Origin of the sequence: Hominimerdicola alba (assembly GCF_900109655.1) — a bacterium.
GTDB classification, from domain to species: Bacteria; Bacillota; Clostridia; order Oscillospirales; family Ruminococcaceae; genus Hominimerdicola; species Hominimerdicola alba_B.
Window position 1 is genome coordinate 1 of sequence record NZ_FOAT01000010.1, and the last position, 115,343, is coordinate 115,343.

At 43.3% G+C, this 115,343-nt stretch carries 97 protein-coding genes, 2 tRNA genes and 1 rRNA gene; 67 read left to right on the forward strand and 33 right to left on the reverse strand.

The window, feature by feature from the left end:
- Positions 1 to 105: 105 nt before the first annotated feature.
- The 20 genes from rrf (at position 106) to BMY75_RS11230 (ending at position 25,497) form a co-directional block, all read left to right on the forward strand.
- A 5S ribosomal RNA gene (gene rrf / locus BMY75_RS11135) occupies positions 106 to 222 on the forward strand.
- A gap of 37 nt (positions 223 to 259) precedes the next feature.
- A tRNA-Asn gene (locus tag BMY75_RS11140) sits at positions 260 to 332 on the forward strand.
- 1,451 nt (positions 333 to 1,783) lie between these two features.
- Positions 1,784 to 3,811, forward strand: a complete 2,028-nt coding sequence (locus BMY75_RS11145) for a serine/threonine-protein kinase (RefSeq protein ID WP_074833857.1) — start codon at positions 1,784 to 1,786, stop codon at positions 3,809 to 3,811.
- 5 nt (positions 3,812 to 3,816) lie between these two features.
- Complete coding sequence (locus tag BMY75_RS11150) at positions 3,817 to 4,083, forward strand: hypothetical protein (protein ID WP_074833859.1); 267 nt, start codon at positions 3,817 to 3,819, stop codon at positions 4,081 to 4,083.
- A gap of 29 nt (positions 4,084 to 4,112) precedes the next feature.
- Positions 4,113 to 9,386 (forward strand): Ig-like domain repeat protein, encoded by a 5,274-nt coding sequence (locus tag BMY75_RS11155; protein ID WP_081350527.1) that lies wholly within the window; start codon positions 4,113 to 4,115, stop codon positions 9,384 to 9,386.
- A complete protein-coding gene (locus BMY75_RS11160; protein ID WP_074833863.1) occupies positions 9,383 to 10,372 on the forward strand; it encodes an FHA domain-containing protein in 990 nt (329 codons plus the stop codon). Before BMY75_RS11155 ends, BMY75_RS11160 begins: the two co-directional genes overlap by 4 nt.
- A 3-nt stretch (positions 10,373 to 10,375) precedes the next feature.
- Positions 10,376 to 11,131, forward strand: a complete 756-nt coding sequence (locus BMY75_RS11165; RefSeq protein WP_074833865.1) for a PP2C family protein-serine/threonine phosphatase — start codon at positions 10,376 to 10,378, stop codon at positions 11,129 to 11,131.
- A gap of 29 nt (positions 11,132 to 11,160) precedes the next feature.
- On the forward strand, positions 11,161 to 12,204 hold the full coding sequence (locus tag BMY75_RS11170; RefSeq protein WP_207646274.1) for an AAA family ATPase: 1,044 nt from the start codon (positions 11,161 to 11,163) through the stop codon (positions 12,202 to 12,204).
- Positions 12,205 to 12,218: 14 nt separating this feature from the next.
- On the forward strand, positions 12,219 to 12,500 hold the full coding sequence (locus BMY75_RS11175) for a hypothetical protein (RefSeq protein WP_242940227.1): 282 nt from the start codon (positions 12,219 to 12,221) through the stop codon (positions 12,498 to 12,500).
- Positions 12,484 to 16,983, forward strand: a complete 4,500-nt coding sequence (essC, locus tag BMY75_RS11180; protein ID WP_081350528.1) for a type VII secretion protein EssC — start codon at positions 12,484 to 12,486, stop codon at positions 16,981 to 16,983. Before BMY75_RS11175 ends, essC begins: the two co-directional genes overlap by 17 nt.
- Positions 16,984 to 17,046: 63 nt before the next feature.
- Positions 17,047 to 17,340: a WXG100 family type VII secretion target gene (locus BMY75_RS11185; RefSeq protein WP_074833869.1), complete on the forward strand. Its 294-nt coding sequence runs from the start codon at positions 17,047 to 17,049 to the stop codon at positions 17,338 to 17,340.
- Between the two features lie 155 nt (positions 17,341 to 17,495).
- The gene (locus BMY75_RS11190; protein ID WP_074833872.1) at positions 17,496 to 17,828 is read left to right on the forward strand and encodes a DUF4176 domain-containing protein; all 333 of its coding nucleotides are present in this window, start codon (positions 17,496 to 17,498) and stop codon (positions 17,826 to 17,828) included.
- The gene (locus BMY75_RS11195) at positions 17,821 to 18,264 is read left to right on the forward strand and encodes a YwqH-like family protein (protein ID WP_074833874.1); all 444 of its coding nucleotides are present in this window, start codon (positions 17,821 to 17,823) and stop codon (positions 18,262 to 18,264) included. The genes BMY75_RS11190 and BMY75_RS11195 overlap by 8 nt, the downstream gene beginning before the upstream one ends.
- Positions 18,265 to 18,276: 12 nt before the next feature.
- Positions 18,277 to 18,609 (forward strand): DUF5344 family protein, encoded by a 333-nt coding sequence (locus tag BMY75_RS11200; protein ID WP_074833877.1) that lies wholly within the window; start codon positions 18,277 to 18,279, stop codon positions 18,607 to 18,609.
- 2 nt (positions 18,610 to 18,611) lie between these two features.
- Entirely contained in the window at positions 18,612 to 20,519 is a 1,908-nt protein-coding gene (locus BMY75_RS11205) for a T7SS effector LXG polymorphic toxin (protein ID WP_074833880.1), read from the forward strand.
- A 1-nt stretch (position 20,520) separates the two neighbouring features.
- The gene (locus tag BMY75_RS11210) at positions 20,521 to 20,817 is read left to right on the forward strand and encodes a hypothetical protein (RefSeq protein ID WP_074833882.1); all 297 of its coding nucleotides are present in this window, start codon (positions 20,521 to 20,523) and stop codon (positions 20,815 to 20,817) included.
- A gap of 76 nt (positions 20,818 to 20,893) precedes the next feature.
- Positions 20,894 to 22,798 (forward strand): T7SS effector LXG polymorphic toxin, encoded by a 1,905-nt coding sequence (locus tag BMY75_RS11215; protein ID WP_074833884.1) that lies wholly within the window; start codon positions 20,894 to 20,896, stop codon positions 22,796 to 22,798.
- A complete protein-coding gene (locus BMY75_RS11220) occupies positions 22,795 to 23,175 on the forward strand; it encodes a hypothetical protein (RefSeq protein WP_074833886.1) in 381 nt (126 codons plus the stop codon). Before BMY75_RS11215 ends, BMY75_RS11220 begins: the two co-directional genes overlap by 4 nt.
- A 139-nt stretch (positions 23,176 to 23,314) precedes the next feature.
- Positions 23,315 to 25,288, forward strand: coding sequence for a T7SS effector LXG polymorphic toxin (locus BMY75_RS11225; protein WP_074833888.1), 1,974 nt, complete (start codon positions 23,315 to 23,317; stop codon positions 25,286 to 25,288).
- A gap of 2 nt (positions 25,289 to 25,290) precedes the next feature.
- Positions 25,291 to 25,497 (forward strand): hypothetical protein, encoded by a 207-nt coding sequence (locus BMY75_RS11230; protein ID WP_074833890.1) that lies wholly within the window; start codon positions 25,291 to 25,293, stop codon positions 25,495 to 25,497.
- 110 nt (positions 25,498 to 25,607) lie between these two features.
- Here the strand turns inward: BMY75_RS11230 and BMY75_RS11235 are convergent, their stop codons facing one another.
- The 15 genes from BMY75_RS11235 to BMY75_RS11305 all read right to left on the reverse strand — a co-directional run bounded on the left by BMY75_RS11235 (position 25,608) and on the right by BMY75_RS11305 (position 41,838).
- Positions 25,608 to 25,787 (reverse strand): transposase domain-containing protein, encoded by a 180-nt coding sequence (locus tag BMY75_RS11235; protein ID WP_074833892.1) that lies wholly within the window; start codon positions 25,785 to 25,787, stop codon positions 25,608 to 25,610.
- 72 nt (positions 25,788 to 25,859) lie between these two features.
- Positions 25,860 to 26,474, reverse strand: coding sequence for an HAD family hydrolase (locus BMY75_RS11240; protein ID WP_074833894.1), 615 nt, complete (start codon positions 26,472 to 26,474; stop codon positions 25,860 to 25,862).
- 429 nt (positions 26,475 to 26,903) lie between these two features.
- The gene (locus BMY75_RS11245; protein ID WP_074833896.1) at positions 26,904 to 28,058 is read right to left on the reverse strand and encodes a DegT/DnrJ/EryC1/StrS family aminotransferase; all 1,155 of its coding nucleotides are present in this window, start codon (positions 28,056 to 28,058) and stop codon (positions 26,904 to 26,906) included.
- A complete protein-coding gene (locus BMY75_RS11250) occupies positions 28,045 to 29,316 on the reverse strand; it encodes an ATP-grasp domain-containing protein (RefSeq protein ID WP_074833898.1) in 1,272 nt (423 codons plus the stop codon). Before BMY75_RS11250 ends, BMY75_RS11245 begins: the two co-directional genes overlap by 14 nt.
- Positions 29,316 to 30,269 (reverse strand): hypothetical protein, encoded by a 954-nt coding sequence (locus tag BMY75_RS11255; RefSeq protein ID WP_074833900.1) that lies wholly within the window; start codon positions 30,267 to 30,269, stop codon positions 29,316 to 29,318. Before BMY75_RS11255 ends, BMY75_RS11250 begins: the two co-directional genes overlap by 1 nt.
- Before the next feature lies 1 nt (position 30,270).
- On the reverse strand, positions 30,271 to 31,473 hold the full coding sequence (locus BMY75_RS11260) for an ATP-grasp domain-containing protein (protein WP_074833902.1): 1,203 nt from the start codon (positions 31,471 to 31,473) through the stop codon (positions 30,271 to 30,273).
- A 28-nt stretch (positions 31,474 to 31,501) separates the two neighbouring features.
- The gene (locus BMY75_RS11265; RefSeq protein ID WP_081350530.1) at positions 31,502 to 33,010 is read right to left on the reverse strand and encodes a lipopolysaccharide biosynthesis protein; all 1,509 of its coding nucleotides are present in this window, start codon (positions 33,008 to 33,010) and stop codon (positions 31,502 to 31,504) included.
- Positions 33,011 to 33,048: 38 nt separating this feature from the next.
- Complete coding sequence (locus BMY75_RS11270; protein ID WP_074833904.1) at positions 33,049 to 34,221, reverse strand: EpsG family protein; 1,173 nt, start codon at positions 34,219 to 34,221, stop codon at positions 33,049 to 33,051.
- A 153-nt stretch (positions 34,222 to 34,374) separates the two neighbouring features.
- Complete coding sequence (locus BMY75_RS11275) at positions 34,375 to 35,346, reverse strand: glycosyltransferase (RefSeq protein WP_074833906.1); 972 nt, start codon at positions 35,344 to 35,346, stop codon at positions 34,375 to 34,377.
- Positions 35,347 to 35,364: 18 nt separating this feature from the next.
- Positions 35,365 to 36,183 (reverse strand): glycosyltransferase family 2 protein, encoded by an 819-nt coding sequence (locus BMY75_RS11280; RefSeq protein ID WP_074833908.1) that lies wholly within the window; start codon positions 36,181 to 36,183, stop codon positions 35,365 to 35,367.
- A gap of 20 nt (positions 36,184 to 36,203) precedes the next feature.
- Positions 36,204 to 37,367 (reverse strand): glycosyltransferase family 4 protein, encoded by a 1,164-nt coding sequence (locus BMY75_RS11285; protein WP_074833911.1) that lies wholly within the window; start codon positions 37,365 to 37,367, stop codon positions 36,204 to 36,206.
- A 26-nt stretch (positions 37,368 to 37,393) separates the two neighbouring features.
- Positions 37,394 to 38,488, reverse strand: a complete 1,095-nt coding sequence (locus BMY75_RS11290) for a glycosyltransferase (protein WP_074833913.1) — start codon at positions 38,486 to 38,488, stop codon at positions 37,394 to 37,396.
- Between the two features lie 19 nt (positions 38,489 to 38,507).
- Complete coding sequence (locus BMY75_RS11295) at positions 38,508 to 39,725, reverse strand: Coenzyme F420 hydrogenase/dehydrogenase, beta subunit C-terminal domain (RefSeq protein ID WP_074833915.1); 1,218 nt, start codon at positions 39,723 to 39,725, stop codon at positions 38,508 to 38,510.
- Between the two features lie 29 nt (positions 39,726 to 39,754).
- On the reverse strand, positions 39,755 to 40,894 hold the full coding sequence (locus tag BMY75_RS11300) for a polysaccharide pyruvyl transferase family protein (RefSeq protein WP_074833917.1): 1,140 nt from the start codon (positions 40,892 to 40,894) through the stop codon (positions 39,755 to 39,757).
- A gap of 224 nt (positions 40,895 to 41,118) precedes the next feature.
- Complete coding sequence (locus BMY75_RS11305; protein WP_081350531.1) at positions 41,119 to 41,838, reverse strand: sugar transferase; 720 nt, start codon at positions 41,836 to 41,838, stop codon at positions 41,119 to 41,121.
- A gap of 831 nt (positions 41,839 to 42,669) precedes the next feature.
- Here BMY75_RS11305 and BMY75_RS11310 point away from each other — a divergent pair.
- The 3 genes from BMY75_RS11310 to BMY75_RS11320 are packed head-to-tail and all read left to right on the forward strand — an operon-like array spanning position 42,670 to position 46,195.
- The gene (locus tag BMY75_RS11310) at positions 42,670 to 44,001 is read left to right on the forward strand and encodes a sugar phosphate nucleotidyltransferase (protein WP_074833919.1); all 1,332 of its coding nucleotides are present in this window, start codon (positions 42,670 to 42,672) and stop codon (positions 43,999 to 44,001) included.
- The gene (locus tag BMY75_RS11315; RefSeq protein WP_074833921.1) at positions 43,998 to 45,020 is read left to right on the forward strand and encodes an acyltransferase family protein; all 1,023 of its coding nucleotides are present in this window, start codon (positions 43,998 to 44,000) and stop codon (positions 45,018 to 45,020) included. Before BMY75_RS11310 ends, BMY75_RS11315 begins: the two co-directional genes overlap by 4 nt.
- 20 nt (positions 45,021 to 45,040) lie before the next feature.
- Positions 45,041 to 46,195, forward strand: a complete 1,155-nt coding sequence (locus BMY75_RS11320) for a glycosyltransferase (RefSeq protein ID WP_074833922.1) — start codon at positions 45,041 to 45,043, stop codon at positions 46,193 to 46,195.
- Between the two features lie 125 nt (positions 46,196 to 46,320).
- On the opposite strand, the gene BMY75_RS18740 is transcribed toward BMY75_RS11320, so the two are convergent.
- Positions 46,321 to 47,478, reverse strand: coding sequence for a cohesin domain-containing protein (locus tag BMY75_RS18740; protein WP_074833924.1), 1,158 nt, complete (start codon positions 47,476 to 47,478; stop codon positions 46,321 to 46,323).
- Positions 47,479 to 48,784: 1,306 nt separating this feature from the next.
- Here BMY75_RS18740 and rfbA point away from each other — a divergent pair.
- The 9 genes from rfbA (at position 48,785) to BMY75_RS11370 (ending at position 56,990) form a co-directional block, all read left to right on the forward strand.
- Positions 48,785 to 49,672, forward strand: coding sequence for a glucose-1-phosphate thymidylyltransferase RfbA (rfbA, locus tag BMY75_RS11330; protein WP_074833926.1), 888 nt, complete (start codon positions 48,785 to 48,787; stop codon positions 49,670 to 49,672).
- Positions 49,673 to 49,686: 14 nt separating this feature from the next.
- On the forward strand, positions 49,687 to 50,238 hold the full coding sequence (gene rfbC, locus BMY75_RS11335) for a dTDP-4-dehydrorhamnose 3,5-epimerase (protein WP_074833928.1): 552 nt from the start codon (positions 49,687 to 49,689) through the stop codon (positions 50,236 to 50,238).
- 11 nt (positions 50,239 to 50,249) lie between these two features.
- Positions 50,250 to 51,278, forward strand: a complete 1,029-nt coding sequence (rfbB, locus tag BMY75_RS11340) for a dTDP-glucose 4,6-dehydratase (RefSeq protein WP_074833930.1) — start codon at positions 50,250 to 50,252, stop codon at positions 51,276 to 51,278.
- Between the two features lies 1 nt (position 51,279).
- The gene (locus tag BMY75_RS11345) at positions 51,280 to 52,359 is read left to right on the forward strand and encodes an acyltransferase family protein (RefSeq protein ID WP_074833933.1); all 1,080 of its coding nucleotides are present in this window, start codon (positions 51,280 to 51,282) and stop codon (positions 52,357 to 52,359) included.
- On the forward strand, positions 52,316 to 53,203 hold the full coding sequence (gene rfbD / locus BMY75_RS11350) for a dTDP-4-dehydrorhamnose reductase (RefSeq protein ID WP_074833935.1): 888 nt from the start codon (positions 52,316 to 52,318) through the stop codon (positions 53,201 to 53,203). The genes BMY75_RS11345 and rfbD overlap by 44 nt, the downstream gene beginning before the upstream one ends.
- 16 nt (positions 53,204 to 53,219) lie before the next feature.
- Positions 53,220 to 54,284, forward strand: coding sequence for an NAD-dependent epimerase/dehydratase family protein (locus tag BMY75_RS11355; RefSeq protein WP_074833937.1), 1,065 nt, complete (start codon positions 53,220 to 53,222; stop codon positions 54,282 to 54,284).
- 1 nt (position 54,285) lies between these two features.
- A complete protein-coding gene (locus BMY75_RS11360; protein ID WP_074833939.1) occupies positions 54,286 to 55,518 on the forward strand; it encodes a nucleotide sugar dehydrogenase in 1,233 nt (410 codons plus the stop codon).
- 87 nt (positions 55,519 to 55,605) lie between these two features.
- Complete coding sequence (locus BMY75_RS11365) at positions 55,606 to 55,929, forward strand: inorganic diphosphatase (RefSeq protein ID WP_074833941.1); 324 nt, start codon at positions 55,606 to 55,608, stop codon at positions 55,927 to 55,929.
- Positions 55,930 to 56,072: 143 nt separating this feature from the next.
- A complete protein-coding gene (locus BMY75_RS11370; protein ID WP_074833943.1) occupies positions 56,073 to 56,990 on the forward strand; it encodes a magnesium transporter CorA family protein in 918 nt (305 codons plus the stop codon).
- A gap of 435 nt (positions 56,991 to 57,425) precedes the next feature.
- On the opposite strand, the gene BMY75_RS11375 is transcribed toward BMY75_RS11370, so the two are convergent.
- From BMY75_RS11375 to BMY75_RS11425, 11 genes are all read right to left on the reverse strand, one after another.
- Positions 57,426 to 58,580 carry an alanyl-tRNA editing protein gene (locus BMY75_RS11375; RefSeq protein ID WP_074833945.1) on the reverse strand — a complete coding sequence of 385 codons (1,155 nt, stop codon included), beginning with the start codon at positions 58,578 to 58,580 and terminating at the stop codon, positions 57,426 to 57,428.
- A 12-nt stretch (positions 58,581 to 58,592) separates the two neighbouring features.
- Positions 58,593 to 59,366: a class I SAM-dependent methyltransferase gene (locus tag BMY75_RS11380; protein ID WP_074833948.1), complete on the reverse strand. Its 774-nt coding sequence runs from the start codon at positions 59,364 to 59,366 to the stop codon at positions 58,593 to 58,595.
- A gap of 58 nt (positions 59,367 to 59,424) precedes the next feature.
- Positions 59,425 to 59,679, reverse strand: a complete 255-nt coding sequence (locus BMY75_RS11385; protein ID WP_074833951.1) for an immunity protein Imm33 domain-containing protein — start codon at positions 59,677 to 59,679, stop codon at positions 59,425 to 59,427.
- 83 nt (positions 59,680 to 59,762) lie between these two features.
- Positions 59,763 to 60,764, reverse strand: a complete 1,002-nt coding sequence (locus BMY75_RS11390) for an SGNH/GDSL hydrolase family protein (protein WP_074833954.1) — start codon at positions 60,762 to 60,764, stop codon at positions 59,763 to 59,765.
- A gap of 22 nt (positions 60,765 to 60,786) precedes the next feature.
- Positions 60,787 to 61,521 (reverse strand): pseudouridine synthase, encoded by a 735-nt coding sequence (locus tag BMY75_RS11395; RefSeq protein WP_074833956.1) that lies wholly within the window; start codon positions 61,519 to 61,521, stop codon positions 60,787 to 60,789.
- Positions 61,522 to 61,695: 174 nt separating this feature from the next.
- On the reverse strand, positions 61,696 to 62,844 hold the full coding sequence (locus BMY75_RS11400; protein WP_074833958.1) for a D-alanyl-D-alanine carboxypeptidase family protein: 1,149 nt from the start codon (positions 62,842 to 62,844) through the stop codon (positions 61,696 to 61,698).
- A 92-nt stretch (positions 62,845 to 62,936) separates the two neighbouring features.
- Positions 62,937 to 63,362, reverse strand: a complete 426-nt coding sequence (locus BMY75_RS11405; protein ID WP_074833960.1) for a GerW family sporulation protein — start codon at positions 63,360 to 63,362, stop codon at positions 62,937 to 62,939.
- A 16-nt stretch (positions 63,363 to 63,378) separates the two neighbouring features.
- Positions 63,379 to 64,371 carry a hypothetical protein gene (locus BMY75_RS11410; protein ID WP_074833963.1) on the reverse strand — a complete coding sequence of 331 codons (993 nt, stop codon included), beginning with the start codon at positions 64,369 to 64,371 and terminating at the stop codon, positions 63,379 to 63,381.
- A gap of 35 nt (positions 64,372 to 64,406) precedes the next feature.
- The gene (gene scpB / locus BMY75_RS11415; RefSeq protein ID WP_074833965.1) at positions 64,407 to 64,976 is read right to left on the reverse strand and encodes an SMC-Scp complex subunit ScpB; all 570 of its coding nucleotides are present in this window, start codon (positions 64,974 to 64,976) and stop codon (positions 64,407 to 64,409) included.
- A gap of 10 nt (positions 64,977 to 64,986) precedes the next feature.
- Positions 64,987 to 66,525 (reverse strand): segregation and condensation protein A, encoded by a 1,539-nt coding sequence (locus BMY75_RS11420; protein ID WP_074833967.1) that lies wholly within the window; start codon positions 66,523 to 66,525, stop codon positions 64,987 to 64,989.
- Positions 66,526 to 66,542: 17 nt separating this feature from the next.
- Positions 66,543 to 67,331 (reverse strand): site-2 protease family protein, encoded by a 789-nt coding sequence (locus BMY75_RS11425; RefSeq protein ID WP_074834059.1) that lies wholly within the window; start codon positions 67,329 to 67,331, stop codon positions 66,543 to 66,545.
- A 300-nt stretch (positions 67,332 to 67,631) separates the two neighbouring features.
- Between BMY75_RS11425 and rpmB the strand changes: the two genes are divergently transcribed.
- The 11 genes from rpmB to BMY75_RS11480 all read left to right on the forward strand — a co-directional run bounded on the left by rpmB (position 67,632) and on the right by BMY75_RS11480 (position 83,547).
- Entirely contained in the window at positions 67,632 to 67,817 is a 186-nt protein-coding gene (gene rpmB, locus BMY75_RS11430; RefSeq protein WP_013499373.1) for a 50S ribosomal protein L28, read from the forward strand.
- A gap of 758 nt (positions 67,818 to 68,575) precedes the next feature.
- Entirely contained in the window at positions 68,576 to 72,316 is a 3,741-nt protein-coding gene (locus BMY75_RS11435; protein ID WP_074833969.1) for an EAL domain-containing protein, read from the forward strand.
- A 703-nt stretch (positions 72,317 to 73,019) separates the two neighbouring features.
- Positions 73,020 to 74,030: a LacI family DNA-binding transcriptional regulator gene (locus BMY75_RS11440; protein ID WP_074833971.1), complete on the forward strand. Its 1,011-nt coding sequence runs from the start codon at positions 73,020 to 73,022 to the stop codon at positions 74,028 to 74,030.
- A gap of 67 nt (positions 74,031 to 74,097) precedes the next feature.
- Positions 74,098 to 75,483, forward strand: coding sequence for an ABC transporter substrate-binding protein (locus BMY75_RS11445; protein WP_074833973.1), 1,386 nt, complete (start codon positions 74,098 to 74,100; stop codon positions 75,481 to 75,483).
- Between the two features lie 133 nt (positions 75,484 to 75,616).
- Complete coding sequence (locus tag BMY75_RS11450; protein ID WP_074833975.1) at positions 75,617 to 76,540, forward strand: carbohydrate ABC transporter permease; 924 nt, start codon at positions 75,617 to 75,619, stop codon at positions 76,538 to 76,540.
- Between the two features lie 2 nt (positions 76,541 to 76,542).
- On the forward strand, positions 76,543 to 77,418 hold the full coding sequence (locus BMY75_RS11455) for a carbohydrate ABC transporter permease (protein ID WP_139199808.1): 876 nt from the start codon (positions 76,543 to 76,545) through the stop codon (positions 77,416 to 77,418).
- 276 nt (positions 77,419 to 77,694) lie between these two features.
- A complete protein-coding gene (locus BMY75_RS11460; RefSeq protein ID WP_074833977.1) occupies positions 77,695 to 78,078 on the forward strand; it encodes a hypothetical protein in 384 nt (127 codons plus the stop codon).
- 117 nt (positions 78,079 to 78,195) lie between these two features.
- Positions 78,196 to 79,776, forward strand: coding sequence for an MBL fold metallo-hydrolase RNA specificity domain-containing protein (locus BMY75_RS11465; RefSeq protein WP_074833979.1), 1,581 nt, complete (start codon positions 78,196 to 78,198; stop codon positions 79,774 to 79,776).
- A 187-nt stretch (positions 79,777 to 79,963) separates the two neighbouring features.
- A complete protein-coding gene (locus BMY75_RS11470; protein ID WP_074833981.1) occupies positions 79,964 to 80,596 on the forward strand; it encodes a hypothetical protein in 633 nt (210 codons plus the stop codon).
- A 56-nt stretch (positions 80,597 to 80,652) separates the two neighbouring features.
- On the forward strand, positions 80,653 to 80,940 hold the full coding sequence (locus BMY75_RS11475; protein WP_074833983.1) for a hypothetical protein: 288 nt from the start codon (positions 80,653 to 80,655) through the stop codon (positions 80,938 to 80,940).
- A gap of 198 nt (positions 80,941 to 81,138) precedes the next feature.
- Positions 81,139 to 83,547 carry a glycogen/starch/alpha-glucan phosphorylase gene (locus BMY75_RS11480; RefSeq protein WP_074833985.1) on the forward strand — a complete coding sequence of 803 codons (2,409 nt, stop codon included), beginning with the start codon at positions 81,139 to 81,141 and terminating at the stop codon, positions 83,545 to 83,547.
- 321 nt (positions 83,548 to 83,868) lie between these two features.
- Here BMY75_RS11480 and BMY75_RS11485 read toward each other — a convergent pair whose 3' ends face one another.
- On the reverse strand, positions 83,869 to 84,330 hold the full coding sequence (locus BMY75_RS11485) for a DUF4830 domain-containing protein (protein ID WP_074833987.1): 462 nt from the start codon (positions 84,328 to 84,330) through the stop codon (positions 83,869 to 83,871).
- 526 nt (positions 84,331 to 84,856) lie between these two features.
- Between BMY75_RS11485 and BMY75_RS11490 the strand changes: the two genes are divergently transcribed.
- The 14 genes from BMY75_RS11490 to BMY75_RS11555 all read left to right on the forward strand — a co-directional run bounded on the left by BMY75_RS11490 (position 84,857) and on the right by BMY75_RS11555 (position 98,733).
- Complete coding sequence (locus BMY75_RS11490; RefSeq protein ID WP_074833990.1) at positions 84,857 to 85,594, forward strand: nucleotide-binding protein; 738 nt, start codon at positions 84,857 to 84,859, stop codon at positions 85,592 to 85,594.
- A 35-nt stretch (positions 85,595 to 85,629) separates the two neighbouring features.
- Positions 85,630 to 86,040, forward strand: coding sequence for a methylglyoxal synthase (mgsA, locus tag BMY75_RS11495; protein WP_074833992.1), 411 nt, complete (start codon positions 85,630 to 85,632; stop codon positions 86,038 to 86,040).
- Between the two features lie 78 nt (positions 86,041 to 86,118).
- Positions 86,119 to 86,715 (forward strand): YdcF family protein, encoded by a 597-nt coding sequence (locus BMY75_RS11500; protein WP_074833994.1) that lies wholly within the window; start codon positions 86,119 to 86,121, stop codon positions 86,713 to 86,715.
- A gap of 30 nt (positions 86,716 to 86,745) precedes the next feature.
- Positions 86,746 to 87,270 (forward strand): GNAT family N-acetyltransferase, encoded by a 525-nt coding sequence (locus BMY75_RS11505; RefSeq protein WP_074833996.1) that lies wholly within the window; start codon positions 86,746 to 86,748, stop codon positions 87,268 to 87,270.
- Positions 87,271 to 87,401: 131 nt separating this feature from the next.
- Positions 87,402 to 88,724 (forward strand): histidine--tRNA ligase, encoded by a 1,323-nt coding sequence (gene hisS / locus BMY75_RS11510; RefSeq protein ID WP_074833998.1) that lies wholly within the window; start codon positions 87,402 to 87,404, stop codon positions 88,722 to 88,724.
- Between the two features lie 4 nt (positions 88,725 to 88,728).
- Entirely contained in the window at positions 88,729 to 89,058 is a 330-nt protein-coding gene (locus BMY75_RS11515; protein WP_074834000.1) for a hypothetical protein, read from the forward strand.
- 4 nt (positions 89,059 to 89,062) lie between these two features.
- The gene (locus tag BMY75_RS11520) at positions 89,063 to 89,545 is read left to right on the forward strand and encodes a hypothetical protein (RefSeq protein WP_074834002.1); all 483 of its coding nucleotides are present in this window, start codon (positions 89,063 to 89,065) and stop codon (positions 89,543 to 89,545) included.
- A 193-nt stretch (positions 89,546 to 89,738) separates the two neighbouring features.
- Positions 89,739 to 90,392, forward strand: a complete 654-nt coding sequence (locus BMY75_RS11525) for a DUF3592 domain-containing protein (protein ID WP_074834005.1) — start codon at positions 89,739 to 89,741, stop codon at positions 90,390 to 90,392.
- Complete coding sequence (locus BMY75_RS11530; protein WP_074834007.1) at positions 90,392 to 91,132, forward strand: pseudouridine synthase; 741 nt, start codon at positions 90,392 to 90,394, stop codon at positions 91,130 to 91,132. Before BMY75_RS11525 ends, BMY75_RS11530 begins: the two co-directional genes overlap by 1 nt.
- Positions 91,133 to 91,321: 189 nt before the next feature.
- Positions 91,322 to 92,464: an ABC transporter ATP-binding protein gene (locus tag BMY75_RS11535; protein WP_074834009.1), complete on the forward strand. Its 1,143-nt coding sequence runs from the start codon at positions 91,322 to 91,324 to the stop codon at positions 92,462 to 92,464.
- 162 nt (positions 92,465 to 92,626) lie between these two features.
- The gene (locus tag BMY75_RS11540) at positions 92,627 to 93,484 is read left to right on the forward strand and encodes a hypothetical protein (RefSeq protein ID WP_074834012.1); all 858 of its coding nucleotides are present in this window, start codon (positions 92,627 to 92,629) and stop codon (positions 93,482 to 93,484) included.
- 309 nt (positions 93,485 to 93,793) lie between these two features.
- Positions 93,794 to 95,938: a dynamin family protein gene (locus BMY75_RS11545; RefSeq protein WP_074834014.1), complete on the forward strand. Its 2,145-nt coding sequence runs from the start codon at positions 93,794 to 93,796 to the stop codon at positions 95,936 to 95,938.
- Positions 95,939 to 95,983: 45 nt separating this feature from the next.
- The gene (locus BMY75_RS11550; RefSeq protein ID WP_074834018.1) at positions 95,984 to 96,958 is read left to right on the forward strand and encodes a M48 family metalloprotease; all 975 of its coding nucleotides are present in this window, start codon (positions 95,984 to 95,986) and stop codon (positions 96,956 to 96,958) included.
- A 2-nt stretch (positions 96,959 to 96,960) separates the two neighbouring features.
- A complete protein-coding gene (locus BMY75_RS11555) occupies positions 96,961 to 98,733 on the forward strand; it encodes a dynamin family protein (RefSeq protein ID WP_074834022.1) in 1,773 nt (590 codons plus the stop codon).
- A 250-nt stretch (positions 98,734 to 98,983) separates the two neighbouring features.
- Here BMY75_RS11555 and BMY75_RS11560 read toward each other — a convergent pair whose 3' ends face one another.
- A complete protein-coding gene (locus BMY75_RS11560; RefSeq protein ID WP_074834061.1) occupies positions 98,984 to 99,769 on the reverse strand; it encodes an HAD family hydrolase in 786 nt (261 codons plus the stop codon).
- A 511-nt stretch (positions 99,770 to 100,280) separates the two neighbouring features.
- Here BMY75_RS11560 and BMY75_RS11565 point away from each other — a divergent pair.
- From BMY75_RS11565 to BMY75_RS11595, 7 genes are all read left to right on the forward strand, one after another.
- Positions 100,281 to 102,551 (forward strand): LTA synthase family protein, encoded by a 2,271-nt coding sequence (locus BMY75_RS11565; RefSeq protein ID WP_242940228.1) that lies wholly within the window; start codon positions 100,281 to 100,283, stop codon positions 102,549 to 102,551.
- A 171-nt stretch (positions 102,552 to 102,722) separates the two neighbouring features.
- The gene (locus tag BMY75_RS11570) at positions 102,723 to 103,205 is read left to right on the forward strand and encodes a P-loop nucleotide/nucleoside kinase family protein (RefSeq protein WP_074834025.1); all 483 of its coding nucleotides are present in this window, start codon (positions 102,723 to 102,725) and stop codon (positions 103,203 to 103,205) included.
- Positions 103,206 to 103,217: 12 nt separating this feature from the next.
- A complete protein-coding gene (locus BMY75_RS11575; protein WP_074834026.1) occupies positions 103,218 to 103,805 on the forward strand; it encodes an HAD family hydrolase in 588 nt (195 codons plus the stop codon).
- A 119-nt stretch (positions 103,806 to 103,924) separates the two neighbouring features.
- The gene (locus BMY75_RS11580; RefSeq protein ID WP_074834027.1) at positions 103,925 to 105,433 is read left to right on the forward strand and encodes a carboxylesterase/lipase family protein; all 1,509 of its coding nucleotides are present in this window, start codon (positions 103,925 to 103,927) and stop codon (positions 105,431 to 105,433) included.
- Positions 105,434 to 105,447: 14 nt separating this feature from the next.
- Positions 105,448 to 106,848, forward strand: coding sequence for a family 43 glycosylhydrolase (locus BMY75_RS11585; protein WP_074834028.1), 1,401 nt, complete (start codon positions 105,448 to 105,450; stop codon positions 106,846 to 106,848).
- A 308-nt stretch (positions 106,849 to 107,156) separates the two neighbouring features.
- Entirely contained in the window at positions 107,157 to 107,699 is a 543-nt protein-coding gene (locus BMY75_RS11590; protein WP_074834029.1) for an RNA polymerase sigma factor, read from the forward strand.
- On the forward strand, positions 107,665 to 109,242 hold the full coding sequence (locus BMY75_RS11595; RefSeq protein WP_074834030.1) for a hypothetical protein: 1,578 nt from the start codon (positions 107,665 to 107,667) through the stop codon (positions 109,240 to 109,242). Before BMY75_RS11590 ends, BMY75_RS11595 begins: the two co-directional genes overlap by 35 nt.
- Before the next feature lie 139 nt (positions 109,243 to 109,381).
- Here BMY75_RS11595 and BMY75_RS11600 read toward each other — a convergent pair whose 3' ends face one another.
- Together BMY75_RS11600 and BMY75_RS11605 are read right to left on the reverse strand one after the other, a co-directional pair.
- Positions 109,382 to 110,266: a chemotaxis protein CheX gene (locus tag BMY75_RS11600; protein WP_074834031.1), complete on the reverse strand. Its 885-nt coding sequence runs from the start codon at positions 110,264 to 110,266 to the stop codon at positions 109,382 to 109,384.
- Positions 110,267 to 110,647 (reverse strand): response regulator, encoded by a 381-nt coding sequence (locus BMY75_RS11605; protein WP_074834032.1) that lies wholly within the window; start codon positions 110,645 to 110,647, stop codon positions 110,267 to 110,269.
- Positions 110,648 to 110,940: 293 nt separating this feature from the next.
- On the opposite strand from BMY75_RS11605, the gene BMY75_RS11610 reads away from it, so the two are divergent.
- A tRNA-Leu gene (locus tag BMY75_RS11610) sits at positions 110,941 to 111,024 on the forward strand.
- Between the two features lie 165 nt (positions 111,025 to 111,189).
- Here BMY75_RS11610 and BMY75_RS11615 read toward each other — a convergent pair.
- On the reverse strand, positions 111,190 to 112,248 hold the full coding sequence (locus tag BMY75_RS11615) for a lectin-like protein (protein WP_081350532.1): 1,059 nt from the start codon (positions 112,246 to 112,248) through the stop codon (positions 111,190 to 111,192).
- A 329-nt stretch (positions 112,249 to 112,577) separates the two neighbouring features.
- Here BMY75_RS11615 and BMY75_RS11620 point away from each other — a divergent pair, with 329 nt between their 5' ends.
- The gene (locus tag BMY75_RS11620) at positions 112,578 to 113,081 is read left to right on the forward strand and encodes a hypothetical protein (RefSeq protein ID WP_074834034.1); all 504 of its coding nucleotides are present in this window, start codon (positions 112,578 to 112,580) and stop codon (positions 113,079 to 113,081) included.
- A gap of 131 nt (positions 113,082 to 113,212) precedes the next feature.
- On the forward strand, positions 113,213 to 113,800 hold the full coding sequence (locus BMY75_RS11625; protein WP_074834035.1) for a helix-turn-helix domain-containing protein: 588 nt from the start codon (positions 113,213 to 113,215) through the stop codon (positions 113,798 to 113,800).
- A gap of 57 nt (positions 113,801 to 113,857) precedes the next feature.
- Here BMY75_RS11625 and BMY75_RS11630 read toward each other — a convergent pair whose 3' ends face one another.
- Positions 113,858 to 115,291, reverse strand: a complete 1,434-nt coding sequence (locus BMY75_RS11630; protein WP_074834036.1) for a hypothetical protein — start codon at positions 115,289 to 115,291, stop codon at positions 113,858 to 113,860.
- Between the last annotated feature and the right edge of the window lie 52 nt (positions 115,292 to 115,343).

Here is a 115,343-nt window from a genome sequence, read left to right on the forward strand (position 1 = left end):
ATGTATTTAGCTAGCGTGTACTAATTGGTCGAGGGCTTGTCCTAAATTATGTTAGTCCTTAAATGTTTCATTATTCAATTTTGAGGTTATTGTCCTCAATCTATAGTCGGTGATCATTGAGATGAGGTCACACCTGTTCCCATGCCGAACACAGAAGTTAAGCTCATCTTCGCTGAAAATACTCGGCGGGCGACCGCCCGGGAAAATAAGTTGTCGCCGGCTCTTTCCAAAACACTCTTCGGAGTGTTTTGGCATATGTGCCTCCTTAGCTCAGTCGGTAGAGCATGCGGCTGTTAACCGCAGGGTCGTTGGTTCGAGTCCAACAGGTGGCGTTTGTTTATAAACTCTGAGATAACGCACATGCGTTGTTTCAGAGTTTTTTGTTTTGCTTGTTTTCTATTTTTGGTTATTGTTTGGTCTTTATTACTTTGAGTGTGTAAAGACCCGGATATCATAGGCTGCTTGCTTTATTTTCCTCTGTGCTATCATATTATGGTGATAAATTGAGTTGAATAATTTGCGGCTGAATTTTCAGACTTCTTACGCAGAATGCTGTTTCGGAAATATCGGTGAAATAATTTACAAATTATAATTTGATATTATCTATACGAGTAACAATTGTAGCTTAATGTAATTGCTTCGTTATGTAAATCTCGCCAAACCAAACTATAAGTTATTGACATTAAACACCTTTTGTGATAAAATAAAAAAGTAAATAATTGAAAAAATTATTGGGACTTTGTCAAAGAGGGAAAAAAGATATAGAAATTGATCAAATTTTTGAAAATTATCCATAAGCTTTAATAATAATGAGTATCAATTCGAAGATATCATATCTCTAAAAAATATGATGATTTTTCAAAACGTTACCACAAAAAACTTAATTATATACAATCTAATACCTATTGAAGTATGAGACTTCCATGCAGCATTCAAAGGTAATATTATTCATCTATTTTTATGATTTGTATCAAAGATTTGCGGATCAGGCATTTTTTTCGCTGTGTAGAACACAATGCAATCGTTTAAGAATTGAAATCCGTCTATATGAATGTTCAATATCTCAATTACTGGGAAACAGTACATATCGACACTACATGGCAGCACGTTTAGTTTTCGAATGATGGGAAATTCGTTATTCGTATGACATACGAAATCATCGAAAGAACTACGTTCGATTGTCAGAAAATGATGTTCTTGGAAATGGATATGTACTTGAATATAGTTCATTGGTTCTGGTGAAGAAATCATTGAACTATATCATAATCATGCAGTTTGCAATCAAGTATTATAGCGAAATTACGACATAAATATTCATCGAGCGTGTGCATGGTGGAAAGTTCTGGCAATAAGCACTGATCCTAGAACTTCCATTGGATAATTTCTGAGTGAGGTTTTAGAGGAATACTATAGACGATACCGAGTGAGATATTTTAGAATTCTACGATTTTGTCAAAACCATTGATGTTATCGAAATTTGATTTTTGACGAGATAGAAGTTCGATTGTCGTCAGGAGAAATATAACCGTTTTTTCTATTCGGTTGAGCACGTATTACCGCCCTCTTACCGTTTGCATTCTTGATTAGCTTTGATTTGTAGAACATCTGAACTACGAGTGGATATTCTTTCAGTTTAATAAGCTATTTGTCATGTACTATGTACATATTTTTCGCATTTTCTATTTCAATGTATATACGTTGTTTTGTATAGTATTTGAGACTTCGAATTTGCGGAATCGGTTTTATCTTAAAATTTATGATTAAATGTTTGGAGTAAAATGTTATGACATCATCTAATTTGGTCCTCAGGGATAGATATGAGATTATTGCTGAGCTTGGCAGGGGTGGAATGAGTACAGTATATCTTGCCAAAGATAAAATACTAGGGTCATACTGGGCTGTCAAGAAGATTTCAAATAGTGATGTTAATTATCTCAAAGGATTCAAAAAGGAAGTAGAATTGCTTTCTAGCCTTAACCACGCCGATATACCCAGAATAGTCGATAGAATCGAATATGGTGGAAATTATTTTGTTGTAATGGATTTTGTTGACGGTGTTTCACTCGGAAAGAAAGTCCTTGCTGAAGGTCCTCAACAGGAAAAAGATGTTGTTGAGTGGGCGAAAATGCTTTGCGATGTTCTTGAATATCTTCATACTGTTAAGGACAATCCAATAATATACTGTGATCTTAAGCCTGATAATATAATGTATACAAAATCAGGAAGAATTAAGCTTATTGATTTTGGAATTGCCAAAGAATGTATTCGTGGAAAAAAATATGTTGGTGAGGCAGTTGGTACAAAAGGTTATGCTGCCCCCGAACAGTATAAAGATGCAAGCAATATTTTTGATGAAAGAACAGATATTTATAGTTTTGGTGCATCTCTTTCATATGTTCTTACTGGCTCTGTTCCTTTAAAACCTCCTTATGGTGTTAAATCTGTAAGAGAACGCAGGCCTGTTCTTTCGGAGGGTATTGATTACATTATAAGAAAATGTACAAAAGACAATCCTGATGATAGATATCGTAATTTTAGTGAAGTGCGTGCTGATCTTAACGATATTAACGAACTTACAGGTGTTTATAGACGTAAAATGAGAAATCGTCTTGTAGGTTTTTATGCAAGCATAGTAGCTTGTTTACTATTTATGATACCTACATATATTGGCTATACGCAGGTTCAAGCTGAAAAGGCTGACAATTACCAACATTATTATCAGCTTGCAGCATCTGATGTTCAAAATAAAAATTATGAATCAGCTGCAAAGAATTATCTAGAATCAATAAAATATAAGCCGCAGTTAACAGAAACTTATCTTCTGTATTTTACGAGTATGTTGCCGCGTGAAAATGATGAAAATTACATAACGCTTACCAAAAATGCCATTGATATAATGCGTAATTCCTATATTGATAATAAAAACAGCCCGATGTTTCATAATAAGGAAATTACATATCAGGTAATGAAAAAATGTGTGGAGGTAAATGATTCGTCGTATGCCGGATATGCATTAAAGTACATTGATCAACTGAAGACTGAAAATTATAAATCTGATGAGCTTGAATATTTTGAGGTTCTTGCTATGAACTGTTCAAAGGATTTATCTACACAGGACTTTGATGAAATCGGGGATGTACTTGATAAGCTTGAAAAGTACACCGACACCAGCATACTTACTGTTGATGACAAACTTCAAAATTATTATACGATAATGAATTTGTATAATGAATATCCGATATATCTCAGTGATCCATATAATAAAATATATGAAACGGGTGTAAAAGCAAAAGCAATCATTGACGGAAATCTTGAATCAGGTGATATGTCATTCAGCAGTATTATCCCAATGTATGAGCTTACAGCGTCAGCACTTTATAACGGTGCTCTTCTTGAAAAAGATGATTCTAAGAAAGAGGAAACGTATAGACAGACTATTGAATGGTATGGATATCTTCATGAACTTAATGACAATCTTTCTGAGGTGCTTTGGTTAAAGAAAGCTTCATCTTATAGAAAGCTTTATGATCTTACAAATGAAAATAGTTTCCTTGAAAGCTCAGTTAAGGAATTGGAAGAGCTTACAAGGAAATATAACAACTGTTTTTCTGCACAGGTCAATCTCGCTATGTCATATCTTGATTCAGAAATGATAAAGAATGAAAACGAACGTGATTTAAGGAAAGCTTTAGAATGCTATGATAAGGTAAATGAAATGAAGGAAAGAAATAGTAACCTTTCAGCAGCTGAACTTTCACAATTTGGTACATTGAAGCAGGCATTTATTAATGCTGGCATTATGGAGAAATGATAAGTATGTATGAAGTAATGATGTATGTGGGCGCGGCAGGAGTTGTATTCTTTTTTCTGCTTTCAGTTGTTCTGTTTATAAAAAATAATATACCTTCGGCGATCAAGTATTTTATAAATTTGAGACATAAGGGAGTAGATATCTGGTCTGCTAATAAAAAACTGCCCGAACAGCCTGTCTATAAACCTGAAAGAACCGAACTTCTTGATGATGAAAACGATATGATAATATCTGAGCCTACAGAATACCTTGATACTTCTGATGCAACGTAAATTTTTACATCAAGATTTCAAACATTAGAATGGAGATAAATGATATGATTTTAAAAATTAAAAGAAATATCAAGGTTTTTCTGCCTGTTGCAATTTCGCTTTTAATTTTAATTGTTTCTATATTATTGAATTTTTTGGTATATAATGCTAATGCCGGAATGGTTGATGAACCGGGAGCTACTATTTTTTCGGCTCAGCATCATTATGTTGATTTACCAGTCAAAGATATAGATGAAAACACATATTTACTCGTTTTAAAGGTAAAAGATGGTAAAATTGTAAAATATAGTAATAGTTATGAAATACAAAAAATACTTATAAAAAAAGGTGAAGAATCTAAAAGGATATATACTGATTTTACCGGGGATCAAATAAGCGGTGATTTTTATATTGGTTTCGTTAAAGAAACGCAGATAGAAAGAAAGAGAATCACTGTTCCCATTGACAAGAAAGTATCCGGTAATACTGAAAACATTAAGTGTCTTATCGATGATAAAGAATTAGATATTGAATTTAATAAAATTACTATAAAATTTGATAGATTTGCTCCTGTCATAAAAAGTATAGATCCGGCAAATGATTCTAAAGGGGCAGTGATACTTAAAATTGAATGTGAAGAAAATTATGGATTAGATGTACTCAATTTATATAAGTATAATTCCAATGATCCTCAGAAGCATCTTATTTTCTCAAAAAAAATTAGTGATTTAGAAGTAGATAGAAATGGTAAATATATTGTTGAAATCGAGCAAAACGGTAAATATGCAGTTTCTGTAAATGATTTTGCTAAACTTGAAAGTAATATCTTTGATTTTGAGGTTAAGGATGTTGATTTTGATGGGCCTGTTATCGATAGTGTTGACAAGGAGGGCAACACAAAAAAAGTAATACCTCCGAATAATAAGATAGTTTATAAGCATGAAACATTTACTGTTAATGCTTGTGATGCCCATATGGATGATATGATGTATGGTATGTATTATGCCGGAAAAGATGATAAAAAGCCTTCGGATATCCCGGATTCAGATTTTTCATATCAGCTAGACAATAAATTTGATTCAGTTCAGAATGGAACCTATTTCTTTAAAGTTAAGGATAAATTTGGATATGAATCTGATGTCTATACATTATATGTAGACGATTTGGATATCGGAATTTATTTGTACCTGTTTGCTTATTCACCCGATATAAATGATGGTATTTTTACTTCAGCAGAGATACTAAATGTTTATTTTTTAGTTTCAGGAGACCTGGTAAATACAGATTCGGAAATTTTGAAAGCATCTCTTGATGGAGAAAATTTGAAGATTTATAATGTAAGTGAAGATGAAGCAGCGAATAATTTAAATAATAAAATTGCAAAAAAATATGCAGAAGAAGGAAATCTTCGTAAAGTTGTTATCAATAATACTGATAAAAGATCATATAAGGGTAATATTACAATAACCGCGTTTGGAGTAGATAACAATTCTTTAGCTGAAATTTCAAAGGACATAATATATGACGCTGTAGATCCTGTTATATCTGAAGAAGATGTAGAAAGAGTTAAATATAATAATTTCATGCCCAGTAATTGGTTAAATATTGAAAGTGTTATCTACAGATTTAAAGCAGAAGATCCTGCTGAGAAAGTTTCAGATGAAGAAGTATTTGAAACTTATAAGAATGAGATAATTGAGATCAAAAAGGAAGAAGCTGCTTTAGAGGAATACAAAGATGATGATGCATCAGAGAAAGACAATGATGATACACCGGAGAATACTTCGGATAAAAAAGAATCTGTCAAAATTTATGAAGATCCTGAAACTGGCGAAACGTATGAAATTCCAATGGAGAAATGGTTGGAATTTAAAAGACAGCTCGAAGAAAAGAATTATGAATTCGTATCAGGTTTGAAAGATGATCCACTCGTTATTATACCCAATAAAAAAGGTGGAGATTCAAAGAACAATGTTACAATTAAATCCCATTATATCGAAAAGGACGACGTTTATGAAGTGATATTTTCTGTACCGAAAGGTCACTATGCTGATTTTACTGCTGAATTTTATGTTATGGATAAGGCTGGCAGAAAATCTAATGTTATTAGAAAGAGTATAATGTTGGATGATGAAAAACCCGAAATTAAAAAAGTCAATTTTACACTTTATGATGAGTCAGATGAAGTAAAATACGAAGGAACTGCGGACAAATCGGTCGATTCAAATCAATTAAAGGGATTCGCAAAAAATGGAGAAAAGCTGACAATTACAATTGAGGCTGTAGACGGCGGACGCGGTTTTGAAGGTTCACCAAATAAGTATCTGTATTTTGATCCGAATGTTTATAATGAACCTATTGAGCTGTTCGAGGAAATATCACAGGATGGAAAAAAGTGTAAACTTTCTCAGACCTTTACTATTGTAGATGGTAAATTGACATGGACTGATTCAGAGAACGAGAAGTCTTTTGCTATCGACGATGAATTCAAGTTTGACATCAATAAGATCGATATTAAAGATGCATTTAATCAAGCTTGTGAGGCCAGTGCATACTATTCAAAAATAGTATACTATGCTCCGCTTGAATATGAAAAAATGAACTTTACTTTTGATGTTTTAAAAGATGGTAAAAGCAAGAAAAAAAATGATAATGATGAATTGATTGCAAATGAAGGTGATAAGATAACATTTTCATTTGAAGCACACCATAAAATCCTCACAAATAATATTTATATGGGTATTCACAACGAACAGATCGATTGTGATCCTAAAAGCGAAGGCGGTATATGCAGTGGTTCTTTTGTCGTAAAAAATCTGAATAAATACGACAATAAAAAGTTCAAGCTATACTGCGAAATCAAAGATGAAGCTGGTAATATTCTAATAAAAGATGGAAAAGTTGTGGACAGAAATACTATTTCTTCAAATATAACTTATTATGCTCCTATAAAGGACTGCATAAAGAATCTTTCTCTGACCACAAACAATCCGAGTGTACAGTATACTAAAGATGGAGATTTGATCAAGGTTTTTGTTAAAACATCGCACCCCATCCGTATTTTCAATGCTGAAATTGCAAGAAATATGGGAACCGAAGTAACAGATGAAGATAATGATCCAAATGTGTATTGTATTGAGTATACTCTGAAGAACGGAGATTTATTCGACAACGAAGATGTACCTTTTATTCTTGAAATGGGTGATGCATCTGATAACGAAGTATATAAATGCACAAACATTAATGTTTGGCCTTTGGCGAGAAAAGCTATGATGTCTCGTGGTGAACAGAAAAAAGGCGAGGTTGATTATGTTGAAACAGAAAAGATAGTATATTATGCTCCTATTGAAGTTAATGACATGAAAATGAATTCAACAAATTTGAATCCTGCAGCTAATGCCGTAAAGAATGGTGATAGGGTAAATGTTCATTTTTCTGCAAATCATGAAGTAAATGCAAGCTCTGTGTCAGTATCGAATCATGAAATAATATTAGGTGATGATAATAAAAGAGATTGGGATTGTTCGATTGATATAACAGATGGTTTTACAGAAGATCTGAGCAATTTAACAGTGAGTGCAAAGCTTACTGATAGAGCGGGAAACGTGCCTTATATTCTTAATGAGCGTGAATTTGATAGCAATGTACGTTATTTTGCACCTGTTCAGATTTCGGATGCTTCGATCGTCAGCAGCAACAGTAATGACGAAAGAAAGTATGCGAAAAATGGTGATGACATTAAATTAGTCTTTAATTCAAACCATGAAGTATATTTCTCAACGGCGCTTTTATGTGATAGAACTCCTGAAATAAGTGATATATCTGAAGAAAATGACGTTAAAAGATACGAATTTGATTATACTTTAAAAAATCAGGATTTACAAGATCAGTCGGTTATAATGTTTTCATTTGAGGCTTATGACATAGCAGGCAATAAGACCGAAACGATAACAAATGAATATTTTGAAAGACTTAATCAGATAACTTATTATGCTCCTATCGTTAACTCATCGTCTATGAAGTCAGGAAACAGAAATACAATGTATGTGAATAACGGTGGAAGAATTATTGTTTCAGGCCAGGCAAATCATGGTGTTATTCCTGATTCAGCTTTGATAAATGGTAGGGAAGCAAATATATCAGGAAGAAATTCTGATAGTTATTCGATTTATTACATTATTGATAATGATGAAAAGAAAATGCCCGAAGGAGCTGTTTCCTTCTCGTACAATCTATCAGATAAAGCGGGAAATACAACTTTTGTAAATAGTGTAAATGATAATACTACTGTTATCTACGATCGTACACTTCCAGAAATTAAATCAGAGTTTGAGAATATTTCCTTTTCAAATCATTCTATAAAGTACAAATTTACTTTCTTTGATGATCATATCTCTCCTCAGGATCTTTCTGTAAAGGTGAACGGGGAAGAGCAGATTTCTGATGAGGAAAGAAATAGCATAGTTGGTTGTGAATTTACAAAAGAGATCATACTTAGTACAGATGACAATTACCGTATAGTTGTAAATTCAAAGGATCTTGCAAATAATGCTTCTTCTGAATTTGATAAGCGTATTACACTAGATACTACAAAACCAGAGATAAAAACGATAAACCTTTTATCAGATAAGCCGGAAATATACAAATCAGCATTTGATATAAGAGACCATTTTGAATTTAAAGAAAAAAACCTCAAAGAAATTATATGTATTGTAACTAATTCAACCGGTAGCAGGGAATGGGATATAAATGATCCTATTGTATGTGACGGAAAGAATACAGTATATCTTATGATTTCAGATATGGCAGGAAACCTTTCGCAGGCATTACTCTATGATTTTTATATAGATGGAACTGCTCCGAAGGCGATAATTCTTGAAGCACTGAGTAATGAATTACTCACACCTGAAGAAAACAAGGTATTTTTCATGGAGGCAGATTTTAAGATATCGCTTGAAGCTCTTCACGTTGATAGAATAAGTAAGCCTGACAAATTTGAGAAACTATATATAGTTTCTCAGGATGATGAAGTGATTGTCGACCTTCTGGATAGTCCTAAAAATGATCCTGATTTCTACACTGTTTCACTTAAAGATCCTGGGAATTATATACTTTGTGTCGAGGCGACGGATTCAGTTGGTAATTCAACAGGTTTGATGAAATATCCTTTTGAAATAAGGGAAAAGAGTCTTGTAGGACGCATATGGGATAATAAGCTTGTTTTAACGCTTACTGTTACCGGTATCTGTTTGCTTCTTTTTGGAACAATTTATGTTCTCATCTTTAAAAGAGTCAGAAAATCTAGACAGGAGTGGGAGTATTGAGTTTAGATATTTTTAGAATATTGAGAGACTCTCAGACAATTGAATATATATTCTCACCTGAATATAGACTGTCAATGACGGAAGTGAAGGTTGCTCAGAGCCTTGAAAACAGCCGCATTATTTGTGGTGAAAAAGCAATTCACAACGGTAGGGAAAAACTTATTTTCAATATCAGTGATATGATTCCGCTGAGTAATCTTCTTGCTATGTTAGATTATGATTCTATAAATAAACTGATTGCTCAAATCCCATTGATTGCTGGAGAAGCAGAAAAAACAGGTTTTTTGTATGGTGATCATCTTGATTTTTGTTCCGATAGAATTTACGTAGATGAGTCGAATCGTATTTTTATGATTTATCTACCATTTGATGACGGGTCTTGTGAATCATGGGAAATGAAATATCAGAAGCTTATAAATGAGATATGTTATTTAAGACCTAATATCAAAAATTTAATATCTGGGACTGAAGAAAATGCAGTTATAGAAACTATACCAGCACATGAAGATGGTAAGGTCAAAAACAAAGATGGTATTTTCAGTCGCATTTTTGGAGATAAACAATCTAAAAAAGAAAAAAAACAAAGACCAGTGAAGGTTAAAAAGAGTGTTAAGTCTAAAAAAGGCAAGAAGATCGAAGATGAATATTCCGGAGGTACAGAGCTTCTTGACAGCATTTTTATTCCTTCAATTGTTATTACAGGGTTAAATACTTCTAAAAAAATGGAAACTGTTATAACTAAAGAGGAATTTATAATCGGTAAAAATCCTAACTGCTGTGATTTTGTTATCGATTTTAATAAAGCTGTAAGTAACAGACATTGCTGTATCACCTGCAAAGATGGAATCAATTATATAGTCGATCTTAAAAGTACAAACGGAACATTTCTTAACGGTGTTCGTTTATCTGCAAATGAAAAAAGGCAGATAAAAATTGGAGATAAGATCAAACTTGCAAATGTCGAGTTAGTTGTAAAATCGGTGTAATGTATGTTTAAGTTGAAAGGCGGAGGTTACTCTGACAAGGGTCCTGTAAAACTTGTTAATGAAGATGCTTTTATTTTCAGAATTAAGCATGTTGGTGATTCAGCTTATGGCATTTTTGCTGTTTCAGACGGGATAAGTGGACTTGATTGTGGTGAGATAGCCAGTTCGCATATTATGTCTGCACTTGATAAGTGGTGGAACAGTAATATTGAAAATGCCACTGAAAGGCCGGTAATAGACAATCTTCTTTTGTCACTTGAAAAATGTATCTTTGAAACAAACGATGAACTGATAAAATACGGAAAAGGGCTCGGCAATAAATGTGGTGCTACGTTAAGTATATTGTTAGTTTTTGATAATAAGGGATTTATATTTCATACTGGTGACAGCAGGATATATTGTCTGTCTAAAAAAACTTTTGGTTATAATTTATTTCAGCTTACTGAAGACCATACTAAGCAAGTTGAAAAAAACACTGAAAATGGTATTGTAAAAAAGAACTATCTGACTGAGTGTATTGGAGTAAAACAAAACTTCATAATATTCAGGAAAGAGATTGAAATATCAGAAAACAATGTTTATTTGATATGTTCAGATGGTCTTTATAAACGATTTACTGAATGGCAGATGTTCAAGTCGCTTGGTAAAAAGCACTCATTAAGTGATATATGCAGGCAAATTGTTTTAAATGTAATAAAAAACGGTGAAACAGATAATATTACAGCAGTTGCCCTTGTTTTATCCAAAGCAGATAATTGATGTGAGTGTCATGGTTATGGAAAAAGGATGTGAAAATAGTGTCATATGCAAAAATTCTAATTGCAGACAATGATGAGAAATACATAATTGCTCTTGAAAGACTGTTTATAGATGGATATGACAGACACTGCAGTCTCACAGCCATAACTGATATGGAATATATTGAGAGGCTTTTCACTTCGCCACAGAGTTTTGACATAATGATAATCAACGAGCAGATGTTTGATCCGCAGTTTGTAAAGCATGAGATTGATAATATATTTGTGCTTGCTGAGTCGAACGAAAATATCGGACATAAGCCTGAAATGAATATTTCAATGATATACAAATATTCAAGTGCAAAGGAAATATATAATGCTGTAGTGAGTAATCTTAGCCCTGAAAGTGCAGCTTCTACAAGAAGAAAAAGTGCTGAAATAATAAGTATATATTCTCCTTCCGGTGGCAGTGGAAAGACAGTTTTGAGTTTTGGACTTGCTGCAGCGCTATCAAAGAAATACAAAAAGGTTTTGTATATCGGAATGGATCTGCTTCAGTCATTTGGGAGCTTTATGAAAAATCCGGTTTTCATTCAAAGTGGATTTGAAACACCGTTGAAATCAAAAAGTGAATATATAGTTGATGTAGCAGAGCCTGTCATCGTAAATGAACTATTTAGTATACTACCACCGTTTTCAAAATCGCTTACTTCAATGGATATAGGTTGCAGTGAGTACCTTTATCTTGCTGAAAAATTAAAAGAATCGGGAAATTATGACAATATCATAATTGACTGTGATTCTTCGTTTGTCAGAGATACTTCAAAAATAATGAGCGTTTCGGATAAGGTCATTATTCTGACAGATCAGAGTAGATCGGGTTTTTATAAGCTTGAAAGACTTCTTAATAATATAGATTGTTCGGAAGAGTCAAAATTTACTTTTGTCTGTGGAAAGTATAGGAAAGAATATGATTTAGCAAATGAGATAAATTTCAGCTTTATTATTCCTTATATTGAATCTGCTGATGAAATCGGTTATGAAAAGCTTAGTGATATAAATGAGATAGAGAGTCTTGCCATGAAGTTTATCTGAAAGGAGAAATTATTTTGGACAAGAATAATATTACTGTTATCTTCGATGTTGATGATGGTAAAATCAGAAAAGATATTGAAGTTCCGCTTGATATAACTGCAAATGAGCTGATAATCGGATTGAATAATGCTTATGATCTTGGTATGGATACAGATGATATTTTTCCATGCTATTTAAAAAGTGAAAATCCGATAGCTCTTTTAAAAGGCAACAAAACATTAAGGGAATTCGGATTGCATAATGCAACTCTGATTTTCCATAAAAATCGGAGGAATTCAGGTGGTCAAGCAATATAAAGTTTCGGTTAGATATAAAAATGTTTACCGTGAGATACTTATGAATGACAACTCTGATAAAGTGCGAATAGGCACGGTAGGAAAATGTCATGTCCGTTTCGATAGTAGTCAGTTCTTTGAAAATTTCTTTGCTGAGATAACTGTTAAAGATAAGAAATATACTCTGTCATGCAGCGAAAATGTATATATCTCGCCTGATGGAATAATGAAACTTGCTGTTAGAAATCTTGTTCACGGTGACAAGATGATACTTAAATATCAGAACTCCAATCAGGAGATAATCACTATTGATTTTCTTATTGATTTCGATTCTGATACCAAAAAATATGACCGTGAGATAGATATTTCAGAAATCTCAATGATAAAAATAGGTGGTACAAGTGATTGTGAACTGCAAATTAATGATGAACTTATTGGTGGCAGTACAGTTTCAATCACCAAAACTGATGAACATTATTTTGTTAAAGATAATGGTACCGAATATGGTGTTTATTTAAATGGTCAAAGAATAAAAAATGAAGTTCAGCTTGCAGATTTTGATTTCATTTCTGTCACAAGTTGCAGTTTGTATTTCAAATATGGAAAACTTTATACATCAAGTTTAGTTGATGTAAACGGACTTGATTTCAAAGATATAGGTTCAAACAGTAATTATCCTGAGTTTGTACGAAATACAAGGATAAAATCTGTACGCGTTGAAGATAAGATATCAATTTTAGACCCGCCGCAGTATCCGACAAAACCGCAGAAAAGCCTTGTTGCATCGCTTATACCTGCTTTTGCTATGCTTGCACTAACTGTTGTTTTGAGAGGTGTCATAGGCGGTGGTGGTACATTTGTAATTTTCAGTGCTTGTTCTATGTCACTGGGAATACTTACCTCTATTTTTAATCATGTTGGCCAAAAGAAAAAATATAAAAAAGATGTAATTGAACGTAAGCAAAAATACGATGCGTATATAAAGCGCAAGAGAAATGAAATAGAAACTGCAAGAAATGAAGAAAGAAATATTCTTGAAAGTATTTATTATTCTGTTGATTGCGAGAATAAAATGCTTCATGATTTTTCAGGAGATCTGTTTGACAGAGAAAGGAATGACGAGGATTTTCTGTGTGTAAACATTGGTATAGGAACAGCTGAATCAAAGCAACCAATTGATTATAAGGTACAAGAAAAGCTTGAGGTTGTTGATGAACTTGTGGAGGTTCCTGAACATATTGCTTATGAGTATAAATATATAGAACGCGTTCCAATTGTATGTGATTTTCGAGAAGCAAATGGTGTTGGTGTTATCGGCAGCAACGAGATGCAGTATGAAATGCTGAAGATCATGGTTATAGATCTTTGTACAAGACAGTACCAGAATGATCTTAAACTGTTTTTCATATTAAATGAAGAAAACAGTCAAAAAATGAGTTGGCTCAGGTTTATTCCTCATGTTTTCAATGAAGTGCTTGATATGCGCAATATCGTAAGCGATGAGAAGAGTAAAAATATTCTATATGAATATCTTTATAAAGAAATGTCAAATCGTGAAGAGGATAGGATTTGTGAACCACGAATAGTTATTTTCATATATGATGATATGGGAATAAAACGTCACCCAATTTCACGATTTATAGAAAACGCAAGTAGTCTTGGAGTTACATTTGTATTTTTTGAAAAAATCAAAAGTCATATTCCACAGTACTGCACAAGACTAATAATGCTCAACGAAAATGAACACGCTGGAAAGCTTATTCTCAGCAGTGATGGTACTAAAAGTATCGATTTCAGCTATACCCCTGTTTCGGATAAAGATTCAGAGTATATGGCTTACAGGCTTGCACCTGTTTACTGTGAAGAGATCAGTCTTGAAGGTACGCTAACAAAGAATATATCTCTTTATCAACTTCTTGGTATAACTTCTGTAGAAGAAATTGATCTTAATGAACGTTGGAATAAGTCGCAGGTATTTAAAAGTATGGCAGCGCCACTTGGAGTGAAAAAGGGTGATGAGATAGTTTATCTTGATCTTCACGACAAATTTCACGGTCCACATGGACTTGTTGCCGGTACTACAGGTTCTGGTAAGAGTGAGATTCTTCAGACTTATATACTTTCAATGGCAACACTTTTTCATCCGTATGAAGTTAGTTTTGTTATAATCGACTTCAAGGGCGGCGGAATGGTTAACCAGTTCAGAACGCTCCCACATTTGATAGGTGCGATAACAAATATTGATGGACGAGAGATCGATCGTTCACTCAAGTCTATAAAAGCCGAACTCAGGAAACGACAGAGATTATTTGCTGAAGCAGAAGTAAATCACATCGATAAATATATAAAGAAGTATAAATCGGGTGAATTGAAAGAACCGCTTCCGCATCTTATAGTAATAGTCGATGAATTTGCCGAGTTAAAGGCGGAACAGCCTGATTTTATGAAGGAACTTATCAGTGCAGCACGTATAGGTCGAAGCCTTGGAGTACATCTTATACTTGCTACACAGAAGCCTGCCGGACAGGTAAATGAACAGATATGGAGTAACTCAAAGTTCAAGCTTTGTCTTAAAGTTCAGTCTCAGAGCGACAGTAACGAAGTTCTTAAATCACCATTGGCAGCTGAGATAAAAGAACCTGGACGAGCATATCTGCAAGTTGGTAATAATGAGATATTTGAACTTTTCCAGTCTGCATACAGTGGTAGTCCTGCAAAAGTTGATGAGAGCAATATTAAAGAGTTCAAAATATGTGAAGTATCTGTATCAGGTCTAAAAAATGTTGTTTTCGAGCAAAAGAAGCCTAAAAAGGATGCTGGTGAAGATACACAGCTTAATGCAGTAGTTGATCTTGTTTATAATTACTGCGATAATAAAAAAATCAAAAAGCTTCCTGATATCTGCCTTCCGTCACTTCCATGTTCTATAACAAAAAATGACGTTGAGAAGAACGATGAAAACGGATTTTTTTGTGAAATCGGTGTCTATGATGATCCCGATAATCAGTATCAGGGCGGTATCACCTATGATCTAGGCGGTCAGAATACGATGATAATCGGTTCTTCTCAGTATGGCAAGACTAATTTGCTCGAATGGATAGTAAAGGAACTTGCTATAAGGTATACACCAGCTGAACTGAATATGTATATTCTTGATTTCGGGTCGATGGTGCTTAAAAGTTTTGAGTCTCTTAAACATGTCGGAGGTGTTGTATGTGCTTCCGATGATGAAAAACTCAAAAATCTGTTTAAACTTCTTAATGAAGAATCCAAAAAGAGAAAGGATAAACTAGTCTCTGTTGGTGTAAGTTCATTTAGTTCATACAGAGAAGCAGGCTTTACTGATATTCCTCAGATAATTGTTATTATAGATAATCTGACAGCTCTAAAAGAGCTTTATCTGAATGAAAATGATGATCTGCTTCCGATATGTCGTGACGGTATATCTGTCGGAATAAGCATCGTGGCAGCAAATGCACAACTTTCAGGTATCGGTTACAAATATCTTTCAAACTTTGCAAACAAGATCGGTCTATACTGTAATGATTCCGGTGAGTACAGTTCACTTTTTGGATCGTGTAGGATGCGTCCTTTGGGAACTCCGGGACGATGTGTAGTCGAACTTGATAAAGAGTTTTATGAGTGTCAGACATATCTGGCATTTGAAGGAGAAAAAGAGATCGATCGAATCAATGCAATGCGAAGCTTTATAGAAGAACAGAACAAGAATTATCCGGGAAATGGTGCAAAGATCATACCTGTTATTCCAAAGCTGTTAGATGAAGCATTTATTGCTCAGAATTATGAGCCTGTAAACAAGCCATATTCATTCGTTGGTGGACTTGATTTTTCTACTGTTGCCGAACTTGTTTTGGATCTTACAGTTATAGGAACGTTATGTATTTGCGGACGTCAGAAATCGGGAAAAGGCAACTTTATCAGATATATGCTTTCGCAGCTTGCAGAAAATTCTGAAAATGCTCCTTTTGAAGTTGTGATAGTTGATGATGTCTCACGCAAATTTAGCAGCGTTGAAAACGTTGATAAATATATAATTGCAGTTGACGAAGTAAAGGATGTTATTGTAGAATGGCATAAACGTCTTGAAGAAAGATATCAGATGCTTATGAATAAAGATCCTCAATTTGAAAAAGAACCTATGCTTATTCTTATTGTACAGAATAACGATGTTCATGATTCCATAAGCAAGGATAAAGCAGTTTTGGCGCTGTATAAGGAAATGCTCAACAAATACAAAGCGATGAAATTTTGTGTTATATATTCAGGCATGGAAAATGCACCCATAGCTTTTGGTGCGCAGGAAACAATGAAAATGCTGAAAGAGGCAAAACGCTATCTTGTATTTGATGATGTTCAGAATATCAAAGTCGCAGATATTTCCATGCAAACAGCCAGAATGTTTAAGAAGCCTATTGAAACAGGCGACGCTTATTATCTGAGCGGTACCGATGTAATAAAGATCAAAACAGTATTACATCAATAACTATTTTAGGTGATAACTGCATAGCAGTGTCATAAAAATTTATTTAATTAGGAGGAACCAGAAATGGCAAATCAAATCAGAATGTCCCCTGAAGCAATGAGGGGAAGAGCAGCAGAGTATCTTCAGCAGTCAGAGGTTGTACAGGAAGTTATCGGTAAAATGGATACACTTCTTGAGAACCTTCAGGCAGAGTGGGAAGGCTCCGCAAGTGAGGCTTATGCTGAGAAGTATGAGCAGCTCAAGCCTAGCTTTACAGCAATGCAGGATCTTATTGCAGATATCAGCTCAGCACTTAACAAGACAGCTGATGCAATTGAGGCAACAGATTCCGATATTGCTGGTCAGTTCAGAGCATAAGGCTCAAATGAATCAGTCGAAACAGGGATATTTATCCCTGTTTCGAACATGATTTCGTTTATGGTTGAGTTATATTTTCGGATATTTTAACTCAAAATTAAAACCCGTTCATAAAATTGAATCGTAAACAAAATCAAAAAAAGGAGGACTTATTAATGGAAAAAGTTGAATTTCTGCCACTGGGCAGCATCGTTGTTATAAATGGCGGTGTAAAAAAATACATGATTATTGCAAGAGGACTTAATGTAAATTTGGGGAATAAGCAGGTATTCTTTGATTATGGTGCGTGCCGCTATCCCGAAGGTATGGAAGGTGATCAGGTGATGTATTTTCAGCATGAAGATATAGCAAAGATCATTTTCAACGGCTTTAATGACGAAGATAATGAGATGATGATAAAGAATATCAATAATCAACTTTCTGTTACAAAGCTCGAACGTGCAAATGTGAAGGAACTCAAGGCTGAAATGGAGGTTTCAAATGGCTGAGGAATTTGATCAGGAAGAGTATGACCGACTTCAGGGTGAGAAAAGTGCAAATCTTGCAGAGCAGGAAGCGTGCCAGGCTAGAATTGACAGTTTGAATCAAAAAATAGAGGATTTAAAAGCTGCATACGATAAATTGGATGAAGCAAAAGAAACGTTGAAGGACGCAACCGGTACGTTGAAAAAAGTACCAAGTAAACAGTTTAACGGCTGGAAAGGCTCTGTTGCTGATGAGGTCAAGAGCACCTGTAAAGATAGCGATAACAGTTTGCGTAGCCAGTACGAAACATACACTGAAAAGATCGATGAGATTGAGGATTCGATAAATTGGCAGATACATGATCTGAAAAGTCAGAAAAATGAGCAGTATGGTATTCTCGGAGATCTTATGGATGCATTTGATTGGATAGGCACACAAATTCATAATTTGTTTAATTAAGGAGTGATATTAATGGCTGAAATTAAACTTGATCAAGCCACTATGCTGGAAAATATTTCAGCGTTACAGTTTAGTGTAGGTGAGATCACGATTTCTAATTTTTTGGACTCCGGTGTTGGCGAAGGCTCCCCTGCAATGGAGCGTTTTGTTGAATTGTATTATGCTTTTTCAGAGCTTCTGGTGCAGTATAGGATGAAACTCAATGATGATTTGAGATTTGTAAATGAATCCTTGAATCTTATGGTTGAGCAGGAGTCGGAATTTGCACAATACTTTGATGATAATCCGGCAGGTACATCGCCTTTGGGAGAGATATCAGGTGTAAGTCTTGATTTCGGAGGATAGAAATGGGTTATAAAATAAAATACGAAGATATGTACTCGCTTTTGTGGTCATTTAATTCAGATATGAATTATTTGATAGAGACAGTTGACAATTACAAAAGTGCTCTTGATTCATATCTAAATACAAGTGCAATGAGCGGAGAGACCGCAGATGCAGTGTATAATTATTTTCAAGAAGTCCATTATGTCTTTCTGGATTCGATCAAGCAGATAGCCCAGGCATTTCTTGATAATTTCGCAGGATATAAGGCGGGATATTATTCTATTGATCTTTCCACAAAATTTGTTCTGGATGAAGAAGGTATTGAAGCAACAAAAGATAAGCTTGCAGATATTTACGAGATCTTCACAGATGAAAGTGCAAAGGTCAATTCAGCAATAAGTGATATCGACAGCATAGATGGTGTCGAGCATTATGATGCCCCCGGTGATCAGGGAATACCTACATCACATGATAATCTCAATACTAAGCTTACAGATCTTGATACTAATATCAGTGATTTTGAATCAACTACTGTAACATCTATTGATAATTCAATAGAAACTCTTATGGCGCTGTTTATAAAGTCACTGGAAAGCCTTTTTGTGCCTTCACAGGTCGAACCAAACAGATATGTAGCTGGAACATTCGGAGAGAATCCTTATGCAGCAGCTGAGATCTATATGAATGAGATCCTTCAGCAAAACCATGATAACAACGTTGAAATTCTAAATTCTATCTGGGAAAATGAGACAGAATTACATGAACTAGCTGAAGCTCGAAAGGTACAGGGTATTTGGAAGGCTGTAGGCGGCGGAGTTCTCATTGTAGTAGGCGTTGTATGTATTGTAGGTACAGCAGGTGCGGCTACACCAATCGTTGTAGGCGGCTGGGTAGCTGGCGGCGGTACAGTGGCATTCGGTGCAGCTGACCTGATTGAAGGTGGACAGGATATATATCATGGCTCAACTGGAGATCTTGATACAAGTTCATTCAATTATATCAGAGATACAGTATTCATGGGCAATCAGAAAGTCTATGATATAACAGAAGAGGTATTTTCATTTGCAGCTGGAGCTATGTGTCCTATTGGCGCAGCGCAAAAGGCAGGGACATTAACATGGCGTTCCGGTGGAGTAATACTTGGACAAGAAGTTTTGGGTGAAGCAGCAGGTTACGGTGGATCATATTTTGCTGGACAGTTTACTGATAATGAGAAATTAAAGTTGCTGGCTGGTGTTGGTGCATCAATTCTTGTAGGTCATGCTGGCGATAGAATTGATACACATTTCAATTTATCCGGTACTCATGTTAATGTTCCTAATGCGCCTGATATAGATTCAAATCATATAAGACCTGATCTTGATTCTATAGCTGGTGATGTAAATGAGGGTGGTGCTATATTGAATAGCACACATATCAATGCTTCAAGTAGTGATGTTGAAAGTTATCTTAGACGAGGTGTAGATATACCTGATCACATTAAAGATAGACTATCTTTTTTACAGAATAAAGGCGATTTAATTACGGGTTCTGTCGGAGAGTTTAGTATGTCAGATGTGAGTATAATGTCAAAAGAAACGGGTGTAGAATTCGCTCATGTTACAGTTGGTGATACAACATACTTAATTCGTGGCGATGTAACAAGTACTGTAATTCCTTATGATATTTTAGACGATATGAAGAAAAATAATGGAATATGGGACTTCCATAGCCATCCTTTTGATGATGATTGTATTCCTTCTCCTGCTGATCAAGAACTTCTTAAAGATTTGTACAACCATACTGGACAGAGTGAAAGCGTAATAATAACCCCAAATGGAAAAAAATCAACATTTGGTCCAGACGGAGTAATTAGTATAGATACAATACCGAATACAATTGATGCTGATAGACAAAAGGCTTTACTTGAATTATTTGGAGGAGAATAACATGATAAATAAAGATACAGCTGCTGCTATTGCATACTTATCCATTGCAGATTTAGTAGGGCGTGATTATTTTAGAAGTCATTTTAATGATGTATGTCACTGTTATCCTTCAAATGATTGTGATGATCTTGAATATGAGTACTTTATGGGGTTTGAAGGAAATGCAAAAACAGGAGTATGGACTGTTTTTGCAAGAGTATCAGTGAATCGAGAAACTGAAAAGGTTACTTTACTTGATTACAAGCTGCCTAATGGCAATAGAATGGAAAATCCAATTAAACCAACGAGTTTTGCATAATATGTTTTTCACGGCATACCTTGTTCTAGGTAAAAAATTATTAGGCATAAAGAATAATTGATTTCGGAGGACAGATATGGGATATAAAATAAAATATGAAGATATGTATAGCCTATTATGGGATTTTAAAAGAGATATGGATTACTTGAAAGATTCAGTTGACAACTACAAAACTGCTCTTGATTCATATCTAAATACAAGTGCAATGAGCGGACAGACCGCTGATGCAGTGTATAATTATTTTCAAGAAGTCCATTATGTCTTTCTGGATTCGATCAAGCAGATAGCCCAGGCATTTCTTGATAATTTCGCAGGATATAAGGCGGGATATTATTCTATTGATATTTCCACAAAATTTGTTTTGGATGAAGAAGGCATTGAAGCAACAAAGGATAAGCTTGCAGATATATACGAGATCTTCACAGATGAAAGTGCAAAGGTCAATTCAGCAATAAGTGATATCGACAGCATAGATGGTGTTGAGCATTATGATGCCCCAGGCGATCAGGGAATACCTACATCACATGATAATCTCAATACCAAGCTTATAGAATTCGATACTACTATTAGTGATTTTGAATCAACTACGGTAACATCTATCGATAATTCAATAGAAACCCTTATGGCACTGTTTATAAAGTCTCTGGAAAGCCTTTTTGTACCTTCACAGGTCGAACCAAACAGATATGTATCCGGTTCATTCGGAGAAAACCCCTATGCAGCAGCTGAGATCTATATGAATGAGATCCTTCAGCAAAACCATGACAGCAATGTGGAAATACTTGATGCTATCTGGGAGCAAGAGACCGAACTGCATAAAATGGCAGAAGATCGAAAGGTACAGGGTATTTGGAAGGCTGTTGGCGGTGGAGTTCTCATCGTAGTCGGTGTTGTATGTATTGTAGGTTCAGCCGGTGCTGCAACTCCTGTAGTTGTAGGTGCTTGGGCAGCAGGTGGCGGTACCATAGCTTTCGGAACAGCAGATCTGATCGAGGGTGGTCAGGATATTTATCACGGCTCAACCGGAGATCTTGATACAAAGTCATTCAATTGGATCAGAGATACGGTATTCGATGGCAACCAAAAAGCCTATGATATTACAGAAGAGATATTTTCATTTGCAGCCGGAGCTATGTGTCCTATTGGTGCAGCTTCAAAAGCCAAAACATTAACATGGCGTTCAGGTGGAGTAATACTTGGACAAGAAGTTTTGAGTGAAGGTGCAGGTTACGGTGGACAGTATGTGGCATCAAAGTTTACCGATAATAAGACATTACAGATGATTGCGGGAATGGCGGCATCAATGGGAACCGGTTATGGAACATCAAGGCTTGACCGCAGGTTTGATCTTTCGGGATATGTATCACCTGAGGTTAAAAAAGTCATCAGAGATCACGGTTTATCATTGACTGAGTTCGAGAAACTCAAGCTAAAAGATGTTGCTACATTATCAGATGCTGAAAAAGCATTGATGATAGATATAAGAAAATCTATGCCCGGTATAACATCAACTACACCTTTGCAAAAAACTTTACCTATAGATGATGTAAATAAATATTTAGGACCGGATGGTTATAAGGACATCAGAGGTTATGTTGCTAGAACCGATGATCTGAATGGTCCTGTTATGTATAGTGACGTTGTTGAAACATCAAGATTGGATTATACCACCAGTACAGGTGCAAGACCGTTTCCGGAAGACGGAAATTCGTATGGTTATATTTCGTTTAAGACTACGACTCCTGAAAATGTAGAGATACCTTTTGGTCCGGAGCTTGGTGGAACAAATACAGATGGTTACCCATGTACACAAAATGCATTTACAGGATCACGCAATACGAGAGTTGTACCCGAATGGAAGGTACCCTATGGATCTTCGCTGAAAATTAAAGATGGAGCAGAATTGCATCGAGTAGTAAACGGTGTAGACGAAGTTGTCGGAGTATTTGAAGGGGGATATTTTAAGGAGGTAAAGAAATGATCGACGGAACATATGGAGTATATAAAGGTGAAGTTCATCGCATAGGCATAGGTGAAGGAGATGAAATACATCTGTACCCAAATTCTGAAAGTGAAATTGATGATACATATATTGATAGATACAATTTAGGCAGCTATTCTAAAGTAGTAGATTCTTCAGAGCTTACAGAGATGTATGAATTATCATCATATGTGGATTATAAAGGCTATAAAATTAGTATTGCCCGTGAAACCAAAGATGAGTATGAATTATGGGTTGGCGATTGTGAAATTGCCAAAAAGCTTGGTTTTGACCGGTGTGATAAATATGCATATAACATGATGGTCAAAAAAAGTGATGTAGAGGTTATTGTTGAAAAAACTCCGCTTAATTGGTAATGGTTGCCTGTGTAATTGACCGGCTGTTTTAATACTATGATTTAGTTGATATATAAATTCCTAGTAATCAAGAAACGATTGACGTTTTTTATTCGTTAATTATTAAGGCTGAAAGAATAATTGAATTCGGAGGACATAGATGGGATATAAAATAAAATATGAAGATATGTATAGCCTATTATGGGATTTTAAAAGAGATATGGATCACTTAAAAGATACAGTTGACAATTACAAAAGTGCTCTTGATTCATATCTAAATACAAGTGCAATGAGCGGACAGACCGCTGATGCAGTGTATAATTATTTTCAGGAAGTCCATTATGTATTTCTGGATTCGATCAAGCAGATAGCTCAGGCATTTCTCGATAACTTTGCAGGATATAAGGCGGGATATTATTCTATTGATCCTTCAACAAAATTTGTTTTGGATGAAGATGGCATAGAAGCGACTGTAGCAAAGCTTGCAGATATATACGAGATATTCGCGGACGAAAGTGCAAAGGTCAATTCAGCAATAAGTGATATCGACAGCATAGATGGTGTCGAGCATTATGATGCTCCCGGTGATCAGGGAATACCTACATCACATGATAATCTCAATACTAAGCTAACAGAGCTCGATACTAATATCAGCGATTTTGAATCAACTACTGTAACATCTATTGATAATTCAATAGAAACTCTTATGGCGCTGTTTATTAAGTCGCTTGAAAGCCTTTTTGTGCCTTCACAGGTCGAACCAAACAGATATGTAGCAGGAACATTCGGAGAGAATCCTTATGCAGCAGCTGAGATCTACATGAATGAACTCCTTCAGGAAAACCATGACAGCAATATAGAAATACTTGATGCAATCTGGGATCAAGAGACCGAATTACATAAAATGGCAGAAGACCGAAAGGTAATGGGTATCTGGAAGGCTGTAGGCGGTGGAGTTCTCATCGTAGTTGGTGCTTTATGTATTGTAGCTACATGTGGCGCAGGTACACCCCTCGTTTTAGGAATAGCCGGTGGAGTAGCCGGAGGCGGTACTGCAATATTCGGAACAGTAGATCTGATCGAAGGCGGACAGGATATATATCACGGTTCAACCGGTGACCTTGAAACAAAGTCATACAATTTTGTTAAAGATAAAATATTCAGAGGCAATGAAAAAGTTTATGGTATAGTTGAAGAGGTATTTTCATTTGCAGCTGGAGCGATGATCCCTATTGGTGGTGCATATAAGGTTGGTAAGTTGACATGGCGTTCCGGCGGAGTAATATTCGGACAAGAAGTTTTGGCTGAAGGTGCAGGTCATAGTGGCTCATATATTGCAGGAAAGTTTACTGATAATGAGAAAATTAAGATGCTCGCCGGACTTAGTGCATCGATTCTTGTAGGTAAAGCTGGTACCATGGCGGATAAACGTTTCAATTTATCTGGTTTGTACCCAAAACCTGTGAACCTTAAACCAAATGCGTTAAATGCAGTACCTGATTATAGAAGACCTGCTGTAATTAATACATTTTCAGATGCTCCCGATGAGTTCAAGACTTTAATTAACAAATTATCTAAAAAATTGAAAGTCGGTGATTGTCCGACAAGTATTGTAAATGGAGTGCCTGTTGAAGGTGTATGCCATTATGATCCTATAGATGATATTATAAGAATGAAGAAAAGTTATATTGATGATGAATACGCTGACATATTCAGGCATGAGTATGGTCATTTTGCCGATGCAAAGATGGGAGATCTATCCTCAGGAAACAATTTTATTAACGCGCTAAATTCTGATATTTCAAATATTCAAATGCAACAAATGCTTGATGATCTGGTTTCGTCTGGAGCGATTGATGATATTTGTATTTCTGATATTCTGTCAGGTTCTTTTAACAATGATCCACGTATTATAAATCGTTATAATAACGAGGGTTTTCCTTACTATATGCATGACAACAATTATTGGAATGGAACAGCCGGTCCTGCATATGCAAGAGAGAAGGAAACTTTTGCAAATTTGTTTAGTATTTTTACAGGCTCAGGAAATAGCCAATCCATTTCATTTATGGAAAAGTATTTTCCGTCAACAACTTCAACTTTCAAAGATTTAATAAAAAAAGGGAGGCCATAAAAATGGATTATAAGACATTTAATCGATTCCTGAGACCATTAAATATTGCTTACAGAGATATATTCCATGAAATACCATGTATTCAAAATTATTCATGTACTCAAGACGAATATGTGGAAGCTATGAAAAAATCGATAGAAACAGGTAAGCCTATTGATTCATACTTAATGAAAGCTGTAATGCCAGAAAACAAAGATGTTCTGATATAATAGTTCTGAAATAATGAAACCTCGGCTTTGATTATTAGAGCCATCTACTGTACTTTACTACCGGTTACTATACTTCTCTACCAACGGCTGTAACTCTACTTTACAGCCAATTACTTTACCTCACTGTAAGTTTGCTTACAGTATGGTGGAAGTGCCATGCTCCAAGGCATTACCGATTTAAGCTGTGTTTCAGTTGGATCCGCACCCCACTTGGGCAGGACGGTCAGCAGATAGAGCAGATACCCATAGACATCAAGCTCATTTCTTTTGGCTGTTTCGATGATGCTCATAACTGCTTGTATATACAGTAATAGCCCCTTTTAGGGACTGTGCAAACCACCACTTTAGTGGTGGTATTGATTTCAGAAGATTTCAGTCAGCTCACTTAGAGTTCTGATGATATGATCGGGAGCTGATTTTGTTTTATCAAGCAGCTGATAGGCAGCTATTCCTTGCTTTATCCATACGGTTTTCATGCAAAGTTCCATAGCGGGGTAGATGTCATTATCTAGGCGGTCGCCGATCATTGTGGCATTTTCTGGAGTGCAGTTTGACATTTCAAATGCTTTGAGGAATATGGCTTTATCGGGTTTGGATATACCAAGTTCAGCAGAAGCTGCTACTGTGCTGAAATATTTCAGCAACCCCCAGTTTTGGAGCCTTTCTTCGGTGCCCGGGGACTGGTTTGCTATTACACCCAGCTTATAGCCCTTTGCGTGGAGATATGCAAGGACTTTATCTGCATCGGAGTAGGGATATTCGTCCTCGCTGTGCCATGGTGTTCTTTTCAGCCCGAAGTATTCTATTGCTTCAAGGTCGCCTCGCAGGTTCTGCATGGCGAAGGAGATGCGCTTCTCGTTGAACTGCTCATAGGTTATGTCAGTGCCTTCGATGGCGTCTAGTATCCTGTGTTCGTATGCTTTGGTTTCGTCGACGAGGGTCGAGCCTATATCGAAAAATAGCCATTGTGATTTCATATCAATTGTTCCATTCTGTTACGTTTTTTTACTGTCTTTACAGCGTACAGTTTACCATATTTAGGGTAAGTTGTCAAGAAAACGGTGGGTGGCAGTTTTCGACCCTCGTTTCTCGGGTCGAGAAATCAACTAACAGCGACTGCGTCGGCTGTGGCTTACGCTGCCCGATGACGGCGCGTCAATAATTTACGCAGATAGAAAGAGCGTGGACATTTGTATTGTCCACGCTCTGATTTTTGTTAGCGGTGACTGCGCCTTTCTTTGGCGGGAGTTTGCTGTTCAAAAAAATTGACAGCAAACTTGTCGCGTCGCTTGGGTGCCTTGACCGAGAGGCTCTGCCTCTAACAGTCAGCTTTGCTGACTGTGGCTCCTCGCAAGCCTTTCGCGAAAGGCTTGCCCCATAGCTCCCTTTTGGCAGTTCCCGCAGTTTTATTTCTTACAAGAAAGAATGATATCGCAGATGAGGTCAACCTGCTCGGGTTCGAGATCTGCGTAGAGGGGAAGGGTGAGTACCGAGAGGCTTATCTTTAATGCGTTGGGTGTGGAGTTCGGGTCAAATTTGCCGTTGAAGCAGTCGAAGGTATTGGTGAGGGGGTAGAAGTACTTTCTGGCGTATATATTGTGGCTCGCCAGTACGTTATATACCTCGTCGCGGTCGCAGCCGATCTTTTCAGCTTCAATGATAACAGGGAGGTACGCATAATTCGGCTTAACATCGGGGGAGATCTTATTCAGCCTGATGCCCTCAACGTTGTCAAGTCTTTCGTGATAGCGCTCAACTGCTGCGCGGCGTTTATTGATCTCGTCATCAACATGGCGGAGATTGCATATGCCCATAGCAGCGCAGAATTCGTTCATCTTAGCGTTTGCGCCTACAGATTCAACTACCTCGGGACCGTGTATGCCGAAGTTTTTCAGATCGTAGATAGCATCGCCGAAAGCGGGGTCTTTAAAGCATACCGCACCGCCCTCTATGGTATTGAACACCTTTGTAGCGTGGAAGCTGAAACATGAAACGTCGCCGAAAGAGCCTATGCCCTTGCCCTTGTAAGTCTCGCCAAAGGTATGAGCGGCATCGTAGATGACTTTCAGACCGTACTTATCGGCGATACGCTGTATCTCCTCAACGTTGCAGATATTTCCGTAAACGTGTACGGGTACGATGGCAGATGTTTTATCGGTGATGAGAGATTCAAGCTTAGTTGTATCGATGGTGAAGTTATCGGGGTCGATATCGCAGAAAACGGGGGTCAGACCGTTTCTTACTATTGCGTGGGTTGTGGATGCAAAGGTAAAGGGAGTTGTGATGACCTCGCCTGTGAGACCCAGTGCCTGCATTGTAAGTTCCAGCGCCATATGGCCGTTTGTCAGAAGATCGAGCTTTTCTACGCCCAGATACTCTTTCAGGTCTTCCTGGAGCTTTTTGTGCTTGGGACCCATATTTGTGAGCCAGCGGGTGTCCCAGATATCCCGGATCTCCTCGCAGTACTCCTCATACTCGGGCATGGAAGAGCGTGTCACAAGTATTTTGCCAGTGACGTACTTATCTATCATTTTAGTATAGTTTTTATCATTTGAGTTCATCTGCATCATATCTCCCTATAAGCATATTATTTCCGTCCTCATCAAGCACTTTGACGGTGCTGTATATCCTATCGATAGTATCACGGAGCTCCTGTTTGTTATCCGAGCACAGATATATCCTGCTGAATATCTGCGAGAAATCCACAGTCTTGGTACATTCAGTGCCTACGTCCATTTTCTGGATAAGGTGCAGGACACACTTCTCTTTCTTTATCTCATCGATGCCCGATATGTGGGCTATTTTGCCCTTGGTGGCAAGCAGTACGATTATCACGCCTGTTTTGTCATAGCGGGGAGTGTCCTTGGTGTTTATCACTTCGTCATCGCCCATAGTGCCTGTAAGCGCGTATCTTATCATCATCTGCATACCGTTGGTGCCGTTGATGAAATCGGAGAAGTGGAAGGAAAGTGAGCCTTCCAGCCTGTAGCCGATGTCAACAGGGGCATATCTGCCGTTTTTCATCTTGCCCTGTAAGAAGACTATGCCGTTCTTCATGCCCAGATCAGCAAACAGTTTCTGGAATTTTGCGTCCTCATTTTCGATGAAAGTATCCAGATATCTTGATGGGTAAATATCAGCAACTGCCTGCTTGATGGCATCATCGCTGAGATTTACCATTATCCTGTCGAGGGAATTATTCAGAGTAGCTGTGCCGTTGTGTATCGTGTAGAAGAATGCAGGTTCATAGCGGGGATCATCGCCCTCCATGTATTCGTCTATGACAGCATCGCCGCAGTACGCGGTCTTCTGAGCACCTGTCAGCGCTTCTGCAAGGTCTTCTTCGCGGTGGACAAGCTTTATTCCCCTTGCGCCCGCATTATCAACAGGCTTTACTATTACGGGGTATTTTTTTATTTCCTCAGGCGACCTGTAAGTGTCGGGAACAGCTATACCGCAGGCTATGCAGGCATCGCGGAACTTATCCTTATTGCATATCGTCTCAATGTCTGCGCCCTCGCCGTAGAAATGGAAGCCCATGCGCTTGCAAAGTTCTTTGAGACACTTTATCCTTATCTCGCTGAATCCCGAGAGACAGCCGTCGATGTTTTTTTCGCGGCAGAGTTTTTCAAGTGCATCGTAATCCGACCAGCTTAGATCGTATGCTTCATCTGCGATACTTTTTGCGGGTGCCAGTGACCAGTCGGTGTGGTTATCGGTCACGATGGTGTATACACCCAGCTTTCTGGCTTCGTTTATGATCTCGATCTCGGTGCTGTATGCGCCGAGTATCAGCAGTCTTTTACCTTTAAGATCCATTATATTACTCCTGTTTCCTGAAGCTTTTCAAGAATATATTTCATATCATCATCGTCATATCTCTGATCTGTGGGCAGGGGGAGGATATTTTCTGCGTAATCATACTCCCTGCTGTCTTTATCACAGTTTTCAAAGACATCGCCCCAGAGGGTAGGCACGAATATTTTCATCTGCTGCAGCTTTTTTCTGATCTCCGTTCCGTTTTCGATATACAGCGGATACATGAAAGCACCCTCGGGGATAGTGAGTTTCAGCTTATTTATACCGCAGAGCTTTTCGTGGAGAAGCTTGAAATTCTCCGTTCTGCGGGATATTATGCGGTCATAGTCGTAAGATCTCAGCAGGTCGGCTGTGAGCTTAGACATCTGTTTGATTGGCTCATGGGCGAAGAAATGGTTGTTATCGGAGGATTCCTTATAGAATTCTCCTGCCGTTCTTTCGTACCTGCCCAGTATGTAATGTATGCGTTCAAATGACTCATCTGTGGGGATATCGCGGGTGAGTATTTTGTCTGTGTAGAGGAAAGCGCCGTCAGGAACGCCGAAGTATTTGCGGCAGGTGTACAGTGTAGGTACACCATCAGCGGGGCGCTGAAAATAGCTCTGTGAGTTATCAAAAATCACGCGGCTGTATCTCTGCTTCAAGAGGGATACTTCCTCGTTGGTGATCTGACCGTAGTAATTTACGATATACAGCCATTCATCGGGGGCTAGATCGTCAATTATCGGTCGGAAGTTTTCATCTATGCGGTAGTAGCCGACCTCAGTGCCGTATTTTAGGCAGACATTTTTTACCGAGCTGCAAAGAAAATATGGCAGCCTGATCTTTTTGATACCCTCGGCTTCGATAAGGTAGGCAAGGCAGTTCCTGCCGCAGTTCAGCGGTACTGCCCACTCGTGGTAAACCGTGCCGAAGTAGTTTTCAAATTCGATATATCCGCCTATTTCTTTCATATCAGTCAACCTTTACACTAATCCATTTTTCTGAATCGTCCATCATATCAAGCATCTCAGCAAGGCTGTCGAACTTCATCAGCAGTATGCCTAAGGTCGTATTCGCACCTGTGAATGTGGTGATCTTGTCACCGGGCTTTACTATGATATGATCTTCAACTATCTTCTTTTTCGCATCTTCGGCTATATCTATCGACTTTAATATGCCGCTCTGATAGCTGTGTACCGCATAGTAAGCGTAGAAGCTGTCATAAGGGGACATCTTAACGTCACTAAGGGACATACCCATAGCCGCCTTTACAGAACACTCCACAAGGTCAACGCCTGTGCAGTACTTTATGATATCGGGTATATAATTTCCGCCGTCACGGGGTGCGACCTCCATGAGGTAGACGTTATAGTCCTTGTCGATACGCATATCAAAATTATATGTGGTAGTGCCCATATCAAGGAGAGTCAGCAGGCGCTGTATCTCGTTATGTATCTTGGTCTGTACATCGTCGGGCATATTGTAGGGGAAGCTTGCTGAAACAGGGACGAAGGGGTTCTCGCATTTCGGGTCGAAATGGTCGTTGGCAAAACATCTGAAAACGAGTTTGCCGTCGATGGAGAGACCGTCGCCTGCTATCTGGTAGCCGAACTTTTCCACAAATTCTTCGACGATAATTTTATGACCTCTTGAGAATGACATAGCATAGTTGATTTTTTCATTTATCTCGCTGACATCGTCTATCCTGCCTACGCCCTTGCTTCCCGAGGAATCAACGGGCTTGACTATAACGGGGAATCTGAAAACGCCGTTGTTAAGATCATTTTCAGCCTCTGCAAGATCATCGTAGCCTTTGGCTTTAGGGGTGCAGAATCCGTTTTCGGCAAGGAATGCTCTGAATTTATCCTTATTGCAGAGGATATCAACAGAACGGTAGGGGCTTCCCGGGAGACCGAGTTTTTCGGCTACATATGCAGCCGTAGGTGCAGCGGGGTCGGAAGCGTATGCGAGAACGCCGTCAACGTTTTCCTTTTTTGCAACTTCAAGCACGGCATCTTTGTCCGTGGTGCTTACGAGATAGAATTTATCGGCAGCGTACTGACCGGGATTATCGGGAAGATAATCGCAGAGAACAGTATAGCAGCCCAGACGCTTTGCGGTCTCTATCGCAACAACCTGCTGCGCCGAGCCGCCAAGCAATAACAGTTTTTTCACTTTGGTTTTCCTCTTTTCCGGAAATTATTTAAAATTTATTCCTGATCTTATTTACCATCTTAAGGATATAGTCGAAACATTCCAGTTTGAATATTTTAGCCAGCGCTACGTATGAGATGACACCGAGGGGTATCTGCAAAAGCAGTGTCAGTACATCGTTCATGTGCAGGAATGTTACGGAATATACCATTGCGCCCATAGCCGCTGCAATGCCCAGTGAGGGGAGTATATCCTTCATCTGCTCGGTATAGCCGTATTTCAGCAGCTTCTTGTTCGGTGAGGCGTTAACAAAGCATGAAAGTACTGTGGAACAGCACTGACCGATAACGATAGCCAGCGGTGTATTGAATTTAAGCACTGTGAAAACAAGTATACATAAACCGTATGTTTTCTTTAAGACTTCCAGCTTCAGGAACATATCGCTTCTGCCCTGGGCGTTGATGGCTTGCAGATTTGCAGTATGTATCGGCCAGAATGCGTATATAAAGCAGTATAACTGCAAGAACGGCACGCAGGGCATCCATTCATCGCCCAGCAGTAGATGTATCATCGGACCGGCTACCACTGCTATGCCCATACATACAGGGAATATCAGGAAAGAACTGGTAACGATGGATCTTCGCATCATGCTTTTGATCTTGTTGTTATCGCCGTTATGCTTTGAAAGTGCGGGCAGCATAACGCCCTGAATAGAGCCGTTGATATTGTTTATGATTATCTCGGGGAACTGCTTGCCGCGGTTACAGTATCCCAGCTGTTCTTCTTTGTATTTTTTGCCTATTACAAGATTCTGGAGCTCACGGTAGATAACGTCTATCAGAGCGGATACCATAAGTTTCCAGCCGAAAGAGAAGAGCACTCTTACGCGATCCCATTCCAGTACGCGCTTGGGTCTCCACTTAACGATAAGAAGAAGTAGTATACATACAGATACACGGCTTGAGAGTTGCTGTCCAACCAGTGCCCATACGCCGCATCCACTTAAAGCCATGGCTATGCCTACGGTACCTGATATTAGTACAGAACCGAGTGTACAGAACATAAGCTCCTTGAAACGCATCTCTCTTGCGACTTTAGCGTTCTGTATAGAGTTGAATGCACCCGGTATGAGTACCAGTGCCAGCACCCTCAGCAGGTTTTTGAGCTGGGGCTTATCATAGAACTCAGCAACAAATGGTGCTGTTATAAACAGTACGCCGTAAAGCACCACTGCGATAAACAGGCTGACATAGAATATGGAGGAATAGTCATTTTCCTTGACATCCTTGCGCTGTATCAGCGCGGTGTTAAGTCCGCTCTGTACAAACACCTGTGATATGCTTATAAATATCGCCAGCAGGGTGATAGTACCGTACTTACCGGGCCCCAGTATCCTTGCGAGTACCAGCTGTACTATAAAGGCGATACCCTGATAGCCTGCACGTTCAAGAAATTTAAAAAACAGAGATTTGATAACTACAGATTTTTCAGCCTGGCTGTTTGAATTATCTGCTTGGTTATTAACTTCCAGTTCTACATTATCCTTTTCTAAACTCAAAACTAATTACTCCTTTTGCTTCATTACATATCCCGCATTTATCTGAATATATAATGATTTGATCCTGACCAGCCGTAGAGCATTACCCACACGAACCAATACAATCCCATGAAGCCAATGATAAAGGCGTTGACTTTGATCTTATCCTCGATCTTTTTACGCTTGAATCGATATGCGAACATAGGTACGGTCAGTATAGTGAACATATCGCAGTAGAGCGATATTCTTATTCCGTATATGGTATTGAATAACAGAAGTACGTATGTGTAGAACGCAAATCCCAGAACAGGCAGCAGTCTGATGTTTTTATCAAAGTCAGGTCTGATCTTTTTGATAGTTCGCAGCGGAAGCAGCAGAAGCAGGAATCTGTATACCCAGTCAAAGAAAACGTGCTTGTTGAAGCCTTTTATTCGCAGATAAACGTTAGTATCCGAACTGAATACGGCTTCGATATTTTTAGCGTACTTTTCAGGAAGCAGTGAAAGTGCCAGAAGTAAGCGGCTTATGCTTCTCAGGTTAACCAGCATCAGGATAACAGTAACTATGAAAGTGATCTTTGTTTCCTTATTCTTCTTACCGTTAAGGAACTTAACGATAAATATGAAAACAAGTCCGAAAACTGCCGAGAAGTGGAACGAGAAAGCGACGATGAAGCACGCAAGCATCTTGCGGTACTTCTGTTCATTCATATATATGTAGAACAGCAGGATAAATACAGCTGATACGCTCTGTTTCATAACGTTGAAGGAGTTATTGTAGAACAGGAACATATAAGCGAGCATCGTCTGCCACATAGGTGTGACAGATCGGTATTTATATGCTATCAGGTAGATAGGGACTATCACCATCACCTGTGATGTGAACAGGAAAGCGCCTGCATCATCAGCGAAAAGCGATGTGATATATGCCAGCAGGGCATATCCGAAGGGCTCGGTAGTAAGCTTGAACGTTTCGATGAATGAGGACGTGTTTGCAAGATCGAAAGTTCTGATGGCATATTCAAGAACGTCTTTACCAACGGTATCCGCACGCATACCGGCAAGAAGCGATGGTACAAAGAGGGCGATGAAAGAATAGAGTATCGCCAGGCGCTTGGCGCTCTTTTTCTTTGTGTTTATATGTAGATCGATTTTCTTTTCTGCCTTATAGGTGAAAAAGCATGTAAGAGTGAAGACAGTAAGATATAAAAAAGTACTTGCACTAATACTCATTAGATCTCTCCTATAATTATATTTATCGTAGATCGGTTTTCTGACGTATCCCGACAGCAGATGAAGAGTGTATCATCTGTAGTCGGCATACGTGAAAACCCGATATGGATTTTCACTTGTTATTATACTGATACTTTTGTGCCGTGATTGTACTTATGATCTCTTAATTTTCTTTTTCAGATCGGTGATGAAAGGAAGTTTGTCTTTGACATCGTATTTCAGCCTTTCGTATAGGGTGAGTTCGTTGTATACCCCTGATGCCTTCATTCCTTTCAGGTCGTTGAGGTGCTGATAGTAGATCAGTTCCTTACGCTTTATTATATGTTCGATCTCGTCATGATATTTGCCTTCTGTGAACTCGTCAAACTCTTTCAGCAGACCGCAGTGACGGTCAAAAAAATTCTTTTTCAGCTTCTCGGGATCTGTCTTTATTGAGCCCGAAGCGGAGTTCGGATTATTAGTGCGGTAAGCGCTCATTATCTCGTTGAAATAATGGGCACAGCCGTCGTAGGTGGTCACAAGTCTGACCACAAGGTCGAGAGAAGTTGAAAAGTTCAGGATAGGACGGAGATTTTCAGTTCTGCCCACGATAGAAGCTGTGGGAGTAAAATCCAGCCTTATGAGGTCTGCCACCGAGATATCGGTGCCTTCGGGATTTTCAAGGGCTTTGTAAAGCTTCTTGTCGTTCCACATTTTGCGGGGATAGAAAGTTTTAAGATAGTTATCATCCGTATCCACCACATTTGCGTTATGGAATGTCATATTACATTCGGGATGTTTTTCCAGATAGTCCACCTGTTTCTGGAGCTTATTTTCATCGCACCAGTAATCGTCGCCCTCGCATATAGCGAAATACTTTGTTTTGATAGCGGGTATAACGTACTTCTGAACGATGTTTATGCCCTTGCTGTAACGGTTCTCTTCCTGTATGATAGTATGCACCTTATCGGGATACTTCTGTGCGAACTCTTCAATGATAGCTATTGAGCCGTCAGTGGAACAGTCATCATGGACAAGCACCGTGTATTCAAAATCTGTTTTTTGTGTGCAGATGCTCCCCAGACATTTTCTCAGCCATTTTTCATGATTGAAGCTTACAATGCAGACCGTTACGATGGCAGCCATTTTATGCTATCTCTCCTTTTATAATTTATATCCGTCAGCCACGCCTTTGAACATACTTTTCAGCTTATGGAATTTATCGTCCTCATAAAGCAGTGTCTGGATCATTCTTTTTACAACTCTCACATCGGACTTGAAACCAAGTTTATACTTGCGTTTCAGGTAGATGCTGTTGCGCACCCAGTAGTATTTCCGCAAAGGGGAGTGGTTGAATATGATGATATCCTTTCCGAAAAACTTACGTGAGGTACTTCTTCCCACTTCGTGCAGGAAGCCTGTATAATTAAGTCGGATTATCTTGTATCCGCCGCGGGTCAGGGCATAGCAGATATCGTAATCCACCATATCGATGAACAGCTTTTCATCAAATCCGCCTACGGCTTTTATAGACTTTATGTTATTGAAAGCTCCCGAGGTTATACAGAAGCTGACTTTTTCGTAGTCCTTTGTCAAGCCGAAATCAACTTCAACGCTGCGGTCTTTGTACATTGATGTGATGATGCCCACGTTATCCTTGGCACGCTTTGAAAAGCTGTCGTATGTTTCGATGATATCGGGCTGGCAGACGGTATCCTGATCGAGAGTCAGCACCCATTCTTCACCCAGATCTTCAGCCTTATCGATGATCTGGTTCAGGGCTTTTGCTATGCCGTAGTTATCATCGTTCCTCACATAAGTGATATTATGGTATTTTGCGGTAAGCTCCGCTATCTCGTCGATATTTTTTGAACCGTTATCGATAAGTATAAGTTCACTCACCTGCGGAGCGATAGCGGAGATATTTTCCTCCAGCCTGTTTATATCGGGATTATAAAGCACTATCCCTGCGGCATGAGCCATAGATCAAACCACCCTTAAGATCATTTTCTGTATTCAGCAAGAAATTCATCATAGAACTTCTCGCGCTTTTTGACGAGCTTTTCTCTGCTAAATTCTTCCGATTTTTTGAAGTTCTTTTTTGCCAGCTTATCAAGGTCGGTACCCAGCACGCGCTGTACTGCCTTGACTACCTCATCGGTACTGCCCTTTCTGAAAAGGCATATCTTTGGTATAAGCTCGGGTATGCCCGCGATACTTGTGCCTATAACGGGACAGCCGCGGCTCATAGCCTCTATAACGGCTCTGGGCAGACCCTCCTGCTTGCTTGGCTGAACGTAGAGATCCAGAGAATCGTAATAATCGGGCATTTTATCTGCCGAGAGATTTCCTACGAACTTCACCTTGTCAAGAACACCCAGCTCTTTTGCAAGGTCGCGGAGGAAATAGTCATGCTTTGCGCCGTTATATCCGCCTGCCAGATGATATTCCACATCGTAGCCCATATCAGTCAGGGGCTTGATGGCGCGTATAACGTACTCCTGACCCTTATAGCGGGTATCGAGAGCGGCAGCAGTGCCGAGCACCAGTTTTTTCTTGGGGTCAAAGCCTTTCAGCTTTTCAAGACGCTTTTCAAGTGTAGCTTTATGTGGTGCATCTATTACGACGTTTGAACAGCTGACGGTCTTGCCCTTGGTAGGATAACGTCTTTGCAGGAATTCTCCTGTAACGTAGTAAACGTACTTAGCCTGACCGATTATGCTGCGGGTCTTCCAGTACATATAAGGCGCAACTGCCTTTCCCAGCAGGCCGTGGTTCCAGTAGCTGTCCCAGGAACAGCCTACGCTTTCAACTATATATGGCTTGTTGTACTTTTTGATATACTTCACTGCCAGCTGTGCGATGGAGCTCTGTGTTCTCAGTACGAAGTAATCGTTCTCTCTTACGCACTTTTCAACTATCTTTTCAGCCTTGGGCTTGTTTACAAGGATAGTCTTGGGGCTTTTGAAATTAGGTACGCTTATGACCTTTATCTGCGGTGGCACCAGTGTGAAATTTTTGCCCTCCACGGGCTTTGTACGTATCATGAAGGTTATTTTATCCGCCAGATATGAATATCTTTCATACAGCTCATGATAGGCAAATTCGTAGTAATTGCCGTCCTTATCGTAAAACAGAGGTCCGTCGTGTATAAAAACCAGTTTCATTTAAAGTAACTCCTTTTTGCGGGGCTTTATTCGGTGAGCATTTTGTGCCATGCTTCCATATTGCGGTCAAAGGAAAAGTTCTCTTCCCATTTTTCCATAGAAGCCCTGCTAAAGTTTTTCCATTTATCAATATCGACTGAAAGCTGCATAACAGCATCTGCCCAGCCGTCGGTATCGTCTTTATCGTCAACGAGGATACCTGTTTCGTTATTTATGACAACATTGCTGTTGAATCCTACATCGGAAGCTATGGATGGAAGTCCTGTTGCCATATACTGCACCAGCTTGAATCCGCCCTTGCCCAGCGAACGCTTGATGTTCAGCAGGGGCATTATGCCGATATGGGCTTTGAGCATCTCTGCGGGGACGATATCTCTCGCCCAGAGGATATTTTCGATTTTAAGATAGTTAGTTTCCGATTCCAGCGGGAGATTGCATATGACTGTCAGTGTGACTGTCTTGCCCGTCTTTTCCTTTACAGCCTTTGCGGCCTTATCCAGTGCCGGAACGACATTTCGTATATGTTTCAGTCCCGAAGATGAGCCTACCCACAGGATATTAACCTTTTCGCCGTAGGATGCTTCTCTTTCTCTGTTGACAGTTTCCTTGTCCTTGACAGGCAGGTCGCCGTCTGTTGTAGGCAGGAAAGAGGTTATCTCTTTACAGCGAGGGTTCAGTTTATTTTTCAGATATTCGCTTGTGACTATGATATGGTCGCTGTGTTTCATCAGAAGCCTTGTTTCGGCTTTTGTGATCTCGTTTATGCCGAAAATATCGTCATCGAAATCCCATATCACCTTTGAATTTTTCAGGATATGCTCATACATCAGGCTTATGGGGAAAACGCATACCTTCGGTACTGCCGCGCGGGATATCACCACGATATCGGGCTTGGCTATCATATCAGCGGCAAAATTGCGGAAGTTCCTGAAAAATATCATCAGGTGGTACTGTATCTTGCAGATGAGGGTCGGAAAGTTGGAATACTTTCTGAACATTTTATCTGTGACGGTAAATCTGTTGGTGATCTTGGCGTCCTTAATCTTTTCAGTATACTGCAAGATCCTGTAATAGCTTGCCGCGTGGGTGAAGCCCCTTGTATATACCGAAACTTTTTTCATTTCACCATGCCTCCGATATTCAGCGCTTTGAGCCTTTCGTACTCTGGCGCTTTCTCATGCTTTTTTTATATATCTTAAGGATACCCATATTGTACATAATGGGACGTATCTTACGCTTTATCCTGTTTTTCAGTTTAAAGGTAGCGGGGAAGTATTTCTTTTGCAGTCCTGACATGGACATTCCGTCCAGGTCTGCGAACATTTCTTCCCTGCGTGGGTTCGGCTTGGCTGAAGTTACCATCATGCCGCCGTTTATTGCGCTGTCTTTATCAAAATCCAGAGGTTCAACGTCCAGATATTTTTTGATCTCTTCAAATGCGGCAGCGGCTTTTTCGTTGTTTACCAGTACCTGCGAAACGCCTATGCCATCGTCCATTCTTGGTGCTGCGCCGCTGACATACCAGTAATCGCCCGCAGTAAAGCTGCTGCGCCTGTGTTTGCCCTTTGATTTGCAGTCATAGCAGGAAGGTCTTGATATCATCTCCTTGCTGTAGAACTGAAGCATGGGGTCAACATCGTATGGCTCGTCATACTCGGTGCCGTCGCTGTATACTACCCTCATGGTAGTACTGCCGTAGCCGTAGGTCTTTTCGCGGAACCTTACCTCGCGGATATCCTTGCCGCTCTTCTTTTTATGCCATGAGAGGTACTTCTTCCAGAATTTAGGCGATGGAACGCCCTTGCAGATGATATCCATAGTATAGAGATCATTGGGGTCGTTGCCCAGATAATTCAGCAGGGCTTCCACCTGACATGGAGTACCGGAAAACAGCACTTTTCTGCCGTCAGCCAGAAATTCCTTGACTTTTCTGTAAGTATGTCCAACTTCGCTCTGGACATATTTCGATCTGTTGAATTTTTTGATCTCTTTTAAATTTTCGATATAGCTGTGTCTTACATGGAAATTTTCATCGAATCCCACGCCGAAAACGACACCGCCCTCGCTGAGGACGTATTTTGCCGCTGCAGCAAAGAATCCGCCTGAAGTAGAGGTCTTGCGCAGTTCCTTGCTTTTGTTCCTTACCAGATAGGCTTTGGGCTTGTTAGCGGGTGTATCCTCATTAAGAACAGGACATACCTTTACACATTTATTACATTCAACGCACAGCACCTCGCATACCTCGGGGTATAAAAATCCGTCCTTGTCGGGAGTCATTTTTATACAGTCCCTTGGGCAGCTGTTCATACAGGCGCTGCATCCGCAGCAGTCTTTTTTGACACGCTCTGAAATATTCATTGTTTGATCCTCCGGGCTTGATCTCTCCATCAGTTTTTAAGTGAGTCTGAAAGATAGTTCCAGGAATATTTCCTTAATTTGTCGATGTTTTCAGTCACTTCGTCGTAGTTTATGCTATCGGTGATGAACCTGTCCTCCCAGACATCGTTCACCACGCGGTCTTTCATGCCTGCGATGGAAAGCAGAGATTCAAGACGGGAGAATGTATCCTTGCTGCTGTCGGCGCTGTGACGCCTGAAAACCATCACGTTTTTACGGTAAATAATGGAAAATACTGTACCGTGATAGGAATCCGTGCATACATACTCAGCATTTTTTATAGCGCTCACAAAATGCGATGGGTCGGGGTTATCCACGAATTTCGCATTGAGCTTGTTGTCATACTCCGATATCTCGCCGAAAAACGGCATCATAACGATAGGCAGACCTGTCTTTTCAGCCAGTTTCAGCACACATTCGCGGGGCTCTCTTCTGTTTCCTAAAAAATAGCAGAAGATGTATTTGCCCTCAGCTACGGGCTTTTCGGGCTGTATATCGTCCCATTCCTCTGCCTTGAAGAGCAGGGTGGGGTCGCAGACCACGGGCACTTTTTTGCCAGTCAGCTGTTTTACGATGACCGAGCCTCTTTTCTCGCGGACGGATATATGATCGAACTTGTTCAAGAATTTTTTATAGAAATCACGCAGCAGGGCGGGTACTTCTGAAACACCGAAGCTTGGCGCATAAGCCACGCGCTTTGTCCCGCTGTTCAGCCAGTTGAGAGTATAGAAATCAGAACCGCTGTTGATGGGGTTCCAGACCTGATCGCTGCCCAGGACAGCCATACTGTACTTGCCTGCAGCTTTTTTTAGCTGATCGTATCCTACGTACTTGGGTGAAGCTACCATATACTTATCAACGAACTTATCGAAAGCCTTGTTGCGCCTGCTGATGAGCTCGCTGTTCTTTTTCTGGAAAAACTTTCTTTTTACAAAGGACCATCTTTCCGCCATTATGGACGGTATAAGCAGCTGTATAAGATATTTGTAGGCTGTCTTTTTGGTCTTTACATATTTGATATACTCGTTGTCATAACCCAGCTTTGTAACAGCTTTCTGCGTTGCGTATGACTGCAGAACGCTTCCAAAATTCCTTATATTAGGGCATACCACAACTGCAACTTTTTTCATAGCGGTTCTCCTAGATTAATCTTTCATTTTTTATGCAGCAATTATCTGCTAGGTGAAATTCAATAATTCAGACTCTATAAATTATACCAAATTTTGATAAAATTTTTCAAGTGACAAACATTAAAATTTCATGAACTCCAAAAAGGACTTGAACTAAAAATCCTCTCTAAAACATAAAAAAACGGTGCAAAATCACAGCGGACTTGCACCGGATCGATTCAGACTCAGGAATTGCCGATCTTGAAAACGAACAAAACGGTCTTTATTATAATACCAATATCCACAAGAACAGAACGGTCTTGTATGTACTTTCTGTCAAGCTCTATCTGCTCTTCTTTTGTGAGTGAGTTCTTTCCGCCGATCTGCCAGTAGCAGGAGAGACCGGGTGTTACCAGGAGTCTGTCATCCGGAAGATTTGCCTGCTCTCTTGGGATAAAGGGTCTGGGTCCTATGATCGACATCTCACCTTTAAGGATATTGATGAGCTGAGGAAGCTCGTCGATAGAGGTCTTTCTAATGATGTGACCTATCTTGGTGATGCGGGGGTCGTTCTTCATCTTGAAAGTGGCGCCCTTACATTCGTCCTGTGCCAGGAGTTCCTCCAGCTTTTTATCAGCTTTTTTGTACATTGAGCGGAATTTGTAGATCTTGAACATCTTGCCGTCTTTTCCCACTCTTTCCTGCATATAAAAAGGACTGCCGAAGTCATCTATAACGATCAGAGCCATGACTACCAGCATAAGAGGTGACAGCATCAGGAGTGCTATCAGTGAAGACGTTACATCAAACGCTCTCTTTATTTTTTCATATAAAGGTTTTCTTCTGTAGAGTATGCCGTGTGAAACGGTAATTTCTCTTTCTTGCAGCGCTGTTTCGCTGTAAGATGTCATTTCTATGCTGCCTGCCAGAATGCTTGTATCTGTTTGTGCATTTAAATTCATCATTTCTTTCTCCCCATTTTCAATAGTCTCAAGGTTTTCCGATGGCATTGTGAGCCATACTTGCGAATGATGTGCTTTGACATAAGGTCCGGACTGTGTTCCGGTTGCCCTGCGCTAATGAAACGACCTCACTATAAATCGAAGTTACATATATTATATACATATGTATAAATGATGTTCGCCTCTTAAGTCTGATTCAGCTTAATTAAGCGATGTATGCGGCCTGTTTGAAGATCAACAGGTTGCTTTTTGTTAAATATATTATATCACGCATATAAGCAAAAGTCAACATTTTTAATCTTTTTCATCACTATAAATAATATCCGCCGCTTTTTTTTAGTACAATTTCAAAATTATATATATACGTAATTTCGCGGAAATGATTTGTGCATAAATTTAATGAATTTAAAACTAATTTACTTACTACATGTGCGCAATTTATGTGTAAAACACAGAAATTGGCGCTGTTATTTTGTTATCAATATTGTTAAATGGGGGACAGGATAATATTTTAACATGGAAGAATGTGGATATTGTATTTTAGTTGTCTTAATTGGTTAAAATAACCGATGCAATTAAACGTGAGTTACTTGACATATCGAACGAAATGCAGTACAATATTAAATATATAATATATGTGATTTCACTGATTTGTTACGATTCAGGGTCATCCCGAAATATAAAGGAATATTTTTGTAAACGATATCATTACCCCATAATTAAGGTGTACTGATGCTGTGTGAAGTCATGGCTCAGAGGGGCGGATATCGCGTAATAGCTTGTTATTGCTAAATCCTGGTAACGGGAAATAACAGCTGAACTGGGGGATATGGAATGAATATAATCTTATTGTCCGGCGGAAGCGGCAAGAGGCTATGGCCTTTGTCAAATGATGTGCAAAGTAAACAATTCATACGACTGTTCAAGAATGATGATGACGATTATGAGTCCATGCTTCAGCGTGTGTACCGTCAGATAACATCTGTAAGTGATGCGGGTATAACTATTGCGACCTCTCGTTCACAGGTAAGCGCTATAAGGAATCAGCTTAGCGACAAGGTGTCTATATGTATAGAGCCTTGCAGGCGCGATACTTTTCCTGCAATAGCACTTGCGTCGGAATATCTTCACGATGTGAAAAAAGTTGACAGGGACGAGTGCGTGATAGTATGTCCTGTTGACCCTTATGTTGACAACAGTTATTATGAGTGCGTAAAATCGCTGGAAGCTTATGTTAATAATGGTGATACGAATCTTACGCTGATGGGCATCGAGCCAACTTATCCGTCGGATAAGTACGGATACATCATACCCGATAAAAAGGATGCCGTCAGCCTTGTAAGGTCTTTCAAGGAAAAGCCCGATAAGGCGACTGCGGCGGAATACCTGAAACAGGGCGCTTTGTGGAATGCAGGCGTGTTTGCGTTCAAGCTGGGTTATCTTTTAGATAAGGTACAGGAGATAACGGGCTGTTCGGGCTATGATGAGATACTTGAAAAGTATGATACACTGGAAAAGATATCCTTTGACTACGCAGTAGTCGAAAAGGAGAGTTCTATAAAGGCGGTGCGCTATTCGGGCGACTGGAAAGATGTCGGCACATGGAACATGATGGCTGAGGTAATGGCAGACGCTACAAAGGGCGATGTTACCCTTGATGATACCTGTAATAACACGCAGGTGGTCAATGAACTGGGTATACCTGTGCTGTGTATGGGCTGTCATGATATGGTGATAGCTGTCAGCGGTGATGGAATACTGGTCTCGGATAAAGAGCGCAGCGGATATATGAAGCCCTATGTGGAGAAGATCGCGGGTGATGTTCGCTACGCAGAGAAATCATGGGGAACCTACACGGTCATCGACACAGAACCCGGGGCTATGACTGTCAAGATAAAGATATTCGCGGGAAACAATATGAATTATCAGAGCCACGAGTATCGTGACGAAGTGTGGACTGTTATCTCGGGCGAGGGCAGATTTATTCTGGACGGCAAGGAGATACCTGTTAAGCCGGGAGATACTGTGACTGCCAGGGCAGGTATGAAGCATATGATCATCGCTGATACGGATATGTCCCTCATTGAGGTGCAGATCGGTGAAGAGATCAGCAGGACGGACAAGATCATATATGAAAATGAACATTGTAAGGATAAGAAAAAATGAGCGGCAACAACGAAAATAATTACGGATGGATATCTACCCTGAGAGGGTTTGCGGCACTGCTTGTGTTTTTTGCTCATCCGCCGATGCCGTGGGCTGACAATTCAGTTGGTTTTGTCATTGGCAGGACGGGTGTTGCGATATTTTTCCTTATCATGGGATATCTGGCGGTACAGGCAAGGCAGAAAAGGACGAGAAAACAGTATCTGTACAACCGCTTTGTAAGAATGTACCCTGTTTTCTGGCTGATACTGGTGGCTACATATATCACGAAGGTAGTTCTGGCGAGAGTAGGATTATTCTCGCACATTAAAGATCTGTTGTTCAATATGACGCTGTTCAATAAGTTTTTTGGATCTTCCCCATTAATCGGTACAAGCTGGATGATGCCGATACAGGTCTGCTTCTTTGTGGCGCTGGCTGTTCTTTCGGCGGATTTCTTTGAGTATGCCAGCGAAAAGACCATTGAAAGGTTATTTATTGCAGGAGGCATAGGTGCCGTATTGATCTCACTACTGAGATTTATAACACACAATGACGGTATACCGACTGCTTTTGTACTTCTGATAATGTTTGGTCTGATAGGCATACAGTACAAGGAATACGGCGATATCCGCAGTATTTCGAGATATCTGGAGATATATGCGGCTGCTTTTGTGCCGAGTGTTATTCTTTCATACAGAGGAGAGTTTATCAGATATATTGTTGCATATGTGGCGGGCATTGCACTGTTTGTGCTTGCGGACAAGTACAAAGTATCGGTCGAGGCAATGAATAAGCTGGGAAGTGTTGGATTCTCATTCTTCCTGGTTTCGGATATACCGCAGCTGATCCTTGAGAAGATCATTGTTCTGGTTGATCCGAAGAATCCGGATAAAAAGGCGGAACTGTATATTGTGAAGTTGGTACTGTTCATTGTGATAAAATTCGCGGCAAGTCTGGGTCTGGCTCATCTGCTGACAAAGTATGTTGAAAAGCCCATGCTCAGCAAAGCGAAAAGCATCGAGATGTCGATGAAATAATTAATGTAGAGGCTTCGATTATGAAAAAGATCTTACATATTTCAAAATACTATTATCCCTTTATAGGCGGAGTTGAGGAGGTCGCGGCTGACATAACTCTGGCGCTGAAAGGGGAGGACTATGAGCAGAAGATCATCTGCTTCAATGAGGATTCCACTACCGATGGTGTGACTACACACAGGGGCGAGACTGTTCATGATGACGTTAACGGCGTTGAGGTCATTCGCTGTGGCTCGGTGGCAAAAGTGGCTTCTCAGGCGCTTTCCGTGACTTACTACAAGGAACTCAAAAACGTTATGGAGAGTTACAAGCCCGATATCATTGTGTTCCATTATCCAAATCCATTTGTTTCGGAGATGCTTCTGAGATACAAAAAGAAGGATTTCAAGCTGGTGGTTTACTGGCATCTGGATATCACAAAGCAGAAGGTGCTCTCGAAGCTGTTTTACCGCCAGAATATCGAACTGCTTGAACGGGCTGACAGGATCATCGCCACAAGCCCGAACTATATAAAGGGAAGTCCGTTCCTTAGCCGTTTCAAGGACAAGTGTATGGTAATACCCAACTGCATCAACAATGAGCGTCTGAAAGTTACACCCGAGATAGAGGAACTTGCGGCGAAGATACGCAAAAAGTACAAGGATAAGACCATATGCTTCGGTCTGGGCAGACATATTCCCTACAAGGGCTTTATAAAGCTGGTTGAGGCGAGCCGTTATCTGGACGATAAGTTTGCTATACTTATCGGCGGCAAGGGCGAACTGACAGGTATGCTGATGAAAGAAGCATCTGGCGACAGCAAGGTGCATTTCCTTGGAAAGATCAGCGACACCGAGCTTATCGCTTGTCTGATGGCCTGCGATATATTCTGTTTCCCGTCGGTTACAAAGAACGAAGCTTTCGGCATCGCGCTGGCAGAGGGTATGTATTTCGGTAAGCCTGCGGTGACATTCACTATCCCCGGCAGCGGAGTTAATTATGTTAATGTCAAGGATGTTACGGGTCTTGAGTGCCCGAACTCCGACAGCAAGGCTTATGCTGATGCTCTTGAAAAGCTGGCTGGCGACCCCGAACTGAGGGAAAAGCTGGGCAGCGCGGGCAGAGATAGAGTGCTGGATAATTTCACCTATGATATCTTTGCCGATAACATCAAGAAAATGATAAAAGAACTGTGATACGTGATAAAAAGGCATCTTCCGCGGAAGATGCCTTTTGTTTTTTATGTGTAAATTTCAGACAAAAAAACGACAGCCTCCGAAAAAGCTGCCGTTTTGATTATCATGATCGATCGCTTGCAGAATTACTTAACAGTAACAGTGATAGCGTTCTTGATAGCACCTGTTGTATCCCACTTGCCGTTTACTCTTGCAGCAACAGCAACCTTGTAGGTCATGCCGGGAGTCAGGTTCTTAGGAGTGATATAGCTGTTTGTAGTGATGTTGGAAGTCTGAACTCTCCACTTACCAGCCAGATATACAGCGATGCCGTACTTGTCAGCGCCCTGTACCTTGTCCCAAACGAACTGGATCTGGTGATACTGAGAGTTGGTAACAGCTCTGAAGTTCTTAGGAACAGTGTCGCTGGTAGAAGAGGACTTGCCTATTTCTGTGGTAGCGGTGTTGATGCCGTATACGAGGTTGCCGCTGAAGTTGTCACCTGTCAGGGTGGGCTTGTCGATATTGAGAGTCAGCTTGGAACCGTTAGGATTTGCGCCGCTCTTTACCTTCAGAGTGAATGTGCCCAGCAGATTGCCGCTGAGTGTTGCAGCTGAAGATACATTGTAGAATGCGTTGGTGTACTCGCCGTTAGCGTAGTTATCCAGGCTGCTCAGAGAGTTTGTTGCGAAAGAGAAGCTTACGTCATCAAATACGCTCTTATCTACGTTCAGAGTCATAGTACCGGCAGAGATCTGGTTGTTTGTCAGACCGCTGAGGTATACGGGAACTGTAACGTAAGAATTGCTGACTGAGGATGTACCCAGCTGCAGGTTAGCCTTTACACTGCAGAGTGTTCTCATAGGAGTTGAGGTTCTCTCGCCTGTAGACTTGTTGATCTTAACAGCGTAGATGTGTGCGCCGTTCATAGCAGAAGTCATGTTAACAGTGATAGCCTTTGTGGTGTAGTTCAGCTTTGTCCAGTTGAACTGTTCGATCTTGTTTGTACCCTTGGTAGCGCTGGAGCTGTAGTACCACTCATAAGTAAAACCGCTGGTACCATAAGCCTTATCCTGAGTGCCGAGGATAACTTCCATTGTGAAAGAGCTGCCTACTGCACAGTAAAGGTCGCCTGTGAAATATGTGCCGTCATACTCGAAATCGCTGATATCAGCTGCGCTGGCTACGATAACATTGCCGGCATTTGCGAATGTTGCGGGAACAATGCCTGCAGCGGTAGATCCCATGATTGCTACTGCTGAAAGAACTGCTGCGCATTTGCTTACAACTTTTGTCATGTTCATCTAAAAAGACCTCCATATTAATTTAGTATGTTTCGTCAAGTACTATCGGATCAAAATGCAATTTTCATAAAAACTGCCAATCCTATAATAGCCTATTCTCCCTATGATCCGATTTCTTAACTTATTTAATTATATCATATCATTTATATGCTTGCAATAGTTAAAATAAATAAATATTACGGTCGGGGTTTATCACATTAGTATAATTATATAAGTTATAACAATTTGTATATAATACAACTTTTATTTCGGTGCTTTTGGGGAAGTTTAGTATATTTTGAATAAGATAATATTCTTATATAACATCAGTGAGATGCCAAACATATAAAATCTACATCTTATCATAAAGCAGTCAAACCGATATCATGTTAAGTATGCTTGCGGTTTTGCAGGTCATGAGTTAGTAAGCATTTGAGAGATGCTGCTTGCCTGATGAGAATGCTTACTGTAAGTTACCTTATATATGTAAGGTATATCGGATTTGCCTGATAACTCCGAGGGTAATGCCAAAGTGCTTTTGCCGCCGGTCATCTTTTACAATAGGGGTGTATTCTGTTTGATACAGGGCTTCCGCTTATTTATACTATAACATCAAACAGCAATAGTTGCAATGGACATATTGTATAAAAGTATTTTGACTCAATTGTTAACTTCAAGTAAACAATAAAATAATTAACCGATGTTTTAGTTCTTGTTTCGGCGATATGCGATTATTTTTTGTAGCATTGTCGATTTCGTACACGGTTAAGTAAAAATCAGTTTGCCGATGAAGTGATTTTGATATATGATAAGTATTGACGTTTGAAAAATATTGTTGTATTATTTTTAGTGTTTTGATTGGTGATTGATCTGTTGCTTTTTGATATTATCAGCTAAGAAACGCTGTATATCTCAGATCCTGCATGTTTCAATGATTGATATTCGTAGTTAAATGTCAGATAATTTCCGGTTCTGAACATTTCGGATAATTATACGAAATATCGAAAATTCAAGCGGGTATTTCAGCGAATTTGTCGGTTAGCTATAATTTATGCACATGCAAAATTAATCGATTTTGTTCATTTACTGTTCATTGATATGATCAGGTAAGCATAATTATCGTTTTTTGGCGGCTTTATCCGTTTAAAATTGACATAACAGCGCCGAGAATTCATTCTATTTTTACAAGAGGGATTTGACATATCCGCTAAAAAATAGTATAATATAAGGGATAATTATTAGTACGGCGGGCTGTGTTTCAAATTGTCGCTTTTGCACAGTGGAGATATACAGCTGATAATATACATTAATAATGGGAGTGAACGATATGAAAGGTATTATTCTAGCCGGCGGTTCCGGCACAAGACTCTATCCATTAACGATGGTAACATCGAAACAGCTTCTGCCTGTTTATGACAAGCCTATGGTCTACTATCCTTTGTCAACATTGATGCTGGCTGGCATAAAGGATATACTCATAATATCCACCCCCACCGACCTGCCGAATTTTGAAAGGCTTCTCGGTGACGGTTCGGAGTACGGTATCAGCCTTTCTTATAAGGTACAGCCTTCTCCCGATGGTCTGGCTCAGGCGTTCATTCTCGGTGAAGAGTTTATCGGCGACGATGCCTGCGCTATGGTGCTGGGCGACAATATTTTCTACGGCAACGGCTTCGGAAGAATTCTCCGTACCGCCAAGGAAAATGCCGAGAATAATGCTCGTGCGACGGTCTTCGGATACTATGTTCCCGACCCCGAACGTTTCGGTGTGGTCGAATTTGATGAAAAGGGACAGGCTGTTTCCATTGAGGAAAAGCCGAAGGAGCCTAAGTCCAACTATGCGGTGACGGGACTGTACTTCTATCCCAAGGGAGTTTCTGCCCGCGCAAATGCAGTAAAGCCCTCGGCTCGCGGCGAGCTGGAGATAACCACCCTCAATGAGATGTATCTTGATGACGGTCTGCTGGATGTTCAGCTGCTGGGCAGAGGTTTTGCATGGCTGGATACAGGTACGATGGACAGTCTTGCGGAGGCAACTAACTTCGTGCAGATGGTACAGAACCGTCAGGGAATAGAGATTTCCGCCCCCGAGGAGATAGCTTTCATCAACGGCTGGATAGACAAGGACGGGCTGATGAAGTCTGCCGAAAAATACGGCAAATCTCCCTATGGTGCGCACCTCAAAAAGGTGGCAGAGGGTAAGATTAAATATTAAGGAGCTTTTTTAAGATGGGTAATTTTACGTTTAACGAGACTAAGCTGAAAGGCGTTTACATAATCGACGTCAAGACCTACGGCGACAACCGCGGCTACTTTATGGAAACTTATAAAGAGAGCGATTTCAAGGCGGCAGGTCTTGATTACAACTTCGTTCAGGATAATCAGTCCAGTTCACGCAAGGGCGTGCTGAGGGGTCTGCATTTTCAGAAGACCTATCCTCAGGCAAAGCTGGTGCGTGTGCTGAAAGGCGAGGTGTTTGATGTTGCTGTTGACCTGAGAAAGGGAAGTGAGACCTACGGACAGTGGGTTGGCGCAGTGCTTTCTGAGGAAAACAAGCGTCAGTTCATGATACCCCGCGGATTTGCACATGGTTTTCTTGTACTGAGCGATTACGCCGAGTTTGCATACAAATGTGACGACGTTTACCATCCCGAGGACGAGGGCGGTATCATGTGGAATGACCCTGCCATCGGTATAGAGTGGCCTGAAGCGGGCGAACTGATACTCAGCGAGAAGGACAAAGTTCACCCCTCACTGGCAGAATCCAAGATTGAATTTTAAGGAGAATCGATATGACTATTTTTGTAACAGGCGGCGCAGGATTTATCGGCTCGAACTTCGTGTTCCATATGCTGGATACCTATCCCGATTACCGCATCGTGTGCCTTGACAAGCTGACCTATGCAGGCAATCTCAGCACACTTGAACCCGTGATGAAGAACCCGAATTTCAGATTCGTGAAGATAGATATCTGCGACAGGGAAGCTATCTACAAGCTGTTTGAGGAAGAAAAGCCCGATATCGTTGTTAATTTTGCGGCTGAATCTCACGTTGACCGTTCCATTGAGAACCCTGAGATATTCCTGCAGACAAATATCCTCGGCACACAGGTGCTGATGGACGCTTGCAGAAAGTACGGCATACAGCGTTATCATCAGGTAAGTACCGATGAAGTTTACGGCGATCTGCCACTTGACAGACCCGACCTCTTCTTCACCGAGGAGACACCTATACACACTTCATCGCCTTATTCTTCATCAAAGGCTGGTGCTGATCTGCTTGTAATGGCTTATCACAGAACTTACGGTCTGCCTGTGACAATTTCCAGATGTTCCAACAACTACGGTCCTTATCACTTCCCCGAGAAGCTGATACCGCTGATGATAGCAAATGCACTGGCTGACAAGCCTCTGCCTGTTTACGGCGAGGGTCTTAACGTCCGCGACTGGCTGTATGTTGAGGATCACTGCCGTGCTATCGACCTTATCATACACAAGGGCAGGGTCGGCGAGGTTTACAATGTCGGCGGACACAACGAGATGAAGAACATCGATATCGTTAAGCTGATATGCAGAGAACTGGGCAAACCCGAGAGCCTTATCACACACGTTGAAGACAGAAAGGGTCACGATATGCGCTACGCTATCGACCCCACAAAGATACACAACGAACTGGGCTGGCTGCCCGAGACCAAGTTTGCGGACGGTATCAAGAAGACTATCGATTGGTACCTGAACAACCGCGAATGGTGGGAAACTATAATCAGCGGAGAATATCAGAACTACTACGAGAAAATGTACGGTAATCGTGCGGAGGTCTGAAATGTCCGCGAAGCGCAATTATTCAACTGACTTGCTTCGTTGTATACTGATGATAATGATAACTGCACATCATATCATCGTTCATGCATTGGATCTCAAGGCCATCGGATCAGGCAATGTAAGCCGCGATCAATTTCCTTTTTCTTTGTTTTTGCTGAACTCATTCTGCATCATAGCCGTTAATGCGTTTTTCTTCATAAGCGGCTACTATTCCATCAAGCTGAAATCCAAAAAGATCGTCTTGCTGTACGTTGAGATGGTATTTTATTTATTCATCTGGTACCTGGTAATGCTATTCAGCAAGCAGTTCACGCTGATGTCTGGGCAATCGCTGAAATACCTGTTCAACGTGGCGTTCCCCATATCGACGTACTGGTTCATGGGCGCATATTTCCTGCTTTGTATACTTGCGCCGTTCATCAACGAATTTATCGATTCACTTGATGCTTCAAAGCAGAAGAAACTGCTGATAACACTCAGCGTGGTGGCAGTTGTGTACGGCTTTATTTTCGACTGGGACGGCATCGGCAGAGGACACACATTCCTGCACGGTCTGTATATGTATTTTGTGGGTATGCTGTGCCGCAAGAACAGTGAAAAGCTGCCTAAATCCAAGCTTTTGTATCTGGGCATATATCTTGCGACCTCGGCGGCTGTGGCATTTGCGGCTTTTGTGATGTACAGAAAATCACATTCCACACTTTCGTGGTATATTTACAGCTACAACGATCCGCTGATAGTTTTAGGCGCAGTGGCACTTTGTTTGCTGTTTATTTTCTGGGATTCATACGGACCTATATCGGAATTTTCAAGCAGGATATCGAAATATGTGCTTGCAGTCTACCTTATAACGGTAAACCCTACGATAGTTTTCTATCCCGTTAAGAAATTCATGGAGACCCACAACAGTCAGCCTGTTGTGATATCTTCGATAATCGTGTATTCTTTTGCATTGTTTGCCGTATGCATATTGCTGGATTATCTCAGGGATAAGCTGTTTTCGGCGATAGGCAGAATACTTCATCTGGAGGATATATATGAGAATATTTGTAACTGGTACTGGTGGTCAACTCGGTTATGATGTAATGAACGAGGTGGCAAAGCGCGGTCATGAGGCTGTGGGCTCGGATATACTCGATAGTGTTCCGCAGGATTTTGAGTACATTAAACTTGATATTACTGACCCCGCGGCTGTTGAAAAAGTGCTTTCCGAAGTCAAGCCCGATGTTGTTATCCACCCCGCCGCGTGGACGGCTGTTGACGCTGCCGAGGACGAGGAGAATCTCGCTAAAGTCCGCGCGATAAATGTTGATGGACCTCAGAATATCGCGAATGTATGCAAAAAGCTGGGCTGCAAGATGATACAGATCTCCACCGACTACGTTTTCAACGGACAGGGAGAAACTCCCTGGCAGCCTGACTGCAAGGACTATGCTCCCCTGAATGTTTACGGACAGTCAAAGCTTGACGGCGAACTTGCGGTAGCTAATACTCTGGATAAATATTTCATCGTCAGGATAGCATGGGTCTTCGGTGTTAACGGCAATAATTTCGTAAAGACCATGCTGAATGTGGGCAAAAAGTACCCCGAGGTTCGTGTGGTAAATGACCAGATAGGTACACCTACTTACACCTATGATCTTGCAAGACTGCTGGTGGACATGGCTGAAAGCGATAAATACGGCTACTATCACGCTACCAACGAGGGCGGATATATAAGCTGGTACGATTTCACCTGTGAGATATTCAGGCAGGCGGGTTATGATACAAAAGTCACCCCTGTGACAACTGCGGAATACGGGCTCAGCAAGGCGGCGCGTCCTTTCAATTCAAGACTGGACAAGTCTAAGCTTGTGGAAAACGGTTTTGAGCCTTTGCCAACATGGCAGGACGCAGTAGCGAGATATCTGAAAGAAATAAAATAATCGGGTGGTCATATAAATGTTTGACAATAATTTAAAAACTGTATTCGTGACGGGCGCGGCAGGATTTATCGGCTCGAATCTGGTAACAAAGCTGTTCGGTATGCTTGATGGTGTATGCATCATCGGGCTTGATAATATGAATGATTACTACGATGTAAGCCTGAAAGAATACCGTCTTTCCGAGATAGAAAAAGCTGAAAAGAACAGCAAGTGCACTTTCAAGTTCTACAAAGGCGACCTTGCTGACAAGGCACTCATCACAAAGATATTTGAGGAGCACAAGCCTGAGATAGTCGTAAATCTTGCGGCGCAGGCGGGTGTAAGATATTCCATTGAAAATCCCGATGCCTATATAAATTCAAATATGATAGGCTTTTACAATATCCTTGAGGCCTGCCGTCATTATCCTGTGGCACACCTTGTTTATGCAAGTTCTTCCAGCGTTTACGGCGGAAACAAGAAAGTTCCTTTCAGCACTGATGACATGGTAGACCACCCAGTTTCGCTGTATGCGGCGACAAAGAAGAGCAACGAGCTTTTTGCCCATGCATATTCAAAACTTTACAATATCCCAACCACGGGATTGCGTTTCTTCACAGTCTACGGTCCTGCGGGACGTCCCGATATGGCATATTTCGGATTCACCAACAAGCTTGTAAAGGGCGAGACCATAAAGATATTCAACTACGGCAACTGCAAGCGCGATTTCACTTTTGTTGACGATATCGTTGAGGGCATAGTCCGCGTTATGCAGAAAGCTCCCGAGAAGAAAAACGGTGAGGACGGTCTGCCTGTACCGCCTTATGCGCTGTACAATATCGGCGGCGGTACTCCCGAAAATCTGCTGGATTTCGTGCAGATACTCAGCGAGGAGCTTGTACGTGCAGGGGTTCTGCCCAAGGATTATGACTTTGATGCTCACAAGGAACTTGTACCAATGCAGCCTGGAGATGTTCCTGTGACTTACGCAGATTCATCGGCGCTGGAGCGTGATTTCGGTTTCAAGCCGACTATCAGCCTGCGTGAGGGACTGCGCAGTTTTGCACAGTGGTACAAGAATTTCTACATGGGAGGAAACTAAGATGAAGATAGCAGTTGCGGGTACAGGTTATGTGGGACTTTCGCTGGCTGTTCTGCTGGCACAGCACAACACTGTTACCGCTGTTGATATAGTTCCCGAAAAGGTGGATATGATAAACAACAGGATATCGCCTATACAGGACGATTATATTGAGAAATATCTGGCTGAAAAGGAGCTTGACCTCACAGCGACCCTTGACGGCGAGAGCGCATACAGGGAAGCGGAGTTTGTTATAATAGCAGCTCCCACCAACTACGACCCCAAGAAGAATTTCTTTGACTGCAGTGCGGTGGAATCTGTTATCGAGCTGGTTATGAAAGTCAATCCCAATGCGGTGATGGTGATAAAATCCACTATACCTGTGGGGTATACAAAGTCGGTGAGAGAGAGATTCGGTACCGAGAACATCATTTTCAGCCCCGAATTTCTTCGCGAGAGCAAGGCGCTGTATGACAACCTCTATCCCAGCCGTATCATTGTCGGCACGGATATGGAGAACGAAAAGCTTGTAAATGCTGCGCACACCTTTGCTGAACTTTTACAGCAGGGCGCATTAAAAGAGGATATCGACACCCTGTTTATGGGCTTCACCGAGGCTGAGGCTGTAAAGCTTTTCGCGAATACTTATCTTGCCCTCAGAGTATCCTATTTCAACGAACTTGATACCTATGCCGAGATGAAAGGTCTTGACACTCAGCAGATAATAAACGGCGTATGTCTTGACCCGCGTATCGGCAGTCACTATAACAATCCAAGTTTCGGTTACGGCGGATACTGTCTGCCAAAGGATACCAAGCAGCTGCTTGCAAACTATGAAGATGTTCCACAGAATATGATGTCTGCCATAGTTGAATCCAACAGGACGAGAAAAGACTTTATCGCTGACCGTGTGCTTGAAAAAGCGGGATACTATTCCTCAAACAGTTCATGGGATTCTACCAGCGAAAAGAACGTAGTCATCGGTGTTTACCGCCTGACTATGAAATCCAACAGCGATAATTTCCGCCAGAGCTCTATTCAGGGAGTTATGAAGCGCATCAAGGCAAAGGGCGCAACAGTCATAATCTACGAGCCTACTCTGAAAGACGGCGAGACTTTTTTTGGAAGTCAGGTAGTGAATGACCTTGAAAAATTCAAAACACAGTCTGCTGCGATAATCGCCAACAGATATGACAGCTGTCTTGACGATGTGCGTGAAAAAGTCTACACCAGAGATCTTTTCAGAAGAGACTGATATAAAAACACAAGCCACGGTATTTCCGAGATGCGTCCCGGAAATGCTGTGGCATTTCTGTCGGTAAATATTTTACGGAGGTGCAAAATGATAGGAGATATAGTAACAGTTACAGTTGACAGACCCATGGGAAGCTATCACCCAGAGTATAAGGATATGTATTATCCCATAAACTACGGATATATCGAGGGAATAATCGCACCCGACGGCGAAGAACAGGATGCGTATATCCTGGGTGTTGATGAACCTGTTGAAAAATACACAGGTAAGATAATAGCAATCGTCCAAAGGGCTGATGATGTGGAAGAAAAATGGGTGGTCTGCCCACAAGATATATCATTCAGCGAAGAGGAAATAATGGAAAAGATACGGTTTCAGGAACAGTATTTTCAGTCAGAGATAATAATGTAAAAAACTCTGCCGCGGAGGTTAAAATTTTTCTTCGCGGCAGAGTTTTTTGTTGATTTTTTTAGAATAAAGTGTTATAATATATTTACAGCGGACGAAGATCATTGGCAGTTCGCTGTAATTTTATCGTACCGGAGGACAGCAAAATGTTATACTATATCAAAAACACTCTCGAAAAAGCAGAAGATACCAACAGCGGAAGACAAGGAGCTAAATATGTGGCGGTGCTTACCTCCGCTGAATGGGCAGAATATAAGGATACTTTCGATATGGGTATAGAAATGGATATTGACCTTGCCTCGGTACATTCAACAAAGGCTGAGGTGAACTACGATTCGCTGACAGGTACTTTTTCAGTGCCTAACCGCAGAAAGATATCGGGACCAAAAACGAATTTTGCCTTTGCACTTGATGAAAAAGGCATAGTATTCATCGATGACAGCGGAATGGTTGAAAAGATACTGCATAACATAACCCGCACCAAAAAATGGGTAATGCCCAGCCTTGAAAGATTTATATATGATTTTCTAGAACAGATAGTCACGGGAGATCAGGCGATGCTGGAGGATTTTGATAAGGAGCTTGATACCATAGAATCAAGGATACTGGAGGGTTCCGAGACCGACCCGTCGCTTAGAGTCAGCCGAATCAGGAGCGACCTCAGGGATATGCGCATACATTATGAACAGCTCCAGGATCTTGCGCAGGAACTGGAAGAAAACGAGAATAACTTTTTCGTAAAGGATAATGTAAGATATTTCCACCTGTTCAACCAGCGCATATCGCGTCTTCACGATATCACCGCATCTCTGCGTGATTATTCAATACAGATCAGAGAGCTTTACCAGTCAAAACTCGATGTTAAGCAGAACAGGATAATGACCATCCTGACGGTTATCACATCCATCTTTATGCCTTTGACCCTTATAGCAGGGTGGTATGGCATGAACTTCAAATATATGCCTGAGCTTGGATTCAGGTATGCGTATCCGATAGTGACAGCGGTGAGTGTACTTATTGTTATCATCAGTCTGGTATTCTTTAAAAAGAAGAAGTGGCTGTAAGGGCAAAGCATACATAAAAACGCGGTAGCAAACTAGTGCATTAATCAAAGCTATGCCGCGAATCAAAGCTTTTGGTCAAGCTTTTCACGAAAAGCTTGCGGGGAGCCACAGTCAGCAAAGCTGACTGTTAAGGGCAGAGCCCTCAACTCAAGGCACAAAACCAACGCGACAACTAAGCAATAAATAGAACAGCAACCTATCGACCAATAGGCGCGGCAATAAAAAATTTTAGAGCGTGGACAAACAACAGTCCACGTTCTTTCTGTATGCGTAAATTATTGCCGCGCCTGCTGCCAAACAGCGAAGCCACAGCCGACGCAGTCGCTGTTATTCGACAGCTCGACCCGAGGAACGAGGGGCGAAAACTTGCAAATCTATGTCCTAAAACAAAACCATCGACTATACCAGCAAGTACAATTAAAATGATTACCTAAATTATTTATCCAGCCCAGAAAAATACTCCTCTATCTCTCCGCGTTTCGCAGTAAGAGACCCCTGTATCATCAAGTCCGAACCGCCGCCTTTCCCGCCAAGCGCAGAGTTTATGTCCCTTGCCATGGTGCGAAGCGGAAGCTTCTCGGAAGCGATTATGTATCCGAAACCACCCTGTTCTTCGGAAAATACAGCCGCCAAACCGTCTGTCAGCTTTACAGCTTGGTTGGCTATCTCCCGCATGGTGTTTCTGCCAAGCCCACGTGTGAAAATGCAAAAGCTTTTCCTGCTGTCGTTTTTCAAACCGCTGATGATCTCCTCGGCGGCATGCCTCTCGTTTTCGGTTATCTGCCTTTTCAGGGCTATGTTCTCGTTAAGCAGCTTTTCCACAGCATCTGCGGTCTTTTCGGGCTTTGCCGAAAGCAGGTGAGATATCGCCGCGTTGCTTTCCATTCTCTTCCTGATAAGATCAAGGGCATCAAGTCCGCTGAGAATGTGCAGCCTTGTGCCGCCGCGGTTGCTTTCGGATGATATCACCTTTACGATGCCGATACCGCCCGTAGTCGGCATATGCGGAGCACAGCAGGCGCAGTTGTCAATGCCCTCTATCGTGACTATCCTGACATTTTCGGTCATTTCAAGCTTGCTTCGGTATTCGAGTGCTGCAAGTGTGCCGCTGTCGGGATAGCTTATGGTTATGGGGATATTACGCGCTATAGCTTCATTTGCACGCTGTTCACATTCGCGTATGTCCTCGGGGGAGATAACACCGTTAAGGTCAAGCAGAACTTCCTCCGAACCCATGTGAAAGCCCACATTCTCGTACCCCAGCTTGTTGTGGATAAATCCCATCAGCAGATGTTCACCCGAATGATTCTGCATACGCCTTATGCGGATATTTTCATCTATATTGCCCCGCACCTCAGCGCCAACTTCAAGAGGTGACTTGCAAAGATGTACCACTTCGCCGTTTTTCTCGTAGGTGTCAATGACCTCTACACCGCCGAGAGTTCCCACATCTCCTGCCTGTCCGCCGCCCTCGGGGAAAAATGCAGAGCGGTCAAGTACCGCCTCAAAGCCGTTTTGGGTTTCATTACATTGGGTGACAACGGCGCTGAAACTGAAAAGCATACCGTCATCAAAAAGTTTTTCTGTCATATAAGTGCCTCGCTATATTTTTTCAAGAATTAGTTTTATATGAGTGTTATCGGTAAAATCGAACCCGAAATCCTTGCGTATCTGCCACGAAATATACGGCAGTGTGAATCCGTCCCTGTAAACCACCCTGTAACCCTCCGGGATGCGGCTCATGAGTTCTTCCGTGAATATAGGCAGATAGTTCTCGTGAACTTCTCTGTCCCAGTTCTGGGTGTACTTGTATTTCAGCAGAAAATGGGCTAAATCACGCTGAGTGCGTACCTTGCCCCAGACATTCTCAAAGCTTTCAAGCCACTCCGCATAGCTGCTTTTCCTGATTATATCAAGCTTTTCGGCATCGCAGGGAGTTTCAGCCATGCTTGCGGGACAGCTCATATCACGTATAGCCACATACCTGAAACCGCTGTCAAATACCCTCTCCCAGAATATGCGTACATCCTCATCGGAGCCGTATGAGTAGACCTCGTGGATGGTGCTTGAAATGTTTATAAGGCTCTCCCCGAAAGGTATGCCTATCTTGTCCCAGTCATCGAAAAATTCTGCATCACTGACGTTCTCTTTCGCGGCAGTTATCATCTCACTGCTGATATCATAGCCGATGTAGCTGTAATCGGGGAACATGGGCTGCATGGCTTTTATCAGCTCGCCGTTGGCACAGCCGAAATCCAGTATGTACTTAAATGGCTCAAACACCTTATCTATAAAAAACATTTTATCAAGGATAGAGCGCTGCATACGTGTCAGGTATATCTCAAGGTCTGCTATCCTGTTTTCATCTATATCCATAGTTCAAACCTCCTGTCGGCGTAATATGTAATAATTTTAGCACTTTCGTGTATGGTTGTCAATCGGTGGAACGCTCCGCATATTCGCCGTATCCAAGGTCTGCAAAGTCTGCGACCGAACTGTCGATATCAAGTATTTCAGCCAGTGATACCACCCTCGCATCGTCTTCGGTGTGTTCCTCACCGCAGAGAAACTGCCAGCAGCCGTCTTCATCGTGAAAAATATAAACGATGGGGCTTCGTTCTTCAAGTACATGACGGCAGATGATGCAGGCGGTATCGGGGGCATCGCTGAAAGGGAAATTCTCATGCATTTATAGTTCTCCTTATATCCTCAACAGAAATGCCATAGCACTTCCGACATTTCTGCCTGAAATGCTATGGCTGTAAACTGCCGTTATCTCTGTTTTTTCTTCATAACAAATATCACTACGCCGATCACGAGTATTACTGCAACAGCAGCGATACCGACGAACAGTCCCTTTGCCGCAGAAGTCCAGTGTGCCTCGCCGGGAACTGTTACGGTACAGCTGTAATCGCCCTTGCGAAGTTCAGCGTCCACCATCTCGGCGATGACCTTATGACCCTCCGCGTTGGGGTGGATATCGTAGTCAGCCATGTTTGTCAAATCAGCGTTCTGACCCTCAAAACGGCTTCCCACATCTATAACGGTGTAGTGATGCTTGCCATCCTTTTCAGCACTGTCCTTAACTATATCGTTGAAAGTATCTATCTTGCCGTCAGCATAATCTACCAGCATTTTCCAGTCAGAGAAGTACTCCACAGGGTTGTAGAGTGTCTGTATGTATATCTCGCCGTCAGTGCGGTCGCGGAGTTTCTGTTCGATCAAGGCGAGATTAGTCTCGTAGCCTTTAAGGGCATCATCTATTTCGTCACTCATGGAAGTCAGGCTTGATAAAGCGTCCTTGAAATTTATCCTGTCGAAGTCAAAGTCGCCTGCATTTTTGTCCCAGCCAAGATCTTCGGCAGCCGAGAAAATTATATGCAGTATGTCGTTTCCGCCGATGGATACTACCACAGCGTCGCTGTCTTTCAGGTCTTCATCGATATTGCCGCTGTCCAGCAGGTCGATAAGATCCTGGGAGGTATTTCCCGAAACTGCATCGTTTTTCATTATGAATCCGCAGTCCTCGTTTGCAAGCACCGCCGCATAATCGCTGCCGATGATATTCGCGTAGGAATCACAGTGATAGAGGTCGGATTTGTCGTAGCCCTCCAGACCGTAGCCCGCAGCTATGGAGTCTCCCAGGAATACCAGCTTCGGCGGTACGGGGAGTTTCTTTGTCTCCTCCACCATATCCCTTTCTTTCAGGGTGCAGGAACACAGACCAAACACCGCAGCGCAGGCTGTTACAAAAGCCGTGATACGTTTCTTCATAGGACAGCACCTCCGTTATCTGTTATTTACCTTTGGTTATCGCCGTTCTTATAGCGCGCAGTTCATCGGGCTTCAGCTCGCGGTATTCGCCGGGTTTCAGCATACCAAGCTTCAGCGGGCCCACAGCAGTACGTTTCAGTCTTGCAACTTCCAGTCCTACTGCCTCGCACATTTTTCTTATCTGTCTGTTCCTGCCCTCGTGGATAGTCATTTGCAGAACAACTCTTCCTGGCTGCTTATCAAGCACTACAACGGAACATTCAGCGGTCATTCTGCCGTCTATCTCAACGCCTGAAGCCAGTTTTACCAGCTGTTCATCGTTGATATCGGGGCGCACGGTGACACGGTATGTCTTGCTTACGTGCTTTGAGGGGTGCATGATATCATTAGCGAAAGCGCCGTCATTTGTCAGCAGCAGCAGACCCTCGGAGTTCTTATCCAGTCTTCCAACGGGGTATACTCTTTCTGGCAGACCCTGCAGCAGGTCGGTAACGCACTTTCTGTCAAGCTCGTCGTTCATGGTGGTAACATATCCGCGGGGCTTGTGCAGCATTATGTAATAGAGAGTCCTCTTTCTGGGCTGATCTATCTTTATGCCGTCAACGACTATAAGGTCTTTGCCTGGGAGTGCCTTGTCACCCAGTGTGCAGGGTCTTCCGTTTATCGTTACCTTGCCCGCTGCTATGTATTCCTCAGCCTTTCTGCGGGAACAGAACCCGCTTTCGGCTATTATCTTCTGTATTCTTATCTTCTCCATATTTACTCCTTAACTTATATTTATCCCGAAAAGATATCAGGGCTTTATCACGCCCAAATCTCCTCGTATCCATTTATTTCCTGTACAGCTTCATCCGAAGCTCCTAGTATATGTATATTCAGCTCGTCGGATGAGGGCAATCAATGCCCCCATCTTCCGCTTTTGCTGTTTATATCACAGTCCTGTAAACTGTCTGAACTTTCTGAAAATTACAATAATGAAGCTGTTTTCTGCCGCGGGAGCGCTGATATCCTCAGCCGCTGTGATATCCCGCCTGCCTATCTCTTTGCCGTCAAGAAGATAAACTATCTCTCCCACCTTATCGCCATTCTTTACGGGCGCATAGATGAACTGCGGCAGGTATACGCGGCTTTCGGCACGCGCCGCGCCCTCTGCGGTCATAGCCGTCACCATCTCGGGGACTTTGCACTTCACCCGCCTGCCGTCGGCTGTCATGAGTTCAGTTTCGCCCTCTTTCGGATAAAGCTTTACCTGCTCCACCTGCGAGAAACCGTAGTCGAACAGCGTCATATGGTCTTTCCAGTCATCGGGGTCATTCAGGGTCACGCATATCAACTCACAGCCGTCCCTCATGCATGATGATACAAGGCATCTACGCGCCTTGTCGGTGAAGCCAGTCTTTATCCCTGTGATACCGTGGTTTTTCAGCAGTTTGTTGGTGTTCACCAGCCATCTTTCATAAGGCGGGTCACCGAATTCCAGTTTCACCCGCTGAAGTCCGCAGATATCGCGGAGATCCTGATTCTTCATAGCTTCCGCCGCAAGCACAGCCATATCTCTGGCTGTGGAATAGTGGTCATCGGTGTAGTCGTCAAGCCCCGAGGGTGTGACAAAATGGGTGTTTTCAAGACCCAGCTTTTCAGCCCTTGCGTTCATAAGCTCAACAAAACCGTCGATACTGCCCGCCACACGGACTGCCGCCGCGTTAGCCGCGTCATTTCCGCTGGGCAGAAGCATACCGCATGCAAGGTCGCGCAGAGATACTTTGTCACCCTGACGAAGCCCCATTGAACTGCCCTCGGTCATAACAGCAGCGTTGTCCACCGTGAATTTTTCGTCAAGACCGTCCTGTTCAAGTACTATCAGCGCCGACATTATCTTGGTGGTGCTTGCCATCGGCAGAGGTTCGTCTGCGTTCTTTTCAAAAAGAACTTCTCCCGTACTGCCGTTGTAAACTATTGCCGCTTTTGCAGATATCTGCACCTGACTTTCAGCCTTTGCACCAATCGTACTCAGGGTGAATATCATAAGCATCGCCAGCACCGCCGCGCCTGCAAAGAATCCAAGCCTGTCACGCCTCATATCATCACTCTCCCGAAAATTTTCTCTCGGGAGTAGTTTATCCGCAGCGCTCTGAAAAATTATCGGAAAATAATGTTTTTTTAGATGTTAGCTCATTCCTCGAAATCGGCGTAATCGTCAATTATCTCTTCCGATGCTTTCTTTCCGCCCTTTTTGCCGTCGATGAAAGATGTTATCTTGTCGATGACAGTGGGTACCATATCAACGATAGCGTTGCCCTGAGGCGAATTTGAGGTTATCTGCAGAAGCTTGACCTCGCCCTTGTATATCGCGATGAAAGCCATAGGAGTAATGGTAACTCCGCCGCCCGAACCGCCGCCGAAAGTATCCTTGGTGGACTTTGTAGGCAGATCTGAACCGCCCGATGCAAAGCCGATGCTTACCTTTGATACAGGTATTATAGTAGTGCCGTCCCCTGTAACTATAGGCTTTCCTACGATAGCTTCGCCGTCAGCAAGTTCCTTTACCTTGGACATGGCAGTATTTACCAGTGCTTCTATCTTAGTGCTCTCGTTCATATTTAACAACCTTTCTTTATGCAGTTTCTTCCATCACGGCAGAAACTTCCGCTTTTTTCTTTGCTTCTTTCTTCGCCTTTTTGCGTGCTCTGCGCTGTTTTATCTTGTAGGGTATGAATATCTTAGCCGCACAGAACAGCAGGCAGAATGCTATGGCTATCATGGTGGAAGGTCTTACTTTCACCGTAACTTCGCCCTCGGCATCAAGCTTTTTGACATTGAACAGACATTTGACGTTCGCTTCTTTCACCCTCACCGTGAATATCATCGCCAGCAGATTAAGGGTATTGAACAGCGCCGCCTGCAATTTTCCGTAGAATGTGGCGCTTTCTGCTGCGTCTTCCTTGCCTGTTTCTATCTGTATGCTTATATCCTCCAGGCGTATCGCTTTCATGAATTTCCTGGTATACTTCAACGCAGGCGGGATATAAGGTTTTACGAATTCCCATTTTTTTCTCAGCCCATCGAGCTTACTGCCTTTTTCCTCGCTCTCCGAGTCATCATCTTTGGGCTTTTCTTCTTTTTTCTTTTCCTTTTTCTTTTTGCGGCGTTTTTTCTTCTTGTCGTCAGATTCGGTGCTTTCGGGTTTATCCTCGGAAATTTCAGTGGTTTCTTCATCAGAAACTTCCTCAACCGATTCTTCCACCACGGTTTCAGTCACCGTTTCCGAGGGCTTGTCCTCGGAAATACTTTCAACAGCGGAGTTATCCTCCTCGGTCACGATCTGGACGTCCTCAAATGTTGGGGCTTCCTCAGCGCTTTCATCAAGTGCTTCTTCGAGGATATCTTCCTCTTTCTTCTCTTCCTTACGGGCTTTTTTGCGCCGTTTTTTCTTTGGCTTTTTAGGTTTTTTCTTGCGCGGATAAAGGGTTATCCAAAGATACTTCACACGTATCTCGAACTTTCCGCTAGTCCCGCCGCGCACAAATACTATCACCGAAAAATGCAGCAGGATAACAATGACCGCTATTATTATCAGTAATATTTTTAAAATGATCGTTGTTGTCACCGCCTGTCTTTTTTTATATCTTAATAATGCGGGGGTTATTCCCCGTCTTCGGCTGCCTGTGCCGCTTCAATAACCTCATCTATCGTGACCTGTCCGCTCTGTTCTGGCAGAGGCGGCAGATCTTTCAGGCTTGAAAGTCTGAATGCCCTGAGAAAAGTCTCGGTGGTGGCGTAGGCTATTGGTCGTCCGGGAAGATCCAGTCTTCCTGCCTCGCTAAGCAGACCTTTTTCTACCAGCGAATTAACCACGCCCGATGAATCCACACCGCGAACGCTTTCAACAAAAGCCTTTGTAACGGGCTGATTGTACGCTATGATAGTCAATGCTTCCATAGCGGCAGGCGAAAGTGCGGAGTTTCGCTTTATCTCCAGCACCGATTTTATATGCGGCGCATACTCCTGCTTTGTTGCAAGCTGAAAAGCACTGTCCAGCCGTAAAAGTTCGATGCCGCTGTTATCTGCGTACTTTTCCTCAAGTAACGCAACAGCATCTTCGATGGAAGTTATATCCGTGCCCAGTGCCTCACAAATACGCTTGCACTCCACTGGTTCGCCCGAAGCGAAAAGCACGGCTTCCAGTGTATTTGAAAGTTCTTGTATCTCCATAAATCTATCCTTATCCCAGTCTCAGCCGACCCTCAGCCCAGCTGTGTGTGCCCCAGTAATATCTCGTGCCGAATCGGTTGATCTTGAAAACAATGGGCTCACTTTCGGCAATATCCTCACTGTTTGGTATGTAAGCCGCTGTTTCGGGGAATTCTGTGTTGATCTCCACGATTGGGCTCGGTGCCGATACTGTTTCTGCGGGTATTTCTGCCTGAATTTCATTTGCAGGGGTATCGACAGTTGTTTCTGTCTTTATTTCTGCCTCGATGTTATCGGCAGAATCCTCTGTTTTGATCACTGGTTCGGTCGATTCAGCAGGTGTTTCAGTTTTGACCTCTGCCTCACCGCCAGCTGCGGGTATTTCTGCAACTTTTTCAGGCTCAATATCCTCTGTCTTGATCTCGGTCTCACTGCCCTCAGCGGGTGTTTCAGCCTTGATCTCAGGAACGATATTCTCGGCAGATATCTCCGCCTTTACTTCCTCGTCCGCAATATCCTCAGGCATATCCTTTCTGCCCGAATCTACTATCCTTTGCAATTCGGGGGAAAGCTCAATTTTCAGCACAGGCAGAGTGCCGCGCTGTCTTGTTTCGCTTTTGTAGACCGTCCTCTCGGGGGGCTCATACATTTTATTATATGGCAGGGGAATGCTATCCTGCTCACGGGAATCATACCCATATGGGCTTATTCCCGAAACTTCGCGTTCTTCGTTTTCGGGAATATCTTCTCGCGAAATAGTTTCCGCACTATCTTCGGAAGTTTTTTCATCCTCACCCTCGAAAGCATTTTCAGCCCCGTTTTCAGCGGCTATCTCGGCTTCGTCAAAGTCAGATGATATCTTGCGCTTTTTTGAAGCTGAATTCATGTACACACGGGTGTTGTCATCGTTCAGGAATATCCTGCCCGACCTTGTAAGTTCCAGCACTGCGAGAAATACCGCTACACGCTCGCTTTTGTCCGCACAGCCGTCGTACATACTGTCCAGAAAACATTCGCCGCGGGTTATCAGCATTTTCAGCACATGGATTATCTTGGAAGTCACGGATACAATCCTCCGCGACAGTATAGGCTTGAACATCTCCGCTTTCAGCGGCTTGCTGTGGCGGGCTTTCTCGCTCATGCCGAGGTATGCCGCAAGCAGCTCCTGTGGGTCTTTTTCGCCTGAGAAAGTCTTCTTAACGGGCAGTTTTACAGGCTCTCTCACAAAGATATCTCCACCCGCATACTGCTCTTTCAGACGCGCTGCCGCCATCTTGCACAGCGAATATTCTATCAGGCTGCCCTGAAGTTCCTTTTTGAGCTCTTCACCCTCGTCATCCTTGGGCAGAAGAGAAACTGTCTTGATATATATGAGCCTTGCAGCCATTTCCAGAAAATCGGCTGCGTCCTCGTAGTCCTCTTTTTCCAGACCTGCCATGTATTCCAGATACTGCTCCAGCAGCACAGCTATCTCGATATCATAGATATTCAGCTTGTGTTTGCTGATAAGGTGCAGAAGCAGGTCGAGAGGCCCCTCGAACATATCCAGTTTGAATCTGGCTGTTGACATCGTCTATCCCTGCCTTATTAGAAGAATATCGAAGTTACCATTGGGTCGATGAAGAAAGCTATCTTATTCAGCAACCAGAATATACCTGATTCCAACCACCAAACAGGACCGTTCAGCAGGTCGCTGAAAAGAAAGAGAGCCATTACGATCATTGATATATAGAACTGATAGTTTTCTATCTTGGCATTTATCCTTTCGGGCAGGAAGTATGAAAAAATCTTCTGACCGTCCAGTGGTGCTACAGGTATCAGGTTGAATACAGCAAGACCTAGGTTTATGAATACGAAAGCCTCGCATATCTGCAGCAGCCAGAACAGAGCCAAATTGTTGTCTGCTACTAAATGCGCTAAATAACCATCTATAGTAGTGATGTTTTGAATCAAAAACTTATATAACGCTTCTTTATTGTTGTTGAGCACAGCTAGCAATTCACTGGTGCTGCATTTTAAAACGAATGCACCAAGAAGGAACTTATATGCTATCGTTCCCATCAGTGCCATTATAAGGTTAGATAAAGGTCCTGCCGCAGCAGTTATTGCCATACCTGCCCTCATTGATATCTTTCTATTGAATCTCGCAGGGTTTACCTGTACGGGCTTGCCCCAGCCGAAACCGCAGAGCAGTATACCAATGGAACCCATGGGGTCAAGGTGTGCCAGTGGGTTCAGGGTCAGCCTTTTCTGATAGCTTGGTGTATCGTCACCGAGCTTTGTGGCAGCCCATGCGTGGGCAAATTCATGTATGGGTATGCACATCAAAAGTATTATTAGACGTGATCCGTATCTCAGCAGTGTTTCTATTGTCATTTTAACTTTCCTCATTTCATCTGTCATATCTGCCCGTCCGATACTTTTTAGCATGGGCAGAACTTGTCTGTTGATACACAAATACATTATATATTATACTACATCTACAAGAATATTTCAAGTGCAAAGGGACTGTTTTTGTCATTTTTCATCAAATCAGCAGTTTTTTAAATTTTTTGTGAAAAGGGCTTGCAATTTTGTATGATATGTGTTATAATACTCTAGTATCATGTGATTGGATTTAAGCTGTCGGCTTAGATCGGTCAGCTTAAATTTCGTGCAAAGGAGGTGCGCACCGATATGGCAAAATGTGAAGTTTGCGGAAAGGGTGTTACTTTCGGTATAAAGGTATCTCACTCTCACAGAAGAACCAACAGAACCTGGAAGCCCAATGTAAAGAGAGTTAAGGCTGTTGTTAACGGCACTCCCACACACGTTTACGTTTGCTCCAGATGTCTGCGCTCGGGCAAGGTTGAAAGAGCATAATTTCAGCTTGTGCCTGCAAACAATGGTAAACAGTACGCTTGCGTTTTGCTACGCAGGCGTATTTTTTTATATGTTTATACCGCTGACACACCATTCTGTACAACCTTTTGACAGGCAATATCAATAGTTGTCGGTATTCTCCCCCTCGCCTGCGGCGTGGGGAAGAATACATTTCAAATAATTATTCATTATCATATCGGCATATGAAGTGGTGTACTAAAGGGATAACCATATTTTTTTATGATCACATACCAAGGTCATTACGACATGATACCGCATTTATCCGTACTTCTACGAAAGAATACCATTGGTATACGATCGTATACCAATGGTATCGGTGGTATTATAAAAGTGAACTTCTGCAGCTGCAGTAGTATTGCTGCTGTTTTAAACGTACTTGATTGATATGATCGGATATTTATTGTATGCGCTGGTTTGCAAGTTTTCGCCCTGCGTTCTTCGGAAGCGGCAATATTATTTACGCCGATAGTTTGAGCGTATGCATTAGTTCTGCATACGCTCGGATTTTTGTTGGCGGTGATTGTGGCTTCCCGCAAGCTTTTCACAAAAAGCTTGAACAAAAGCTCTCTTCTTTGGCAGTTTGCTCAGAGTTGTTGCGCTGAATGTAAATTTTTCATTTTTCTATGAAAATACTTGTAAAAATTAGAAAAATGTGATATAATACAAGAGGAGATTTGTTTATATATGTAAATATATTACTATAAACAGATCAAAAGCTGATGCAATGGGGGATGAATATGGAAAATAGTCCCAAACAGAGACCTTTGATAGGAATTGTTATAAATGAACCCGATATGGATTTTTACAGCAAGGCACTGTATCATATCCAGAAGGAGCTTTTTGCACATAATGCCGATGCGGCTATATTCAACACCCTGCTGACCCAGACCGATCAGGCAGATGTTGAAAACTCGGTGTTCTCACTTATAGAGCCCGATCTGCTTGATGGAATGCTGGTGTTCGGTTATACGATAAATAATGAAAAAGCGGCGGCTGAGATACGCCGTATCATAGATCACAGCAATATTCCCGCAGTATATATCGAATCTGAAGCTGAAGGACATGACAGCGTTATGTTCGATAATGACGAATGTGCAGATAAAATAGTAAGGCATCTTACCGAGTGGCATCATGTCAGTGATGTCTGCTTTGTCAGCGGTCCTAAGGACAGTGTATTTCATGAACGTGTGCTTCAGAGCTTCAGGAAAGCCTTTGTCGAGCAGGGAGTAGATCTGACTGAGGACAGGATATTCTACGGCCCTGACTGGGCCGGTGACTACAGCGGGATAGCTGATGATATCATCAGCCGCGGCATACCCGAAGCCATAGTGTGCTGCAGTGATTTCACGGCGGCGGGACTTGTGGGTGCGCTGAGTGAGAAAGGCATTGAGATACCCGAGGAAGTCATAGTGACGGGTTACAGCATGAATGAACCTTTTTCGGCGGAATATATGAATATAACCTCTATTGAGCGCCGTCCTGAAACTATGGCGGTGGAAGCTGTGCGAAAACTGTTCGCAAGGATAACAGGGGAGGAGTGTGTCCCGACTGAGAAAAAACCATGCTGTGTTTTTCGCAAGGGCGTTACCTGCGGCTGTGAAAGGATAAATTATGCCGAACTTTCAAGGGCGGCAATGGATAATATGGTCTCTAACAGGCGGGAGGGATTTGATTCGTACTATAATGATATGTCTGAGACTCTGATAAACGCCGACAGCTTTGGTGAGTATCTGTGGAGAATAGACTGGTTCACCAAGTATCTTGGGGATTTTGAGGGTTTCTGGCTGTGTATAAACGACGGTATACTTCACGTTCCCGGAGATAAGCTGACGGATTTTTCGGAAACTGTTTCGATAGCTTACAGCAGACAGAACGGCAATGGCGCAGTTCCCGGCGGAGCGGCATTCAACAGACATGAGCTTCTCCCTGCTATATTCAAGGAGAGAGACAAGCCCTCTGCATTTATATTCAACTGCCTGCATTTCAGGCACGTAAATTACGGCTATACTGTGCTTTCCTACTGCGATTCGGGAGCATTTTTCGATAAGCACTACGTAATGTGGCTGAGGTATGCAGCTATCGCCATGGAAAAGCAGAGAAGGAATATTCTTTACAACGACAGTGTTGCTGATGATCAGATAAGAGATCCTCTTACAGGTCTGCTGAACGTTAAGGGATATAAAAAGGTCATGACCCAGAGGTGCGGAAGCTTTGACCGCCCTGATAAGCTTATGAGGATAATCTCCGTGGACGTTGAGAATCTCAGGGGCATAAATTCGGCTTACGGTTACAGCGAGGGCGACAGAGTTCTGCAGAGGCTGGCTATGATACTCAACAACAGCGCCGGCGAGGACGATATCTGTGTCAGAGTCAGCGGCGATGAGTTCTTCATATGCGGACTTCTGGACGCTGATATGCCTGTGGACGATGTTCCTGTGGATCTGGAGAGAAATCTGGAAGCTTTTAACACTGTTTCAACAATGGACTTTGGTGTGCATTTTTATACATCAAGGGTAACGGCACCTGTTACTTCGGCTGAGATACTGGATAGTCTGCCATATGAGGCTAACTATCAGCGCACGATGGCGAAGGATAACCATAACAAGAAGCGCATGAACATCGCGGACGGAAAGGGACGTCAGCCTGTTGAGGGCTATGACGAGGAAGAGAGGAAGCTGGTCGCAAAGATACTCAACGACGACCTGTTGACTTATCATTTCCAGCCGATAGTAAGCGCAAAAACAGGGGAGATAGTGGCTTACGAAGCTCTTATGAGATATGAGGGCGGTGTGAAGATATCTCCGATAAGTATACTTAATCATGCGGCGGCTATGGGCAGATTGGACGATGTTGAACGTCATACTATGTACAACCTGTTCAGATTCATGCATGAGCACAAGAAGGAAATGAGCGACAAACAGCTCTACATAAACAGCATACCCTCCTGCACGCTGCCCGAAAAGGATTTTGAAGAGCTTTGCACCACCTACAGCGACATAGTATCAAAGATAGTAATAGAATTCACTGAGGAGACCGAGGCGAGCAAAGAGCAGCTGGAGATAGTTCTCGACAGGCGCAAACGCTACGGTTTCGGCATAGCGATAGACGACTACGGCACAGGATATTCAAATATAAGCAATCTGCTGACCTTTATGCCTAACTGCATAAAGATAGACAGAAGCCTTATTATGAATATCCACGAGGATAAGCGCAGACAGCATTTTGTAAAGAATATCATCGACTATGCCAGGGATAATCACTTCAAAGTGCTGGCTGAGGGCGTTGAGAAGATCGAAGAACTCAGAATGTTGTCGGGCATGGGAATAGACCTTATACAGGGCTATTTCACTGCACGTCCCGCACCTGAGCCTATTAAGTCAATACGCCCTGATATAAAGGAACAGATAAGAGAGTGCAACCGAGTCGACGAAAATTTCAGGATAAAGAAAACCTATTTTACCGGAAACGATAATGAGCTTTCGCTTATATCACTGGATTTCGACGATTACACCGAGGTATTCGTATCCGAGGGTGACTGTATGCTCAGAGGCTCGGAGGGGTATTCTTCACATCTGTGTATAAAGATAAAGGACGGTCTGGATTGTCGACTGAAGCTTGACGGTGTTCATCTTTCGGGCGAAAACAACGAAGCCTGCATAATCGTAGGCAAGGGCAGCAGGCTGACGCTGGAAATAACGGGCACAGTCGAGCTTGGCGGCCCGATAAGCGTTCCTGCGGGAGCGTGGATCGATATAGTAGGTGATGGCACACTTATAATGAGATCGGGTACAACGCAGAGTTACGGTATAGGTTCCGACCCGCTGAGTGAATTCGGCGTTATAGGAGTACACCTTGGCGGCAAGCTGGATATCACCATAGACGGCGAGTACTGCATTGGCATTGGCGGTGGCATGGCTTCGGCTAACAGCAGGATAGATGTTGGCTCATCGAATATCAATATCAGGCTGGCAGGCAAGCATCTTCTGTGTATAGGCAGTATTGAATCCGATGTACCTGTGACGGTGAAGAACAGTGAGCTGATGATGAGCACCCACTGTGTGACAGGTATAGGTATAGGCAGCACAAAGGGCAAGCTGACGGCTGTTATCGAAAACAGCAAGCTGACATACGATGCATCGGGCGATAATATCTCGTGCATAAATTCACCCGGTGAAGCTCACAGCACAGTGAAGCTTCGGAATACAAGCCTGGACTTTCGTATGCTCGGCAAGAATTTACTGGGCGTGGGTTCGGCCCAGGGCATACTTTCGGTTGATGCGGAAGACTGCAGTTTCGATATTTACGGCGAGGGAGCGAATGCCATCGGTATCGGCGGCATGAGCTCGGAATCGAAAATATCGCTAAAAAAATGCACAGGAGAGATAAGATTCAGCTCCAGCCACGGAGAGGTGATCTGCGGTGCTGAGGGTATGGTGAATCTAGAAGACTGTGACATACAAACGGGCATAAACATCTGAAAAAATTATTATATCAGCGTCTGGTATTTTCGCCTGACGCTGATTTTTTTGCCTAAAATTCGTTTGGTTTTAGGGAACGTTTGCGTAACTGTACGACTGCATGTACAGCCGATGAGTTTCATACTTTCGTAAATCGAAAACTAATGGGAAAATAAGGCAGATGAGTGGGCGGAGAAGTGCCGGTATACTGTATGTGGTCGGTAAATTGACTATAAAAAATCAAAATACTATATGTAGTATGAACAAAGATGTGTACAGGCACACTGTTAGTGGGTAAATAAACTGGAAATATGCACAAAGGTTAATATACAATGTCTGTAAGCACCCGAAAACGTTTTAAAAAACCGATGGTCATTTTTATAAGTACATAAATTCGTACACGTGGTGGAAATTTTATAAAAGTCTATAACATTTTATGTAAATTTTGTACACTCATTATTGCGCAGGTTGCTATTTTTACAGAATATGGAAGTGTCGAAGTTACAAAGTGGTTACAGAATTAACACTCAAATTTGCATTATGCACAAAAGCGACGACTACCGTTTGTCTATTGCTACATAATTTATTACATCGGGCAGAAAAATTTGAAAAAGCACTTGAAATTTGAACGAAAATATAGTATATTTCTTTATGGCGGAAACGTTTGAGAATAAAGAAAGGTCGAACGCGTAAACGTTTAACCAACAGAAAGGCGGAAACATCATTGGTATCATTAAAAGATATTTCCGTGCGCTGCGGCGTTTCGGTCGCTACGGTCAGCAAGGCGCTGAACGGACATAAGGACGTCAGTGAGGCGACGAGGGAAAGGCTGCTGAAAGCTGCTAAGGAAATGGGATACTTCCCGAACTCCCAGGCGCGTGCGCTGAAGACGAACAGGACACTGAATCTCGGTGTTATGTTCTCGGATGAAGCGGGAAGCGGTCTTACACACGAATTCTTTGCAAAAGTGCTCAACAGCTTCAAGACTGAGGCTGAGTCGGCAGGATATGACATCACATTCATAAATAAGAATGTGGGACGTCAGAAGATGTCAACCTATGAGCATTGCAAGTACCGTAATGTTGACGGCGTGGTGATTGCTTGTACCGATTTCACTACTCAGGATGTGTATGAGGTCATAAACGGTGATATACCTGTGGTGACCATCGATCACATATTTGACTGCCGCACAGCGATAATGTCAAATAATGAGAAGGGTATCGAGGAGCTTGTGAATTATGTGGCAGATATGGGTCACAGACGCATAGCTTATATACAGGGAAACAAATCAGCCGTTGCGGACAGAAGACTTGCAGGCTTCTGCAAAGCTTGTATGAACAAAGGGATAGAAGTTGATCCGGCGCTGCTGCTTGCGGGGGACTACCACAATCCCGAAAAGACATACGAGATGACTAAGGAGCTTATTGCGATGAGCGACAGACCCACCTGTATTTTTATGCCTGACGATTATTCGTCAATGGGCGGGTTCAATGCCATCAAGGATTCGGGATTGTCAGTACCGGAGGATATCTCGGTAGTAGGATATGACGGGATCGCATATTCGCAACTGCTCACACCGAAGCTCACGACCTATTTACAGGATACGGCTACGATAGGTGCTGAAGCTGCAAAACAGCTGATATCGCTGATCGAAAATCCACAGACCACCTTTACGGAGGTCATAACAGTTGACGGACACCTGATAGAGGGCTCGTCAGTAAAAAAACTAATTTAAGGCATTAATCGCGGCGCAATGCTGCGAAACAATAATATGATAATGCAAAATAAGGAGGAAATTTATCATGGCAAATCTTAAGAAGTTACTCGCTGGTGCTATGGCACTCTGCATGGCAGGCGCAATGTTCGCATCTTGCAGCGGCAAAGATGGCAGCGGCAGCAAGGAAAAGACGAAGGGTTCTGACAATTCTGCTAACACAATCAGAATCTACACTTGGAACGACGAGTTCAAGAGCAGATTGAGAAACTACTATCCTGAGTACGACAAGGATAAGTCAGGTTTCAGTGTTGATGCTGACGGCAACGAGAAGGTTGGCGAGCACGAGTACCTGAAGGACGGCAAGGAGATCGTTTGGGTTACAACTCCTTCTGCTGATAACGCATATCAGAACAAGCTGGATACTGATCTCGAGGGTCAGGCTAAGAGCAGCGAGAAGATCGATATGTTCCTGGTAGAGGCTGACTACGCTCTGAAGTATGTTAACGGACCTTATGCAATGCCTATCAGCGATCTGGGTATCACTGATGCAGAACTGGCTGACCAGTATCAGTACACCAAGGATATCGTTACAAGCAATGACGGCGTTCTGAAGGGTGTTTCCTGGCAGGCAACTCCCGGTCTGTTCGCTTACAGAAGAGATATAGCTAAGGAAGTTCTGGGCACAGATGATCCTAACGAGGTTCAGGCAGCTATCTCTGACTGGGATAAGTTCAACGCAGTAGCAGCTCAGATGAAGGACAAGGGTTACTTCATGCTGTCCGGTTACGATGATTCTTACAGAACCTTCTCTAACAATGTTAGCCAGCCTTGGGTTGACGACAGCAAGAACATCGTTATAGATGACAACCTGATGAAGTGGGTTGACCAGACTAAGGAGTACACCGATAAGGGTTACAACAACGGTACTTCTCTGTGGGCTGACCAGTGGAGTGCTGACCAGTCTGCTGACGGTAAGGTATTCGGCTTCTTCTACTCCACATGGGGCATCAACTTCACACTGGCAGGCAATGCTAAGAGCAATGATCTGTACTACGTTTGCCCCGGTCCTCAGGCTTACTACTGGGGCGGTACATGGATCTGTGCAGCTGAAGGCACCGACAACAAGGAAACTGTTGCTGACATCATGAAGAGCCTGACCTGCAACAAGGATATCATGCTCCAGATCACAAAGGATACTCAGGACTACACCAACAACAAGGCAGGCATGGAAGAGCTCGCTGCTGACTTCAGCTCTGAATTCCTCGGCGGTCAGAACCACATCGCTCTGTTCGTTGATGCAGCACCCAAGATAGATGCTTCTAAGATCGGTCCTTACGATCAGGGTCTGAACGAGGCATTCCAGGCTGCATTCAAGGATTACTTCACCGGCACTGTATCTAAGGATGAAGCTCTTGCTAACTTCTATACAAAGGCTAAGGAGAAGTATCCTGATCTGAACACTCCTGCATAATCAGAGAGAACTAAGGTCTAAATAGCCAAAAAAATTAAACAGCTGAAACGGGGACGGTAAAACCCGCCCCCGTTTTTCGGCTTAAATTTATATTTCAGCAAAATAAAAAAAGCAGTTTTAGAGGGTGCATTTAATGAAACATAAGTCAATCAGCTATGCAAAATGGGGCTACATTTTTGTTATCCCTTTTTTTGCTGTGTTTATTGTTTTTAACCTTTTCCCCCTGCTGTCGACATTCAAGAATTCTCTATACGAGTTCTATAAATCCAACGGTGTTACTTTTGGACCAAACTGGATAGGACTTCAGAATTATTCGAAACTGTTCTCGGCAGAGGTAAACGTTGGAAAGTATTTCATGAATACTTTCATTATCTGGCTCATGGGCTTTATCCCCCAGATATTCTTCTCTCTCCTGTTCGCTTCATGGTTCACTGACCTGAGAATGAAGCTCAAGACAGGCGCATACAAGATCATATTCTATCTGCCTAACGTTATCATGGCAGCTGCAATGGGTATGCTGTTCTTCACAATGTTTGACCAGAGCGGTCCTATGACCAACATGCTCAAGCCTTTTACAGGCGGCGTTGCCTACAAGTTCTTTGAGAATGTATGGTCACAGAGAACTATCATCGCGCTCATCAACTTCATGATGTGGTACGGTAATACTACCATCATGCTGATGGCTGCGATCAACGGTGTAGATCCTTCACTGTATGAATCTGCACAGATCGACGGTGCTAACCCGTCACAGACTTTCTGGAACATCACTATTCCTCTTATAAGACCTATCCTTGTTTATGTGCTTATCACATCTCTCATCGGTGGTCTTCAGATGTACGACGTTCCTCAGATCATCACCAGAAACGGTGACGCTGTAAACAGAACATCTATGACTATGATCATGTATCTCCAGTATCAGATGAACATCGGTAAAAACTACGGCTATGCCGGTGCAATATCCGTTATACTGTTTATAGTTGCAGCAGCTCTCTCTATGTTGGTATTCTACATCAATTCCGATAAGGATGAGAGAAGACGTAAGAAGGGAGTGAAGTAACAATGGCAGCACCTATCGATGCAGTAGGACAGATGAGTAACTCTAGGGCATTGCTCATCAGAAGAGTAATATCATATGTTGTATTGACAATATTTGCAATTATATCGCTGTTTCCGTTCTTTATTCTTCTTATCAACATGACTCGTGAATCAGCAGATATCCAGCAGGGATTTTCTCCTCTGCCGGGTACATATTTAATAAAGAACTTCAAGGCCGTAATGAACAAGCCTGACTGGGCTATGCTCGCAGCTCTGAGAAACTCGTTTATCATATCCGCAAGCTGTGCATTCTTATCTTCATATTTTTCAGCACTCACAGCTTATGCGATCCATGTATATGATTTCAAGCTCAAGAAGTTCCTGTTCACATTTATCCTTATGATAATGATGGTACCTACACAGGTATCTGCACTTGGTTTTGTTCAGATGATGAATGATTGGGATCTCACCAATAACTTCATTCCTCTGATCGTTCCTTCGATCGCTGCTCCTGCTACTTTCTTCTTCATGAAGCAATACATGGACAGCGCACTGCCCCTTGAAATAGTTGAGGCAGCTCGTATAGACGGTTGTGGTGAGTACAGAACATTCAACTCTCTGGTAACACCTATTCTGAAGCCTGCATTCGCAGTTCAGGGTATATTCATTTTCGTATCCAGCTGGAACAACTTCTTTATTCCTGCTCTGATACTCGATAAGCCAGAGCTGAGAACTCTGCCTCTGGTTATCAACCTTATCAGATCGGCAGACTATACTAAGTTTGATATGGGTGCGGTTTACATGGCAGTTGGTATTTCTATCATACCTGTTGCGATCGTATATCTCGTACTTTCCAAGTTCATTATCCGTGGTATCGCACTCGGTGCCGTTAAGGGTTAATTGTTACAGTAAGCTTATTAGTTGCTTATCATATTAATTTCGGGAAGCCGCCGTACTGCAATTTCGCAGTATGGCGGTTTTTCGATTATTTGCTATAAAGCATTATTAACATGGTATGTGTCGAATATTATAAATATATAAACTAATCATTGATTTTTTGTTAGAAGTGTGGTATGATATAAATATGATCGCAATATGGGATATCTATGCATAAGAGGGCAAAGACTGACGATAATTTTTCTTATTCTGAGTATACTATTATAATAGGAGGTAATCATGGACGAGCTTATCATGACTATCAATGTTACAACATACGAAGGATACACCGTCAAGGGCGGCAGGATGAATGTGTACATGGTGCCTTTCACTGCTGAGGCTATGGGAGAATATTTCAAAGGCGCAACCGAATTCAGAAGCTACGATACTCAGCGGGAGGACGAGAGCGGGTTCTTTCTTTCGGCGCGGTATATCCTCAGGGGAAAGGACTTTAACGGCAGAAAGTGCAGTATCTTTATTGAAAACAACAGCACAGGACAAGGGATAATCCCTACCATATGTACCGACAGCCCCGATCTTGCTTTTCTGGAATCTGCTGACCTGTATTCTCTGCTGGAATCGGATGGTAATAAAGTTACCGTGCGGATATACTCGAAAAAATAGGTCTTATGTACACTGTATATCAGAGAATTTACTCTCGCCGCTCTTTACATTTTCACACAAATATGCTATAATATAAGCACATTAAACAAAAATCAACGCTGAAATGAGGGCTGTATTATGAAAATAACATTCATTGGTGCTAACCACGAGGTCACAGGAAGCTGTACCTATGTTGAAGTCGGGGAGAAAAGATTCCTGGTTGACTTTGGTATGGAGCAGGGAACTGACCTGTATGAGAATGCAAAGGTACCATGTTCGCCCTCGGCTGTTGACTTTGTGCTGCTGACCCATGCGCATATCGACCATTCGGGACTTCTTCCGCTGCTGTATGCGGGGGGATTCTCGGGGGATATACACGCAACCAAGGCGACCTGCAATCTTTGTGCCATAATGCTCCGTGATTCGGCACATATACAGGAATTTGAAGCTGAGTGGCGCAGCCGTAAGGGCAGACGTAAGGGTCAGGACGATGTTGAGCCGTTGTATACTCTGGCGGATGCTGAGGGTGCTATATCGAAGCTGACACCGCACCCTTACGGGGAAATTATTGATATATGTGAGGGCGTAAGGGTAAGATTCACCGATGCGGGACATCTGCTGGGTTCTGCAAGTATCGAGATGTGGCTTACAGAGGGCGACGAGACAAGAAAGATAGTATTCTCGGGTGATATCGGAAACCTTGACCAGCCTTTGATACGTGACCCACAGTATATCGACGGTGCTGATTACGCTGTTATGGAATCCACCTACGGCAACCGCAGGCATGAGAAAGTCACAAACTATGTGGAGCACCTTGCCGAGATGATACAGCGCACATTCGACCGCGGGGGTAATGTTGTGATACCATCATTCGCTGTGGGCAGAACTCAGGAACTGCTGTATTTCATCAGGCAGATAAAGGAGCAGGGAATGGTGAAGAACCACGCGGATTTCCCTGTGTATGTGGATTCTCCCCTTGCGATAGAAGCTACAAGGGTCTTTATGGAAAACAAGGAGAACTGTTTTGATACCGAGGCTCTTGAATATGTTGAAAAGGGCATAAACCCCATAACTTTCCCCAACCTGAATATCGCTGTCACAAGTGACGAATCAAGGATGATAAATTTCGACAAAACGCCGAAGATAATTATTTCCGCCAGCGGTATGTGCGAAGCGGGTCGTATAAAGCATCACCTGAAGCACAACCTGTGGCACAAGGAATGTCTGGTGCTTTTCGTGGGATATCAGGCGAACAATACTCTGGGCAGAAGCCTTGTTGAGGGCGCTAAGACTGTCAAGCTGTTCGGTGAAGAGATAACCGTTGCCGCTGAGATAAGGACACTTCCGGGCATCAGCGGTCATGCTGATATCGATGGTCTTGATAAGTGGATAGATTCCATGGAGCGACCGAAGACCGTGTTTATAAACCACGGCGAGGACGCTGTGATGGAGGAGTACAAGCGTCATCTGGAAGAAAAGGGCTATAATGCCCAGACACCTTTCAGCGGCGCTGAGTGCGACCTTATCACGGGTGTATTCACTCAGGCTGAACCCATAAAGGTAGTCAGAAAGACTGCACCCAGCACGGGTTATCAGAGACTGTGCGCATCGCTGGACAGACTTTCTGCACTGGTGGCTGCAAGCAAGGGTCTCACAAACAAAGACCTTGCAAAGCTTACGGACAGCATAAACAATCTGTGCGCAAAGTGGGAAGACTGATATATTATAATATGACAATCCATTTAGCACATCACTTTAATAACGGATATTTATTTGAGATGTATTCTTCTCTCCGCCGCAGGCGGGGGAAGAATACCGCCAACTACATGATATTGCCTGTCAAAAAGTTGTAAGAATGGTGAGTCCGAGGGATAAATATATATTATAATAGTATGGTTGGTTGGATATGAGATTTGAAAATGTATATTTCATAACAGGCACGGCTTATGCGGGCAAATCCACCATGGTGAAGATGCTGGCTGAAAAGCACGGCGGTATCGAGTGCGGCGAGAATTATCACGATGCACTTTTACCCAAGCTGGACAAGGCTGAATTTCCGTGCCTGACATATACCCGCGACCTTGTGGAATGGCGGGATTTCGTGGTGCGTACACCCGACGAATATGAGCGATGGGTGGATGGAGTATCAAAGGAATGTGAGATACTTGAACTGCGGATACTGGAGGGTATTGCGGACAAGGGCAGACCTGTTTTCGTGGATACGAATATAAGCCTTGAAACTCTGGGCAGGATAACTGACAGACAGCACGTACTGATCATGCTGGCAGAGCCCTGTATTTCTGTCAGCAGATTTTTTGACCGTCCCGACAGGGAAAAGCAGTTTCTTTATCAGCTTTTGATGGCTGAGAAAGACCCCGAAAAGGCGCTTGAAAATTTCAGGCAGTGCCTTATGCGGATAAATTCACCCGAAAGAAATGAGCGGTTTGCAAATTCGGGATTTACGGTGATACGCAGGGACGAAAGCAGAACTCCCGCGGAGACCCTTGAACTGGTTGAAAGGGCTTTAGGACTTGGTTAGGAACATTTTTCTCGGTAAACGAGTAATATATTCAGAGAAAAAACAGGAGGACTATCATGGATTTCAGACTTACTGTAAAACAGAAGATAAGCAACGTTGAATTCGGTGAAGCGGATATCGTCAAGGCGGCCGGGGCTGACGGAAAGTTTGAAGCACAGGCGCTGCCTTTTGCGAAGACTGCCTGCAACGGATTTATCCGCAGCTGGGCTGAGGGCGTGGGCGTTACCCTCGCAACTCAGAAGGATTGGGTGAAGAACATAAAGACAGGCGCTATGGAGAAAACGGTCACTGTACGTGATGGTGGCAAGCCCTTGACCTATGTTTTCGTGCTGGAAACTGTCTGACGGTCATTATTAAAAGAATAAACAATAGCGGATATATTTTTCTTACAATTCACAAAAGATTAATAAATAAAACGTTTAAGTTGTTGTAATTATTGCAAAAGTATGTTATAATTAACTCGACGAATATATTTTGGGAACATCGGCGGGGTAAAGTCGGATGGTGCCGTGTGTCCCTATCATATCAGGAGGAATGATAAAATGGCAAAAAAAACTGAGAAGATCATGTCAAAGGAAGAACTGAAAAAGCAGTTCATCGAGATACTGCACAACGATTTTCAGACCATTCCCGATGAGGCGACAGACAAGCAGGTATACGAGGCACTGTCGAAGATAGTAGTCGGCATACTGAAGACCAAGAGAAGACACTTCACAATGGCTACACAGTCTGCGGGCAAGAAGAAGGTGTACTATCTTTCCATGGAGTTCCTGATGGGACGTTCGCTGAAAACTTCTCTTTATAATCTGGAAATGAACAACCAGGCAAGAGATATGCTCAAAGACCTGGGTATCTCCATAAACGGCGTATACGAGCAGGAGCCCGATGCAGGTCTGGGCAACGGCGGTCTCGGCAGACTTGCTGCCTGCTATCTTGATGCGCTGGCTGCTGACGGCTACCACGCAACTGGATACTCCATATGCTACGAGTACGGCATCTTCAAGCAGAAGCTGGAAGACGGCTGGCAGACAGAGCTTCCCGATAACTGGCTGCCCGGCGGTTCAGTATGGCTGGTACCCTCGCCCACAAAGGCTATCGAGGTACGTTTTGACGGCGAACTGAAAGAGTACTGGGACAATCAGTACCACTGCGTAACTCACGAGAACTATACTTCCGTTATGGCTGTGCCTTATGACCTGTACGTATCGGGCTACGGCAGTGCGGCAGTATCCAAGCTGAGACTGTGGAAAGCTGAGATGGCTTCCTTTGATATGCCTTTCTTCAACAAGGGTGACTACGCAAAGGCACTTAGCAAGAACATCATGTCACAGGCTATAACAAAAGTCCTTTACCCCAACGACAACCATGCAGAGGGCAAGAGCCTGAGACTCAGACAGCAGTACTTCCTGTGTGCAGCTTCCGTAGGTGATATCGTTCATCAGCATATGTCCGTATACGGCACACTGGATAATCTGCATGAAAAGGTGGCTATCCACATCAACGATACTCACCCCACATTGGCTATCCCCGAACTGATGAGAATACTTCTGGACGACTGCGGATACAGCTGGGATAAAGCTTGGCACATCGTTACAAACACATTCGCATACACCAACCACACAGTTATGCCCGAGGCACTGGAGAAGTGGGACTGCAATCTGCTGAAGAGCGTTTGCCCCAGAATATTCTCCATCATCATCGAGATAAACGAGAGATACTGCCGCGACCTGTGGGAGAGATACCGCGACGAGGCAAAGTGCGGTCATATGTCAATAGTTGAGAACAACAAGGTCAAGATGGCTACACTGTGTGTACACGCTTCTCACAGCGTTAACGGCGTTGCTAAGATACATTCCGAGATCATCAAGAAAGAGACTTTCAAGGACGAGTATCTTGATACTCCTACAAAGTTCAAGAACGTTACCAACGGTATCGCTTACAGAAGATGGCTGTACCAGTCCAACGAGGGTCTGACCGAACTTCTGAAAGAGAAGATCGGTGACGGTTTCCTGAAGAATGCTTCCGAACTCAGCAAGCTGGCTGTATTCAAGGACGATGAAAAAGTTCTCAACAGACTGGCTGAGATAAAGAAGGAAAACAAGGAGAGATTCGCGAAGTACGTTAAGAACCAGTACGGCGCTGTGCTGAACACGGATTCCATATTCGATGTACAGGTAAAGAGACTTCACGAGTACAAGCGTCAACAGCTGAATGCGCTGAATATAATCGCGCAGTACAACTATCTCAAGGCTAATCCCAACGCTGATTTCGTGCCCAAGACCTACATCTTTGCGGCTAAGGCGGCACCCGGATACTACATGGCTAAGCAGATAATCAAGCTGATATGGAACATCTCACAGGAGCTGAAAAAGAACGACAAGCTGAGAGAAAAGCTGAACGTTATCTTCCTTGAAGACTACAACGTATCCCTTTCAGAGATACTGATGCCCGCGGCTGATATCTCCGAGCAGATATCCCTTGCAGGTACCGAAGCAAGCGGTACGGGCAACATGAAGCTGATGATAAACGGCGCAGTTACTCTGGGTACTATGGACGGCGCAAATGTTGAGATACACGAGCAGGTAGGCGACGACAACATCATCATCTTTGGTATGAACGTTGACGAGGTAAATGCCTGCAAGGCGGGTTACAGACCTATCGAGATATACAACAAGAACCAGATAGTAAAGCAGGCTATCGATACTATCCAGTACGGTGTGAACGGAGTACAGTTCCCCGAGATAGCTGACACCCTGAAAAACACCGATACCTATATGGCACTGAAGGACTTCGACAGCTATCAGCAGGCACAGAAGTTTGCCAGCGAGTGCTACGCCGACAAGATGAAGTGGCAGAGAATGAGCCTTGCAAACATCGCAGGCGCAGGCATCTTCTCCGCTGACCGCTCCGTTGAAGAGTACGCAAAGGACATCTGGGGACTCACCAAATAATTCATAATTCACAATTCATAATTCGTAATTGTTGGCAGAGAACGCGGGTTTTGTGTTCTGGCATTTGGATTGCGTTGAAATGAGTTTGATGTTCTTTCGGTAATTCATAATTTTGGCAATGGCGAGAAGTTCTTGCTCTGTTATGTAAATTGCGGATTTATGAGTTTGAAGTTCTAAAAAATAATCGTGCGCTTATCGCGAATTAGCGGTAAGCGCACTTTCTTATGTACTCAAATTGTCAGCGCAGGGAACTGATAAGTCATGCTGATTTAAGATAGCAAAACACACCCGCGCCCCTTGACAAAAATTTTGAATTGTGAATTATGAATTAAAGCGAAGCCCCTGCATGAAGCCGTCGGATGCGGTGGAGCTGACATCGCCGCCTATCAGCTGACCGTCACTGACCATCAGGTGGCAGAGTATGCAGTCTTCTTTTTCGTGGTCGGGATAGTTGAGAACTTTGTAGGTGTAGACCTGTACCTGCATACCTTTGTAGGCGTTGAGGTCGAAGCCCTGCTGTTTCTGAAGATCGTTGTAGCTCTTGTAGACATCGCTCCATTCTTCGGGGATAAGCACGGTCTTGACTTCGTCGAACTTTTCTGGGACTTCCCAGCCCATTTCGTGCAAAAAATGCTGACGCTTTGTTTCGCTGTCAAGCTCGCGGATATTGTTTCGTCCTTTCAGCCCGAAAAACAAAAGCATAGCCAGCACAGCGGCGGCTATACCAAGTATAACTGTCAGCCAGACTTTGGGTCGTTTAACTTTTACGGTGTGTATGAACATAGATGTATCCTCCCTGAAATGCATTTGATAAATAATATGCCGTGGGATGATAAAATAGACTTGCTGTTTTTCTGCCGAAGGGGTAAACTGAAAGTTCAGTTTTGAAAGAGGTTTTCTGAACTCTTTCGCGCGTAGAACAGTGCAAATTTTGCCGTGAAATGTTAAAATAATTATCAGAAAACAATTCACGATTAGTATATAAGGTCGGAAATCTGTCGCATTTTGATGGTGAAATGTTGTGCAAGATAGCTAAAAATTTATAGGGGGATTAATATGAAATCACGATTTTAAGCTTTTTTGCCCGAATTGCTTTGACAATTACAAAATATGTGGTAAAATATATATTAGGTAACACCGACTTTGGTTATGTTTTTCTCAACTATCTGTTTTGCTGACAGATAATTGCGGAAAAGATGGGTATGGTTATTTTATTTAATCAAAGTCAATAGGGTGAAGGATTCCGCGCGGGCGGAGATAGATCAATGATACCGCCGTGAAAGCGCATTTATGAAAGGAGTAATAGACTATGTCTAAAATCATTGCAGTTACGTCAGGTAAGGGTGGAACGGGAAAGTCCTCCATCAGTGCTTGTCTGGGATATGCATTGGCTAAGCAGGGCAACAGAACTCTGATAATCGAGCTGGACTTCGGTCTGAGATGCATGGACATCATGCTCGGTATGCAGGGTAATATCACCTACGATCTGGGCGATGTGCTGGAGGGCACCTGTGACGTATACAAGGCTACTACCACAGTCAAGCTGGCATCGAACCTGAGCGTACTGTGCGCACCTTCCGATCCTTTTGTACAGCTTAAAGCGGAGGACATAGAGAAGATCACACATGAGATGAGAAAGTATTTTGAATACATCATCATAGATACCTCGGCAGGTATCAACGGCTCGGTATTTGATATAGTTACCAATTCCGACCTGATACTGATAGTAACAACTCCCGACCCTGTTTGTGTAAGAGATGCACAGATGATGTCTGACGAGTTCTACAAGAGAGGAAATCAGAAGCAGAGACTTGTGATAAACAAGGCAAGCAAGAGAATATTCGAGTTTGAGGATATGGACGACCTTGACGCGATAATCGATACCGTAGGAGTACAGCTGCTGGGCGTTATCCCTGAGGATTCCGCGATACCGCTGGCTACCGGCAAGGGCGCTCCGCTGTCGTCCAGCTCCATGGGCTTTGTAGCTTTCTCGGCGATCTCGAGAAGGATCAAGGGCGAGCATATTCCGATTCAGATCAAGATGTGACCTTAATCAACGACTAAAAACTGGGGGGATTTTCTTTGAATATAGCACTCATCGCGCATGATACCAAGAAGGAACTTATGGTGCAGTTCTGCATAGCGTACTGCGGTATACTTAGCAAGCACAGACTTTGTGCAACAGGCACAACAGGCAAGATAGTTGCTGAGGCAACTGGTCTTTCGATACAGCGCTACATGGGCGGTTCGCAGGGCGGCGATCAGCAGATCGCAGCAAGGATCTCATGTAATGAGATAGACCTTCTGCTGTTCTTCCGTGACCCTATCTCAGCGAAGCCTCATGAGCCCAACGAGATGAATTTGCTTAGACTCTGCGATGTTCACAACATACCTGTTGCGACCAATATCGCTACAGCAGAAGCACTTATACACTCTCTTGAGAGGGGCGACCTTGACTGGAGAGATATTGTCAATCCGACTACACAGAACTAGGATAGATAACATTATCGGCAAACGCTCTGTTTGCCGATTTTTTGTGTGATACGGAACAGTATGACCAAAGGAGGGGCTATGAAACTTTCCGAACTGCTGAATGAGAGCCCGACTGACGAGAACATCCAAAGGCTGTTATACAGCGGGCTGGATTATGACGGAAGCCCGGCTGGGGCGATAATGGTGCTGGGCAGCAGGAAAGCCTGCGACTACCGCGTACCCGAGGCGGCGAGGCTTTACAGCGAAGGCAGAGCCCCTGTGATGCTGCTTATCGGGGGCAAGGTGCAGGATACCTCACTGGGAGAGATGCCCGAGTGTGAGAGCATGGAGAGGGCGGCTGTCGCCCTTGGTGTGCCGCCGGAGAACATCATCACCGAGAGAAAATCGATGAACACTGCGGATAACTTCATGTATTCCGAAGTCCTGCTGAGAGATATCCTGCCCGAAGGCGGAAAAATCATACTTGTGACCACGGCTTATCATATGAGACGGGCTCTTCTGATGGCTAATAAGATGCTTCCGCAGTATAGATTTATAACCTGTCCCGTGCAAAAGGGGTCGGCGACAAAAGAAAATTGGTACAAAACCGAAAAAGGTCGGCTGACAGTACTTGACGAATGGCGAAAATTAAGTTATTATATAAGGGTAGGTATTTTTGAGGATACCGAGATTTGATATCATGACTCATCAGGGAGAAGACACAGTATGAGCGATTATATGATACGGGATGTTAGAGATGATGATGCCGCTGAGCTTTTGCGGATATATTCTTATTATGTTCTGAACACCGCGGTCTCATTTGAATATGAAGCGCCGACGGTTCGGGAGTTTTGTGAGCGTATAAGGAAGATCACCGCGAAGTATCCATATCTTGTATGTGAAAAAGATGGCGGGATAGTTGGGTATGTCTATGCGGGGGAATACAGTTCAAGAGAAGCTTATTCGTGGACTGTTGCAACGTCGATATACGTGAAAAAGGAACTCCGCAGACAGGGCATAGGCACCATGCTTTATGCAGAGCTGGAAAAGCGTCTGCGGGATATGGGTATAGTCAATCTTCTGGCAGGTGCTGCATACTGCGAAAACGAGGACGAATATCTTACACATGACAGCTATGATTTTCATGCTGCCAGTGGTTTTCATCAGGTGGCACGGCTGGAAACTGTCGGAAAGAAATTCGGCAGATGGTATGATCTTGTGTGGATGCAGAAAAAGATCAGTGAAGGCTGATATCATATAAATTCGGAGGTCACGGATATGAAGAATGTATTCATAGAGCCCTGGGGAAGTCAGCCGCGACATTGATGCTGATCTTGAAACTCACAGGTAAACGGCTCATAAAATAATGGAGGTAAGTAAAAATGGCAATGATACAGAGACCCAAGGGCACAGCTGATATGCTGCCCGCACAGGCTTATAAATGGCACACCATAGAAAAACTGGCATCGGAGACTGCTGAGCAGTACGGTTTCAGGGAGATAAGAGTTCCCGCTTTTGAGGAGACAGGTCTTTTCCTGCGTTCTGTTGGCGAGACTACCGATGTTGTTCAGAAAGAGATGTACACCGTAACCGCTACGGGCGACAGCGAATTCACACTGCGTCCCGAGGGTACAGCAGGCGTTATGAGAGCTGTTATCGAGAACGGTCTTCTCAACGAGGCTTTCCCCCAGAAGGTATATTATCTCATAAACTGTTTCAGACACGAGAACGTACAGAAAGGCAGACTACGTGAGTTCCACCAGTTCGGCTGTGAGATGGTAGGCTCGGCTGATGCAAAGGCTGATGCTGACGTTATCTCGATGGCTAAGAGCTTTATGGACAGGATAGGTCTGAGGGATATCGAACTGAATATCAATTCCATCGGCTGTCCCACCTGCCGTGCGAAGTATCAGCAGGCGCTGAGAGATTATTTCGGCGCAAGGAGAGATGAGCTCTGCGATACCTGCAAGGAAAGACTTGAAAAGAACCCTATGAGACTTCTGGACTGCAAGTCGCCCATATGCAAGGAGATAGGCAAGAATGCTCCGCTGATAATCGACTATCTCTGCGACGAGTGTAGCGACCACTTTGAGAAGCTGAAAAAGTATCTTGGTCTGATGGGCATAGATTTCGTTGTCAACCCCAGGATAGTAAGAGGTCTTGATTACTACACAAGGACTGTTTTCGAGTTCATATCCAAGGATATCGGCGCACAGGGAACTGTATGCGGCGGCGGACGTTATGACGGTCTTATCGAGGAACTGAGCGGCAAGGCTGTTCCTGCACTGGGATTCGCTATGGGTATCGAGAGATTGATACTGACTATGGAAGCTCAGAACTGTGATTTCATGGAGGAGAAGACCTGCGACCTGTATATAGCATCCATGGGGGACGAGGCTGTGGATAAGTCCATGGAGCTGGCTATGAAGCTGAGGGACGAAGGATTCTTTGTTGAGTACGACCTCATGGGCAGAGGTATAAAGCCTCAGATGAAGTATGCGGGCAAGATAGGTGCGAAATTCGTGCTGGTAATAGGTTCAAGCGAGCTGGAGACAGGCTGTGCAAAGCTGAAGAATATGGCAAGCGGCGAACAGGCTGATATAAAGCTGGACGACAGCTTTGTTGATAATTTCTCGAATGCGCTGATGGCTGAGATGTTCAAGGATATCGACGGCGAGATGGCAGCGCTGCTCGGAAAGGAGTAATTCCATGGCAGGTAACAGATGCGAACAGTGTGAGAATATCATGGTAAGGGATATAATAAGCCCGCAGGAATATCTTTTCTGCGCTAATTCCCTTGTAGGACTGCTGATAGCGGGTGATGTTGAGATGACATTCTCGACCTGCCCTTTAGGCAAGATAGTTGACGATGATATGCACTTCACCATGAACAAGTATTTTCACCAGTTCAGGTGTACTAAGTGCGGTACGATCTATGGAATGCTCTTTAATACCAAAACAGGCGGCGAGATAAGGATAAACGATAAGGTCTTCAACCCTGATGATTATCCCGATAAGCCCGATACAAAGGAAGAGTGAGCAGATGGCTGAGAATTACAGCATCACGGTACAGCTGACTAAAAAGAAGCTGAAAAAACGCCTTAACTGCGATCTTGTGGAGTACAAGCCATCGATAAACGTGATGAGCATGGGCAGATTCATGAGGAAGCACAAGATGGAGAGCATATACTACGGCAGGGTCAGCGGTGACAATGTGCAGATATTCTACCACAAGGCGAAGAAGAAAGACGGCGGTATGACGGGTTTTTTCGGAAAGATCATCGAAAAGGACGATGTATGTGAGCTTACGGGCAAATTTCGCAAGCCAATGTATGCCTATATCTCGGCGGTGATTCTGATACTGCTGTGCATAGCCTGCGCTATCGGTACTTTTGCCGCGGGTTCGTGGCAGGGTGCGCTGGTATTTCTGGCGATAGGTGCGGCAGGCGGATTCGTTATGCTTTACGATAACTACAAGAAATATCTGAGAAAATATCTGGAAGGACTTGCCTCGAAAAAGCGGTGAGTCACGGTTTGGTATGCAGATGATATGATGTTTAGCCGCAGGGGCTGTTTCGAGTCTTTGCGGCTATTTTTGAAAATATTGAGATCTGACAACAGCAGAGCGGAGGCTGAATATGCTGAGGCAGTACGGTTGATGCTGTGTGCAAGGTTAATTTTGTGTAAGCAGAGAACTTGAATGAAAGAGGGGTCAGAATATGAAGAAGCCTAATATGGCCGCAACTGCGGTGATATTTTTTATTTTCGGGATACTGGTGCCCGCAGTGCTGCTGTGGGTGGTGACTTTCGGAATGGACGAAAGCCGTGAGTACAAAGAGAATGGCATAAAGGTAAACTGTACTGTTATAGGAACGTCTGTGACAGGGTCAAGCAGCAGACCGAAGGTAAAGTACAAGTCCCCCGATGGTGACTGGATAGAGGCTGACTGCATAGCCAACGGCAAGGTCATGATGGGACAGAAAATAGAGGGCTATGTAATGCCCGATGACCCGAAGAACGTGTATTGTCCGCCAGATATGGCACTGAAAATGGTTTTCTATGCACTTGCGGCAGCTGCCTTCATAGGCGGCGGAGTAGCATTATTCAAGGGGCTGAAAGACCGGAGAAAATACAATATCCTCATCAAGAACGGTGTACCATGCAAGGCACAGCTGACCAGCTGGCATAAAAATGATAGCGGTCTAATGAATATACAGCTGCGCGTGTTCAGACGTAACGGTGAGGAAGAAATAATCAATGTCGAGGCGTTGAAAGGTACGCCGATAGTGGGCGAATATTATGATATCCTTATGTCGGAGGACGATAAGGGCAGGGTAACTGCGGCACTTAACGATGAAAGGCTGAGTATATAATGGGCGAGATAATGAGACTTGACAAGCTGGTGGCTTCCCAGTTTGCGGATATATCAAGGGCTGATGTGAAAAAGCTCTGCCTGAAAAAGAAGATAACGGTGAACGGCAAGCTTATGGCAAGGTCGGACGCTAAGGTGAATACAGACGATGAGATAATCATCGACGGCAAAAAGCTGACCTATAAAAAGCATATCTACATCATGCTGAACAAGCCCGCAGGGGTGGTTTGTTCGACTAAAGAGGGCGCAAGCAGGACTGTCCTTGACCTGGTGCCCGATGAACTGCGCAGAGACGGACTTTTTCCTGCGGGAAGGCTGGACAAGGACACCGAGGGCTTCGTGCTGATAACCGATGACGGCGAACTTAGCCACAGAATGCTGTCACCCAAGACCCATGTTCCGAAGACCTACTTTGTAAGGCTGGAAAAACCATGGGAGGAAAGCTACAAGGACATCATGGCAGAGGGCATGACGATAGACGGACTGCGTGAGGGCGACCCTGAAGAGAAGTGTCTGCCGGCGCAATTTTTGGCATCTGACGAAAACGTTTGCGAATGTACCCTTATACTGCATGAGGGTAAGTTTCATCAGGTCAAACGTATGTTTGAAAAGGTGGGCAACAAGGTGGTCTACCTGAAGAGGGTGGCGATAGGTGAAATGCCGTTGGATAGGGGTTTAGAGCTTGGTCAGTGTTTGGAAATTATGCACAAAGATGTTGAAAAATTATTGACGCGAAAATAGCCGAATTGGAAAATATTTACAGCGCTTCATGCATTTTCGTTAATATACCTAAAGTAACTCGCTAAAGTTTAGTTAAAAAAACTCTTGCTACTTAGATTAAAATTTGATATGATATATGTGTACTAATTCGGGTATAAGTGTGACCATGTCCGAGTTTGAGGAAAAAATTCAATAGGGAGGTTCTTTTTAATGGCAAGCGTATCATTAAGAGAAATTTATAAGAAGTATGCCGGCGGCGTTATCGCTGTTTCCGACTTCAACATTGAGATCAAGGATAAGGAATTCATAATCCTGGTTGGTCCTTCCGGCTGCGGTAAGTCTACTACACTGAGAATGATCGCAGGTCTGGAGGAGATCAGTGAAGGTGAGCTGTACATCGGAGACAGACTTGTTAACGACGTAGCTCCTAAGGACAGAGATATCGCGATGGTTTTCCAGAACTACGCTCTGTATCCTCATATGACCGTTTTTGAGAACATGGCATTCGGTCTTAAGCTGAGAAAGGTTCCCAAGGACGAGATCGCAAGAAAGGTTGAAGAAGCTGGTAGAATCCTGGATATCTCTCACCTGCTCGACAGAAAGCCTAAGGCTCTGTCCGGTGGTCAGAGACAGCGTGTGGCTCTGGGTAGAGCTATTGTTCGTAATCCTCAGGTATTCCTGCTCGACGAGCCTCTTTCCAACCTGGATGCTAAGCTGAGAGCTCAGATGAGAACCGAGATCTCCAAGCTGCACAAGAAGCTGGGTACAACATTCATCTACGTAACACACGATCAGACCGAGGCTATGACCATGGGCGACAGAATCGTTGTTATGAAGGACGGTTACATCCAGCAGATCGATACACCTACAAACCTCTACAACAATCCTGTTAACCAGTTTGTTGCAGGCTTCATCGGTTCACCTCAGATGAACTTCATCGATGCTAAGCTGCTGAAGAGAGACGGCAAGTACATTGTTGAGTTCGGTTCCGATGACACTAAGACTTCCAAGGGCGTTAAGTACCAGGTAGAAGTTCCTGAGTCCAAGGCTGATCCCGAGGCACTTGAGCCCCTGGTAGATCAGGAAATTGTTCTCGGCGTAAGACCTGAGTGCATCCACGATGAGGAGATGTTCCTCTCTGCTGCTAAGACAGGTATCATCAATGCTACTGTTGAAGTAACAGAAATGATGGGTGCTGAGACTTATCTGTACCTGACTTGCGAGGGTATCAACCTGACTGCAAGAGTATCGCCCAGATCTACTGCTAGACCTCAGGACGAGATCCAGGTAGCTCTTGATCCTAACAGAATCCACATCTTCGACAAGGAGACTGAGAAGGCTGTTGTAAACTGATAGCTTATCAATAAGGATATTATCCGCCCTTTCCGTAATGGAGAGGGCGGTTTTGTATGTTTTCATAAATCCTGTGTGGAATCGTTGTGCATTGCTACAAATATTCGGGATGCCCCATAAAAAGGGGAGAGCTCATTCGTATATGATACGGAGGGGATAACTATGAGAAGATACAAATTTATGATAGTGGCTTTGATACTGGGAACTGTGTGTATGCTTTGCGGTTGCAGACCTGATAGAATGTTCGAGGTAGAGTGTGATGGTCTGCCTGAGGATGAAAGCGTTTTTATGCTTATTGAACGCGGACAGGATGATGAACTTACCGATGCGGAGGATATGGCACTGTATGGCACGGAGATATGGTCATATGACAAGGACGGCATGGTGACAGCTGACAGGCTCTGTCAGAACGACATACCTTTTGATGTTTACCGCTCGGATGCTTCGGCGGGGCTGTATTTCAATACAAAAGATTATCAGCTAAGCTTCTGTGAAAAGTACAGGTATATAAAACTTGCGTTCTGTGATACAAATGGCAGGATAATAAAAGTCAGTGATGAACTGCCGCTGCTCTGTGAGGACAAGTATGCTGCTGTGGAAGATCTGGAGTATGACTGCAAAACAGGTGAATATACGGTAACAAAAATGATCGAGCGGAAATATCTGGGCATTGACAGGCTCACGCTGACGTTATGTTTTACGCTTCTCTCATGGGTCAGCGATATTATATTGTTTGTGATACTTATTGTGTGCATGAAGAAAAGGGTGTCAATAAAAAGACCTACTTTTTGTGTGACATTCGGGGTGCTAAGCCTTTGTAATGTTCTGTCGCTGATGTTTATGATAGTATCGCGTGCTGTGCCTTATTACAATGTTTACAATAAGAAGTTCAACTTTGAGTTTGTAAGCGGGCTGATAATTGATAATGCACTGTGGATAATCTGCATAGCAATGTTGATCATGTATGTGCGCAGGCAGCGGGAGAAAAGTCTTACATATAACGAGAGTAAAAATATATAGCGCATATTCGCCGCAGAAACGCTCTGCGGCGATTTTTTGCGTGAGATACTACCTGTTGGGTCTGGCAGATGGCATAAAATGCTAAATGTGCCGAATCTAACAGAAAACGGTTAGTCAATATGCTGTAAAAGAGGGGTGGGGTTTTGTGCAAATGTGTAATTATTCGTACACATTTTGATAAAATATTGACTTGATAAGCTAGGGTGTGATATAATTTATAGTGATGTATAATTGTTTGCCGTGACGCTCATTCGGGGACGGCTGCGGCAGTTTTGAATATCCAAATCATTTTTTAACGGAGGTCTATCCATGGAAAAGCAGATCAATTACGGAAGCTATGCGGGCTATAAGGAAACCGTTGGGAACCTTACTGCCGATCTGCAGGAGCTTCTGAAGCTCAGCGAAGAGATAGCGCTGGTCAATACCGCGGAATCCATCAAGGAAACGCTCGAAAAGGCTAAGGACGAGCACTTCGAGGTCGCTATCGTCGGTGAGTTCAAAAGAGGTAAGAGTACGCTTATCAACGCACTTCTCGGTCAGGAGGTACTGCCTGCCGATGTTCTGCCTGCGACTGCTACCCTTAACAGAGTTACGTACAGTACCGAGCCTTATGTTCAGGTCGAATACAAGAACGGCGATTCCGAGCGCGTTGAGATAGACAGGCTGGAGGAGTATGTTACCAAGCTTACCAGCGAATCCGAGCGCAAGGCGGAAACGGTAAAGGAAGCTACCGTTTACTACGATACCGAATTCTGCCGTAATAATGTGGATATAATCGACACTCCCGGTCTTAACGATGATGACCAGATGACCAATGTTACAATGTCCATCATTCCTAAGATAGATGCCGCTGTATTCGTTATAAGCGCGAATTCTCCTTTCTCACAGTTTGAAAAGGAGTTCCTGGAGAAGAAGATGCTGACCTCCGACGTGGGACGTATCATATTCGTTGTTAACTGCTTCGGCACATTCACTCAGGACGATGAGAACAAGATTGTCGAGACAGTACGTACACGTATAGGCAAGTACGTTATGGAAAAGGCGAAGAAGGTCATGGGCGAGGACAGCCGTGAGTTCGCCGTATACAAGAGAAAGATAGGCACACCGAGAGTTATCGGCGTGTACGCGAAGCGTGCCCTGACCGCCAAGACCATCGGCAGTCAGGAACTGCTGGAGCAGTCCAATTTCCCTGAGTTTGAAAAGGCTCTGGAAACTCTGCTGACACAGGAGCGCGGCGTTATCACACTTCAGATACTTGCAAACAAGATCACCAATTCGGGTACCGAGATACTGCGTTCGATAGTAATGCAGGAAAATGCCCTGATGATGGCTAACGACGAATTCATGGAGAAGTACGACGCTGCTATCAAGGAGATCGATGAGATAAGAAATATGAAGCGTTCGGAGTTCGTAAAGATCAACGATGCTGCTAATAAGGTGTTCGAGGATCTGCGTCCCGTACTTGATAATTACTGGAGCAATATCGAGGAAGCAGCTATGGAGGTTATCGACAACTTCCAGATGTCCTCCGAGGACTTCAAGAAGGACAGGCTGAAGCTGGTAAGCTCCAAGCTCACCGAGAAGATCAAGGAGAGCATGGAAGTAAGAGCGCAGCTGATCTGCGAGCAGATACAGAACAGCATAAATCAGGCTGTAAGCGGTGAGACTGAGAGACTGCAGGAATTCGAGGACGAGTTCTTCGAGAGCGTTGCAGCTATCCAGAGAATGTTTGCTGTATCCGACAGAGTATCTTCCAACGGCGGTACACTGGATAAGGTGATAGGTGCGGCTACCGGTGCTTACGGCGTAGGCGGTGTATATCTGGGATTCAGAGAATCAGGCATAAAGGGCGCACTGCTGGGCGGCGCTACAGGTCTTGCGGGCTTCTATGCGACTTACTATGCTGCAATGTTCTTTTCCGGTTTCTTCGGTCTGACAGGCGGTCTGCCCGTCATGCTGGTAATGATGGCATTTGCAGGTATCGCAGGTACTTTCACCTCAAACTTTGCAGTTGACAAGATACTGGTTCAGGAGAGGATAGACAAGTACAAGACCAATTTCAAGGCAAATGTCAAGAAGCAGTTCCACGAGATGATGCTCAACAACGACTTCACCGAGACAGTCAGACGTCAGGTATTCTCCTCCTTCGACAGCATCAAGAGCAAGATCGAGGAAGAGACCGAGATCATACTGAGAGATACACAGGAAACGCTGGATAACCTCAACGATCTCAAGGCAGAGAAGTCCGAGGTATCACAGAAGGAGATGGAAAGACTTCACGTTATCGCTGAGACAGCCAGCAAGCTGGTCCAGGATGCTTATGCTGTAAGAAAGGTGCTCAACGACGAGATAGGCATGACCAATTCTTCGTCCGAAAAGACCGAGAAGAAAGAGCAGCCTGAGCAGACCGAAAAAGCTGAAAAGCCCGAGGAGAGCGAAAAGGCCGAGAAATAATGAAGATGAGGATGCGCAGAACATTCCAATAAGGGAGGACACTCGATGAGTGAGATAAATGCGAAAGGGAATCCGCTTCTTCAGATCGACACTGGGTTTCGTTCTTACCTGAAAGCTTATACGCGATCGTACCAGAGCCATATGGTGGACGGCAGTCTTGATTATGCCTTTGAGTCCGACTTTGCGGTTAGGCAGAAGATAATGAGTCTGGGGGGCAGCGCAAAGCTGTTCAAGGCGGTAAATACACAGGATATCGCGGCGGAAGCGAAGCATCTGTTCGTAAAGTGCGATCAGGTGGGTCCGCTGAAATATCCCGAGATATATGATAAAGTAAGAAAGTGTGCGGAGCGACTGGAGCTTATCGTACCGATAGTATTTGTCCGTGAGGACATGGACAGACCGCTGGCGTATTCCATAGCCAGTGATCTTATAGAGCCGTGCATAGTGCTTACAAAGCAGCTGGTGGAGTTCTGCAGTGATGATGAACTCATGCTGCTGATGGGAAGCGAGTGCGGCAGAGTGCAGAACAATCATTGCACATTTAATATGGCATACACTTACCTTAAAACGAACAATGATGTATACAGACCGATAGAACGGTTTTATACACAGACCATCGGCAGCCAGCTTTATTCGGCACTGGTGCAGTGGGTAAAGTATGCAGACGTTACAGCCAACCGCGCAGGTATGATATGCCTTGATAAGCCGGGTCAGTACCTGAATATCATGTGCGGGCTGTACCGCAAGGGCTATGTGGATTTCTACGGACGTTCAGAGCCCGGTATAAATTTTGACGAGATGAGCAAGCTGAGCGAGCAGATACACGGCAGTACTTCAAGAAATCTCAGCATAGACAAGAACCTTTCGGATATCGAGAGATGTCTGCTGGCAAGCAACGAGTTCTTGTACTGCAAGACGCTCTATTCATGGCGCGAGGACGTTGTGGATATCGAGGGTCACGCTGAGAGTGGGCAGATCTGTGATGTGCGCACTAGCGTCATCGTCGGGAACGGAGGTTAGCTATGAGAGATAATGAGAATCTTATGGCTTCCGACGAGAATATAGTCGCCGTAAGAGAACAGCTCAGCGAGATAATCGAAGATGATAAGATAGCTGAGATATTAGGCAGGGAATGTGTGGAGCACCTGAAAGAATTCAGGGCTCTGGTAGACAAAAGGTGTGAAGAGCCTTTCACGCTGGTGATACTGGGTGACTTCAAGCGCGGCAAGAGCACCATAATCAATGCGCTGCTGGGCAAGAAGCTGGCACCTATAAATGTCACTCCCGAGACCTATACCATCAACGAGATATCCTTCGGGCATACCCAGACCGTTGAGGCTATACTTGAGAACGGTCAGAGAGTGCCGCTGGTACTTGAAGATATCACAAGAGAGAATCTGGAGAAGAGAATGAAGCTCTTCCCCGCGAAGATAAGCTGTGTGCAGATAAAGGACAATGCACCGATACTGAAAAGCATGAGGATAGTGGATACTCCCGGTCTTTCTGACCTGGAGAGCCTTGACAAGCAGGTTCAGGACTACATAGTTAATGCAGATGCCATAATGTACGCGGCAAGCTGTCTGCTGCCATTCTCAGAAAGTGAGCAGGTATTCCTGGCAACACACGTATCGCCCCAGAGGTTCGGTATGCTGTATGTGCTGGTGAATATGATAGACGCTCTCAACACCATGGCAGATGTCAAGAAGATAATGCGCAGGTTCAGGGGAATATCCGAGAGGATAGTGCCTAATGCCTTCGTATACGGCATCAGCGGCGGTGACGAGCTGAAGCGCAAGCTTGGCGAGGAAAGACCCGAAGACAAGGGCACAAGAGAGTTCTATGAGACCCAGTTCTTCCAGTTTGAACTTTCGCTGAAAAGGGATATCATCATGCAGAAGGACGTTATACGCTCAAAGCGTGTGCTGACAATGCTTGACCGTATGCACGCGGAGATAAGCTCACGCCTGCGCATGATAAGCGATATGGCTGATATGGACAAGCAGCTTCTTGAAGATAAGGCAAGAGAGTTCGAGGAGAAGTGCGACCAGCTGGCTGCCGAGCTTGAAAAGAGAAAGCCTATGCTGCATCTTTCCATACTTGAAATGCAGCAGGAAGCCGAAACATGGATGTATGAGTTCTTTGCAAAGCTGAGGACAAGTATACTTGAATGCAGAGCTAAGGACGAAATGGGCGAGGATATCTATTCCCCTGAGGATATAGAGAAGTACTTCTATTCGTTTTTGATGGAGAAGGTCAGCGAGGCTTACCGTACCTGTATAGAATGCCACAGGGACGCTATAACCGAGCTTACCGACAAGATGAGCCGAGAACTTGCTCAGGCGCTTGGTATCACCAATGTGGCTGAGGTTAGCAAAGCACCGTCTGTTGACAGGCTGATGAAGTCCGCCAACAAGAATGTCACCAGAAGCGTTATGGGCGTTAAGCTCTTTGGTACCAGCGAGAATTTCTCGCCTGCTGCCATGAGTACTTTCTCGCTTATTATGAAAAAGAAAAAACAGACCGATATCATCGACATCGCACTTGAAAACTACGACGAGATACGTATAAATATAGTCAAGGATATCAAGACTGTATATCAGGATCTTGAAGTCAAGGCGATATCCAGACTGGAGAGCCTTTACCAGTACCAGGTGGAGCTCAGCAGGAATGCTATTGACCAGGCTAAGGAAATGATGGATAACGAGGACAAGAGCGAACTGCTTGAGACTCTTGCGGACGCATTGAAGCGTCTGGAAGCACCAAAGCAGATATTGGATGCAAATCTGCCGGCATAATAGCAAACAAAGGTAAAACTGCCAAAGAATCAAAGCGCGCGGTTTATGAGACTGCGTCGGCATATGTTTCGCGCCAGCAGACTCAAAAGTGAAGCGGCAATAATCAAAAAACGAGCGTGGACATTTGATTGTCCACGCTCTGTAATTTTGTTATTGCCGCGCCTTTTTGACATTATGGGTAGCTTACTGTTCTGTTTATTGCGTTGTTGCTGCGTCACTTTTGCTACTTGACCTCTTACTTTGCAGTTTTTCAAAAACAAAGCTTGATGATCTCTTTCATCACGCTGTTATCGTTATTTGACCCTGTGGAGAAATTTGCCGCTTTCTTCACCAGCGAATGAGAATTCTCCATAGAAAAACTGTAGTAAGAATTTTCCAGCATCTCGATATCGTTGAGGTAATCACCGAAAGACATGGTCTCACCGTAGTCAACGCCCAGTCTGTCCTGCATTTTATGAAGTGCAGAACCTTTGGTTATGCCGTGGTTCATGATATCTACCCAGCGGTCGCCTGAAAGCTGAACGTTGAAATAATCGCCGTAACGCGCACGAAGCTTGGGATAAGCCGTATTCTCGATACTTCCTTTTCTTTCAAAAACCGCTACCTTGAATATCTCATCATCAAAGGCGGAAAGATCTTCCATATACTGCTCGTTGATGTAGTACTTGCGTATCTCTTCAAGCTCGGCAGCTTCTCTGCCGTTGTGCCATGTGCCGTGCTTTCCGCACAGGAGTATCAGCAAGTCCTGCTCTTCGCAGAAACGCACCATATTGTGTACAGCGTCATCAGGAAGCACCGACATCGATACTACCTCGCCCTTGTCGTAGACGTAAGCGCCGTTATCGCAAATGAAAATAAGATCATCCATGTAACTTTTGAACTGCTGTTTCAGCGTACAGAAGCTACGTCCGCTGGAAACCGCAAAGCGTATATTTCTGCTGTTCAGATTCTGTAATACGGTGTCAAAATTCTCAGGCAGGCGCTTGCTGTCATCAAGCATTGTGCCGTCAAGATCGGTGGCTATCAGCTTTATCATGATTACCTCATTTCTGCCCTTAAAAGGGACGTTTCCGCCGTTCACAAACAAAGATATTATAAAGGATTCCGACAAATAAATCAACACTTTTTTATTCACTTTTCAAAACTTTGTAGACATCTATATATTTGACATCACATAGCGAAAATAGTTGAATATTTTGCATAAATCTCAACAAGGAACATACTATTTATATATAAGAATATTATACCTGATGTGACAATCTTCTGAAATATGGCTCTAAGTAATTGACATTCGTGAAAAATGTGTTACAATTATTAATGAGATATATAGCTTTGCGGACTTTTGGGCAATTGTCTAAAACGCTGAAAATAAAAAAGGATTCTTGACAATTGTCACAAATGGGATTAAAATAGTATTCGCAAAAGAATCATCAGAATAAACAGTGTGAGTTTTCATTCATTCCGTCAAATCCCAAACCATAGAGAATACGGCATAAATGAGAACTATTTATTTTGTTTATCAACGGTAGATCAAGGAGAATCAGATAATGAAATTTTTAAAGAAAATCGGCAGCAAGCTGAAGAACTTTTGTAAGGATAACCCTCTTCTGCTTTCATTCGTTGCCATTTCGGTGATCAACGCATTTTTGCTGAGAATATTCACTGTACACACTGCCTATAATCAAATAAAGCCTCTTATGGCAGATACCGCGGCGATGCTTCTGATGGGCGCTTTCTCGTTCTGCTTCAAAACGCTGAAAGGGCGATTCAGATACCTTATGACTATGAATGTCATAAATCTGATATTCGTGGCAGGCAATTCAATATACTACTCGAATTTCAGGTCTTTCCTGTCATTCTCGTTGCTTTCGACAGGTTCACAGCTTCCAGGCGTTATGGATGCGGTCTTCAAGAATATCATGGAAGCTAAAGACCTTATTTACCTCTGGTCGATACCTGCGCTGGCGGTAGTTTACCACTTCTGCAAGAAAAAGACCCGCGAGTACGAATCACAGTCAAAGCAGAAACAAAAGCGAAGCAAAAGTTTTGGGTTCACAGCTGTGTGCGGGCTTGTGCTTCTGGGAATATTCGCCGCTACCCTCACCGGTACCGATTATTCGAGACTTCGCAAGCAGTGGAACAGAGAGTATGTACTGGGTACTTTCGGTATGTACGTCTACCAGACCAGCGATGCGATATCAAGTGCATATTCCCGTATAAATCTGGTATTTGGGTACGCTGAGAAAAAGGAAGCTTTCGATGAATTCTACGATGAAAAGAACGAGAATAAAGATGAGAAAGCTGCCGCTGCCAAGAACGAGTATACTGATATATTCAAAGGCAAAAATGTTATCGTTATACATGCAGAGAGTATTCAGCAGTTCTGCATGGATACCTACATAAACGGCGAGGAGCTCACTCCGAACCTCAACAAGCTGGCAAAAGAAGGTCTTTACTTCAAGAACTTCTATGCACAGGAAAGCGTAGGTACCAGCTCGGATTCCGAGTTTACATTTTCATCGTCACTGATGCCTGCATCAAGCGGTACTGTTGCGATAAACTACTGGGACAGAGATTATGCTACCACCCAGAAGATGCTGAAGAATATGGGCTACTACACTTTCAGTATGCACGGCAACAACGGTTCTTACTGGAACAGGCTGAATCTTCACAGCTCTTTGGGTTATGAAAAGTTCTACAACTACACCGATGATTTTGTGATAGATGAAACTATCGGTCTGGGTCTATCGGACAAGAGCTTTTTCAGACAGGCTGTGCCGAAGGTCAAGGAGATAGATGTTGAGCATCAGAACTGGTACGGCTGTTTCATCATGCTGACAAACCACACTCCATTTACGGATATCGAGCGTATCAGCGATTATGATATTTCATTCAGGTACAAGAAGTACAACGAAGATACAGGGCTTTACGAAGATGTATCCGCACCGTTCCTGGAAGGAACAAAGCTCGGTTCCTACTTCAAATCCGTACATTACGCAGATGAAGCACTCGGACAGTTTCTTTCCGATATGGACAAGGAAGGTCTGCTGGAAAACTCGATAGTAGTGCTTTACGGCGACCACGATGCAAAGGTAAAGGCGACCGAGTATGAGTACTATCTCAACTATGACCCCTTCACTGAGACTGTCCTCACTGAGGATGATGCGGGATATATCCCTGTTGACGACTTCTACTACAACATCAACCGCAACACACCGTTTATCATATGGTCAAAGGGCGGCGAGTGCAAACCCAAGGAGATAAATCAGGTAATGGGTATGTACGATATCCAGCCTACCCTGGGAAATATGCTGGGATTCGATAACAAGTATGCGCTTGGTCACGATATTTTCTCCATACCCAACGATGAGGAGAACGTGGTGATATTCCCCAACGGAAACTTCATAACCGATACTATCTACTACGACAGCCAGAAGGCTATGTATTTCGACCTTGAAGACTACAAGAACGTTATGACTCAGGTATCCTGCAACCAGGTTTACAAGGACACTCCGAACCCTATATTTGATGCTACAAAACACGGGCTGTTCAAAGTATCGGTGGATGACGATTACTGTGCAGAAAGCTGTGAATACCGAATTAATGACGGCGCAGTGGACGATGATTATATACAGTCCTACGCCGGATATGCAGAGGAGATAATCGATATATCAAATGCGATTATCTACTATGATATGATAACAAAGACCGAACAGGGCTTTGAACAGAGTGTGGAAGCACAGTTTGACAGCGACAGCCACACCGAACTTTTCACTCCGCCCGAACTTGGCAAGCGCCGCACGGGAATACCGATGTGATAATAAGCAAGACATAAGAAACTGCCAAAGAAGAGAGCTACCCGCAAGCCTTTCGCTAAAGGCTTGAGCCAAAGCTCTCTTTTTTGTATCTAATGCAAGTTTGTGTCCATCACTTTTGTTGACATTCTTGCCCCGATATGCTATATTTGGTGTAATAAAGGAGGCAGAAAAATGGCAAAAGTAATATCATTGTGCGGGCTTATATGCACAGGAAAATCAACCTATGCCCAAAAGCTACGCAAAGAAATGAAAGCGGCGCTTCTCTCTGTAGACGAAATAACCCTTGCGCTTTTTCATTACGATGTAGGCGAAATGCATGATACATACGTCGAAAGAGCTGAAAAATATATCTACGCAAAAGCAGTTGAACTCACTGAAGTTGGTATAAGTAGCGTGCTTGATATCGGTCTTTGGACAAGGGCGGAACGCGATGAGATACGAGCATATTTTGCAGAAAAAGGCATAGATTTCGAGATACACTATCTTACCGTTCCTGGTGAAGAATGGCACAGACGAATAGAAAAACGCAATGCGGATATCACCGCAGGAAAATGCCGGGCATATTACGTTGACAGCGGACTTGCGGAGAAATGTCTCGGGCTGTTTGAACCGCCGATGGCTGACGAAGATATCTACAACGTATGCGATAACTGAAAAGGAGATCAAATGGATATTATTTTCGATATCGGCAAGGTGCTGATAGATTTTGACTTTGAGGAATTTGTAAAAAGATACGTCGGCGCTGACAAAGCTGACTGCGTAACAAATGCGATGTGGGGAAATCCCGACTGGATAGAGCTTGACAGGGGAGTGCTTCCCGTGGAGGAAGTTCTGCAAAAATTCATCGCCCAAGCCCCCGACTGCGAATGGGAGATACGCCGCGTCTTTTCACAGCTTGGCAATATACCCGATCTGCGCCCCACCACCATACCGATGATAGAAGAGCTCAAACGCCGCGGGCACAGGGTATTTTACCTCTCAAACTTTTTTGAGTTCCTCATGCACGCCGCTCCCGAAGCGCTGAGATTTACGTGGTATATGGACGGCGGAATATTCTCCTGCAACGAGAAACTTGTGAAGCCTGACCCTGCAATATACGAGCTTCTCTGTGAAAGATACGGCATCTCAAAGGAAAACGCCGTCTTCATCGATGACAGCCCCAAGAATGTCATAGGTGCCGAAAATGTGGGCATTAGAGCCATACTCTACAAAAATCAGTCCCCGGATGAACTGTTTTCACAGATAGGGATATAGGCAATCAGCAACGCGCAAATTTAGCAATAATCGGTCAGAATAATGTGAGATATGTCTTGCAAAGAATGTGGGTTAATGGTACAATATCCTTAAAATCAGACGCATAAGGAGCAGACAATATGTTAAGGATAGCTAATACAGAAAACGGCAAAGTCCGCGGACTTCCTGCCGCTGACCCTAGGATAACCTCATTTAAAGGCATACCATTCGCAGCACCACCCGTGGGTGAAAACCGCTGGAGAGCGCCTCAGTGCTGCGAAAACTGGGAGGGTGTACGCGATTGCTTTGAATTTGCACCTATCTCAGTGCAGGATACCCCCGGTATCGGTGATGATATCTACTGCCGCGAATGGCACGTTGACCCCGAGATACCCATGGGCGAGGACTGCCTTTACCTGAATATATGGACGAATGCGAAAAAGGGCGATGAAAAAATGCCCGTGCTGGTATGGTACTTCGGCGGAGGTTTTCAGTGGGGCTATACCGCTGAGATGGAGTTTGACGGCGAAAGGCTGGCAAGGCGCGGCATAGTTGTTGTCACCGTGAATTACAGACTGGGTGCTTTCGGTTTTCTGGCACACCCCCAGCTTACGGCTGAACAGCCTGATGCCCCCTGCAATTTCGGAAGTCTCGACCAGCAGGCTGGTCTCAGATGGGTGCGCAGAAATATCGCTAATTTCGGCGGCGACCCCGATAATATCACAATCGCGGGACAGTCCGCAGGCGGCGGAAGCGTTTTGTCGCAGATGGCTTGCAAGGGCAACGCAGGGGATTTCCAGAAGGTTGTTGTCATGAGCGGTATGTTCAAAAGCCCTTATGTCAGAAACGATTTCTTTATCCCACGTTCTCTTGAAGATGCAGGAAAACTGGGTGTTGAACTGTTTGATGCCCTTGGCGTAAAAACTCTTGAAGAAGCGAGAAAGCTCGATGCGCAGTTTATCCGCAGAACTTATTCCGATCTGAGAAACAAGACAGGTGTAATGTTCACCATTGTCAATGACGGTCTTTTCTGCACAGATGATCCCTTGGATCAATTCTGTGACGGTACCCGCAACCGTGTGCCTGTCATGGGCGGCAATACAGGTGACGAGTTCTTTGAGTTCATACACGCCGAGAACGATGATGAACTGAAGTCGCTGGCGGTGAAGTATTTCGGCGATAAGGCAGAAGACTTCCTTTCTCACCCCGAGGCTAATATACACTGCGAACAGGGCTATGCCCCTGTATCAGCCCCCGAGATCGGTGTCAAGACAGCGTTCCTCGCTGAAAGCAGGATGGCTGATGCAAAGCCCTGCTATTATTACCGCTTTGTTCCCGATATCCCCGGTGATGATCACCCCGGTACTTTCCATTCCGTAGACCTCTGGTTCTTCTTTGAAACGCTGGCTAAGGATAACAGACCATTTGAGGGCAGACACTACGATATCGCAAGGCAGATGTGCGACTACTGGGCTAATTTCATAAAAACAGGCGATCCCAACGGATACGATATAAACGGCAATAAGCTCCCCGAATGGAGACCATATACCGATGATGACCGTGCCGAGATGGAGTTCACCCCCGACGGTGCTGTTGCAGGCGTTGAAAACAGCTCATTTACAAAATTTTTGCTTGACCATGTAAAATGAAGGAGGACATAATAATGAGCAAAAAACAGGCTTTTAATCCGTATCTTCCCAGCTGGGAGTACATACCCGACGGCGAACCCTATGTGTTCGGTGACAGGGTGTATGTGTACGGTTCACACGATTTCTGGAACGGCTACGTGTTCTGCATGGGCGACTACGTATGCTGGTCAGCACCAATAAATGACCTTGGCAACTGGAGATACGAGGGTGTTATCTACCCCCGCAACGCCGACCCTCTCAACAAGGACGGTCATATGTGCCTTTATGCCCCCGATGTTACCGTGGGCCCCGATGGCAGATACTATCTCTATTACGTGCTTGATAAGGTGGGCGTAATGTCCGTTGCAGTATGTGACGAACCCGCAGGCAAGTACGAATTCTACGGATATGTCCACTATATGGACGGCACTAAGCTGGGCGAGCGCGAGGGCGATGAACCCCAGTTTGACCCGGGTGTTATCACTGAGGGCGATGTTACCTATATGTACAGCGGTTTCTGCGGCGCAGGTGACAAGTCACGCACAGGCTCAAAAGTAGTTACCCTTGATAAAGATATGCTCACCGTACTCACCGAGCCGAAACTTATCGCACCTGGCAGCTGTTACAGCGCAGGCACCCAGTGGGAGGGACACGCATTTTTTGAAGCCTCCTCTATACGCAAGGTGAACGGCAAGTACTATTTCGTATATTCTTCCGAAGTTATGCACGAACTCTGCTATGCAGTAAGCGACAGCCCTCTGGAGGGCTTCAAGTATGGCGGAGTGCTGGTCAGCAATACCGACCTGCATATCGATACCTATAAGCCCGCCGATATGCCCACCTGCCGCGGCGCAAACAATCACGGCAGTATCATCGAGATAAACGGCGAGTGGTATATCTTCTATCATCGCCACACCAATGGCACATGGTTCTCACGTCAGGGCTGTGCCGAAAAGCTTACGCTGAAAGAAGACGGCAGTTTCCCTCAGGTGGAGATAACTTCCTGCGGACTCAACGGCGGACCTCTTGAGGGCAAGGGCGAGTATCCCGCTTATATCGCTTGCTGTCTGTTCACCGAGAAGAAAGAACTCTACATCGGCGACCTTAACTCGCCCCGCATAGTGCAGGACGGCAAGGACGGCGATGAGGAGATAGGCTATATCGCAAATATATGCGACGGCACCAACATCGGCTTCAAATATTTCGACTGCAAGGGCATAAAGAGAATCAGCATAGCCACCCGCGCATACGGCGACGGTGTTTTCCAGATAAAGACCGCATGGGACGGCGAAGTACTTGGCGAGATAAATGTTGTGGGCAATAATGTGTGGACAACATCGGGCACAGATGTTGCTATACCCGACGGCGTAAATGCCATCTGGCTGACCTACAAGGGCAGCGGCGGCCCTCAGCTGAAGTCCATAACGCTGGAATAAAGCCATAATATTGAATAACCATCCGCCCGCGGAAATTTCCGTGGGCGTTTTGGATTTTTCTGAAACATTTTTGCAGACAGTACCGTCTATTAGAGCGAGAGGACAAAGTTACCCACAAATCATTTGCAAAAAAAATTTTTCGGAGTGAAACTTTTTTGTAAGACGATCCGTCTATTAAAGCGAGAGGGCAAAATCCCCGCGCAAATCATCTGCAAAAAATTTTTTTTCGGAGTGAAACTTTTTTGCAGGACAGTCCGTCTATTAAAGCGAGAGGGCAAAGTCCCCTAAGAAAGGAGGAGGTGAGAGCCGTGAGCGAAGTAAACGTCAGGGAACGTTTTGAGATGATATACAACAAGACCTATGACTACATATATAAATACCTTATCATCAAATCCGATTCCCGCGAAACTGCCGAGGATATCCTGCAAAGCGTCTATCTCAGCTTTTACAAGCGTATGCTGGCAGGTGAAAAGATACTCGACCCGAAGCATTACTTACTGAGAAGTGCAAAGCACGGTCTGGCAGACCACTACTCATCAAAACGCATAACGGAAAGTCTTGATGACAGTATCGAGATAGTAGACGAAAAGGCGCTGGACAGTCTGGAGAACGACGACGGCTTTGCTTATGAAGAGATACTTCAAAGCCTGAAAAATTCGGACGAAGTCACTTACAGGATATTCCTTTTGCACTTCGGTCACGACTATACCATCGAGAAGACAGCAAAAACGCTGGGGCTGGCGGAATCCACGGTTAAATCAAAGATGTACCGTGCATTGAAAAAGCTCAGAAAACAACTAAAGGAGGGTGAGAGATATGCGGTTTTCGGAAGGGATAAAGAGATACGATGAAGAGACAAAGAAAAGGATATTCGATGAGATAATCGCAGCCGTAGAGAAAGACAGCGCGGCAGTAAACTCTCACGCAGACAACGAAACAGCTGTCATAGCACAGCAGAATTTGGAGGACAACACTATGAAAAACACAGAAGAGAGAGCAAGGATAAGAAGCAGCAGAGGCGGTATGATAGCAGCAGCTTGTGCTGTACTGGTAGTCGGCGGAGGAATCTTCGCGGCAGGACACACGAACGGAGGCAGCAAAGGAACAGCTCCCGGCTCAGCGGGAACAACATCATCAGTTTATACAACAGATGCCGAAGATGAGGTATCGTCTGAGAGCACCGCAGAAAAAGATGAAGCTTCGACCGTGGATGAAGCAGACAGTATGACGACCGATGATATAGATTATGACAGATGGGAAAAATGGCGCGAAGAAGCGGACGAGGATACTATCAGACTTGTAGACAGTTCCGACTTCATAGGTATGGTGCAGATCGAGGACATTCGGCAGGAAACAATAGACGGAGTAGAATATACTGATTATCAATGTGTGCTCGAGGATGAAGAAGGTCATTGCGGTTTGGTTTTCGCGCTCTGTGGAGATGAGCTGCCCACAAAGTTCGGTTTACTGGAGAAAACTTATGAGGGAGATCAAGTCCTTGCTAAGGGTGATAAGATCTTTGTGTTTGCAAAGAACGGCGTTCAGAACGGAATAGACGAATTTTGTTATGAACTGACCGATGATTATACGATGTTCAGATGGGACGATGAAGTTAAGAGGTACACCAATGTATACCGTCCGGGTCATATTATAACCGATACTTCCGAGGGTATATACGGCGATTATCTCTGGGGACTATATGAGATGGGTCTGGATAATTACTACAAGGATATGCTGTGGGCAATGTGCAGCAGCAGAAATCTTGATGCAGCTAAAAACTGGTGCGCTTACTATGGTCTTCCATTTGAAATCGTTGTTGAATCCGGGCAGGATTTCAAAGAGGGTTCTTTGATCGGTATTTCATGGGCAAATACCATAGACCAAAACGGAATAACTGTTTCTGTAAGCGATGGTCTTAGCTTTATAGGCGAAAATGATAAGGGCGAAGAATCTCAGGTCGCGATCGAACTCAACGTAAGGGACAAAGGCACAACTATCAAGGAATTTGCAGACTACAACCTCGAACTGGGCGGACTTTTTTATGAAAAGGACGAAAACAACTACGGCGTGGTCATAGATGTTACCAAAAAGGACGGCAGTAAATTCTCTTACGAAGACTGGGCTGAAAATCACATGGATCTGGTCTACGGAGATCTTGATCCGATAATGTCGCTGACATATTCAAGCTATATGGATTCGGGACTAAGCTGGCTTGCAGACGACGGTTCAAAGATGAGAGTTGCTTGCGTATTCCATGCTAAGGTGAACTTTTCTTATGTGGACAGCAGTGTTCCCGTTACATTACAGGTCAATAAAATAAGAAGAGAAAACGGAGAAGAGGAAGAAGGTCTTTTCGAGGCGACCTTCAATATTGATATAACCGATATCAAGTGATTTTTTCAATATACAGACAACAGAACGAAAAAACGGAGCACCGCAGTGATGCAGTGCTCCGTTTTTATGCTATCCCGAGGGATAGCTATATGCACACAAAACAGACCCCGTGCAGGGCACAGGGTCTTTGTTATCAAAGTTATTCAGCGGTGACTATGAAATCCACCTCGCCGAAGCTGAACACGACAGGTATGCAGAAGGCAGGTTTTTCAAAGCTTATCTTCTTATCCTGAATGAACTGCTGGGGTGTCATGGTGAGTTCAGCGCCGCCCTCGTTGGACTGGTTGACTGCAAAAAGACCGTTCACCACATTCAGGAACTCGCCCACGGTCTCGTTTTCAAAGCCCGTGATATCCCCGAAGTTCTCGCCTGCGAATCTCTTGGCGAACTCAAAGTAAACGTCCTTATCGGCAGTGATACAGGTAACTGCATCGTAACTGCCCGTGATACGCTGTTCGATGAGGTTCTCTGCATCGAATTCACGGATAACGATAGCTTCCAGTGGAGTGAAGTCTGTGTCGATGAATCTTATGATGTTCTTGAACATCATGGTAACGTAGTCAGTCAGCATTCTGGCGTTTGAAGCTTCTTCAAGGTGATAGAACTCAGTTACCAGCTTGTTCAGACTCTCGTTCTTGCTGCCTTCAAGGTCACTGTCCGTGAGCTCGTTATCGGTCTTGTAATCATTTATAGCCTGTTCAAACTGGGCATTTGAAAGCACGCCGTTGTTAACAAGGGTCTGACCGAGAAGCAGATATTCCGTGGGCTGCTGAGAAAGCAGCTTGTCCACCTGTTCTTCGGTGACGTATCCGAGTTCAACAGCAAGGTCGCCAAAGCGCTTATCAACGCTCTGCTGAGTGATATTAACGTGCTCGACCTGATCTGCGGTCATAAGTCCCGCATTTATAGCCAGCACGCCCAGTCGCATTCTTGTATGCTTCTTATCCTCAAAAGCCTGGGTCAGATCTTCCGAAGTGACCAGCTTTTTATGGAGAAGATAGCCTCCGAAAAATTGAGCAAACAATCACAGCACCCCCTTAGCTGCGTTTTCAAGGATAGCTCTGGTATCTTCATCAGATATGGGTTTCTGAAGAAAATCCGCAGCACCTGCGCGTAAAGCCTCCTTTAAGTGCCCCTGAGTACCAACGCTTGAAGCCATAACGACCTTAGCATCGGGGTCAAATTCAATGATCTGCTTGAGAGCCTCGATGCCTGTTATCCTGGGCATAATAATATCCATAAATACCACATCGGGCTTGTTTTCTTTGTATTTTGCAACAGCCTCTTCACCGTCAGCTGCTTCAAATACTTCATTTATACCAAGTGCAGATATAGTCATGTTCATCTTTTTTCTTGCGAACATGGAGTCGTCGCAGATGAGGACTTTAAGATCTTGTATAACCATATTGTAATTCCTCCTTTATATATTTGTAAAGGCAGCAGATATCAGTAAACTGCATATTTTCATTATATACCAAATGAATGGTTCTTGATAAAATTTTTAAATGACATTTACTTTAAAATCATACCTACCTCGTCTTAATAATTCTAACATATTTCTCTGTAAAAATCAACCGTTTTTTAGGCTGTTTTAATAGTGATTATGCATAAATTTTAATGAGTATAATTTTGCCGGATACTACTTGACTTTCTAGACGCTATATGGTATAATATTATGGTCAATTAACACAGGAATACGCCGCTGTGGCGAAATTGGCAGACGCAGCAGACTCAAAATCTGCCGGTAGCAATACCGTACCGGTTCAAGTCCGGTCAGCGGCATATAAAGAAAAAGCAGACCTTTTCGGGGTCTGTTTTTTTGTTATATATGGGATGATGAAATAAAACGCGTCAAAATATCCTGTCATTTATGCGAAGTAATCAAGTCAGAAAAGAAATAAAAACAGCTGTACGAATTTGCACGTACAGCCGTTCTGTGATTATTTTTTATAATGCAATGAACCTGAATGCTCTTTCGTTTAGCTTGTCGATCTCCCACTTGCCGTTGACCTTCGCGCATATAACAAGTTTATATTCAGTGTTGGGTCTGAGCTTGGGGGTGGTGATAGTGGTAGTATCGGCATCTGTGTAGCCCTGTACCTTCCACTTGCCGTTTATAAACACAGCAACACCGTATTTCTCAGCATTGGGAACGCCCTCCCAGTCGATCTTTGCCTTATGAGTCTTACTGTTTATGTTGATATTGCTTACCTTGGGATAAACAACGACCGAATTCGGTGTAACGATGATAGCTTTGGAAAAATCATCGTACCATTCACCGCCGAACATGGCGATCACTGCTACCTTGTATTTATTGCCTGCTGTAAGTCCTTTTACGGTGTAGGCGGTGTCGGTAGTCTCGCTCAACTTTGTCCATTTGCCGCTTACAAAACCGCAGACAGCATACATCTCGGCGTTGGGAACTTCGTTCCATTCGAGGTTTGCACAGCCGTCGCCGGGGGTGTAAGTAACATCGGGATTGGTCGGATCAAATTCACATATGTATCCGTACTTATCAAGATTGTAATAACTGTTGGCGTATGCCGCACCGCTGTTAGATGCGTCATTCCATCTGCCTCTTGTCTTGTATCCGTCACCAAACATATGGATGTAATTCTCGGAGCCGCCATAGTTATTGGGTTCACCTGACTCCCAGTTGGTGTACTCAAAGCTATCATCGGTGATCCATTTCCATGAATCTTCATCACGATATCCGCCAATCCAGTAATTGTTGCAGAGGGGTTCGCCAAGATGTCCTTCTACGGATTCCTGTTCCTCTTTGGAAGTGATCGTAGCAAGATGTCCTCCCAGCTTCTCACAAGCTTCCTTTGCTTCGGTCCATGTTAGACCACCGTCAAATAGCTGATATACATGGCCGCGGTAAGAGAAAGTATCGATCGGTTTCTTTTCAGTGATCTCATTTTCTGCGGCATTAGCGACAACCGCACCGCTAGAAAGCATAAGTGTAAGAGCTGCTATCCCACATAAAGTTTGTTTAATTGACATAATACCATTCCTTTCACAATTTAACTAATAATAGTTTATAATATTATACAATAAAAGCTCCGCTCGGTCAATAGCAAAAAGCTCTAAAGCAAGCAGTTAATTGAAATACGTTTATATGTTAAATAAACAAATAAATTCACCGAAATTGAATGTTTATTGTTCTTGATCCTGCAAAGTATGTGAGTTCAGATTCTTCGGGTCTGCGTTTTTGCGTATCTACGGAGCGTGGATTGACAATCATGCATCTTTGGGTTAAAATATATCCAAAGAAATAAAACGACGGTAAAAGATCTCAGCAAACAGGCTGCGGACATAACAGGAGGGTGAATATGCTATTTATACAGATGATAACGATAAAATATAATAAAGACAGACGTTCGGGCGAAGAGATGCGAAAGATAAACGAGGTGCGTTTTGAAAACATACCGGATAATGATATAGTCCTTGACGGAAATGAGTATTATCTGCACGACGACCGTTTCAGAAAATCAAAAGTATTCCCGTATTCGGAGCATTTCAAAGTAAGTGAAAGAGTGTACATCGATAAAGACAATGAAAACTATACCATCTTCTATTCTCCCTATACGACCCATACAGGTGACAGGCATTTCAAATCTGTTATGACACTTAAAGACGGTGAATACGGAAGGATCGTATATAATGAGCGGGAAGCCACTTTTGACGGTGAGTGGTATTATATCAGAACAACTATAAATCTTTACAGTACAGATACATCGAAGTACCGTACAAAGATGTTCTTCCGAAAGGAAGCGGATCATCTTTTTGAGGATATGACGTATTTAAGGTATTGCGGTGATTATCATAAAGCATGATGATAATGACAGCTATGCTGACGAACTAGTATTCACAGAAGATGTACGGATAGCTGTTATGGATATGGCAGGTTTGGGGTTTACGGAGTAAAAGCTGTATGAAAAAATGCAGACATTAAGGAGTGGGGACAATGGATCAGATAAAAACAGGCGCACTGATAAGGCAGTTAAGGCTCGGTGCGGGGCTTACACAGAAGCAGCTGGCAGAAAAAGTTAACGTCAGCGACAAGGCTGTATCAAAATGGGAATGCGGCAACGGCGCACCCGATGTATCTCTGCTTACCGCACTTGCAGAGGTCTTCGGTACAGATGTGAACACATTGCTTTCGGGCAGTAAAGATATCAATGAAAGTGAGAAAGGCGATATGAAAAAGATAAGATTCTACGTATGCAAAGATTGCGGCGGCATTATGACCTCTACCTCGGAGGCGGCTGTAAGCTGCTGCGGAAACAGACTCTCTCCGCTGGTGCCTAAAAAGGCTGAGGGCGATGAACTATTAAAGACAGAAATCATTGACGGCGAACTCTTTGTGACTTCCGACCATGAGATGACCAAGCAGCATTATATCTCATTTGCGGCGTATGTTTGCGACAATACCATGATGATGTTCAGGCAGTACCCCGAATGGAAAATGCAGGCAAGGCTTCCACTTGTGCGCATGGGCAGGCTGATATGGTACTGCACCGAACACGGCGCGTTCTATCAGGATATAAAATAACAAAAATCCCGTTCTCCGGTGTTTGACGTTACGGAGAACGGGTGTTTTTATGTGTTATTATTCCACGTGTGCAACTACATCGCATTCCCACGCGAGCATATCATTAGGGGCTAACTGAGGGTATACGCCTATCAAACGACCGCTTGTTTCATTTTTCCACATAACGCAGAAATCCGGATTTAAACTATCCAGTTCAATGAAAAGCAAACCTACCTTGCCATCTACACCTGCGTTTTTAAGAGCTTTAGCTGCTATATTGGCAGCCTCCTGCTTTTTTTCGGAGGTCAGCTCTCCATTCATTTCCATACCGGCAATATATTCAGCCACTTCAGAACGCACGAAAGCTGTTACGATATCCCTGCCATCCCCGTTTTCAGGAGTTTCCATACCCGTAAGGTAATCAGCCGCAGCGATATAGGCTATTTTTGCATTGTCGTTTGCTTTTTTTTCTTCGGCTGAAGGCTCGTACATATTGGACTGGGCTTCTTCAAGGTACGCTGCGAATGCGTCAATCTCTTCATCGGTATAATGTGCGTTTTCGTCCAGATCATTATCATCCTCACGGTCGTCATATTCCGTCTCTTCAAATACCTGCTCATCGATTTTACATTCCGCGTCAACGATCCATTCTATATGATCATCCAGAGAAACTGCGGGTTCGGGATATCTGCCGATGATATCGGAACTGCTGTCTTCGCGCCATAATGCTTCAAATTCACAATTAGATATATCTATGAATCTGACTCCGACAATTCCGCACGATTCATTTGATTGAAACCATTTCGTTGCTTTTGCTGCAGCTTCCTGCGGGGTAGCTTCCGATAATCTGCCCTCGCATTCCATATCAGCAAGATATTCAGCCACTGCGTTATAAGCTGTTTTAGCATTTCCGTTTGCGCTCTTTAGTTTTGATTTTGACCGATAATTAAATAAAGACGAAATGATCCCGTCGCCATTTTCATCGTCATCATTATTTGCCGACTCTGAGATTTCGCATGAAGCTTCGGCTTTTGCCGACCACTCGGGGATATCATCTACGCTTTGTGCAGGCTCGGGGTACTGTCCTATAACAGTGATGTCCTCATCGGTACGGAACTGCACTGTGAAGTTGATAAAGCCATAATCATCTGATCCATCGAACCTTACGCCCAGCGAACCGCTGATGTTTCCGTTTGAACCAAGTTCCTTTATCGCAAAGTCGGCAGCTTCCTGTTCGTTCGCTTCGGAGATCCTGCCTTGTGTTTCCATATCTGCAAGATATTCTGCAACAGCGGTATAGCCTAACTTTGCATTGTTGTTAGCCGCTTTCAGCAGGTCTTCACGAACCTCTTCGCTGATACTGTTATCACCGGCACTGTTCTCATTCTGAGTTTCAGCGACTGAAGTTTTGCTCTCCTGCTTTTTCTCGGAAGTTTTCTCCGTATTATCTCCGCAGGCTGTCATGCCTAAAGCCATAATTGCCGCAATTGTAAATGCTGTGATCTTCTTCATTGTGATTCCTCCAAAAATAGTATAATTGAAAATTTATATTCTAGCAGATGAC

Bases quoted from the DNA above. Each gene is read 5' to 3' on its own strand.
- BMY75_RS11145 (WP_074833857.1), top strand. From the start codon at position 1,784: ATGACATCATCTAATTTGGTCCTCAGGGATAGATATGAGATTATTGCT.
- BMY75_RS11150 (WP_074833859.1), top strand. From the start codon at position 3,817: ATGTATGAAGTAATGATGTATGTGGGCGCGGCAGGAGTTGTATTCTTT.
- BMY75_RS11155 (WP_081350527.1), top strand. From the start codon at position 4,113: ATGGAGATAAATGATATGATTTTAAAAATTAAAAGAAATATCAAGGTT.
- BMY75_RS11165 (WP_074833865.1), top strand. From the start codon at position 10,376: ATGTTTAAGTTGAAAGGCGGAGGTTACTCTGACAAGGGTCCTGTAAAA.
- BMY75_RS11185 (WP_074833869.1), top strand. From the start codon at position 17,047: ATGGCAAATCAAATCAGAATGTCCCCTGAAGCAATGAGGGGAAGAGCA.
- BMY75_RS11190 (WP_074833872.1), top strand. From the start codon at position 17,496: ATGGAAAAAGTTGAATTTCTGCCACTGGGCAGCATCGTTGTTATAAAT.
- BMY75_RS11195 (WP_074833874.1), top strand. From the start codon at position 17,821: ATGGCTGAGGAATTTGATCAGGAAGAGTATGACCGACTTCAGGGTGAG.
- BMY75_RS11200 (WP_074833877.1), top strand. From the start codon at position 18,277: ATGGCTGAAATTAAACTTGATCAAGCCACTATGCTGGAAAATATTTCA.
- BMY75_RS11205 (WP_074833880.1), top strand. From the start codon at position 18,612: ATGGGTTATAAAATAAAATACGAAGATATGTACTCGCTTTTGTGGTCA.
- BMY75_RS11210 (WP_074833882.1), top strand. From the start codon at position 20,521: ATGATAAATAAAGATACAGCTGCTGCTATTGCATACTTATCCATTGCA.
- BMY75_RS11215 (WP_074833884.1), top strand. From the start codon at position 20,894: ATGGGATATAAAATAAAATATGAAGATATGTATAGCCTATTATGGGAT.
- BMY75_RS11220 (WP_074833886.1), top strand. From the start codon at position 22,795: ATGATCGACGGAACATATGGAGTATATAAAGGTGAAGTTCATCGCATA.
- BMY75_RS11225 (WP_074833888.1), top strand. From the start codon at position 23,315: ATGGGATATAAAATAAAATATGAAGATATGTATAGCCTATTATGGGAT.
- BMY75_RS11230 (WP_074833890.1), top strand. From the start codon at position 25,291: ATGGATTATAAGACATTTAATCGATTCCTGAGACCATTAAATATTGCT.
- BMY75_RS11235 (WP_074833892.1), bottom strand. From the start codon at position 25,787: ATGAGCATCATCGAAACAGCCAAAAGAAATGAGCTTGATGTCTATGGG.
- BMY75_RS11240 (WP_074833894.1), bottom strand. From the start codon at position 26,474: ATGAAATCACAATGGCTATTTTTCGATATAGGCTCGACCCTCGTCGAC.
- BMY75_RS11245 (WP_074833896.1), bottom strand. From the start codon at position 28,058: ATGAACTCAAATGATAAAAACTATACTAAAATGATAGATAAGTACGTC.
- BMY75_RS11250 (WP_074833898.1), bottom strand. From the start codon at position 29,316: ATGGATCTTAAAGGTAAAAGACTGCTGATACTCGGCGCATACAGCACC.
- BMY75_RS11255 (WP_074833900.1), bottom strand. From the start codon at position 30,269: ATGAAAGAAATAGGCGGATATATCGAATTTGAAAACTACTTCGGCACG.
- BMY75_RS11270 (WP_074833904.1), bottom strand. From the start codon at position 34,221: ATGAGTATTAGTGCAAGTACTTTTTTATATCTTACTGTCTTCACTCTT.
- BMY75_RS11275 (WP_074833906.1), bottom strand. From the start codon at position 35,346: ATGGCTGCCATCGTAACGGTCTGCATTGTAAGCTTCAATCATGAAAAA.
- BMY75_RS11280 (WP_074833908.1), bottom strand. From the start codon at position 36,183: ATGGCTCATGCCGCAGGGATAGTGCTTTATAATCCCGATATAAACAGG.
- BMY75_RS11285 (WP_074833911.1), bottom strand. From the start codon at position 37,367: ATGAAACTGGTTTTTATACACGACGGACCTCTGTTTTACGATAAGGAC.
- BMY75_RS11290 (WP_074833913.1), bottom strand. From the start codon at position 38,488: ATGAAAAAAGTTTCGGTATATACAAGGGGCTTCACCCACGCGGCAAGC.
- BMY75_RS11295 (WP_074833915.1), bottom strand. From the start codon at position 39,725: ATGAATATTTCAGAGCGTGTCAAAAAAGACTGCTGCGGATGCAGCGCC.
- BMY75_RS11300 (WP_074833917.1), bottom strand. From the start codon at position 40,894: ATGAAAAAAGTTGCAGTTGTGGTATGCCCTAATATAAGGAATTTTGGA.
- BMY75_RS11305 (WP_081350531.1), bottom strand. From the start codon at position 41,838: ATGATGAATTTAAATGCACAAACAGATACAAGCATTCTGGCAGGCAGC.
- BMY75_RS11310 (WP_074833919.1), top strand. From the start codon at position 42,670: ATGAATATAATCTTATTGTCCGGCGGAAGCGGCAAGAGGCTATGGCCT.
- BMY75_RS11315 (WP_074833921.1), top strand. From the start codon at position 43,998: ATGAGCGGCAACAACGAAAATAATTACGGATGGATATCTACCCTGAGA.
- BMY75_RS11320 (WP_074833922.1), top strand. From the start codon at position 45,041: ATGAAAAAGATCTTACATATTTCAAAATACTATTATCCCTTTATAGGC.
- BMY75_RS18740 (WP_074833924.1), bottom strand. From the start codon at position 47,478: ATGAACATGACAAAAGTTGTAAGCAAATGCGCAGCAGTTCTTTCAGCA.
- rfbA (WP_074833926.1), top strand. From the start codon at position 48,785: ATGAAAGGTATTATTCTAGCCGGCGGTTCCGGCACAAGACTCTATCCA.
- rfbC (WP_074833928.1), top strand. From the start codon at position 49,687: ATGGGTAATTTTACGTTTAACGAGACTAAGCTGAAAGGCGTTTACATA.
- rfbB (WP_074833930.1), top strand. From the start codon at position 50,250: ATGACTATTTTTGTAACAGGCGGCGCAGGATTTATCGGCTCGAACTTC.
- BMY75_RS11345 (WP_074833933.1), top strand. From the start codon at position 51,280: ATGTCCGCGAAGCGCAATTATTCAACTGACTTGCTTCGTTGTATACTG.
- rfbD (WP_074833935.1), top strand. From the start codon at position 52,316: ATGAGAATATTTGTAACTGGTACTGGTGGTCAACTCGGTTATGATGTA.
- BMY75_RS11355 (WP_074833937.1), top strand. From the start codon at position 53,220: ATGTTTGACAATAATTTAAAAACTGTATTCGTGACGGGCGCGGCAGGA.
- BMY75_RS11360 (WP_074833939.1), top strand. From the start codon at position 54,286: ATGAAGATAGCAGTTGCGGGTACAGGTTATGTGGGACTTTCGCTGGCT.
- BMY75_RS11365 (WP_074833941.1), top strand. From the start codon at position 55,606: ATGATAGGAGATATAGTAACAGTTACAGTTGACAGACCCATGGGAAGC.
- BMY75_RS11370 (WP_074833943.1), top strand. From the start codon at position 56,073: ATGTTATACTATATCAAAAACACTCTCGAAAAAGCAGAAGATACCAAC.
- BMY75_RS11375 (WP_074833945.1), bottom strand. From the start codon at position 58,580: ATGACAGAAAAACTTTTTGATGACGGTATGCTTTTCAGTTTCAGCGCC.
- BMY75_RS11380 (WP_074833948.1), bottom strand. From the start codon at position 59,366: ATGGATATAGATGAAAACAGGATAGCAGACCTTGAGATATACCTGACA.
- BMY75_RS11385 (WP_074833951.1), bottom strand. From the start codon at position 59,679: ATGCATGAGAATTTCCCTTTCAGCGATGCCCCCGATACCGCCTGCATC.
- BMY75_RS11390 (WP_074833954.1), bottom strand. From the start codon at position 60,764: ATGAAGAAACGTATCACGGCTTTTGTAACAGCCTGCGCTGCGGTGTTT.
- BMY75_RS11395 (WP_074833956.1), bottom strand. From the start codon at position 61,521: ATGGAGAAGATAAGAATACAGAAGATAATAGCCGAAAGCGGGTTCTGT.
- BMY75_RS11400 (WP_074833958.1), bottom strand. From the start codon at position 62,844: ATGAGGCGTGACAGGCTTGGATTCTTTGCAGGCGCGGCGGTGCTGGCG.
- BMY75_RS11405 (WP_074833960.1), bottom strand. From the start codon at position 63,362: ATGAACGAGAGCACTAAGATAGAAGCACTGGTAAATACTGCCATGTCC.
- scpB (WP_074833965.1), bottom strand. From the start codon at position 64,976: ATGGAGATACAAGAACTTTCAAATACACTGGAAGCCGTGCTTTTCGCT.
- BMY75_RS11420 (WP_074833967.1), bottom strand. From the start codon at position 66,525: ATGTCAACAGCCAGATTCAAACTGGATATGTTCGAGGGGCCTCTCGAC.
- BMY75_RS11425 (WP_074834059.1), bottom strand. From the start codon at position 67,331: ATGACAATAGAAACACTGCTGAGATACGGATCACGTCTAATAATACTT.
- rpmB (WP_013499373.1), top strand. From the start codon at position 67,632: ATGGCAAAATGTGAAGTTTGCGGAAAGGGTGTTACTTTCGGTATAAAG.
- BMY75_RS11435 (WP_074833969.1), top strand. From the start codon at position 68,576: ATGGAAAATAGTCCCAAACAGAGACCTTTGATAGGAATTGTTATAAAT.
- BMY75_RS11445 (WP_074833973.1), top strand. From the start codon at position 74,098: ATGGCAAATCTTAAGAAGTTACTCGCTGGTGCTATGGCACTCTGCATG.
- BMY75_RS11450 (WP_074833975.1), top strand. From the start codon at position 75,617: ATGAAACATAAGTCAATCAGCTATGCAAAATGGGGCTACATTTTTGTT.
- BMY75_RS11455 (WP_139199808.1), top strand. From the start codon at position 76,543: ATGGCAGCACCTATCGATGCAGTAGGACAGATGAGTAACTCTAGGGCA.
- BMY75_RS11460 (WP_074833977.1), top strand. From the start codon at position 77,695: ATGGACGAGCTTATCATGACTATCAATGTTACAACATACGAAGGATAC.
- BMY75_RS11465 (WP_074833979.1), top strand. From the start codon at position 78,196: ATGAAAATAACATTCATTGGTGCTAACCACGAGGTCACAGGAAGCTGT.
- BMY75_RS11470 (WP_074833981.1), top strand. From the start codon at position 79,964: ATGAGATTTGAAAATGTATATTTCATAACAGGCACGGCTTATGCGGGC.
- BMY75_RS11475 (WP_074833983.1), top strand. From the start codon at position 80,653: ATGGATTTCAGACTTACTGTAAAACAGAAGATAAGCAACGTTGAATTC.
- BMY75_RS11480 (WP_074833985.1), top strand. From the start codon at position 81,139: ATGGCAAAAAAAACTGAGAAGATCATGTCAAAGGAAGAACTGAAAAAG.
- BMY75_RS11485 (WP_074833987.1), bottom strand. From the start codon at position 84,330: ATGTTCATACACACCGTAAAAGTTAAACGACCCAAAGTCTGGCTGACA.
- BMY75_RS11490 (WP_074833990.1), top strand. From the start codon at position 84,857: ATGTCTAAAATCATTGCAGTTACGTCAGGTAAGGGTGGAACGGGAAAG.
- BMY75_RS11500 (WP_074833994.1), top strand. From the start codon at position 86,119: ATGAAACTTTCCGAACTGCTGAATGAGAGCCCGACTGACGAGAACATC.
- BMY75_RS11505 (WP_074833996.1), top strand. From the start codon at position 86,746: ATGAGCGATTATATGATACGGGATGTTAGAGATGATGATGCCGCTGAG.
- hisS (WP_074833998.1), top strand. From the start codon at position 87,402: ATGGCAATGATACAGAGACCCAAGGGCACAGCTGATATGCTGCCCGCA.
- BMY75_RS11515 (WP_074834000.1), top strand. From the start codon at position 88,729: ATGGCAGGTAACAGATGCGAACAGTGTGAGAATATCATGGTAAGGGAT.
- BMY75_RS11520 (WP_074834002.1), top strand. From the start codon at position 89,063: ATGGCTGAGAATTACAGCATCACGGTACAGCTGACTAAAAAGAAGCTG.
- BMY75_RS11525 (WP_074834005.1), top strand. From the start codon at position 89,739: ATGAAGAAGCCTAATATGGCCGCAACTGCGGTGATATTTTTTATTTTC.
- BMY75_RS11530 (WP_074834007.1), top strand. From the start codon at position 90,392: ATGGGCGAGATAATGAGACTTGACAAGCTGGTGGCTTCCCAGTTTGCG.
- BMY75_RS11535 (WP_074834009.1), top strand. From the start codon at position 91,322: ATGGCAAGCGTATCATTAAGAGAAATTTATAAGAAGTATGCCGGCGGC.
- BMY75_RS11540 (WP_074834012.1), top strand. From the start codon at position 92,627: ATGAGAAGATACAAATTTATGATAGTGGCTTTGATACTGGGAACTGTG.
- BMY75_RS11545 (WP_074834014.1), top strand. From the start codon at position 93,794: ATGGAAAAGCAGATCAATTACGGAAGCTATGCGGGCTATAAGGAAACC.
- BMY75_RS11550 (WP_074834018.1), top strand. From the start codon at position 95,984: ATGAGTGAGATAAATGCGAAAGGGAATCCGCTTCTTCAGATCGACACT.
- BMY75_RS11555 (WP_074834022.1), top strand. From the start codon at position 96,961: ATGAGAGATAATGAGAATCTTATGGCTTCCGACGAGAATATAGTCGCC.
- BMY75_RS11560 (WP_074834061.1), bottom strand. From the start codon at position 99,769: ATGATAAAGCTGATAGCCACCGATCTTGACGGCACAATGCTTGATGAC.
- BMY75_RS11565 (WP_242940228.1), top strand. From the start codon at position 100,281: ATGAAATTTTTAAAGAAAATCGGCAGCAAGCTGAAGAACTTTTGTAAG.
- BMY75_RS11570 (WP_074834025.1), top strand. From the start codon at position 102,723: ATGGCAAAAGTAATATCATTGTGCGGGCTTATATGCACAGGAAAATCA.
- BMY75_RS11575 (WP_074834026.1), top strand. From the start codon at position 103,218: ATGGATATTATTTTCGATATCGGCAAGGTGCTGATAGATTTTGACTTT.
- BMY75_RS11580 (WP_074834027.1), top strand. From the start codon at position 103,925: ATGTTAAGGATAGCTAATACAGAAAACGGCAAAGTCCGCGGACTTCCT.
- BMY75_RS11585 (WP_074834028.1), top strand. From the start codon at position 105,448: ATGAGCAAAAAACAGGCTTTTAATCCGTATCTTCCCAGCTGGGAGTAC.
- BMY75_RS11595 (WP_074834030.1), top strand. From the start codon at position 107,665: ATGCGGTTTTCGGAAGGGATAAAGAGATACGATGAAGAGACAAAGAAA.
- BMY75_RS11605 (WP_074834032.1), bottom strand. From the start codon at position 110,647: ATGGTTATACAAGATCTTAAAGTCCTCATCTGCGACGACTCCATGTTC.
- BMY75_RS11615 (WP_081350532.1), bottom strand. From the start codon at position 112,248: ATGTCAATTAAACAAACTTTATGTGGGATAGCAGCTCTTACACTTATG.
- BMY75_RS11620 (WP_074834034.1), top strand. From the start codon at position 112,578: ATGCTATTTATACAGATGATAACGATAAAATATAATAAAGACAGACGT.
- BMY75_RS11625 (WP_074834035.1), top strand. From the start codon at position 113,213: ATGGATCAGATAAAAACAGGCGCACTGATAAGGCAGTTAAGGCTCGGT.
- BMY75_RS11630 (WP_074834036.1), bottom strand. From the start codon at position 115,291: ATGAAGAAGATCACAGCATTTACAATTGCGGCAATTATGGCTTTAGGC.